The organism is Defluviitalea raffinosedens (assembly GCF_016908775.1).
Classification (GTDB): Bacteria; Bacillota; Clostridia; order Lachnospirales; family Defluviitaleaceae; genus Defluviitalea; species Defluviitalea raffinosedens.
In genome coordinates, this window is sequence record NZ_JAFBEP010000006.1 from 57,672 (window position 1) to 160,733 (window position 103,062).

The 103,062-nt window shown below is 34.0% G+C and carries 102 protein-coding genes, 1 tRNA gene and 1 rRNA gene (1 of these 104 cut by a window edge); 10 read left to right on the forward strand and 94 right to left on the reverse strand.

Features of this window, described 5'->3' with window-relative positions:
• The 23 genes from JOD07_RS06430 to mtaB all read right to left on the reverse strand — a co-directional run.
• On the reverse strand, positions 1-693 hold the 5' portion of the coding sequence (locus tag JOD07_RS06430) for a hypothetical protein (protein ID WP_204612930.1). It extends 1,986 nt beyond the left edge of the window; the window shows 693 of its 2,679 coding nt (coding positions 1-693); the start codon lies at positions 691-693; its stop codon lies beyond the left edge, outside the window.
• Between the two features lie 19 nt (positions 694-712).
• Complete coding sequence (locus tag JOD07_RS06435; protein ID WP_204612931.1) at positions 713-1,738, reverse strand: type IV pilus modification PilV family protein; 1,026 nt, start codon at positions 1,736-1,738, stop codon at positions 713-715.
• 26 nt (positions 1,739-1,764) lie between these two features.
• A complete protein-coding gene (locus tag JOD07_RS06440; protein WP_158739159.1) occupies positions 1,765-3,006 on the reverse strand; it encodes a hypothetical protein in 1,242 nt (413 codons plus the stop codon).
• Positions 2,987-3,604 carry a PilN domain-containing protein gene (locus JOD07_RS06445; protein ID WP_158739160.1) on the reverse strand — a complete coding sequence of 206 codons (618 nt, stop codon included), beginning with the start codon at positions 3,602-3,604 and terminating at the stop codon, positions 2,987-2,989. The genes JOD07_RS06440 and JOD07_RS06445 overlap by 20 nt, the downstream gene beginning before the upstream one ends.
• A gap of 14 nt (positions 3,605-3,618) precedes the next feature.
• Entirely contained in the window at positions 3,619-4,587 is a 969-nt protein-coding gene (gene pilM / locus JOD07_RS06450) for a type IV pilus assembly protein PilM (RefSeq protein WP_158739161.1), read from the reverse strand.
• Positions 4,588-4,613: 26 nt separating this feature from the next.
• Positions 4,614-5,183, reverse strand: a complete 570-nt coding sequence (locus JOD07_RS06455; protein WP_158739162.1) for a PulJ/GspJ family protein — start codon at positions 5,181-5,183, stop codon at positions 4,614-4,616.
• 45 nt (positions 5,184-5,228) lie between these two features.
• Positions 5,229-6,017, reverse strand: coding sequence for a prepilin peptidase (locus tag JOD07_RS06460; protein WP_330636180.1), 789 nt, complete (start codon positions 6,015-6,017; stop codon positions 5,229-5,231).
• A 92-nt stretch (positions 6,018-6,109) separates the two neighbouring features.
• Positions 6,110-6,580: a prepilin-type N-terminal cleavage/methylation domain-containing protein gene (locus tag JOD07_RS06465; RefSeq protein WP_274596557.1), complete on the reverse strand. Its 471-nt coding sequence runs from the start codon at positions 6,578-6,580 to the stop codon at positions 6,110-6,112.
• 86 nt (positions 6,581-6,666) lie between these two features.
• On the reverse strand, positions 6,667-7,875 hold the full coding sequence (locus JOD07_RS06470; RefSeq protein WP_158739164.1) for a type II secretion system F family protein: 1,209 nt from the start codon (positions 7,873-7,875) through the stop codon (positions 6,667-6,669).
• Positions 7,876-7,887: 12 nt separating this feature from the next.
• Positions 7,888-8,949, reverse strand: coding sequence for a type IV pilus twitching motility protein PilT (locus JOD07_RS06475; protein ID WP_204612933.1), 1,062 nt, complete (start codon positions 8,947-8,949; stop codon positions 7,888-7,890).
• Positions 8,950-8,958: 9 nt separating this feature from the next.
• Entirely contained in the window at positions 8,959-10,653 is a 1,695-nt protein-coding gene (locus tag JOD07_RS06480) for a GspE/PulE family protein (protein WP_158739166.1), read from the reverse strand.
• A 161-nt stretch (positions 10,654-10,814) separates the two neighbouring features.
• On the reverse strand, positions 10,815-11,489 hold the full coding sequence (gene sigK / locus JOD07_RS06485) for an RNA polymerase sporulation sigma factor SigK (RefSeq protein ID WP_207756851.1): 675 nt from the start codon (positions 11,487-11,489) through the stop codon (positions 10,815-10,817).
• 97 nt (positions 11,490-11,586) lie between these two features.
• The gene (locus tag JOD07_RS06490) at positions 11,587-12,840 is read right to left on the reverse strand and encodes a peptidase U32 family protein (RefSeq protein ID WP_204612934.1); all 1,254 of its coding nucleotides are present in this window, start codon (positions 12,838-12,840) and stop codon (positions 11,587-11,589) included.
• Positions 12,833-13,504: an O-methyltransferase gene (locus tag JOD07_RS06495; RefSeq protein ID WP_158739169.1), complete on the reverse strand. Its 672-nt coding sequence runs from the start codon at positions 13,502-13,504 to the stop codon at positions 12,833-12,835. The genes JOD07_RS06490 and JOD07_RS06495 overlap by 8 nt, the downstream gene beginning before the upstream one ends.
• A gap of 67 nt (positions 13,505-13,571) precedes the next feature.
• Complete coding sequence (mltG, locus tag JOD07_RS06500; RefSeq protein WP_204612936.1) at positions 13,572-14,636, reverse strand: endolytic transglycosylase MltG; 1,065 nt, start codon at positions 14,634-14,636, stop codon at positions 13,572-13,574.
• A gap of 130 nt (positions 14,637-14,766) precedes the next feature.
• On the reverse strand, positions 14,767-15,117 hold the full coding sequence (locus JOD07_RS06505) for a YlbF/YmcA family competence regulator (protein ID WP_158739171.1): 351 nt from the start codon (positions 15,115-15,117) through the stop codon (positions 14,767-14,769).
• Between the two features lie 21 nt (positions 15,118-15,138).
• Positions 15,139-16,800 carry a ribonuclease J gene (locus tag JOD07_RS06510; RefSeq protein ID WP_158739172.1) on the reverse strand — a complete coding sequence of 554 codons (1,662 nt, stop codon included), beginning with the start codon at positions 16,798-16,800 and terminating at the stop codon, positions 15,139-15,141.
• A gap of 131 nt (positions 16,801-16,931) precedes the next feature.
• A complete protein-coding gene (locus JOD07_RS06515; RefSeq protein WP_243144514.1) occupies positions 16,932-17,378 on the reverse strand; it encodes a Fur family transcriptional regulator in 447 nt (148 codons plus the stop codon).
• A gap of 115 nt (positions 17,379-17,493) precedes the next feature.
• Positions 17,494-17,769 carry a DUF1292 domain-containing protein gene (locus JOD07_RS06520; RefSeq protein ID WP_243144515.1) on the reverse strand — a complete coding sequence of 92 codons (276 nt, stop codon included), beginning with the start codon at positions 17,767-17,769 and terminating at the stop codon, positions 17,494-17,496.
• Positions 17,770-17,786: 17 nt separating this feature from the next.
• On the reverse strand, positions 17,787-18,206 hold the full coding sequence (gene ruvX, locus JOD07_RS06525; RefSeq protein ID WP_158739174.1) for a Holliday junction resolvase RuvX: 420 nt from the start codon (positions 18,204-18,206) through the stop codon (positions 17,787-17,789).
• A 28-nt stretch (positions 18,207-18,234) separates the two neighbouring features.
• A complete protein-coding gene (locus JOD07_RS06530) occupies positions 18,235-20,037 on the reverse strand; it encodes a hypothetical protein (protein WP_204612938.1) in 1,803 nt (600 codons plus the stop codon).
• A gap of 14 nt (positions 20,038-20,051) precedes the next feature.
• Positions 20,052-20,306, reverse strand: coding sequence for an IreB family regulatory phosphoprotein (locus JOD07_RS06535; RefSeq protein WP_158739176.1), 255 nt, complete (start codon positions 20,304-20,306; stop codon positions 20,052-20,054).
• 215 nt (positions 20,307-20,521) lie between these two features.
• Entirely contained in the window at positions 20,522-21,832 is a 1,311-nt protein-coding gene (mtaB, locus tag JOD07_RS06540; RefSeq protein WP_158739177.1) for a tRNA (N(6)-L-threonylcarbamoyladenosine(37)-C(2))-methylthiotransferase MtaB, read from the reverse strand.
• Between the two features lie 197 nt (positions 21,833-22,029).
• On the opposite strand from mtaB, the gene JOD07_RS06545 reads away from it, so the two are divergent.
• Complete coding sequence (locus JOD07_RS06545; protein ID WP_158739178.1) at positions 22,030-22,263, forward strand: HPr family phosphocarrier protein; 234 nt, start codon at positions 22,030-22,032, stop codon at positions 22,261-22,263.
• Positions 22,264-22,293: 30 nt separating this feature from the next.
• Here JOD07_RS06545 and thiI read toward each other — a convergent pair whose 3' ends face one another.
• From thiI to gpr, 13 genes are all read right to left on the reverse strand, one after another.
• Entirely contained in the window at positions 22,294-23,472 is a 1,179-nt protein-coding gene (gene thiI / locus JOD07_RS06550; protein ID WP_158739179.1) for a tRNA uracil 4-sulfurtransferase ThiI, read from the reverse strand.
• On the reverse strand, positions 23,469-24,641 hold the full coding sequence (locus JOD07_RS06555; RefSeq protein WP_158739180.1) for a cysteine desulfurase family protein: 1,173 nt from the start codon (positions 24,639-24,641) through the stop codon (positions 23,469-23,471). The genes thiI and JOD07_RS06555 overlap by 4 nt, the downstream gene beginning before the upstream one ends.
• 78 nt (positions 24,642-24,719) lie before the next feature.
• Entirely contained in the window at positions 24,720-25,088 is a 369-nt protein-coding gene (locus JOD07_RS06560) for a response regulator (RefSeq protein WP_204612940.1), read from the reverse strand.
• A 2-nt stretch (positions 25,089-25,090) separates the two neighbouring features.
• On the reverse strand, positions 25,091-25,828 hold the full coding sequence (locus tag JOD07_RS06565; protein WP_158739182.1) for a 16S rRNA (uracil(1498)-N(3))-methyltransferase: 738 nt from the start codon (positions 25,826-25,828) through the stop codon (positions 25,091-25,093).
• A 5-nt stretch (positions 25,829-25,833) separates the two neighbouring features.
• Positions 25,834-26,784 carry a 50S ribosomal protein L11 methyltransferase gene (gene prmA / locus JOD07_RS06570; RefSeq protein WP_330576506.1) on the reverse strand — a complete coding sequence of 317 codons (951 nt, stop codon included), beginning with the start codon at positions 26,782-26,784 and terminating at the stop codon, positions 25,834-25,836.
• 18 nt (positions 26,785-26,802) lie between these two features.
• Positions 26,803-27,987 carry a molecular chaperone DnaJ gene (gene dnaJ, locus JOD07_RS06575; RefSeq protein ID WP_158739184.1) on the reverse strand — a complete coding sequence of 395 codons (1,185 nt, stop codon included), beginning with the start codon at positions 27,985-27,987 and terminating at the stop codon, positions 26,803-26,805.
• Between the two features lie 127 nt (positions 27,988-28,114).
• Entirely contained in the window at positions 28,115-29,962 is a 1,848-nt protein-coding gene (gene dnaK, locus JOD07_RS06580; protein WP_158739185.1) for a molecular chaperone DnaK, read from the reverse strand.
• A 28-nt stretch (positions 29,963-29,990) separates the two neighbouring features.
• Positions 29,991-30,644: a nucleotide exchange factor GrpE gene (gene grpE / locus JOD07_RS06585; RefSeq protein WP_158739186.1), complete on the reverse strand. Its 654-nt coding sequence runs from the start codon at positions 30,642-30,644 to the stop codon at positions 29,991-29,993.
• The gene (hrcA, locus tag JOD07_RS06590; protein ID WP_158739187.1) at positions 30,637-31,671 is read right to left on the reverse strand and encodes a heat-inducible transcriptional repressor HrcA; all 1,035 of its coding nucleotides are present in this window, start codon (positions 31,669-31,671) and stop codon (positions 30,637-30,639) included. The genes grpE and hrcA overlap by 8 nt, the downstream gene beginning before the upstream one ends.
• 92 nt (positions 31,672-31,763) lie before the next feature.
• A complete protein-coding gene (gene hemW, locus JOD07_RS06595) occupies positions 31,764-32,912 on the reverse strand; it encodes a radical SAM family heme chaperone HemW (protein ID WP_158739188.1) in 1,149 nt (382 codons plus the stop codon).
• Positions 32,913-32,916: 4 nt separating this feature from the next.
• The gene (gene lepA / locus JOD07_RS06600; RefSeq protein ID WP_158739189.1) at positions 32,917-34,725 is read right to left on the reverse strand and encodes a translation elongation factor 4; all 1,809 of its coding nucleotides are present in this window, start codon (positions 34,723-34,725) and stop codon (positions 32,917-32,919) included.
• Between the two features lie 144 nt (positions 34,726-34,869).
• A complete protein-coding gene (gene spoIIP, locus JOD07_RS06605) occupies positions 34,870-36,168 on the reverse strand; it encodes a stage II sporulation protein P (RefSeq protein ID WP_204612942.1) in 1,299 nt (432 codons plus the stop codon).
• Positions 36,169-36,253: 85 nt separating this feature from the next.
• Complete coding sequence (gpr, locus tag JOD07_RS06610; protein ID WP_330576507.1) at positions 36,254-37,255, reverse strand: GPR endopeptidase; 1,002 nt, start codon at positions 37,253-37,255, stop codon at positions 36,254-36,256.
• Positions 37,256-37,505: 250 nt separating this feature from the next.
• Between gpr and rpsT the strand changes: the two genes are divergently transcribed.
• Entirely contained in the window at positions 37,506-37,772 is a 267-nt protein-coding gene (gene rpsT, locus JOD07_RS06615; protein ID WP_158739192.1) for a 30S ribosomal protein S20, read from the forward strand.
• 36 nt (positions 37,773-37,808) lie between these two features.
• Here rpsT and holA read toward each other — a convergent pair whose 3' ends face one another.
• The 6 genes from holA to JOD07_RS06645 all read right to left on the reverse strand — a co-directional run bounded on the left by holA (position 37,809) and on the right by JOD07_RS06645 (position 45,014).
• Positions 37,809-38,702 (reverse strand): DNA polymerase III subunit delta, encoded by an 894-nt coding sequence (gene holA / locus JOD07_RS06620; RefSeq protein WP_243144520.1) that lies wholly within the window; start codon positions 38,700-38,702, stop codon positions 37,809-37,811.
• Positions 38,647-41,133, reverse strand: a complete 2,487-nt coding sequence (locus JOD07_RS06625; RefSeq protein ID WP_330576508.1) for a DNA internalization-related competence protein ComEC/Rec2 — start codon at positions 41,131-41,133, stop codon at positions 38,647-38,649. The genes holA and JOD07_RS06625 overlap by 56 nt, the downstream gene beginning before the upstream one ends.
• A gap of 19 nt (positions 41,134-41,152) precedes the next feature.
• A complete protein-coding gene (locus JOD07_RS06630) occupies positions 41,153-42,106 on the reverse strand; it encodes a GerMN domain-containing protein (protein ID WP_158739195.1) in 954 nt (317 codons plus the stop codon).
• Between the two features lie 118 nt (positions 42,107-42,224).
• Positions 42,225-43,598 (reverse strand): sensor histidine kinase, encoded by a 1,374-nt coding sequence (locus tag JOD07_RS06635; protein WP_243144516.1) that lies wholly within the window; start codon positions 43,596-43,598, stop codon positions 42,225-42,227.
• Positions 43,599-43,644: 46 nt separating this feature from the next.
• Positions 43,645-44,331, reverse strand: a complete 687-nt coding sequence (locus JOD07_RS06640) for a response regulator transcription factor (RefSeq protein ID WP_158739196.1) — start codon at positions 44,329-44,331, stop codon at positions 43,645-43,647.
• 14 nt (positions 44,332-44,345) lie between these two features.
• On the reverse strand, positions 44,346-45,014 hold the full coding sequence (locus JOD07_RS06645; RefSeq protein WP_158739197.1) for a helix-hairpin-helix domain-containing protein: 669 nt from the start codon (positions 45,012-45,014) through the stop codon (positions 44,346-44,348).
• Positions 45,015-45,121: 107 nt separating this feature from the next.
• Between JOD07_RS06645 and JOD07_RS06650 the strand changes: the two genes are divergently transcribed.
• Positions 45,122-46,504, forward strand: coding sequence for a D-alanyl-D-alanine carboxypeptidase family protein (locus JOD07_RS06650; protein WP_158739198.1), 1,383 nt, complete (start codon positions 45,122-45,124; stop codon positions 46,502-46,504).
• 21 nt (positions 46,505-46,525) lie between these two features.
• Here the strand turns inward: JOD07_RS06650 and rsfS are convergent, their stop codons facing one another.
• The 31 genes from rsfS to JOD07_RS06805 all read right to left on the reverse strand — a co-directional run bounded on the left by rsfS (position 46,526) and on the right by JOD07_RS06805 (position 69,820).
• A complete protein-coding gene (gene rsfS, locus JOD07_RS06655; protein ID WP_158739289.1) occupies positions 46,526-46,876 on the reverse strand; it encodes a ribosome silencing factor in 351 nt (116 codons plus the stop codon).
• Between the two features lie 11 nt (positions 46,877-46,887).
• Positions 46,888-47,463 carry a bis(5'-nucleosyl)-tetraphosphatase (symmetrical) YqeK gene (gene yqeK, locus JOD07_RS06660; RefSeq protein ID WP_158739199.1) on the reverse strand — a complete coding sequence of 192 codons (576 nt, stop codon included), beginning with the start codon at positions 47,461-47,463 and terminating at the stop codon, positions 46,888-46,890.
• Positions 47,464-47,475: 12 nt separating this feature from the next.
• Positions 47,476-48,105, reverse strand: a complete 630-nt coding sequence (nadD, locus tag JOD07_RS06665) for a nicotinate-nucleotide adenylyltransferase (protein WP_158739200.1) — start codon at positions 48,103-48,105, stop codon at positions 47,476-47,478.
• Positions 48,106-48,135: 30 nt separating this feature from the next.
• Positions 48,136-48,429 (reverse strand): ribosome assembly RNA-binding protein YhbY, encoded by a 294-nt coding sequence (gene yhbY / locus JOD07_RS06670; protein ID WP_158739201.1) that lies wholly within the window; start codon positions 48,427-48,429, stop codon positions 48,136-48,138.
• A 61-nt stretch (positions 48,430-48,490) separates the two neighbouring features.
• Positions 48,491-49,771 (reverse strand): GTPase ObgE, encoded by a 1,281-nt coding sequence (gene obgE, locus JOD07_RS06675; protein WP_204612944.1) that lies wholly within the window; start codon positions 49,769-49,771, stop codon positions 48,491-48,493.
• 144 nt (positions 49,772-49,915) lie between these two features.
• A complete protein-coding gene (rpmA, locus tag JOD07_RS06680) occupies positions 49,916-50,206 on the reverse strand; it encodes a 50S ribosomal protein L27 (RefSeq protein ID WP_158739203.1) in 291 nt (96 codons plus the stop codon).
• Between the two features lie 3 nt (positions 50,207-50,209).
• A complete protein-coding gene (locus JOD07_RS06685; RefSeq protein WP_158739204.1) occupies positions 50,210-50,548 on the reverse strand; it encodes a ribosomal-processing cysteine protease Prp in 339 nt (112 codons plus the stop codon).
• A 2-nt stretch (positions 50,549-50,550) separates the two neighbouring features.
• Positions 50,551-50,862: a 50S ribosomal protein L21 gene (gene rplU, locus JOD07_RS06690; protein WP_158739205.1), complete on the reverse strand. Its 312-nt coding sequence runs from the start codon at positions 50,860-50,862 to the stop codon at positions 50,551-50,553.
• 128 nt (positions 50,863-50,990) lie between these two features.
• A complete protein-coding gene (locus tag JOD07_RS06695) occupies positions 50,991-52,421 on the reverse strand; it encodes an Rne/Rng family ribonuclease (RefSeq protein ID WP_204612946.1) in 1,431 nt (476 codons plus the stop codon).
• A 16-nt stretch (positions 52,422-52,437) separates the two neighbouring features.
• Positions 52,438-53,127 carry a TIGR03936 family radical SAM-associated protein gene (locus JOD07_RS06700; protein WP_158739207.1) on the reverse strand — a complete coding sequence of 230 codons (690 nt, stop codon included), beginning with the start codon at positions 53,125-53,127 and terminating at the stop codon, positions 52,438-52,440.
• Positions 53,117-54,964: a TIGR03960 family B12-binding radical SAM protein gene (locus JOD07_RS06705; RefSeq protein WP_204612948.1), complete on the reverse strand. Its 1,848-nt coding sequence runs from the start codon at positions 54,962-54,964 to the stop codon at positions 53,117-53,119. Before JOD07_RS06705 ends, JOD07_RS06700 begins: the two co-directional genes overlap by 11 nt.
• An 89-nt stretch (positions 54,965-55,053) precedes the next feature.
• Positions 55,054-55,398: a M23 family metallopeptidase gene (locus JOD07_RS06710; RefSeq protein ID WP_158739209.1), complete on the reverse strand. Its 345-nt coding sequence runs from the start codon at positions 55,396-55,398 to the stop codon at positions 55,054-55,056.
• A gap of 98 nt (positions 55,399-55,496) precedes the next feature.
• Positions 55,497-56,003, reverse strand: coding sequence for a hypothetical protein (locus JOD07_RS06715; protein ID WP_158739210.1), 507 nt, complete (start codon positions 56,001-56,003; stop codon positions 55,497-55,499).
• Between the two features lie 138 nt (positions 56,004-56,141).
• Positions 56,142-56,537 carry a methylglyoxal synthase gene (locus JOD07_RS06720; RefSeq protein WP_158739211.1) on the reverse strand — a complete coding sequence of 132 codons (396 nt, stop codon included), beginning with the start codon at positions 56,535-56,537 and terminating at the stop codon, positions 56,142-56,144.
• A gap of 11 nt (positions 56,538-56,548) precedes the next feature.
• Positions 56,549-57,676 (reverse strand): rod shape-determining protein RodA, encoded by a 1,128-nt coding sequence (gene rodA / locus JOD07_RS06725; protein ID WP_158739212.1) that lies wholly within the window; start codon positions 57,674-57,676, stop codon positions 56,549-56,551.
• A gap of 51 nt (positions 57,677-57,727) precedes the next feature.
• The gene (gene minE / locus JOD07_RS06730; protein ID WP_158739213.1) at positions 57,728-58,009 is read right to left on the reverse strand and encodes a cell division topological specificity factor MinE; all 282 of its coding nucleotides are present in this window, start codon (positions 58,007-58,009) and stop codon (positions 57,728-57,730) included.
• Positions 58,010-58,024: 15 nt separating this feature from the next.
• Positions 58,025-58,822 carry a septum site-determining protein MinD gene (gene minD / locus JOD07_RS06735; protein ID WP_158739214.1) on the reverse strand — a complete coding sequence of 266 codons (798 nt, stop codon included), beginning with the start codon at positions 58,820-58,822 and terminating at the stop codon, positions 58,025-58,027.
• A 112-nt stretch (positions 58,823-58,934) separates the two neighbouring features.
• Entirely contained in the window at positions 58,935-59,627 is a 693-nt protein-coding gene (gene minC / locus JOD07_RS06740) for a septum site-determining protein MinC (protein ID WP_158739215.1), read from the reverse strand.
• 47 nt (positions 59,628-59,674) lie between these two features.
• Positions 59,675-60,190 (reverse strand): rod shape-determining protein MreD, encoded by a 516-nt coding sequence (gene mreD / locus JOD07_RS06745; RefSeq protein WP_158739216.1) that lies wholly within the window; start codon positions 60,188-60,190, stop codon positions 59,675-59,677.
• Positions 60,191-60,195: 5 nt separating this feature from the next.
• Positions 60,196-61,053, reverse strand: coding sequence for a rod shape-determining protein MreC (gene mreC / locus JOD07_RS06750; protein WP_158739217.1), 858 nt, complete (start codon positions 61,051-61,053; stop codon positions 60,196-60,198).
• Positions 61,054-61,086: 33 nt separating this feature from the next.
• On the reverse strand, positions 61,087-62,106 hold the full coding sequence (locus JOD07_RS06755; RefSeq protein ID WP_180322428.1) for a rod shape-determining protein: 1,020 nt from the start codon (positions 62,104-62,106) through the stop codon (positions 61,087-61,089).
• A gap of 263 nt (positions 62,107-62,369) precedes the next feature.
• Complete coding sequence (gene radC / locus JOD07_RS06760; RefSeq protein WP_158739218.1) at positions 62,370-63,071, reverse strand: RadC family protein; 702 nt, start codon at positions 63,069-63,071, stop codon at positions 62,370-62,372.
• 12 nt (positions 63,072-63,083) lie between these two features.
• Positions 63,084-63,683 (reverse strand): Maf family protein, encoded by a 600-nt coding sequence (locus JOD07_RS06765; RefSeq protein WP_204612950.1) that lies wholly within the window; start codon positions 63,681-63,683, stop codon positions 63,084-63,086.
• A gap of 44 nt (positions 63,684-63,727) precedes the next feature.
• Positions 63,728-63,988, reverse strand: coding sequence for a DUF4321 domain-containing protein (locus JOD07_RS06770; protein WP_330576510.1), 261 nt, complete (start codon positions 63,986-63,988; stop codon positions 63,728-63,730).
• A gap of 130 nt (positions 63,989-64,118) precedes the next feature.
• Positions 64,119-64,955 carry an RnfABCDGE type electron transport complex subunit B gene (locus JOD07_RS06775; protein WP_207756853.1) on the reverse strand — a complete coding sequence of 279 codons (837 nt, stop codon included), beginning with the start codon at positions 64,953-64,955 and terminating at the stop codon, positions 64,119-64,121.
• 15 nt (positions 64,956-64,970) lie between these two features.
• The gene (gene rsxA / locus JOD07_RS06780) at positions 64,971-65,543 is read right to left on the reverse strand and encodes an electron transport complex subunit RsxA (protein WP_158739222.1); all 573 of its coding nucleotides are present in this window, start codon (positions 65,541-65,543) and stop codon (positions 64,971-64,973) included.
• Between the two features lie 13 nt (positions 65,544-65,556).
• Positions 65,557-66,162, reverse strand: a complete 606-nt coding sequence (rsxE, locus tag JOD07_RS06785) for an electron transport complex subunit RsxE (RefSeq protein WP_158739223.1) — start codon at positions 66,160-66,162, stop codon at positions 65,557-65,559.
• 14 nt (positions 66,163-66,176) lie between these two features.
• Entirely contained in the window at positions 66,177-66,764 is a 588-nt protein-coding gene (locus JOD07_RS06790) for an RnfABCDGE type electron transport complex subunit G (protein WP_204612959.1), read from the reverse strand.
• Positions 66,761-67,696: an RnfABCDGE type electron transport complex subunit D gene (locus tag JOD07_RS06795; protein WP_204612961.1), complete on the reverse strand. Its 936-nt coding sequence runs from the start codon at positions 67,694-67,696 to the stop codon at positions 66,761-66,763. Before JOD07_RS06795 ends, JOD07_RS06790 begins: the two co-directional genes overlap by 4 nt.
• Before the next feature lie 13 nt (positions 67,697-67,709).
• The gene (gene rsxC / locus JOD07_RS06800; RefSeq protein ID WP_204612963.1) at positions 67,710-69,035 is read right to left on the reverse strand and encodes an electron transport complex subunit RsxC; all 1,326 of its coding nucleotides are present in this window, start codon (positions 69,033-69,035) and stop codon (positions 67,710-67,712) included.
• A gap of 236 nt (positions 69,036-69,271) precedes the next feature.
• Positions 69,272-69,820 (reverse strand): ATP-binding protein, encoded by a 549-nt coding sequence (locus tag JOD07_RS06805; protein WP_158739227.1) that lies wholly within the window; start codon positions 69,818-69,820, stop codon positions 69,272-69,274.
• A 213-nt stretch (positions 69,821-70,033) separates the two neighbouring features.
• Here JOD07_RS06805 and pdxR point away from each other — a divergent pair, with 213 nt between their 5' ends.
• A complete protein-coding gene (pdxR, locus tag JOD07_RS06810; RefSeq protein ID WP_204612965.1) occupies positions 70,034-71,464 on the forward strand; it encodes a MocR-like pyridoxine biosynthesis transcription factor PdxR in 1,431 nt (476 codons plus the stop codon).
• A gap of 25 nt (positions 71,465-71,489) precedes the next feature.
• Here pdxR and JOD07_RS06815 read toward each other — a convergent pair whose 3' ends face one another.
• The 8 genes from JOD07_RS06815 to JOD07_RS06850 all read right to left on the reverse strand — a co-directional run bounded on the left by JOD07_RS06815 (position 71,490) and on the right by JOD07_RS06850 (position 82,420).
• Positions 71,490-72,290, reverse strand: a complete 801-nt coding sequence (locus JOD07_RS06815; RefSeq protein ID WP_204612967.1) for a DUF1189 domain-containing protein — start codon at positions 72,288-72,290, stop codon at positions 71,490-71,492.
• A gap of 144 nt (positions 72,291-72,434) precedes the next feature.
• Positions 72,435-73,598 carry a phosphoglycerate dehydrogenase gene (locus tag JOD07_RS06820; protein ID WP_158739230.1) on the reverse strand — a complete coding sequence of 388 codons (1,164 nt, stop codon included), beginning with the start codon at positions 73,596-73,598 and terminating at the stop codon, positions 72,435-72,437.
• A gap of 10 nt (positions 73,599-73,608) precedes the next feature.
• On the reverse strand, positions 73,609-74,691 hold the full coding sequence (gene serC / locus JOD07_RS06825; protein WP_204612969.1) for a 3-phosphoserine/phosphohydroxythreonine transaminase: 1,083 nt from the start codon (positions 74,689-74,691) through the stop codon (positions 73,609-73,611).
• Positions 74,692-74,880: 189 nt separating this feature from the next.
• Entirely contained in the window at positions 74,881-75,816 is a 936-nt protein-coding gene (argF, locus tag JOD07_RS06830) for an ornithine carbamoyltransferase (RefSeq protein ID WP_158739291.1), read from the reverse strand.
• Positions 75,817-75,867: 51 nt separating this feature from the next.
• Entirely contained in the window at positions 75,868-79,062 is a 3,195-nt protein-coding gene (gene carB, locus JOD07_RS06835) for a carbamoyl-phosphate synthase large subunit (RefSeq protein ID WP_158739232.1), read from the reverse strand.
• On the reverse strand, positions 79,055-80,128 hold the full coding sequence (gene carA / locus JOD07_RS06840) for a glutamine-hydrolyzing carbamoyl-phosphate synthase small subunit (RefSeq protein WP_158739233.1): 1,074 nt from the start codon (positions 80,126-80,128) through the stop codon (positions 79,055-79,057). Before carA ends, carB begins: the two co-directional genes overlap by 8 nt.
• A 1-nt stretch (position 80,129) precedes the next feature.
• Complete coding sequence (locus tag JOD07_RS06845; protein WP_204612970.1) at positions 80,130-81,320, reverse strand: aspartate aminotransferase family protein; 1,191 nt, start codon at positions 81,318-81,320, stop codon at positions 80,130-80,132.
• A 167-nt stretch (positions 81,321-81,487) separates the two neighbouring features.
• Positions 81,488-82,420 (reverse strand): alpha/beta hydrolase, encoded by a 933-nt coding sequence (locus tag JOD07_RS06850; protein ID WP_204612972.1) that lies wholly within the window; start codon positions 82,418-82,420, stop codon positions 81,488-81,490.
• Between the two features lie 300 nt (positions 82,421-82,720).
• On the opposite strand from JOD07_RS06850, the gene JOD07_RS06855 reads away from it, so the two are divergent.
• Complete coding sequence (locus tag JOD07_RS06855) at positions 82,721-83,590, forward strand: patatin-like phospholipase family protein (protein ID WP_158739236.1); 870 nt, start codon at positions 82,721-82,723, stop codon at positions 83,588-83,590.
• Between the two features lie 14 nt (positions 83,591-83,604).
• Here JOD07_RS06855 and JOD07_RS06860 read toward each other — a convergent pair whose 3' ends face one another.
• Both JOD07_RS06860 and JOD07_RS06865 read right to left on the reverse strand, forming a co-directional pair.
• On the reverse strand, positions 83,605-85,149 hold the full coding sequence (locus tag JOD07_RS06860; RefSeq protein ID WP_243429264.1) for a LysM peptidoglycan-binding domain-containing protein: 1,545 nt from the start codon (positions 85,147-85,149) through the stop codon (positions 83,605-83,607).
• 192 nt (positions 85,150-85,341) lie between these two features.
• Positions 85,342-86,265 carry a cation diffusion facilitator family transporter gene (locus JOD07_RS06865; protein WP_158739238.1) on the reverse strand — a complete coding sequence of 308 codons (924 nt, stop codon included), beginning with the start codon at positions 86,263-86,265 and terminating at the stop codon, positions 85,342-85,344.
• A gap of 119 nt (positions 86,266-86,384) precedes the next feature.
• Between JOD07_RS06865 and JOD07_RS06870 the strand changes: the two genes are divergently transcribed.
• Positions 86,385-86,555, forward strand: a complete 171-nt coding sequence (locus tag JOD07_RS06870; RefSeq protein ID WP_158739239.1) for a hypothetical protein — start codon at positions 86,385-86,387, stop codon at positions 86,553-86,555.
• A gap of 182 nt (positions 86,556-86,737) precedes the next feature.
• Here the strand turns inward: JOD07_RS06870 and argB are convergent, their stop codons facing one another.
• Genes argB through argC form a run of 3 tightly spaced genes read right to left on the reverse strand, consistent with a single transcriptional unit; the run spans position 86,738 to position 89,894 of the window.
• Entirely contained in the window at positions 86,738-87,598 is an 861-nt protein-coding gene (argB, locus tag JOD07_RS06875) for an acetylglutamate kinase (RefSeq protein WP_158739240.1), read from the reverse strand.
• 12 nt (positions 87,599-87,610) lie between these two features.
• On the reverse strand, positions 87,611-88,831 hold the full coding sequence (gene argJ, locus JOD07_RS06880; RefSeq protein ID WP_204612974.1) for a bifunctional ornithine acetyltransferase/N-acetylglutamate synthase: 1,221 nt from the start codon (positions 88,829-88,831) through the stop codon (positions 87,611-87,613).
• 22 nt (positions 88,832-88,853) lie between these two features.
• Positions 88,854-89,894, reverse strand: coding sequence for an N-acetyl-gamma-glutamyl-phosphate reductase (gene argC / locus JOD07_RS06885; RefSeq protein WP_204612976.1), 1,041 nt, complete (start codon positions 89,892-89,894; stop codon positions 88,854-88,856).
• Between the two features lie 160 nt (positions 89,895-90,054).
• Here argC and JOD07_RS06890 point away from each other — a divergent pair, with 160 nt between their 5' ends.
• Positions 90,055-91,260 (forward strand): argininosuccinate synthase, encoded by a 1,206-nt coding sequence (locus JOD07_RS06890; protein WP_330636183.1) that lies wholly within the window; start codon positions 90,055-90,057, stop codon positions 91,258-91,260.
• Positions 91,261-91,352: 92 nt separating this feature from the next.
• Positions 91,353-92,744 carry an argininosuccinate lyase gene (argH, locus tag JOD07_RS06895; protein WP_204612980.1) on the forward strand — a complete coding sequence of 464 codons (1,392 nt, stop codon included), beginning with the start codon at positions 91,353-91,355 and terminating at the stop codon, positions 92,742-92,744.
• Here argH and JOD07_RS06900 read toward each other — a convergent pair.
• A complete protein-coding gene (locus JOD07_RS06900) occupies positions 92,741-93,463 on the reverse strand; it encodes a DUF8091 domain-containing protein (protein WP_204612982.1) in 723 nt (240 codons plus the stop codon). The two genes, argH and JOD07_RS06900, sit on opposite strands and share 4 nt — an antisense overlap.
• 190 nt (positions 93,464-93,653) lie before the next feature.
• Between JOD07_RS06900 and JOD07_RS06905 the strand changes: the two genes are divergently transcribed.
• Positions 93,654-93,920: a DUF1294 domain-containing protein gene (locus tag JOD07_RS06905; RefSeq protein ID WP_158739246.1), complete on the forward strand. Its 267-nt coding sequence runs from the start codon at positions 93,654-93,656 to the stop codon at positions 93,918-93,920.
• Here JOD07_RS06905 and glgB read toward each other — a convergent pair.
• Positions 93,900-96,113, reverse strand: a complete 2,214-nt coding sequence (gene glgB / locus JOD07_RS06910; protein WP_204612990.1) for a 1,4-alpha-glucan branching protein GlgB — start codon at positions 96,111-96,113, stop codon at positions 93,900-93,902. The two genes, JOD07_RS06905 and glgB, sit on opposite strands and share 21 nt — an antisense overlap.
• A 315-nt stretch (positions 96,114-96,428) precedes the next feature.
• On the opposite strand from glgB, the gene JOD07_RS06915 reads away from it, so the two are divergent.
• Entirely contained in the window at positions 96,429-97,931 is a 1,503-nt protein-coding gene (locus JOD07_RS06915; RefSeq protein WP_158739248.1) for a hypothetical protein, read from the forward strand.
• Between the two features lie 26 nt (positions 97,932-97,957).
• Here JOD07_RS06915 and JOD07_RS06920 read toward each other — a convergent pair whose 3' ends face one another.
• From JOD07_RS06920 to rrf, 6 genes are all read right to left on the reverse strand, one after another.
• Positions 97,958-98,647, reverse strand: coding sequence for a S24 family peptidase (locus JOD07_RS06920; protein WP_158739249.1), 690 nt, complete (start codon positions 98,645-98,647; stop codon positions 97,958-97,960).
• 119 nt (positions 98,648-98,766) lie between these two features.
• The gene (locus tag JOD07_RS06925; protein WP_204612992.1) at positions 98,767-100,179 is read right to left on the reverse strand and encodes a carbon starvation CstA family protein; all 1,413 of its coding nucleotides are present in this window, start codon (positions 100,177-100,179) and stop codon (positions 98,767-98,769) included.
• A 139-nt stretch (positions 100,180-100,318) separates the two neighbouring features.
• Positions 100,319-101,077 (reverse strand): LytR/AlgR family response regulator transcription factor, encoded by a 759-nt coding sequence (locus JOD07_RS06930; RefSeq protein ID WP_204612994.1) that lies wholly within the window; start codon positions 101,075-101,077, stop codon positions 100,319-100,321.
• The gene (locus JOD07_RS06935) at positions 101,055-102,764 is read right to left on the reverse strand and encodes a sensor histidine kinase (RefSeq protein WP_204613002.1); all 1,710 of its coding nucleotides are present in this window, start codon (positions 102,762-102,764) and stop codon (positions 101,055-101,057) included. Before JOD07_RS06935 ends, JOD07_RS06930 begins: the two co-directional genes overlap by 23 nt.
• 124 nt (positions 102,765-102,888) lie before the next feature.
• Positions 102,889-102,959, reverse strand: a tRNA-Gly gene (locus tag JOD07_RS06940).
• A gap of 4 nt (positions 102,960-102,963) precedes the next feature.
• A 5S ribosomal RNA gene (rrf, locus tag JOD07_RS06945) occupies positions 102,964-103,062 on the reverse strand; the annotation flags it as partial.

Here is a 103,062-nt window from a genome sequence, read left to right on the forward strand (position 1 = left end):
TTCCAAAAAAAACTCCTTATGGCCTATTAAATCAGAAATAACTATGTCTCCTTCTAATATGATTTTAGAGATTATTTCTGCTGAAAAAGGTTCTTTTTTTAAGGTCGCAGTAGACAATACTTTTAACCCTTCCACTTTTCCTGACTTTATTTTTGGTTTTAATTCCGCATGAACAACAGAGTAATTTTTTTCATTCTTAATGACATAATCAATCTCCATCAAAACCGCATCAGGTTCACAAATGGTATTTACTGTTATTGTTTTAATTGCTTTTTCTTTTAAGAGATCTTGGTATCGATTCAATAAAATAAATTCTCCTTCATAAGGGGAAGAATTACTGGGATCTATATTATATGTAAGTTTAGAATAATCCGGGCTTGGCATAAATTCTTCAAGATTTTTAGGCTTAAGAGGTGCAATTTCATTTTTTGCTTCTTTAGACGATTCTTCCATAAGTTTTGGCATTTCTTCTATAAGTCTTTTATTTAGTTGATCCACTATTTTCTCTGCCCCGGATTGAGCTGCATAGTAAAGACTGGAAGTATTTTTATAAGCTTGGCTCATTTCCATATGAAAAGAAGCTACTCCGGCAATTCCTCCTCCTATCATCAACATGCACATTACCAGGAGCATAACCAGAAGCAGCGCATTTCCTTCTTCTTTGATCCATAATTCTTTAATTTTCTTTTTCATTTAAACTAAAAACCCCCTTTTAATAGGTGGCAATACGATAATCGTGCGAATAAAGATCTACCATGTCTTTTAAAATTTTAGAACCATTCTTTTTATCTCTGACAACAATTCTGATGATATAATTATTCTGTGGAATTGTCTGAGTTTTTCGCTCTATAAAAATATTGCCTTCCGGATCATTCTGAATTGGAAAAATACCAATATTTTTATCCAGTTGGTTTACTTCATCTCTTCGATAAACTATAAATAGTACATTGGATTTCGTATTATTTTCAAGTCGAATGCTTAATTTAAATGCTTCCAAGTCTACTTCTGAGGCATCTAAATAAATCTCAACTCTATCATCAGATACTAATGGGACAGGAAAAGAAGATACATACCGAACTACAATTTTACAATTAAGAGGAACTGTACTTTCCTCCTGTAAATCCACCTGAATTTTGTCAGCTGGGTAATTCATTTTAATGCTCCAATTGCTTCCGTTGTAATTGAAATAATCGGCAAAATTGGGTACGTTTGTACAATTGTAAGGATTGAAAATACTAATATTAGAAGGAGAAAGACTTAATTCTGTAATGGTATCTGGCATAAGTGATGGTACTTCAATCTTTTTTCCTTCATCAATATGTACTAATGTAAGGACTTGATCAGCCATTAACTGATATTGTGTTTGATTTGTTTCTGTCTGCTTAATATAAACGTCATATTCATATTCTTTTCCGTTAAAAGCTTGATTAAATATACAATAGTCCGTATCATTAGAGTTTAAGAATAAGGCCAGCGACTTTGGTTCTTCCCCTTCTTCCAATAATTCACCGTTCATCAATCGTTTTTCAATTGCCTTCTTTATCTCTTCTGATAAATTCTGTGCCATAATGGCGGCTTCATAACAGCGTCTGCCGAATATAGCATTTTTTAAGGCACTAAAACTCATAGTCAAAATTGACAGAATAGAAAAAGAAAAAATAGTCACGGCAACCAGTACTTCAATGTATGAAAATCCCGGCTCATTTTCATCCTTAAAAAACTTACAAATTTTGCCCATACAACGAACTCCTCAAAAAAATACATTTATTGTACTATTGTCACTTGAATATTTTCTTTAATTTCTCCCGCTTTGATTTCAAATCCATTTTTGGTATAAATATGTATTTTGTCTAAGTAGCTGCCTTTTAGCAGTACTTGCAGGGGGTATTCTGTATTGTTTTGAATAAAAATACATGTATTGAGTTCCTGATTGTTCCGCATGGCCATCACTGTAGAATCTACAATAACTCTGCATTGATCTAAAACCATTTTCTTTTGGAAAGATTTTACCCCTTGCTCCTTTGTCTCAATAAAGTACTCGTATCCTGTAGGGTTAAGGGTTAAATAGAAACTTACAGGACTTATGGTTCTTGCTTGCAGCGTCGTATATTCTCCTTTATTTCCTGGTCCAACTATGTAAAAATTATCTCCCGAAGCATAAATATCTTTAACTGCAATTTTAAAGTCTTTTACTTTTAACGGTAATACATTATTTCCATGTGCAAAAAGATCTGAGGGTTTTAAATCAGATGATTTTTCTTCAATAATTCCCATTATCTGATTTTCAAATTTATTTTCGATCTTTGCCATGGGTTTAAAAGGGTTTTTATATTTGTACTCATATTCCATAAAATTATAATTAGAATTCTCCCTTTCTGAAGGATTTAACAAAATATAAGCCAATAATTCAATTTTTGCCTGAACTTCATCTTCTTGATACTCACTGTCTTTCCCTTTTTCCCTGGGAGTAATTTCAATCGTATTGATCACAAAAGGTTTTACCGATGCTCCTATTTGCTCAATGAAAACTCTTAAATCTTCGTAGCTACCAAACAGTTCTAAATTAATGAATAGCTCTCCATACTTTATAATCTCTTGATCCAAGACATCATTCGAAGGCACATCACTATTTTCCAAACTTTCGTCGCCTAAAGCCTTTTCAGTTGGCTCTTTTAACTCAATTTTTTCTAAAGTTAAATTACTAAGTGTGATAAAATTCTGTAACAAGACTAATTTTTGTGCTGTTTCATGATAAGGAATAATTTTCAGCTTGAAAGCATTGATACGGGTATCAAGATGAGAAATTTCATTTTGCAGAGAATTGACTTTTTTTAATTCTATATTTTTAAGTTCAAGTGTATATTTTGCATCTTTAATATCTGTATTGAGCTGCTTAATACGCTGTATTTGCACACATAATACATATTTATAATATAGAATTCCACTACCAATGATCAGTACTGCTGTCAAAATGATGAGTTCCAGTTTATTCTCTTTGAATTTCATCTTTTTTTGATATTCCCTCCTCATTCCTCATTTGCAGTGTTACTTCGTATTTTACAACTTGCAATCCATCAAAAGCCTTGTCTGAAAAATTATTTTTTGATTTTACTTCTTCAGTGCTTGTTTTCATCTCTACTTTTTCTACAAAGGGTAAATTAGAAAGTTGAACAACATACTCAGATACATGTTCTGCCTTTCCTGCATTGCCTTCGATTTTAATGACTTTATTATTATTATCAACTATCAATTTTTGAAAGTACATTTCTGAAGGAAGATATCCTGTTAATAGATCTAAAACTTTTATGCTAACTATGGATTCTTTTTTTATCTCATTTTCCAATTTCTGCATTGATTTTAGTTCTTCATTCTTTTGCTTCAATTGCTTATGGACTTCACTAATTACTTCATACTTTGAGTCTAATATTAGTGAATTGAGCTTTTTTAACTCTTGAGTCTTATTATTTATTATTTTGAAAGGTAAACTTATGCCCGAGATAACCAATAGCAAAAAACTACATCCTAAAGTTAAAAAAATAGCTTGGAGTTTTTTTCGTTTTTCTTCTAAAACATACTCTCTTGGCATCAAATTAATATCTTTCAAATCTATTCCCCCATTCAAGTACGTTTTATTAAACCAAGCGCATTTACAAGATAGAAAAAATCTTTATCAAATCCAGATATATCTTTTATCACAATGTCTTCAAATACATCAGCTGGTTTTACAGGAATATCTAACATATTTTCTATGTATTGAGCAATATTTTTAAAATAAGCTCCTCCACCTACGAGATAAATAATTTTTATCTTTTTTACATTGCTTCTGGAATAGTAAAACTCTAAAAAGCGATTGATTTCTTGAATCATCTGCTCTTCAAGAGCAGATGCTACCAAATCGTTTCCTTCAAATTCGTCTCTCATGAATTCCTTCAGCTGCTCCAATCCATATAATATAGAGCGACTAAATAAAATATGGCCTTCTGACAATATAGTAACCGTTGTGGTTTGTCCTCCAAGATCCAATATCATAATCGAAAATTTTTCATTATAAAATCCAAAAGACCTCGATGCAAATATTTTTGAAAGAGCATTAGAAGCAATATCAATAAATTTAGGTTTTAGATTAAGTCTTTTAATTAATTCCAAAGTATTTTTAATTATAATATTAGGTACAGCGACTAATAATACATTAAGCATTTTTCCTTCTTCGGTTTCTACTTCATTCAATATTTTAAAATCTGTCTGATAATCAGATACATCTATTAAAAAATAGTCATCTTTTTTGTAATCCAATATCATTCGAAGTTCTTTTTCACCCATAGGAGGCATCAGAACATTCCTTGTTATTACAGAAGTCCCTTGCACCATAATGGCAGTATTTTTTTCTGTAAAGTGTTTCCTTTTTAAGAGATTTTCTAAACTGTGCAATAAAGCATCCATATCCATAATAAATCCATCCCAAACGGCTCCCTTCGGCGTCGGTTCTATACCGTAATTTGTTAACACCAACTCATTTCGCTTTTGGATTCCTTGAACAGCTTTAATATTACAGTTCCCAATCTCAATCCCTAACAAAGCTTGTCCCATTCTATTACCTCCTTAATTTCATTCATTTAATAGGATGCTATTTCTTTATATCTGATAGAAACTTCTCCACTAATTTCATAAGATGGTATATCCTTTAATGGAATAGTTTTTATAGTTATTTTTAGATTTTTATCCATTAGCCCATCTTTATTGACATCCAATTCGGGATCTAATTGACCATTTTGATCTTGATCAAGAGAAGAAGGTTCAAAGCTAACAGATTGAATGTGATCGACCAGTTCAATATCATTAAATTTAAGCTTATTTCCATTAAGACTAAATTCTACATCTCCAGCTCCAGAGGAAATATTGATTCCTTCTATTCCATCAATCTCCAATCCTAAGATAGTATTGGAGGAAGGATAATCAATTTTAATTTTTTGAGCTCTTCTGATCTCATCAATCATAAAATCTAATGCAATTCTTGCATTTTCAACAAGTTCTATCTTTGCATAGATTCTCTCCGAACTTTTCACTGTATGATTCATAATGTCCCATATACTTAGGGCAAGCACACTAAAAAGTGACATAGTTATCAAAATTTCTACCAAAGTTAAACCTTTTTCATTATGTAAAATTCGTTTAAATTCTGACATCCTCTCACCTACTTTTTTACAATATCCCTGATGTCAATTATAAGTTTATAGCAAAGACAAATACCAGCAAAAAATCTGATCTCCCCAATAGAGGGAAGCAAAAGTACCTAATACTAAAAAAGGTGCGAAAGGAATGGCAGCTTTTCTGTCTTTGATCTTAGTGACCAAAAGAATTACCCCTATAATTCCTCCCAATAAAACTCCTAAAAAAAAACTCATGATTACGCCCCTAAATCCCAGAAACAAACCAATAACTCCCATAAGTTTCATATCGCCAGCACCCATGCCTCCCTGGGATATAAGTATAATAATCAATATCATCAAGGCCCCGGCTAAAAATCCTGTTATTCCATTTTGAATAGCCAAAAAAGAACGATTTATAATGTAATCAATAGTGATAAATATAGTTCCAAGCAGTATACCAAAAATAATGAGTTTATTAGGTATCATTTGGGTTCTAAAATCAATCACGGCGATCACTAATAACAGAGATGAAAATAAGGCATAAAACATAAATGAATAACTCAAACCAAATTTACGAAATAAAATCCAATAAATCATGCCATTGGCTAATTCAATTACTGGATATTGCATGTTGATCTTTTTCCCGCAATATCTACATTGACCTTTTAAAAATATGAAACTCAATAAAGGAATTAAATCTAAAATTCCGAGTTTATGCTGGCAATACATGCAATGAGACGGAGGAAAAATTATGGATTCTTTTAGAGGAATGCGAAAAACACATACATTTAAAAAACTGCCGACTATAAATCCTATCACTATAACAAGTAAATTCATTGAATTCTTCCTTTCGTATTTTCTTAAAAACATTTAGATCTCATAAGCAATATTCGAAAAGCAAATAAATTTTTTAGACATTTTAAATTGAATAAGTAAATGAATGCAAAAAATGAATTTTAAGATTATGAATGTGGAATTGAAAAATCAGTAGAATTAATAAATTCTCTCTCCTCACTTGATAAACCATTAATTGCATCGATCACATGTTGAGATGGCGTTCCGTCTTTACCAATAAAAGCTCTTCCTGTTGTTGCATCATATGAAAATGTTAACCCTTGTGTTTGAGGAACTGGTAAATGATCTAAATAATTCTTTGCTTTTAGTGTTGAAAGTCCACCACTACTGTTAGATGTTGTTCCGTCATGTTTAATTGATTCATTGCCTGCAGGATAAGAGCCACTTTCTGCTGCGTACAAAGCAATTTGCCTGTTAATTTCTCTTATGGAAGCAATATCAGCTTTGACTTTTGCCTTTGCTGTAGTTTGGTTAAAATTCGGAGCAATAATTGCACTAATAATCGCAATGATCGCAATTACGATGATCAATTCAATCATTGTAAAACCTTTTTCTTTTTTAGATAAATTTTTTAGCACTTTACACCCTCTCCCTCATTTCTCATAAAAATCTATTAAGATTAGAAACTGCCTATTTTCATCTTGCATTATGAGTAATCGATACTTTAAATTTGAGTTGCTAGAGTGAACATGGGCATTATAATCGCCAACATAATAAAAGTGAGGATGCCTCCCATTATAAGCGTAATAAGAGGCGATATTAAAGAAGTCATTTGATCGATGACTGTCTCCAGTTCTTCCTCATAAAAATGTGCGGTCTTGGCCATAACAGTTTCCAAAGAACCGGATTCTTCTCCTATACGAACCATACTTATGAGCATTACGGGAAAAAAATCAGATTGCTGCATGGCTGTGGCAAGACTCCCACCCTGTTTTATTTCATTTTTACATTGATCAATAACTTTCATAGCAACAGTATTTTGAACTACTTTTTCTAAAACTTCCATGGTTTGAATAATTGGAATGCCAGCTGCCATTAAACTGCAAAGGGTTCTACTAAAGTGAGTATAGATGATTTTTTTATTCAGATTGCCGAATAAAGGTACCTTTAATGAACACCAATCTAACCAGTACTTTACTTCTACGGATTTTTCTATATACTTAAACCCAAAGATCAGCAATATGAAAATAGCAAAGATAATAAACCATTTTTCTTGCATAAAATCACTAATGGTCAAGAGCGCTAAGGTGATTTTAGGAAGCTCTGCATCAATTTCATAAAACATCCCTACAAATCTTGGAACTACAAAAACCAGCATGCTTATGACAACGACAACCATTAAATTTATAAGAAGAATGGGATAAGTCATCGCTTTTTTGATCTGCCTTTGGATCTTCATTACCTTTTCAAAATGAATTGCCATCTGATCCATGACAGAATCTAAGTTACCACTGATTTCCCCTGCTTCAACCATATTAATAAGTATTAAGGGAAATGCTTTATGCTCCCTCATTGCTTCAGAAAGACCTCTTCCTTTCTGAACTTCTTCATGGATCTTTTGGATAATTCCCCTGAAAGATGCATTATTGCATTGCTTTCCCAGTGTATCCAAAGTACCTCCTATAGAAATTCCCGATTGAAGCATAACAGCAAATTGTCTGCAAAAAACAGCAATATCTTCTATTTTTACTTTTGGCCGGAACATAGACAGCTGACTTAAATCTGTATTCCAGATATTTTTCCCTTTAATATCCATTGGAATTAAATTTCTAGATAATAGATGATGAATTGTCTCTTCTTTAGAATCAAATTCTATCTCTCCTTTTATCACTGTACCGTTTATATCCTTAGCTTTATATGTATAAACAGGCACACATGACCCTCCTTATGGCATTCCCAAAAGTCTTTTGATATTTGTTTGATCCTGGGCATATCTTATAGCATCTTGAATATCTATTTTTCCTTGCTTATAAAGTTGAGCCAAACTCATATCCATCGTATGCATTCCATGTTTACTTCCCGTCTGAATCGTGGAATGGATTTGATGGCTTTTACCTTCCCGAATAAGATTAGATATTGCAGAAGTAGTTACCATAATTTCCGTTGCAACTATTCTTCCACTTCGATCTTTTCTTTTTATAAGCTGTTGAGAAATAACTCCTTTTAAAACATTAGAAAGTTGGATTCTTATTTGCTCTTGGTGATGAAGGGGGAATACGTCGATGATTCTATCCACTGTTTGCGCTGCTCCAATGGTATGAAGCGTTGATAAAACAAAATGTCCCGTTTCAGCAGCTGTAATAGCAATAGATATAGTTTCCAAATCCCTCATTTCTCCAATCAATATAACGTCAGGATCTTCACGAAGAGCCGATCTTAAGGCTGAAGCATAAGATTTTGTATCCGCTCCTATTTCTCTTTGATTTACAATACTCTTATTATGTTTATGGAGATATTCGATAGGATCTTCTAATGTAAGAATATGACAAGCTCTTTCACGATTAATCTCATCAATCATTGCCGCAAGGGTTGTAGATTTTCCGCTACCCGTAGGGCCTGTAACGAGAACCAATCCTCTTGTGTTTCTTGCTAATTCATTTATAACTGAAGGCATACCCAGTTCTTCCAGAGTGGGAATATTCATCGTTACAGCCCTTAATGCAGCAGCACAAGTTCCTCTTTGCTTGTATACATTTACTCTGAAACGTCCAACTGAAGATATTCCATAAGAAAAATCCACTTCCCCCTCTCTTAGAAAAATTTCCTTTTTCCTTTCATCTTTTAATAACTGCATCACTAAATCTTCAGTATCTTGAGGCATTAATTGCGGCATATCCGCTGATTTAAGTTTGCCATTGATTCTAAATATCGGCGGTACCCCAACAGTAATATGTATGTCTGATGCCCTAGCCTGTGTTCCAAGAGCTAATAATTGATCAATATTCATATTAACCTCCTACTCTTGTCCATAAGCTATTTTAAGAAATTCTTCGACAGTGGTTATTCCTTCCAATACATTTTTCCTGGTGTTAGACCAAAGTGTGTTCATGCCATATCGGATTGCTGCTTCTTTGATTTCATCTGTATTTGCGCCCTTTGCAATGAGTTCTCTAAGTCCTGCATTTAAAATCATAATTTCATGAACAGCCTTTCTTCCGTAATAACCAGTATTATTGCATACTTGGCAACCCTTTCCTTTGTAAACAACGGTTTCTGTTGGGACTTTCAATATTTCAGCTTCTTCTTTTGCTAAAGCAATGGGTATACTACAATGGCTACAGATTTTTCTAACCAGCCTTTGAGCAATAATACCTTGAACTGCGGTAGCCACCATAAAAGGTTCTACTCCCATATCAATCAATCGTGTCACAGAACTGGGTGCATCATTTGTATGCAAAGTACTCAGTACAAGATGCCCTGTTATAGCAGCTCTGACTGCAATACTACAGGTTTCATGGTCTCTCATTTCTCCAATCATAATAATATCCGGATCTTGACGTAGTATTGCCCGAAGAGCATTGGCAAAGGTAAGTCCGGCTTTTACATTCACATGAACTTGGTTAACACCATCTATCATATTTTCTACAGGATCTTCTACAGTAACAATATTTACATTAGGTTGATTCAATTCTCTTAATGCTGTTGCAAGAGTAGTTGATTTTCCGCTCCCTGTAGGACCTGTTACCAATATAATTCCATGGGGATTTTTCAAAAGCCTAGTGAACTTATCCAAATCTTCGGGATAGAATCCTAACTGCTCTTTTTTAAACTGCATTCCACTCCTATAGATTAAACGAATAACAACTTTCTCTCCATAAATTGTCGGAAGGACATTCACCCTCAGATCTAATTGATTACTTTCTAATGCTAGTCCTATTCTTCCGTCTTGAGGAAGTCTTCTTTCTGCGATATTCATTTTTCCTTGGATTTTTATTCTTGTAACTATTGCGTTTAATGCAGTAAAATCAGTTTTTAAAAGTTCTTGCAGTTGCCCGTCTATTCTCAGTCGAACTCGAACATATTTTTCAAAAGGCTCTATATGTATGTCACTGGCATTTCTCTTAATTGCCTGATCAATAATGTTATCAACCAATTGGACTGCAGGAGCATTTAAAATCTCTGCTTCACTTTGAAAGTTATGATCATCAATTGCCTGTTTTTTTATTTTTTCTTGCATATGCTTTTGAAACTTTTCTGCAATACTTGCTACTTTACTCGTTCCATACATTTTATCAATTGCACTTTTAACATCTGCAAAATTTGCAAGGACAGGTATAACTTCCATTTTGGTTGTAATGCGAACATCATCTAAGGCAAATATATTTAAAGGATCAGACATGGCTACGATCAAATGATTATTTACTGTTTTAATTGGAATCAAATTATGCCTTTTTGCTAAATTTTCGTTAATCATTCCAGCTGCATTGGCATCGATTATATATTGAGATAAATCTACATATGGGATTCCTAACTGAAATTCTAAAACTTCCATAAGATTTTTTTCGCTTACCCATCCTTTTTCAACAAGAATTTCACCTAACTTTTTCCCTGTTTTTACTTGCTCCTGTAGACCTTTTTCAAGCTGCTCCTTGGTAATCATATCTGCTTGAAGAAGTAAATCTCCTAGTTTTTTCTTTTTTCCCTTTTTCATTTTTATCACCGCTTTAAAATAAAATACCTTAAAACCTTAATATGTAATATTAGTAAATTTATGTAGATATCTATTTTAATTATGAACTAGTTGTACATAACTTTATACATTATTGCATTCATTTATTAAAAAATAAAAATGCTGAAAAATTATCAGCATTTTTACTCAAGAAGTTCTTCACTTAATTTTTTTATTGCTTTCTTTTCTATCCTCGATACATAAGATCTCGAAATCCCTAACATATCTGCTATTTCCCTTTGAGTTTTTTCATTTCCGCTTTCCAGTCCATATCTCATTTCTAATACATCTTTTTCTCTTCTTTTAAGGGCTGTTTTCATTTTTTGATATAATTTTCTCAGACGAATTTTAAAATCTACTTGGTCTAAGATAGATTCCGTATCATTGCATAAAATATCTATTAATGCGATTTCATTACCTTCTTTATCAGTTCCTATGGGCGCCTGTAGGGAAACCTCATTTCTTTGCTTCTTGGATGAACGAATACTCATTAAGATTTCGTTTTCAATACATCTCGCAGCATAGGTAGCAAGTCTCGTGCCTTTTTCTAAATCATAAGAAGATATAGCTTTAATTAAACCGATAGTACCAATAGAAATAAGGTCATCAATATCTTTATTTATACTAGTATATTTTTTTACAATATGCGCAACTAATCTCAGGTTTCTCTCAATTAAAATATTTTTGGCACTATCGTCTCCTTGTTTGTATAAATCTAAATAGTATTTTTCTTCTTCCTGAGTGAGGGGCTGCGGAAAAGATGAGTTCCCTGTAAAGTATGAAAATGCACATATGAACTGAAAGATTCCCAAAAGCAAAAAACACACCTCCGGAAAAGGTTCTTTTTTATTCTATGAATCCTTTTACAGAGATGTGCGTGTCTTAAACTTTTTTTTAATATTTTCTTCTGAATTTTTATTTAGTTTCCTCTGAATCTTTTTTCCTTACCAAAATATTCTTTTCAACAGGTCGAGATACTTTCAGACGGACAATTTGCTTAGGATGAGGAGCCGACCCTATTGGATTTCCTTCTTCATCCCATAAGGCTTCTATTTTTTGCTTAAATGAAGATTCTTTATAAGGAATAAATTCAATTTCATCTCCCACAGAGAACTTTGTTCTCTGTTCAATTAATGCGACTCGGGTTTCTGGATTATAATCTAAAACAGTTCCGGCAAAGCTATAACCCCTAATATAAGTATTATGGGTATAAATCTGTTCCGTCCCTAAAGGTTTATTAAAATAAAAACCTTTAGTATAATCTCTGTGACTAAATTTAGCTACTTCTTCCAGATAATATGCTTTTTTCGATTCATATAAATCCGGATCAGTAAAAAAATCATCTATTGCTTCTCTGTAGACTTTAACTACAGACCCTACATAAAAAGAAGTTTTCATTCTTCCTTCTATTTTAAAACTGTCAATTCCTGCTTTGACAAGTTCCGGAATATGATCAATCATGCATAAATCTTTAGAATTGTAGATGTAAGTACCTCTTTCAGTTTCTTTTATAGGCATATATTGCCCTGGCCTTGTTTCTTCTACTAAATGGTATCGCCATCTGCAGGATTGAGCACAATCTCCCTTATTTGCGTCTCTTCCAGTCATATAGTTACTTAACAAGCATCTTCCAGAGTATGAAATGCACATAGCCCCATGAACAAAAGCTTCTAAAGTTAAACTCAAAGGAGTTTTTCTTCGGATTTCAGCAATTTCTTCTAAAGACAATTCTCTGGCTACAACAATTCTTTCTACCCCTTGATTATGCCAGAACAATGCACTTAAATAGTTGGTATTATTCGCTTGTGTACTGAGATGAATAGGCATATCGGGAACTACTTGTTTGGCTATATGCAAAATTCCTGGATCAGCTACGATAAGAGCATCTGCACCAATAGATTCTAATTCTTTAAAATAGTTTTCGGCACCGATTAAATCCTGATTGTGAGCAATGATATTAGAGGTAACATATACATTCACATTATGAGCATGAGCATATTTTATTCCTTCAGCCATTTCTTCCATGGTAAAATTCTTTGCTTTTGCTCTAAGGCCATAATGATTTCCTCCAATATAAACCGCATCGGCTCCATAAGATACTGCTGTTTTTAAAACATCTAAACTCCCAGCAGGAGCGAGCAATTCGGGCTTTTTTTGAATATCAGTCATTATTTTCTTCCTTTCTGATTTTTTTATGACAGAGCGCCACTCCATCTCCCATTGGAAGTATGCAGGAGTCTAGCTGGGGATTATGCATGATTTCCCATAAAAAATTACGCATTCTTTTATGAATGGTACGCTGTCGTCTGGGAACATCATATCTTGATCTGGCAATCATTCCTTTATGAAGCACATTATCTGCAATGAGAAGGCCGTCGTCTTTTAGCAATCTGATACAATGAGGCAAAAATGTATTATATTGTCCTTTCGCTGCATCCATAAAGATCACGTCAAAAGGACCTTCTAAAGTGGGCAGCACTTCTTCTGCATCTTTTTCAATCATTGTGATGATATTTTCAAGATTGGCTTTTTTAAAGTTTTCTTTTGCAGCTCTCTGCATAATATCATATCTTTCTATAGTAATAATTTCTCCTTGTGGCTGCAGGTAATTACTCATCAAAATAGATGAATAACCAACCGCGGTACCAATTTCTAGTATTTTTTTCGGTTTTTTAATGGATAAGAGTACAGAAATAAGACTTGCCACTTCCTTTTGAATAATAGGCAAATCTGATACCATAGCTTCTCTTTCTATTTCTCCTAAAATTCCTTCTTTCTCAGGAATCATATCTCTAATAAAAGTATTGATATAGTCGTAATTAATTTCGCTCATTTTCTTCCACCTTTATTTATAATCATCATTAAAGACGAAAGAATGTTCTTTCGTCTTAACAATTTTCCTAAAATTTTTGATTATATTTTTGCTTTGCAAGATTATGCTCTTCTCCAGTTCTGGTAAATTCATGCTCACCAGTTTCTTCATCTTTCAATACAAAATAATAGTAATCATGTTTTTCAGGATAAAGTGCTGCTTTAATAGATGCTTCACCAGGATTGCATATAGGTCCAATTGGAAGTCCATTATACAAATAAGTATTATATGGTGAGTCAACTTCTAAATCTGAATATAGAAGTCGATCTTTTCGCTTGCCAAGGGCATACATTACCGTAGAACACATTTGCAAATTCATATTGCTTTCAAGTCTATTATATATTACTCCTGCAATCTTTGGACGTTCTTCATCCAATTTTGCCTCTTGCTCAATGATCGAAGCAATAGTTATAATTTGGTCCATGCTGTAGCCTAATTCTTCGGCTCTTTCATAATACTCCGGTTTTACAATTTCGTCAAATCTTCTAAGCATTTTACTAATTATTTCCGATGCTTCACTGTCTTTTCGAACTTCATAAGTATCTGGAAAAAGATAGCCTTCTAAGCGATTGTTTCTTTCAGGAATCATGGATAAAAAGTCATAATCATAATTGATTTCTTTAAGAGCCTCCATAAATTCATCTCTTTTTACTATGCTTTCATCTTCCAATCTTTGAGCAATTTTTTCAACAGTAAATCCTTCCGGTATTGTAACCTTTATTCCTTCTCGCTTGCTTCCTTCTGAGCTCAGTATTTTCATAATTTCTTCTTCATCCATATTAGTTGATAATAAAAAAGTTCCTTCTTTAAACTTTCCATCATATTTAAAATATCTGCTTTTCAACTCAAACCACAAAGCATTTTTAACTAATCCTTCTTCTTCCAGCATTTTTGCAATTTCTTTAGTAGTTGCACCTTGTTCGATGGTTATCTCAACTTCTTTAATACTTCTAGATTCTGGAGAAGGTTGATGAGCAATATCATAAGCATAATGAAATGCTAAATTACCTACAAAGGCACAAGCCAGGATCATTACCAATAAAATACACAAATTGATAATGCCTTTTGTCAGATGCGTAACTATCTTTTTCATTTTTCCACCCTATTCTGATTAAATCTATAATCATTATACAACATTTACTATTTTAATCAACTTAAAACTATAAGAATATTTAAAAAGGACACATGTGATCATGTATCCTTACCAAAAAATAATGCTTTTATTATGAATTTAAAAAGTCCAGATTAAAATCTATAGACTCACTAATACTCTTATATATTTCAAGGATCATTTCGCTTAAATTTATTTCCGCCTGAATAAAAGAAGAAATATCAGAGTCCATCATCAAAGAGGAATACATATCTTGGATCATTTTATAGTTTTCTTGTGAAGGAGTGGAATGATTTAAATTTTGTGATTCTAATTTAAATCTTTGACTTCTAAAATCATTGAGTCTCTTCATAGCTTCATCATCTTGTTCCAATTTTTCTTTTATATCTTTATAGGCTTTATACTGATTGCTTTCATATATCGCATCTATTAGCATACGAACTGCTTCATTAACATTCGCCATAATTGCAGCCCCCTACTTAGATCAAACCTCCATAATAATAGGCAGTATCATAGGACTTCTTTTTGTCTGTTGCCATAAAAAATCTTTTAAAGTATCCTTAATTAAGCTTTTTATTTGTGACCATTCTGTAATTTGCTTTTGCTCACACTGATTCAAAGACTGTTTAACCACATTTCTTGCTTCATCCATTAAGTCTTCAGATTCTCTGACATAGACAAATCCTCTCGAAATAATATCTGGCCCAGAAATCACTGTATTGGATGCTTTATCTATAGTCACAACTACAACCAATAATCCATCCTGTGATAAATGTCTTCGGTCCCGAAGAACGATATTGCCTACATCCCCTACTCCTAAACCATCTACCAAGATTTGACCAGAAGGAACAGTTCCCGTGACTCTGGCAGAATCCTTAGTTAACTCCAGAACATCTCCGTTAGAAAGAATATGAATGTTTTCTTTAGGCATCCCTAACATCATAGCCAATTCAGCATGATGTTTCAAATGTCTGTATTCTCCATGAACTGGAATAAAATATTTGGGCTTTACTAAACTATGAAGCAGCTTTAGCTCTTCCTGACAAGCATGACCTGAAACATGAGCATCTTCATAAATTACATCTGCACCTTTACGGAACAATTCATTAATTACTTTTGAAACCGTTTTTTCATTTCCAGGAATTGGAGAAGAGCTTAATATAATCTTATCCCCCGGTTTTATTTCCAACTGTCTATGATCAGATGTCGCAATTCTGGATAATGCAGCCATAGGCTCTCCCTGGCTTCCTGTCATAATAATAACAATTTGATCATCATTATACTTTTTTATTTCTGAGAGATCGATAAGAGTATTCTCTGGAATATCTAAATACCCCAATTCACTGGCTGTTTTCACCACATTGACCATACTTCTTCCGATAACTGCAACCTTTCTGTCATGCTTATATGCGGCATTAATAATTTGCTGAACTCTGTCCACATTGGAAGCAAAAGTAGCTACCATAATGCGATGATTACCCACTTCAGCAAAAATTTCTTCCAATGCGTTCCCAACCGTTCTTTCTGACATTGTATAGCCTTTTCTCTCTGCATTAGTACTGTCTGCTAGCAACGCCAATACACCTTTGCTGCCCAATACTGCAAAACGTTGCAAGTCAATAGCATTTCCTTTTATAGGTGTATAATCTACTTTAAAATCTCCTGAATGAATCACGACGCCTACAGGCGTGTGTATAGCCAGTGCAACTGCATCTGAAATACTATGATTGGTTCTGATAAACTCAATCTTAAAAGGATCCAGATCTATCGTTTCTCCTGTAGATACACAATGTCTTTTTACAGTGCGAAGTAAATTATGTTCTTTTAATTTATTTTCAACTAAGCCAATCGTTAACTTTGTTCCATAAATTGGAACGTTTAATTCTTTTAAGAAATAGGGTAATGCTCCTATATGGTCTTCATGTCCATGGGTCAAAATAATACCTTTAACTTTTTCGGCATTCTTTTTTAAATAAGTTATATCCGGTATTACCAAATCAATTCCAAGCATTTCATCTTCAGGAAATGCTAAACCACAATCTACAACAATAATATTTTCGTTGTATTCAAAAGCGGTAATATTTTTACCGATTTCCCCAAGACCTCCTAATGGAATAATTTTTAATTTTGATCTCTTTGCTGCCAAAACTACACCTCCATTGATTTATGTAAAAAATCAGCATGATAAAAACAACATCATGTATCTACCATTCTAATATGTCTTTACTTATTTTATATTTTAGCCAAAAACTATTTTCTTATTAATGATATTTATACTTATTCTGAAGGCTTCATGCACCTTGAACAAATTCCATAAAATTTCACTTTATGATTTGTAATTTTAAAAATATAATTTTTTTCTATCTGTTCTTCCAATCCATCTAAAAGATCTTCTTCGACTTCAATAACCTTACCGCAATTCTCGCAAATTAGATGATGATGATGATGATCTTCTTCATTGGAGATTAATTCATATCTGCTACATCCATCATCAAAATTCAATTTGTCTACTATTTTTATTTCCTCAAATAATTGCACAGTTCTATATACAGTAGCTAACCCAATTTCTGGACAAGTTTTTCTTACATATTCATAAATTTCTTCTGTACTTAAGTGCTCCCCACTGTGCTCATTCAAAATATCTAATACAGCTCGGCGTTGTGTTGTTAACTTACAACCTTTTTGCTTTAATAATTCCTTAAAATCTATTCCCTTCATACGCATGTAGGCCCCTCCAATGAAAAGAATTATTTCCTTCTTCATAATATTGCCAATCCTGCAGCCAATAATTAATAGTATATTATCAAAAAAGGATTTTGTCAATTGATATCCAATATCATTAAAAATCTAGATCATAATCGTTATCCTCGTCCATAAAATATTGAGCAGCTCTTATTAATTCTTCTTCATCTTCTATCAATTGATAAACTGCTTCTTCATCATTTTCACTTACATCTTTTAAAATAAGAGCTTCATCTTCTTCTCCATCTTCTTCAACAGGTACAACCAATATAAAACGATCGCCATCTTTTTCTACAGCATCAATGATTTCAAATTCTATTTCTTCACCAGTTTCATCATCTGTAAGAAAAATTATGTTGTTCATTTCTTTCATAGTATAATCCTCCATTCTTAACATTTACTATCTAAATACCCTTGTAATATATAAACAGCAGCCATTTTATCAATTACTTTTTTTCGCTTGCTTCTACTTATATCTGCTTCTAATAAAATGCTTTCTGCTGCTTTGGTACTTAATCGCTCATCCCATAAGATCACTTCAATGGAAAACCTTTTTTCAAGTTTTTCCTTGAATTCCAAAGTTTTTTCTGCCCGAACCCCCAAAGTATTATTCATATTTTTAGGAAAGCCCAGAACAATTTTTTTTACATCATACTGTTCAATTAATTCTTTAATCCTTTCCATACTCTCTTTAAGATTATTTTCATCTTTTCTACGGATAATTTCTACCCCCTGGGCTGTCCACCCAAAAGGATCACTCACTGCGATACCAATGGTTTTTTCTCCGTAGTCCATACCCATAATTCGCAAATTTTTGTCTCCTCTCAAAACACACAGACTATTTATTCTGATTATATACATACAAATATGGAAATACAAGATATATCATACAAGTTGCACACATTACAATTCCTGAATCGTTAAAAAAAACTGCTCCACTCATAGCTCCTATCCATGAAGGGCCTACTTTTGTCATGATTGGATGTTTTATATCAAAATAAATGCCTAAAATAATCAAAGCAACTATTAAAAACTTTGACCACATAGAATATTTAATCAATTGCAAATTCATTGCCAACTTTCTTTTTATAACTTCGGCTATCAAGTAAGAATTACCATCTAAAAGTTGAGATATTGTCTGCCCTAGATGCGATTGATCATCAATAAAATAGCAGTCTAAGATAATCCACAAAACAGCAAATAAAAATAACGCTGCTATAATCGCATAATTAGTATATTTCCTTGCTTTGTTTCTATAATGATGAAAATAAAACAAAAGCATTCCTGACAAAGCAGCTAGCATACCTCCAAAATTAGCTCCCCATAAAGACATTCCTAATAATAAAATAAAAAATATCTGTAAACCCATAGAAACAGATCTGAAGTAACGTAATTCACCGATGGAATATAAAAACAAATAAAGATTTCCTATTATGATTCCTGCATACTCATTCCCTATGCCATAAAACCTAGCACCGATAACAGGATCATAACCTAGAAATGAATTTCTCATTAACGGAGAGCCCAATAAAGTATCCAAAGCAAATATCATTAGAAGTGTCCCGGAAGTCACTTTTAAAGTTTTTTGGCTAGAGATCATGTTCATGCCAAGATAAATAATAGTAAGTAAAACTATAATATAACTCAGCAATAAAACAACCATATTTTGAAAATGCAGCATCATCAAAACAGGTATCCATAAAATAGATAATATTATTGAATTATATATTTTTTTAACTTTAATACTACTCTTTTGATTAATTAATAAAAAAAACGCTGCACATGTAATTAATAATAAAGTATAAACTTTAATTACCAGTGAACGAAGGGAATTAATTTGCTTTATTTTTTCTAAATCTTTTATCATTACGGAAAATGCATTTTTACTGGAATGAATAGTTATCCCCTTACTAATCATACCGCTATAATCAATCTTTAATTGATTGAGTATTGTAGGAGCAATATCCAGACTCGTGATTATACCAGGTCTTCTAGTTGTATTTGCAGTGACTAATCCTGGTTGTGGATTTGCACTGTCATAAAATAAAAAAGGTGTTAACTCTGAATTCTTTTCGCGGTCATAAGGACAAAATAAGTACAATTGAACTTTATTTTGATTTATAAAATCCAGGAGAAAATTTTGATTTTCCCTTGTATTATATAAATCCATTTCAATTAATATAATATCAGCCTTTTTTAAAATGTCCATATTGTCTTCTGAATACAGTACTTCAAAGTCTTTTGACTGATACGTGATTTCTCCTGAAGAATTTTCTATTATTTTTTTTATATTTGGATGATCAGAAAAAATGGCTGTAGAAAAATTAGATTGGCTTAACAAATCCCCCAATCCATTTTCTACAGCCCCCATATCATTGATTTCATAATAGCTCCATCGCCTGCCAGCATTAATTGTACCATAATGCTCAATGATTCTGTTTTTATGATTCGTTCTGATGCTCATAGATCCTATTGCACTCTTTGAAACCAATGAAGATACTAATGGAGAGTTAATTAAAACATCCCATGAGCCTTGAGATACAACTAACAATATAATCTTATTTTCTGCTCCATATACATTCATTGGAATCATCAAATACATTAGAAAAGTCAGAAAAAGAATCTCTAATCTCTTGTACATTCAACAAGAACTCCTTATTTTTTCTCGAGGTAATTTTTAACCAATTCTTCAAGTAATTCGTCCCTTTCTAGTTTTCGAATCATACTTCTTGCATTATTATAACTCGTTATATACGTGGGGTCTCCCGACAAAATATACCCAACAATTTGATTTACCGGGTTATAACCCTTTTCTTTCAATGCAGCATAAACACTTAGTAAAATATTTTGAATTTCATTCACATCTTCTTTATCCACATTAAATTGAACGGTTTCGTTAAATTGACTCATAATTTCACTCTCCCATAATATCTACATTACAAAATATAAAGAAGGATTTTAAAATATGATTGATTCTTATCTTATATATAAATATAAAGCCCTTTCTCTAAAGCGGTGTAACGGCTGCTAAACATAAGACTAAAATTACATACATCTATAATATATTTATATGATAATACAAAACATGTCTTTATGCAAATCAAAATTCATTTTTATTTCTGTATTCAAAAAGAACTTATAATATTCCCTATTAAAGCATCATTTTTAACTTCTTTAACTTCTACCTTAAGAATTTCATTTTCAATCTTTTCTTTTGAAGATGCAATCACTTTTAAATAGTTGGATGTATACCCTTCATATAAGTCTTTTTGGGGATCTATAGAATGTTCAAATAAAACTTCCAAAACTTTTCCCACATGTTTTTCTAAAAAGTTTCGCTGCAATTCTTCTCCTAGCAAAATCATCTGATGACTTCTTTCATCTTTAATTTCAGGACTAATTTGATTGGTCATTTTGGCAGCAGGAGTTCCTTTTCTTGGCGAATATTTAAAAACGTGAATTTGTGCAAATCCAATTTCCTTCACAAAATTATAAGATGCTTTAAATTCCTCTTCTGTTTCTCCAGGAAAACCAACAATGAGATCTGTAGTAAGGGCAATGTCTTCAATATTTTCTCTAAGTAATTCCACTGCTTTTTTATATTTTTGGGTATCATACTTCCTGTTCATTCTTCTTAAAGTTGCATCGCATCCACTTTGCAAAGATAAATGAAAATGCGGACATATTTTAGGAAGATCTTTTAGCCTCTTTACAAATTCTTCCGTGACAATAGAAGGTTCAATCGAACTTAAACGAATCCTTTTTAATCCTTCTATAGTATGCACCATTTCAATAATTTTTAGTAGATCCATATCTTCTAAGTCTTTTCCATAAGAAGCAACATGAATTCCTGTCAGTACAATTTCTTTGAAACCATTGTTCACCAAACTTTTTACTTCTTTTATAATGTTTTCCGGATGGCGACTCCTAATCGGTCCCCTAGCATAGGGAATAATGCAATAAGAGCAATATTGATTGCAACCTTCTTGAATTTTTAAATAAGCTCGGGTTCTTCCTTCTAATTGGCTTACCGATAATTCTTCAAAACTTTTCACATTCATAATATTATCCACTGCAGTAATCATCTTGTGCTCTTCTTCATATTTACGAATTAAATCGATAATTTTTGATCTTTGGTCAGTCCCCACTATAATGTTAACTCCTTCAATTGCCTTAACTTCTTCAGGAGCAGTCTGAACATAGCATCCAACTACTGCTACAATTGAATCCGGATTGACTTTTTTTGCTCTTCTAATCATTTGCCTCGATTTTCTGTCTCCAAGATTTGTTACTGTACATGTATTAATTACATAAACATCTGCATATTCATCAAAAGAAACAATCTCGTAATGATCTTTTTTAAATAGCTCAATCATTGCCTCTGTTTCATATTGATTTACCTTACATCCTAAAGTATAAAAAGCTGCCTTTGCCATTGCTTCACCTCATGTTAATTAGTTTAAGTTAAGATAACATTTGAACATCCATATAATTCCAATAAATGAACAATATTGATATAAATAATTTTAAAATATTGGTTACTCTCGATAATTGACAAAATTATAAGATAGAATTACTATGATAATAGGATAGTAATTAATAAATAAATATTCTTAAATTGGAGGTAGTCAAAATGAAATCCATTACGCTTTCTTTAAATTCAATCGAAAAGGTTAAAAAATTTGTTAATATCATCGGAAAATATGATGGCGACTTTGATTTATCTTCAGGGAGATATAAAGTAGATGCAAAATCTATCATGGGTATTTTCAGTTTAGATTTAAGTTCTCCCCTTAAATTAGACATTCATAACGACGATGTAGCAGATGAAGTTATTGCTGAAATTCAAAATTATATAGAACAGTAATAAGCAATCCACTCATAGGAGTGGATTTTTTTAATGTACGATCACCGTTTCAGAATTCTTAATTGCTTCTTCGATCATATTTTCGATATCTGTTAATGCCTCTTCTGATTTTTGAATATACTCTAATTTAGGTTTTGTTTCCGGATGTCTGGGCACAAAAATTGTGCAGCAATCTTCATAAGGAAGAATTGATATTTCATACGTGTCAATTTTCTTTGCAATTGAAACAATATCTTCTTTATCAAAACCAATAAGCGGGCGAAAAACAGGCAATGTTACAACAGCATTGGTAACGGCTAAACTTTGAATCGTCTGGCTTGCTACCTGTCCAACGCTCTCTCCGGTAATAAGAGCTTGTGCATTTTCTTCTTTTGCAATCTTTTCTGCAATTCTCATCATAATCCTTCTCATAATAATCGTTAATTGCTGATGGGGACATTTCTGATAGATTTCCATTTGAATATCTGTAAAAGGAACAATGTAGAGTTTGAATCTGCCTGTATAAGCAGCTATTTTTTTCGCTAAATCAATAACTTTTTGCTTTGCTCTCTCACTGGTATAAGGAGGACTTTCAAAATATACCCCTCCTATTTCTACTCCTCTTTTTGCCACCATCCATCCAGCTACAGGACTATCAATTCCTCCAGATAAAAGAAGCATTGCTTTTCCATTGGTTCCTAGAGGCATACCTCCAGGACCAGGTATTACCTTAGAGTATACGTATAAAGAATTTCTAAGCTCAATATTAAGTTTGATCTCCGGATTGTGAACATCTACTTTCAATTGATCTTCCATATTGGCTAAAATATATGCTCCAACTTCTTTAGAAATTTCCATCGAGTTCAGCGGAAAATTCTTATTTGAACGTCTTGATTCTACTTTAAATGTGTATTGATTATTTCCACAAACGGATTGCATATGATAAAGAGCAGTTTCTTTTATAGAATCCATATCAACTTTTTCATTCTTAATACCGACACAAATTCCTACAATACCAAATACTTTTGTGAGCTTGCTTAATACTTCATCTGTGTCAATATATTCATCTTCAGGTTCTATTAAAATTCTTCCTTGCTCTTTTTGAATATGAAAATTTCCTAAAGCTTTAATGCTCAATCTGATATTTTTGAGTAATGCATTTTCAAACAAATATCTATTATTTCCCTTGATTGCGATCTCTCCATATTTAATAAGAAAAATGTTTTTCATTTTTTACTTCCTCCTCGTTTAAATCTGCGAAGTGTAGGTACGATTTCTTTTAAGGCTTGTACACATTCTTCTACTTCATCTTCTGTATTATATTTTGAAAAACTAAATCTCAATGCTCCTTGTATTTCATCGTCACTAAGCCCAATAGATTTTAAAGTATCACTGGGTTGAGGATGATTGGAAGAGCAAGCGGATCCTGTTGAAACATAGATTTTTTTTGCTTCTAATGCGTGAAGAAGAACTTCAGCCCTGATGTCTTTAAACATAATATTAATAATATGGGGAGCACCTTCTTCTATAGAGGGGCCATTCAAATAAACATCTTCAATACTATCACTTATACCCTTCCAAAGAGCATTCTTTAAATGATATAAATGCTGAGTAACTTCATTCAGTTCTTTATATATATGTTTTGCTGCAATACCTAAACCTGCAATTCCCGGAACATTTTCTGTTCCTGAACGCATACCTCTTTGCTGGTCGCCTCCAAATACTAAAGGTTTTAATCTTATATCCTTTCTCTTATAAAGGGCTCCAATCCCTTTCGGACCATAAAACTTGTGAGCACTAATACTAAATAAATCAATATTCCATCTTTTTACAGGAATGATAAATTTCCCGAATGACTGAATGCCATCTACATGGAATAGAGTATTGGGATTGACTGTTTTTATGAGTTTCCCAATCTTTTCAATAGGTTGAACTGTCCCAATTTCATTATTCACATGCATAATACTTACCAAAATTGTATCTTTGCGAATTGCTTCCTTAAGTTGATCTGGATCAATATAACCAGATGAATCTACAGGAAGATAAGTAACCTCAAACCCTTCTTCTTCCAAAGATTGAAAAACACGCTGAACTGAAGGATGTTCAATTTCGGTAGTAATAATATGCTTTCCTAATCGATGGTATGCAAAAGCAGTACCACGAATAGCTAAATTATTGGACTCTGTTCCGCCAGAAGTATAGATCAGCTCATCTTTTTCAACTTTTAATAAAGATGCAAGGATATCTGTAGTATTTCTGATATACTTTTCTGCTTCAAACCCTTTCATATGAAGGGAAGAAGGATTACCGTAATCATCCTTTAATACAGTAACCATTGTTTCTATAACCTCTTGTGAAGGTCTGGTTGTCGCGGCATTATCAAAATATATTTCTCTCATTCGCATCACCTTTTTGCTCAATCACTAATGTGTAAATTTATTTTCAGAAAAAAACTGGCAGGATATCCTACCAGTTTTTTACCTTGACATTACATTGTTAATTGCTTGGAGCACTCTTGATTTTTCAAAAGGTTTTACAATAAAATCCTTTGCCCCTTTTTTGATGGCATCTACAACCATTGCCTGCTGACCTAAAGCAGAACACATAATAATCTTCGAATTGGGACTCACTTTTAAAATTCCTGGAACGGCTTTAATCCCATCCATTACCGGCATCGTGATATCTAAAGTAATAATATCGGGTTGAAGTTCCGCAGCCATCTGAATGGCGTCTAATCCATTTCCAGCTTCTCCTACCACTTCAAATCCCTCTTCAGAAAGCATTTTTTTTAATACAGTGCGCATAAATATGGCATCATCTACCACCAAAAATCTCAAATTTGACATTCTTACACCTCTCCCATTTCGTACATCATAATTGATCCAAGGAATAGTCCAGCTGTTTCAGTGCGAAGAATTCTTTTACCTAACGTTATGGGAATAATTCCGTGTTCTCGTGCTATATCTATTTCGCTTTCATCAAATCCACCTTCTGGACCTATAAATATACCAACAGTTTCGCCATCAAAATCCCTTAATATATTTCGTAAATGATTATGAGTTTCCTTTTCGTAAGCAATTACTTTTAGGTCCATTTTTTCAGTTGTATGAATGGCCTCTTTTAAAGTAACAATTGGAGTAACTTCAGGTACGATTCCTCTTTGACTTTGTTTAGCAGCCGATTCTGAAATTTTTTGCCATCTCGTCAATTTAGTAGACTGTCTTTTTTCATCTTCTATCTTTATAACTGTTCTCTCTGTAATAACAGGTACAATTTTATGAATACCTACTTCAACAGCTTTTTGAATAATCAAATCCATTTTATCTGATTTAGTTAACGCTTGAAATAACGTTATTTTCACATTAGGTTCTGTTTCAGATAAATGGTACGAAAGAATTTCGGCATTAATGTTTTCTTTGCCTATACTTTTTATTATACACTCATAATCTGTTCCTTGTCTATTACAAATTGTTATTTTATCTCCACTTTTTAGTCTCAATACTTTTGAAATATGTTTAACGTCATCCCCATAAATAACTATATTATCTGCTTGTATCTGCTCGGGATTTACAAAAAATCTGGGCATAAATCTCACTCTTTCATTTTAGCTGCTAATGCACACCATGAGCCTTCCTCGAAGATCTCAACAATATCCAGTCTGTTTTTTGTCATTGCTTCTTGTACATCTTGAAGTCGTTCTTTAATAATTCCAGAGGCAATAAAAAAACCTTTGGGATTTAAAAAATCTAAAACAGATTCAGAAAGCTCAATGATTACATCAGCAATAATATTTGCGACTACAATATCAGCCTTTTCATTCACTACATCTAAAAGATTTCCTTCGTACACTTTCATTATATGCTCAACATGATTTGAGTTCACATTATTTTTTGCAACTTTAACAGCGTTGGCATCTAAATCTACTCCTATTACAGAAGAAGCTCCCAGTTTCGCGGAAGCAATTCCTAAAATTCCACTTCCACATCCTATATCAAATACAATATTACCTTTAGTAATATATTTTTCAAGAAGCTCCAGACACATAGCGGTTGTTTCATGAGTTCCTGTACCAAAAGCCATTCCTGGGTCCATCTCTATGATGATTTCACGTTCATCTGTTGAAGTGTATTCTTCCCAGGATGGTTTTATTACTATATTTTTTCCGATTTTAATGGGTTTATAGTATTTTTTCCAAGAATTTGCCCATTCTTCTTCATGTAAAACATCTGTCTGAACTGTTCCTTTTCCAACATCTAAAAATTGCTTAATATGATTCAAACTATTTTGAATTTGAATGATCTTTTCTTCATAGGGAGCATCTTCAGGTAAATATACTTTTATGAGCACTTCATTCATATCTTTGCTTTTTAACAATTCTTCATCAATATAGTCCCAATCGGTTTTATTCTTTTTTTCCATAGTCATGGTAATATCGTTAGGATCATCTATCTCTATAGTTGGAATACCTATATTTGTCAATGCATAAGATATTGCCTCTACTGCTTCACTTTTTGTACTTATCGTTAAACGAATCCATTTCAAATCATTCATCTCCTTGTTTTAATTCCCAAAGGCTTCTCCGAAAGCATCTTTTACTTTTTCAAAGAATCCTTTCCTTCCTTGATAAACCTCATCACCACTAATGCTTGCAAATTGTCTTAATAATTCTTTTTGCTTTTCATTTAACTTGGTTGGAACATCTATTTTAACTTGAATGTATTGATCTCCTCTTACTTTTGGGTTTCTGAGATGTGGAATTCCTTTTCCTTTTAAACGAAAAACAGTACCTGTTTGCGTGCCTTCTTTAATTGTATATTGCACATTACCATCCAGTGTAGGCACAATCAGATCTGCTCCCAAAGTAGCTTGAACAAAGGTAATAGGAATTTCACAATACACATCGTATCCTCTTCTTTCAAATATTGGATGTTCCTGTATATACACTGTAATCAGAAGATCACCATTTGGACCTCCTCTTTCTCCCGGTTCTCCCTTGCCTTGAATTCGAATACTTTGTCCATGATCAATTCCGGCAGGTATATCCACTTGAATTGTTTTTGTTTTTCTTACCTTTCCTTTTCCATTACATGTATGGCAAGGATCTTTTACAATTTTTCCTTCTCCATGGCATACATCACAAGTCCTTACACTGGTCATAGAACCGAATAAAGTATTTTGTGTGAATTTAACCTGACCTGTTCCACCACAGTGTCTGCACGTTTCGGGATGGGTACCAGGCTTAGCTCCGGTTCCATGGCAGGTATCACAGGTATCCCATAATGCTACATTTATTTCTTTTGCTATTCCAAAAGCAGCTTCATTAAATGAAAGCTGAACACTTACTCTGACATCAGCGCCTTTTGTAGGACCATTTCTTCTTCTTGAGCCCATTCCTCCAAACATGTCACCAAAAACGCTATCAAAAATATCTCCCATATCAAAGCCGCCAAAACCATCAAATCCGCCACTGCCTCCAGCACCATTCCCAAAGGCAGCATGGCCGAATTGATCATATTTCGCTCTCTTTTGAGGATCACTCAATATTTCATAAGCTTCACTTATTTCCTTAAATTTCTGCTCTGCTTCTTTATTATTGGGATTCATATCAGGATGATATTTCTTTGCTAGTTTCCGATAAGCTTTCTTTATATCGGCATCTGAAGCACTTTTATCTACTCCTAGTATCTCGTAATAATCCCTTTCTGCCAATTCAATCACCTTCCAATCTAACCAAACTACATACATTCCATCAATTGCACGAAATTAATTACTTTATTATATAGTGATCTGCATCTAAAATCAAATGAATTTGAAGCCAATAATTAATATACTTTAAAAAAGCCAAAGATGTTCTCTTTGGCTTTTTTAAATATTATAGTTCTTTATAATCTGCGTCTACAACATCATCATTAGATGGGTTCGCGCCCTGTGGATTTGAGTCTGGGCCTGCTCCTGGAGCCTGTTGCTGATATAATTTTGTAGAAATTTCATAAAATACATTTGTTAAATCTTCTTTTGCTTTCTTAAGTTCTGTAATATCAGAATCACTCATATTTTCCACATTCGTTTTTGCAAGTAAATCTTTTAATTTTTTAAGCTCAGTTTCTACTTTAGCTTTATCTGCAGCATCTACCTTATCTCCAAGGTCTTTTAAAGTTTTTTCTGTCTGGAATACCATAGATTCTGCTTCATTTTTGGTATCGATTGCTTCTTTTCTCTTTTTGTCTTGTTCTGCATATTGCTCTGCTTCTTTAATTGCCCTTTGAATTTCATCGTCACTTAAGTTGGTGCTTGCAGTAATTGTAATATGTTGTTCTTTACCTGTTCCAAGGTCTTTAGCGGATACATTTACAATACCATTTGCATCTATATCAAAAGTTACTTCAATTTGTGGAACTCCTCTTGGAGCTGGTGCAATACCATCCAATCTGAAGCGTCCTAAAGTTTTATTATCTTTTGCCATAGGACGTTCCCCTTGAACAACATGTATATCAACAGCTGTCTGATTATCCTCTGCAGTTGAAAAAATTTGGCTTTTTCTTGTAGGAATGGTTGTATTTCTCTCAATTAATTTTGTTGCAACCCCACCTAAAGTTTCAATTCCAAGGGAAAGTGGTGTTACATCAAGAAGAAGAATATCTCCTGCGCCTGCATCTCCTGCTAATTTTCCACCTTGAATGGATGCACCGATTGCTACACATTCATCAGGATTAATTCCTTTAAAAGGTTCTTTTCCTGTAAGTCTCTTAACTGCTTCCTGAACTGCTGGAATACGTGTTGACCCTCCGACCAATAAAACTTTATCTAGGTCTGATGGAGTTAACCCAGCATCTGATAAAGCCGTTCTTACAGGATTCATAGTTCTTTCAACTAAATCCGCAGTTAATTCGTCAAATTTTGCTCTTGTCAGTGTTATATCCAAATGCTTAGGGCCTTCTTGATTTGCTGTAATAAAAGGTAAATTAATGTTTGTAGTCGTTACAGTAGAAAGTTCTTTCTTCGCTTTTTCAGCAGCTTCTTTAAGTCTCTGCATTGCCATTTTGTCTTGGCTAAGATCTATCCCTTCTACTTTCTTAAACTCATCCACCAAATATTTAATGATTCTGTCATCAAAATCGTCTCCACCTAAATGATTATCTCCATTGGTTGCAAGTACTTCAATGACACCATCACCGATTTCAATAATGGAAACGTCAAAAGTTCCTCCACCTAAATCATATACCATAATCTTCTGCTCTTTTTCATTTTCAAGACCATAAGCCAAAGCTGCCGCTGTTGGTTCGTTAATAATTCTCTTAACATCTAAACCTGCAATTTTACCAGCATCTTTTGTAGCTTGTCTTTGGCTGTCTGAAAAATATGCAGGAACAGTAATAACTGCCTCCGTTACAGTTTCACCTAAGTACGCTTCTGCATCTGCCTTTAATTTTTGCAAAATCATCGCAGAAATTTCTTGGGGGCTAAAAGATTTGTCATCAATTTTTACTCTATAGTCGCTCCCCATATGTCTTTTTATAGAAATTACTGTTTTATCAGGATTAGTAACTGCCTGACGTTTTGCAGTTTCTCCTATTAATCTTTCCCCTGTTTTAGTAAAAGCAACGATTGAAGGGGTAGTTCTTGCTCCTTCTGTATTAGGAATAACAACTGGTTTTCCACCTTCCATTACAGCAACACAAGAGTTGGTTGTTCCTAAGTCGATACCGATTATTTTTCCCATATCAATTAATCCTCCTTATGATTCTTTATTAGTTTGCTACTTTTACCATACTGTATCTGATTACTTTATCTTTATAAATATATCCTTTTTGAAACTCTTCTACGATTTCATTCTCTCCAAATGCTTCATCTTCAATATGGGTTACAGCATTGTGGAGATTAGGGTCAAAAGTTTCGCCAACAGCCTTTATTTCTTCTACTCCCATTGAAGTTAAAATATCTTTAAATTGTCTATAGATCATTTCCATTCCTTGTAAGAAAGAATTAGATTCATCGTCTTTTTGAGCAGCACTTAAAGCGCGTTCAAAATTATCAATGACAGGAAGAATTTGCTCAATAGCACTTCTTACACCATCCTCATAAAGAACTGCTTTTTCTTTGATTGTCCTTTTTCTGAAATTATCAAATTCTGCCATTGTTCTTTGAAGACGATCTTTTAATTCATCATATTCTTTTTCTTTTTCTCTTAATTTATTCTGAAGCTCTTCAAATTTTTGAGAAGTAAGCTCTTCTTCATCTTTTTGCGCTTCTTCCTGAGTACTTACCTCTTCTTCATTGACGTTTTTTGCTTCATCATTATTTACTTCAATTTCTGCATCGTTTAATGTTTCATTTTCAACTTCATTGTTAAGAGTTTTTTCTTGCTCCACTTGCCCCACCCTTTTCTTTGTATTTTTATCCATCAGAATTGTTATTTAACAATTTATCCATATTGCTTGAAATATATGATAAAATTGAAACAACTTTTTCATATTCCATTCTCGTCGGTCCAATAATGCCAATGGTTCCTACTTTTCTGCCGCCTATTTCATAAGAAGCAGTAATTAGACTGCAATTTTTAATCTCTTCGATTTCATTTTCTTCACCAATAGTAATATTGATACCTTTGGATGCATTTTTAGTTAAAATAGACATCAATAGATCTTTTTCCTCTAATGTATGAAAAAGCTGCTTCGCCTTAACAATATCACTAAACTCTGGGAAATCCAACATGTTCATTGTACCGCTTAAATAAACTTCAGGGGTAATCTTAGTTTGAATCGTTTTAGCAACCGCATCGAGAATTGGATTTACAATCTCGCCATAGATGCCCATCTTTACCTTTAATTCTTGAATGACAGGGAGATTAATTTGCTCCATTGTCAAACCATTAAGAGAGTCATTCAGCATTGCAGACAACTTATTCAGAGTATTTTGATCTGCCGGAATATCCATTTTAATAACATTATTGGTTACAAGATTAGCGTCAGTCACGATAATAAGGATAATTGAATGAGCATCTAAAGGAATGAGCTGCATATGTTTGATCTTAGTTTTATGAATTACCGGAGAAGAAACGATAGAAGTATAATTTGTATATAATGATAATAACTTTGCTACTTCTTTCATAAGTATATCAATTTGATCTACTTTTTGCTGAAGTAATTGATCAATGATTTGCATGTTGACTTCATTAATGGACAGATGTTCCATTAACTGATCCACATACAAACGATAACCTTTATCCGAAGGAATACGCCCTGCCGATGTATGGGGCTGAATAATAAATCCCCATTCTTCCAGATCAGACATTTCATTTCTAATCGTAGCTGAACTTACACCTAATTCATATTTTTTAGAAATCGTTCTGGAGCCCACAGGTTCTCCTGTAAGAATATAGTCTTTAATAATCGCATGTAGTATTTTTATTTTTCTGTCATCTAAGATCATATTATCATTCCCCCTGGTTTGTTAGCACTCAATTACCGTGAGTGCTAACTTCAAAATTAAAATACCATCTTAGAAATGATTTGTCAAGATATTTATTCATTTTCAGGTAAAAATTCTGCAAAAACCATATTGGATACATCTAACCCTTTAGAAGTTAATTTAATAATGTCTTTATTACTTTCAACAAGACCTAACTTTATTAGTTTTTCAACTTTTTTTCCAAAAATCTCTTCAAATGAAATCTTAAATTTCTCATTAAATTTTTGAATCGATATTCCTTCCAACAATCTGAGTCCTAAAAACATATATTCAGCATATTGCATTGAAAGAGAAATTTCTTCTGCATCCTCTTTTAAAGTTGATAGATCTCCCTTTGCTTTAATGTATTGATCTAAATTGTAAGTATTATGATAACGTTCTCCATTATAGAAAGAATGCGCTCCCAACCCTATTCCAATATAGGGTTTATATGTCCAATAAACCAAATTATGACGGCTCAAAAATCCAGACTTTGAAAAATTAGAAATTTCATATTGCCTATAGCCCATTTTACTTAAATACCATCCGGCATAATGATACATCGCCCGATCTGTTTCTTCATCATTTAATTTAATTTTCCCCTCTTCTTCCCATTTTCCGAATGGTGTATTTTCTTCAATAGTTAAACTATAACACGAAATATGCTCAGGGTTTAAAAGCACAACATTTTTTAAAGTATCCATCCAGTTCTTCAAGGTTTGATTGGGCAAGGAAAACATTAAATCAACATTTATATTGTCAAAGCCAAGACTTCTGGCCAATAGATAATTTTGAATAAACTCTTCCACTGTATGAATTCTTCCTAGATCTTTTAGTAAATTATTTTGATACGCCTGAAGACCCATACTTAATCTATTGATATGGCATTCTTTTAGAACCTCAAGTTTTTCTAATTCCAGTGTTCCCGGATTGCTTTCTATTGTAATTTCAGCATGAGTATTAATCTTAAAATTTTGAAATAAACTCTGTAAAATTGTGCGCAACAAATGGGGGGAAAGAACAGTAGGAGTTCCTCCCCCAATAAATATGGTGTTAATCTCGTAATTTTGCAGCAACACACCATATCGACCAATTTCCTCTTTTAATGCTAAAACATATGCGGTCATTTGATCATTTTTATTGGCGTAAGAAGCAAAATCACAATAATAACATTTCGATTGACAAAATGGTATGTGAATGTATAAACTAATTTGATTGTCCATCTTTCTACTCCAATTTTAATACACTCATAAATGCAGATTGCGGAACTTCTACATTTCCGACCTGACGCATTCTTTTCTTTCCTTCTTTTTGCTTTTCTAAAAGTTTTTTCTTACGGGTAATATCTCCCCCATAACATTTAGCAAGCACATCTTTCCTCATTGCACTAATTGTTTCACGAGCAATAATTTTATTTCCTATGGCAGCTTGTATTGGAATTTCAAATAAATGTCTTGGTATTTCTTCTTTTAATTTTTCCGCAATCTTTCTTCCTCTCTCGTATGCTTTATCCGTATGTACAATAAAGCTAAGGGCATCAACAAGCTCCCTGTTAACCAAAATATCCAGTTTAACCAAATCAGATTCTTTATATCCTATTAATTCATAATCAAAAGAAGCATATCCTCTTGTCCTTGATTTTAAAGCATCAAAGAAATCATATATGATTTCATTTAGGGGAAGATGATAGGTGAGCACTGCTCGCGTCTCTTCAAGATAGTTCATTCCAAGATATTCTCCGCGGCGCTCCTGGCACAACTCCATGATCGCACCTATGTATTCAGTAGGAACAATGATCTCTGCCTTTACGATCGGTTCCTCCATATGTTCTATCTCTGATGGATCAGGCAAATCTGCCGGGTTGGACAATTCGATAACTTCTCCATTCGTTTTATAGACTTTATAAATAACACTGGGAGCAGTAGTCACCAAGTCTAGATTATATTCCCTTTCTAAACGTTCTTGAATAATTTCCATATGCAGTAAACCCAAAAATCCACATCTGAATCCAAAACCTAATGCTATTGAATTTTCAGGTTCATATACCAACGCCGCATCATTGAGCTGAAGTTTTTCAAGAGCATCTCTTAAATCTTCATATTTAGACCCATCTGCAGGATACATTCCACAATAAACCATGGGATTAACTTTTTTATAGCCCGGAAGCGGTACATCCGCAGGATTATTGGCATCCGTAATGGTATCTCCAACTTTAGTATCTTTAACATTCTTTATACTGGCTGCTATGTATCCTACATCTCCTGCACAAAGTTCATCCGTCATTATAAAGCGCCCCGGGCCAAAAAAACCTACTTCAGTAACATCAAATTCTTTGCCGGTTGCCATCATTTTAATTCTCATGCCTTTTTTAATGGTTCCTTCTTTAATTCTGCAAAATACTATGGCCCCTTTATAAGGATCATAAATAGAATCAAATATCAGTGCTTTTAAAGGCGCATCAAAATCTCCTGTAGGACTTGGTATGTCACGAACAACCTTTTCTAATACTTGCTCTATATTGATTCCGGCTTTTGCTGAAATCAAAGGAGCATCCTCTGCAGGAATTCCTATTATATCTTCTATTTCTTTTATAACATGGGAAGGATTGGCACTGGGCAAGTCAATTTTATTGATTACTGGTATAATTTCCAAATTATGTTCTAGTGCTAAATAAACATTTGCCAATGTCTGAGCTTCTATCCCCTGAGCTGCGTCTACAACTAGAATTGCCCCTTCACAGGCGGCAAGACTTCTGGAAACCTCATAGTTAAAATCAACGTGACCTGGAGTATCTATCAAATTAAAAATATATTCTTCTCCATCTTCTGCTTTATATACCAATCGAACAGCTTGTGCTTTGATGGTTATACCTCGTTCTCTTTCCAACTCCATATTATCTAAAATCTGCTCCTGCATTTCTCTTTCTGTCAACAATCCAGTTTTTTGAATCATGCGATCCGCTAAAGTTGATTTTCCATGATCAATATGTGCTATAATGCAAAAATTTCGAGTTCTTTCTTGCTTTGAAAGGGGCATTTCAAATGTTCCTCCTTAATTGATTAGAATCTTTAGTGCATATATCTAATAAAACCAACCGTTAATTTACAGTTGGTTTCATGGCATAACTATATCTATACGTCGTAATATTATAACACATGGAATCTCAACCCTCAATACCTGTTATTGCACCTTTAAGACTTCACAGAGAATTTTAGCCAGAGGTGCCATAGCGTTTCTGGCTTCCTCTACAGTATTGGTATTGGCTCCAACCTCGACTAATAATGATTTTGGAAGCATATGAAGACTATATCTGTAGGGTTTAATATATATTTTTCGCATAAGGCCCGGATAGAGCTCATTAGCCTTAAGCTGCATCTGCAGACTAAATGCCAAATTATCCATAAGATATGGATTAGGGAGACTGGTGATCTCTGTTAACTCGCCATCTTTCATGGTTTTACATATTCCGTTTACAAACATAATCTTTGCAGTAGGTTTACCATCGATTGTAGTTACTAATTTGCCCTTCTCAATGCCATCTCTATGTAAATCAATGAGCACTTCTATAGATGGGTTTTGCTGCAATATTTTTCGAATAGCTGGTTCCATTCTTTCATAGCTTCCATCACGCATGAGTTTTCCTTGCACAACATCATATTGCCCCTTATTATGCAAGACTCCTATACCATACTCCTCATGAAGTATTTTGGCAAGGACTTCGCCCAGTCCAACTACCCCATCATCTAATTGATTTGGATCGCCATCCGCATAGTGTTCCTGAGAATGGGTATGAAAAATAAGAATTTGAGGTTTATTAGATTGCTTTTTCAAAGAAATATTTCTGTTAATGAGCTCTGCAGCCGGAAGATCCACATAAGTTAATTTTAAATCTCCTTCGAAGTTATAAAAATTTCTCTGCAAAAAATTAATATCCCTAAGCTGTGACCCAGAATATTTTACACTGGTAGAAGCAAAAGGATCTTCAAAAACATCCGCATCTTCTGAATCTATTGGATAATAGTCTTCATCATTTGGTTGTACAATTTCATTATTGCTTGCATAGTCATCAAACATGCCATCCACTTCAATTACATTTTGCGTATATTGAACGGCATTACTGTTTATATATCTTGCAAGAGGGATAATTTCTTCCAATACAGTATTCATATTATCCCAGTCAATATCTGTAATCAATGAGAATATACTTTTAGCAAAATCTTTGACAGTATGTCCATCATTTGAATATCCATCGACATATGGGATAGTCTCTTCTAACACTTTTTTATACCATTCAGAATCCAGAGAATGTTCTTCTATTTCTTGTGTGATCATTGGAAATTCAGATCCTGAATTGATTTTTACATATTTGTTACCAGAATTTATTAATCTGCTTAAAAACAAACATGACAGCAAAATGATTACTATTGTAATTAATTTTGACTTAATTCTTCCTAAACTAATCGTATGAATTCTTACCAATGTAATGCCCCCTACATGATTATCTTAAGGTATATGCACTTTATATATCTTATTATCATGAAGGGTGCATTATGATTACTAATCATTATTTATACCTGTTAATATCTTTTAAATCTATTCCCGGATGAAAAGCTATATTGATTGCATTTGAGATAATATATGCCAGTCGATCAATTACAGCATCAATTTCCTTAGGAGTAACAAATAAATCTCCCACATAAGGATTTAAAATTTCCCGTATTAATTGATATTTTTCCTGTTCATTTAATCTCTGAAGCATTTTATAAAAGTCCGATTCTTTATTGGAAGATTCATATTCATTAATCATTGCATCAATGATATGGTCTATTGTATCATTCACTAAAGTTGCAGCATCTACAACAGTCGGGACTCCAATTGCGATTACAGGTACACCCAAAGTTTCTTCTGTTAAACCTTTTCGTTTGTTCCCAACACCGGAACCGGGATGGACTCCTGTATCAGCAATTTGAATTGTTGCATTTACTCGGCTGGTTTTTCGTGATGCAAGGGCATCAATGGCTATAACCAAATCCGGTTTTACTTTTTCAACAACTCCTTCAACAATTTCACTGGTTTCAATTCCTGTTAAACCCATAACTCCAGGCGCAATTGCACTGACAGGACGTACGGATTCATCAATTTGCTCAGGTACGTGTGCAAGCAAATGTCTTGTTACCATAATCCTTGAAACAACTTTAGGTCCCAGTGCATCGGGAGTTACGTTCCAGTTTCCCAAACCTACAACTAGAATCACAGCATCTTCTTTCAATTTTTTGATTTTAACCAGTTGTTTTGCAAGGACTCTAATGATTTCTTCATGAGCTTCTACATCATTTTCTTTCATAAGAGGGCTTTCCACAGTAACATAATTTCCAATGGGTTTTCCCATTTGATTTGCCCCTTCTTCATTCATAATTTCCACCCAAGTAACAGTAATTTCCTTATCTTTTTGTTCTTCAACTGTTACTTTTACCCCCGGGACTTCCACATCTTGCTCTTTTCTTACCATTTCTCTTGTTTCTATTGCCAAATCAGTGCGTATACTAAAATGAAAATCATCCTTCATCATATACAACTCCTCATTAAATTTTTAGTAAATATATTAATATTTTTTTTAATCTTGGCTATTATATATGTGTAGAAATCCTTGGATATATATGCAAATATATTTTTTCCAGTATTTTTTGAGATATTCATTGACTTCTTGATTGTTTTCTATTAAAATAAACTATGTTTGATTATAGAATAATCCATCTATTATTCCCCAATAAAAGATGTGTCTCGTCCAACCATACAGCCAATGAGGAGGTGACAAGATGGCAAATATTAAATCTGCAAAAAAGAGAATTAAAGTAATCCAAACAAAAACTTTAAGAAATCGCATTATCAAATCCAAAGTTAAAACAGCTATGAAGAAGGTAGTATTGGCTGTTGAAAATGGAAATTTAGAAGATGCTAAAATCGCTTTATCAAAAGCTGCCGCTGAAATCGATAAGGCTGCTTCTAAAGGTGTTTTTCATAAAAATACTGCTGCCAGAAAGAAAGCTAGCTTAGCTAAGCTTGTAAATAAAATGGGAGCATAATTAAAATGACCACTTGCATAGTGGTCATTTTTGCTTTTATTTGCTATGTTTCAATAAAAGCATTTCAACTGCCAATTCTCCATCCATTTTACCAGTCTTAATATCCATATCTGTTTGTAAACAATCTTCAATGGCTTCTTTTAACTTTTCAATCGCAAAAAGCTGAGATTGTTTCAAGCAATCACCAATCACGAAAGAAGGTTGTTTCAATATTTCAGTAATCTCTTTTTGGCCTAAGCCTTGACTATAAAGATATTTAACCTGTAAGATCAATCTTATTTGTCTTGTTAGCATGGACAAAATCCTAATAGGCGGCTCTTTAATCAAAATAAGATTGGAATAAATCTCTAAAGCCTGATCAACTTTCTTATATCCCATCGCTTTAACAAGATCAAAAATATGGGCATCGATAGATTTTATACATATATCATCTATGTCTTTAGTAGTCACATCTTTTCTTTCTTCCATGTAATCAATAAGTTTCTGAATTTCATTGGCTAAGTTCTCCATAGATGTGCCAACCATACGAAGCATATATATACCTGCTTTACTATCAATATTTTTATTTTTTCTGTTAAATTCTCTTTTAATCCATACAAGCAAATCATTTTCTTTAAGAGACTCACATTCCACAGTATAATTTTTTGCATGCATTAATTTAAATAGTTTATTTCTTTTATCCACCGTATCTTCTAAAAATACTATACAGCTGGTAGGTGGAATATTAGGTATATAATTGCTCATAAGCTCTGTATCATTTTTTCTACCTGAAAGAAAGAGCTCTGAATTTTTAACAATTACTAATCTTTTTTCTCCCATAAAAGGGAGAAGCTCCATATTTTCGATTATTTGACTTGCAGGAATTGCTTTCCCTTCAAAAACTGTCAAATTCATCATCTGAAGTTCGGAAGGAATGAGTTTTTTCTGTATTTCCTCTAAGTAATGTTTTTTTAAGAATTGCTCCTCCCCATAAAATAAGTAGGCTGGCTGAAAAATATTTTTTTTGAGCTGTTCTTTTAACTGCATCATATGCATTTCCCCTATTTTCTTTAATCATAGTATTTATTTTATAGTCTCTGCCATTTGAATTTACAATAATTGCTCCGCTTTTTGCTGTAGTCGTTACAGAAATTTCGTGGCGATTGTATCTTTCTAGGACTTCGGCATGTGGATGACCGTATCTATTGCCTTTTCCACAGCTTATGAAAACATGCTTAGGACTGCACCAATTCAAAAAATTTTCAGTAGAAGAAGTCTTTGAACCATGATGAGGTGCTTTTAAAAAATCTGTTTGGATTGGTTTGTAAAAATTAACTATACTATTTTCCTGTTCTTCTTCTATATCTCCTGTTAATAAATAAGAAACTTTTTTATTGATCACTCTGAGAACCATGGACGCCTTGTTCCAACTTTCATCATAAACTTCTGCTTCATTGGATTTTGGATGCAGACATTGTACAATGGTATCATCAAATACGATTGTATCTCCTTGTTTTAACAGATAGCAAGGAATTCCTAAAGCCTTCGCTTTCATAATAAATTGATGATATGTTTCATCATGACCAAGGTCTTTTGCAGAAACAAATATTTTCTTTATATCCATTTTCTCAAGTAATCCTAATAAACCAAAAAGATGATCTTTATCGGGATGAGTTAAGAAAACTGCATCTAATGAAGAAACACCTTTATAATGAAAATAAGGAATCAACACCTTACTTGCATCTTTTTCTCCTCCGTCAATTAATAAATTTTTATTATTTTTTGTGTGTATAGCTATGGCATCTCCTTGTCCCACATCCAGGACTGTCAATTCAAATGATCTTGGCGTAACTAAAACAGTAATCCATAATAATATACCTATTATAGGAATACAATACAATATTTTATGATCAAAATTATATACTCTTTTATAGGATACATATAAAACAAAAATTGCAAGAATAATATAATATCCTGCTATTTCACAAATGGAGGGAGCTCCTGTAATCAAATTCCCAAACGGCAAGTGAAGAAAAAGTTTTGATATCCACTCATAGAAACACAAAATATAGTAAACACTACCAATTACAAATTTTGCGCCATTGTTCCAAAAAAAGCCCAAAACTCCAGCTAAAAATCCAAGCCAAACGACAAAAGCGGCCAATGGAACAATAATCAAATTTAATATAAAACCAACAATCGAAACATAATAAAAATGATACGATACTATAGGCAAAGTTGCAAGCCCTGCCCCCATGGAAGAAGATACGGTAACACGAATGGATTTCGGCAACCAAAATATCTTGTTAAAAACAGGACTTAAAAAAATCAATCCTAAAACAGCCATAAAAGATAATTGAAAGCCAGCATCCCAAAGAAAAAGGGGCTGCTTAATAAGTATAATAAAAGCTGCCAACGCAATTGAGGTACAAATATCATAAGTTCTTCTTAGAATTTTCCCTAAAAGTACCACTGTAATCATTAACACTGCTCTAACCGTAGATATACTTAAACCTGTAAGAATGCAATAGATCCATAATATGAGCAATATAGAAAATATGTTAACATGATTGGGAATTTTTAGATTTTTAAAGATCCACCATAGTAATGCTGCAATAATAGAGATATGCAATCCAGAAATAGCTAAAATATGGGAAATACCTGCCTGCTGAAACATGGATTTTTGATCTTGATCCAAGTCGCTTTTGCTCCCAAGAATCATGGTTTTTAGTATGGCAGACTGCTTTGAAGGAAGCAAGCTATCATATATTTTTATCCATCGGTCTCTTAAATTTAATAAAATGGAAAGGAAATTTCTTTTATATGGTTGGATACTTTTTAGATCTCCAAATAACTTATAATCTATTCCCCTAGTCTTCATATAAAAAGCTTCATTCCAGCCTCCTGGATTTCTAAGAGGCTCAAAGGTTATGATTTCACCCTCTACTTGAATCAAATCCCCATAATCGATTTTTTCACCATATTTGAGATACGCTTTTATTTTAATTGGTTTAGTAAATACTTTATTCATATAAATCATTTTTTTCGTTTTCATGATACAAATGATTTGATCATCCTTATAAGAATCGATACGCTTAACCATTCCAACAACCTGAACTTTGTTATCAGATAGATTATTTTGAATCAAAGATTCCAACAATGGATCAGAAGAATAAAGGCTCTGTTCCATGCGGATACATCCAAGCATCAAAAATAATGGAAAAAGAAGTATTCCATTCCACTGAAATTTATAATACAAGTATACAATAATACTTAAAGAAATAAATAAAAAGAGAACAGTACTACTTGTTGTCAAGCAATACTGTCCCCCTAAAATCCCTAGCAAATAGAACAAAAACATCCAAATGAGCGGACGTCTCATTTTTATCCTCCATATTTTCTTATTCGCTGATTAAACTTTCATCTCTCTCAAAAGGACCACTAAAATCATAATGTCCTTTAAACTCTTGTTGCTTTTCTCCTTCGATTAAAAACTGTACTTTTTTGACATTCGAAAGCTCTGTAAGGGAATTTACAATAGAATAAATCGTAAAGGTTTCCCCCGTAGATCCTCCTGCATGTTTGGTTTTAAATTCATTGCTTAAATCCACATAACAAATACCATCTTTGGTTTCTATATCTTTTATAGTTGTTTCTACAGGAATTGTTGGCAATAAGTCAGAGCTTTGGGGACCTTTAATCAATTCCTCCACAATATATTTTTCTACTGGAACATTGGGATTAACTTCTATGGTTCTTTCTTCCATAACTAATTTTTCCCCATTTTTATCAGAAAAATATAATTTAACCGTCTGTAAATTGGATGTAGTTAAAACATTGGATGGCTCCAAAACAATATCCTCCTGAGACATTGGCCCAATCGGTTTTCCATCAGTTCCAACCAGCGGTTCTCCATCAATAGAAATTTCTACCTGGTTAATAAAATCAAATTCAGTCAAAGTTTTAACCAGAGCTGCTCGAAGTAAAACCTGATCTTGAGCAGATAAATCATTATAATGAGAAGAAATATCAATTTTAAGCAAGTCTTTCTCCAATACCATACTTTTAATCTGTATGTCTTGGGGAATAGGAGGTTGAAGACCTACTGTTTTAGGTATCTTTTTTAACTCTTCTATGGAATACTTAATTAAATCTTCTTTACTCTCCAATTGTACAACTCGTTTTTCTTCTACCAGTTGAGACTTATTGCTGTTAATAAAAAATAAGGTCAACTCTGTTCCTTCAGAGGTCTTTGTTTTATTATTTGCTATTCTGCAGCTTACCAAGGAAATCAGCACTATAAAAAAAGAAAAAATAACAGTAAATCCTAATATGATCTTATTTTTAAATTTCATTTTATCACCTCTAATGAGTATCAAATTTTCATCCATTCAAAGTTTATAAAGTACTAAGTACAGCTTCATTCATTATAAACTAATATTTTTACAATCATAACAAATAGATATTACAAAACTATGAACTTTGCTTTAGAGGTATTCTTACAATAAATTCAGAACCTTCTCCTTCCTTACTGTTAACTTTGATACTTCCTTGGTGCAGCAAAACGGTTCTGTAAGTAATGGACAACCCTAGTCCAGTTCCCCCCGTTTCACGATCTCTGGTTTTATCTACTCGATAAAAACGTTGAAAAATTTTATCTTGTTCCTCTTCAGGAATGCCTATTCCCGTATCTATAACTTTAATAAATGCATTTTGATGATCAGCATCCACTGTCACTCTTACTATTCCATCTTCAGGAGTATACTTGATTCCATTTTCAACTAAATTAGATATCGCTAAAGTAAGCTTCATTTCATCAACTTCTGCGTATACATCTCTAAAGCTTTCATATATTAATTCAATATTTTTCTTATTGGCAAGAGGATGAAGACGCTTTAAAATTTCTTCAATAAGTGTATTCAGATTGGTATTCTTTATTGTAAGAGGCACTTCTTTTTGATCCAGTTTTACTAAAAATAAAAGATCATTTATAATAGCAGTTAACCTGTCTACTTCAGAATTAATATCCTTAAAAAATTCTTTATACATTTCTACTGGTACATCTTCTTGAAATAATAAAGATTCACTTAAAACTTTAATAGAGCTTAAAGGCGTTTTTAATTCATGAGAAACGTTTGAAACAAATTCTTGTCTGGATTGATCCATTTTTAATAATTGCTGTGTCATATGATTAAAGGCATTTCCTAATTCGGCTAATTCATCTCTTCCCTTAATTTCAATCCTCTGATCTAAATGTCCCTCAGTTATTTTTTGAATAACTTTGAGCATTCTTTTTAAAGGATTTGTTATAATACCTGAAGCAAAAAAGGCTAAAATACCTGTAATCATACTCACTAAAATCGTTAAAAGATATAATTGCTTCCTTATGGTATTTAATGTTTTGCTCACCATATCATCAATGGGCGCAGAAATCATTACGGCTCCTATTATTTTATTTTCATCCACAATAGAAGCTGCTGCATTGATAATGTTATTACTCTGTTTTTCTGCTTTGTCATTGCCTTGAAGTGCCTGAAGAATCTCTTTGTATACATGGGTCTTTTTGTTTTCAAGAGTTTGCTCTGTTCGATTAGAGTCATAGGCTTCAAACCCCTGTGCATCTACTACTATTACCCTGGCTTCAATTTCTTTGCTGGTCTGTTCCATTTCATAGGCAAACAATTCTTTTTTAGTATCATCCAGTAAATATTTACCGATAACGATATGACCTGCTGTTACATTGGCTTGCCTTAATAATTCAGCTTTTCGCTCTTCAATATAATGGTTTTCCAATCTTTTATATAAGGTCATGGAAAAAAGCATCAAAGGCAAAAAACTAATCAACATAAAAATAAGCAATATTTTCCATCGCAAGCTATGAAAATGCTTGAATCTAATCTTTAAAATAATAACCAACTCCCCATTTTGTGTGAATAAATTCCGGCTGACTGGGATTTTCCTCTATCTTTTCTCGAAGCCTTCGCACATGAACATCAACGGTTCTAACATCCCCTGGGTAATCATATCCCCATATGGTATTCAATAGACTTTCTCTGCTGTAAACTTTTCCAGGATTAGATGCAAATAATTCCAACATATCAAATTCTTTAGCTGTTAAATTTACTTCTTTTCCTCTGACAAATACTCTTCTGCTGCTAATTTCCATCTCTAAACCATTGGTTTTTATCTTTTTCTTGTCACTTACATTTTCTACATGAGTCACCCTTCTTAAAATCGCTTTTATTCTCGCTTTCAGTTCCAATATATTAAATGGTTTCGTCAAGTAATCATCCGCGCCATATTCCAACCCCATAATTTTGTCCATATCTTCTCCTTTGGCGGTGAGCATGATAATAGGCACATCAGAAAACTCTCGGATTTGTTGACATACACTTAAACCATCAATTTTGGGAAGCATTACATCTAAAATAATCAAATCGTACTGATTGCTTTTTGCCATTTCCAACGCTTCTTCTCCGTCGTAAGCGGCATCCACTACTAAATTATCTTGCTCCAAGCTGAATTTAATCCCTTTTACGATCAATTTTTCATCATCAACAACAAGAACCTTGTTTCCCATAATATCCTCCCTACCTATCGTACAGTAATTTTGTCTTTAATTTTCAAGAAAGTTTTTTGCCCAATTCTTGACACATTCTGAATCTCTTCGATAGACGAGAAAGGACCATTGCTTTCTCGATATTCTATAATATTTTGGGCAATAGCAGCACCTATTCCCGGCAAAGTCATAAGCTGCTCTGCTGAAGCTGTATTAATGTTTATGAGACCATCTGTGAACTCTTCTGTAAATGCCTTCCCTTCTCTATTTTCCACTTTTAAAGGAGATTTGTCAATTTGTTCTCCCTTTTTTGGTACATAAATTTTTTGCGAATCATGTATTTTTTCTGCTAAATTTAATTGGTCTAAATCTGCATCTTCCAAAGCTCCTCCTGCCATATTCAAAACATCAATTATACGGCTTCCTTCATTTAATGTATAAACATTAGGATTATGCACTGCTCCACAAATATAGACAGTACATAACAAAGGTTTACTTTCTTTTTCCACTTGTTCTTCGATAGGTTCAAGGATCGCTTTATGAGTATGATCCGATTCTAATTCCATATTAGATTCTAGCATCTGCAATTCACTTATCATAACCTCTTTTTCTTCGATTCCTTCGAACTTTTTATCAATGTATAATGTTCCACATATTGTAAATACTACTATAATGCATGCATAAAGTATATATTTCTTATTCACATATACCACCTTTACCAATTGAGATATTAAAATGTATGATTTTCTTTGCCTAAACATATTTTTTTTGCTATACTGAAAACTGAGACCATGATGAGAGGAGTTTAATAATGTATTCTACCCGTTTTCTGGGCAGAAAAATATCTGTATTATTGATTTTGATTTTAGTGGTATCTTCTGTTAATTTTATACCATCTAAAATCTTTGCCCAAAATGAGCCAATTATTCAATCAGATTCTGCAATTTTAATAGATGCTAAAACTGGAGCTGTTTTGTATGAAAAAAATATTCATAAAAGGCAATTTCCCGCCAGCATAACAAAGATCATGACTGCATTATTGGCAGTTGAAAATGGGAATTTAGATGATATTATTACCTTTTCTTATGAAGCAGTACATAGTATTGAATATGGAAGCAGTCATATAGGAATGAGGGAAGGAGAACAAATTACTTTAAGAGATGCTTTGCATGGAATGCTTCTAATGTCTGCAAACGAAGTCTCTAATGCGATTGCGGAATATATAGATGGTTCTATAGAGAAATTCGCAGAACATATGACTGATAGAGCAAAAGAAATAGGAGCTTATCATACGAATTTTGTAAACCCCCACGGTCTGCATAATGAAAACCATTATACCACCGCATACGATATGGCTCTTATTGCAAGAGAAGCTCTTAAATATGATACTTTTCGCGAAATCATCGGAACTGCTACATATATAATACCCCCTACCAATTTAGTAGACGAACCAAGATATTTATCTCATCAACATCGACTTTTCAATCAAAAAGCATATGCTAATTCATATTATGAAGGATGTATAGGGGGTAAAACAGGATTTACAAATGAAGCCAGTCATACTTTAGTGACTTATGCTGAGAGAAATGGTATCGAACTCATTGTTGTTACCTTAAAATCTGAAAAACAGGCTATGTATGATGATACCAGAAATTTATTGGATTATGGTTTCGATCATTTTGAAATGGTCACCATATTAAACAAAAAATCACCTGTTGTAAGTGTTCCGGTGGTGTCTATTATAAATGATAAGAAAGAATATCAAGGCAGTATTGAAGTATATGCGGAAGAAGATTTTACTTGCCTTATTCCAAAAGGTATTCAAAAAGATAATATAATTAAAAGGGTATCCATTCCTAGCGAATTACAAACCCCTATACATAAAAATCAATTGGCAGGTACACTGGATTTGATCTTTCAAAATAAAATTATCGGACAAGTTAATTTGATTACTGGAGATAGTATAGAAATGCTTCAGCCTGTTTCTTCAAGCAATGTTGACAAAACGACATATAATTTTGAGAACCAGAATAAATATCTGCGCATAGTAATTATGATCGTTTCTACAATAGTAATTCTTTTAGTTTTATTTGGTATTTTGATTATCATGATTAATTCATCTAAAAGAAAAAAGCGAAGACGCTATATGTCAAGAAGCAAACTTAAATTCACAAAAGATATCCAAAAAAGATAACGCTCGATGATATATCGAGCGTTATAATGTATCTACTGAAATTGCTGGAGCATCCCTCCACAATCTTTCCAGACAATAAAAATCTCTCACTTCTTTGTCAAACACATGGATCACTACAGAGCCGAAATCTAATAAAATCCATCCTGATGAATGATACCCTTCTTTATGAACCAGTTTGAAATTATTTTTTATTAATTCCTCTTCTACTGCTTCTGCCATAGCTTGCACCTGGTTAACATTTTTTCCAGACGCAATAATAAAATAATCTGCAATAACAGATACTTCATGTATATCCAATACTTTTATGTCTTCTCCTTTTTTATCTTCCAAAACATGATATGCTATTTTGATAATTTCTCTTGATTGCTCCAATTGATTCAATATTAATCCTCCTTTTTAGAATGAATAAATTCGAGGGCTTCTATCGTTAATGGATGTATTACTCTATCATTTTTTGCAAGATACTCAATAGTATTTTTTAACGCTGTTTCCATTGCCCGATCCAAATCGTGAGTAACATACTGTCTTACTTCTTCCAAGCCTTTAAATGATGTACGGTTAGGCTCTATATAATCTGCCAAATATATAATTTTTTCCAGTACAGACATATGAGCTCTGCCTGTTGTATGGTACCTGATAGCATTAAGAATCTCCTCATCTTTTACCCTGTAATCTCTCTTCGCTATTTCTGCTCCTAAAAAACTGTGTGATAATTCAATATCCTGAAGCAGAATCTCATCCAGAGGTATATGATATTCTTTACACAAACGAAGTTTTAAAGTATTAGGGATATCCTTTGCACAATCATGTAAAAGCGCCGAAACTTTTACTTTTTCTTCGTCTATATTATATATATGTCCTAATTGAAGTGCAGTTTCAACTACCCCCAAAGTGTGAATAAATCTTTTGGGAGAAAGAGCAGATTGAAGCTTTTCTTGCATATCTTTAAATTCTAACATTTTTCATCCCTCTTATAAATACAATTTAAATTTATAGATATAGTTTTCAACAGATTCAGGCAATAAGTATTTTATCGGCATTCCTTTTTTTACTCTTTCTCTAATATTGGTTGAAGAAATTGAAAGAGCAGGAACTTCCAAAAAATGAATTTTTGATTGATAATAATTTCTAATAATCTCTACTTTTTCAATTAATTCTTCTTTATGATACTCTGGTCTGGTTACAGCAACAAAAGTACACATTTTAAGCAGTTCTTCTGCATCTTTCCAAGTAAAAATATGACTCAGAGCATCTGCTCCAGTAATAAAATAAAGTTCTACATTTTCTCCATAAATTCTAATTAAATCTTTAATCGTATCAATCGTATAGGTTATACCTTTACGGTCTATTTCCAGTCTGGAAACATTAAAATGAGAATTTGTGGCTGTAGCCAACACAGTCATCAAATATCTATGTTCACTATGAGTGATATTTTCTTGTGACTTGTGAGGCGGATGACCTGTAGGCATAAACAATACCTGATCAATATTAAATTCATATCGTACTGCTTCAGCAGTAACTAAATGCCCGTAATGGATTGGATCAAAAGTTCCTCCCATAATTGCTAAAGATTTGGGAACCTGATCAATTACATTTCTCATAATAATGCTTGTCCTTTCGTAAATTAAAGCTTATTTCGGTAATTCTATGGACGGTTTTTCTTTAGAAGGTCTATATAAAACAATTTTCTTTCCAATGACTTGAACCGGTTCAGAATGAGTTCTCTCATGAAGTATATCACAAACTTCCCTTGGCGACATCATACAATTATTTAAAACATTAATTTTTATTAGTTCTCTTTTTTCTAAAGCATCATCAATAGCCTGAGTCAATTCAGGAGTTACTCCTCCTTTTCCCACTTGAAAAATAGGATCTATGGTATTGGCTAAACTCCTAAGATAAGCTCTTTGTTTACTCGTAAGCATATAATTTGCCTCCTTCGAAAGAATAAAGCCGGATATATTTATACGGCTTTATTATATAACATTATTTATAGTATTCAAATTCCAAATCATAAATTTTTACGGTATCACCTTCTTGAATACCTTGTTCTTCCAATGCATCGATAATTCCATGTTCACGAAGATATTTTTGAAAAAAGGCAAAACCTTTTTCAGATTCTAAATTCGTGTATCCAATCATTTTTTCTACTCCTACCCCTTCTACAACATAATAATGTTCTCCAAGCTTTTCTATTGTAAAAGGTTCATGAACTTCTTCTTTTTCTTCAAAGAACTCAAATTCTTCTTTAAACTTAATAGGATCTGCATCTGCTTTTTCTAATAGATTATGAATTTCTATGAGTAATGGCTGTATCCCTTTTCTTGTTGCAGCTGAAATCGGAATCACTTTTATACCTTGCGATTCGTATTTTTCTTTTAATTTTAATACATTTTCTTCACTCTCAGGGATGTCTGTCTTATTTGCAACGATTATTTGTGGACGTTTTAATAATTCTTCATTATATGCAGCCAACTCATAATTTATTTTTTCAACGTCTTCTACAGGATCACGACCTTCGAGGGCTGCAGCATCCACAACATGAACCAGAACTTTAGTTCTTTCAATATGTCTTAAAAAATCATGTCCTAATCCTATACCCTCATGGGCTCCTTCAATAAGTCCAGGTATATCTGCAATAACAAAATCTCTTCCATATTGATTGTGAACAACGCCTAAGTTTGGATTAAGGGTAGTAAAATGATAATTGGCTATTTTAGGTGATGCATTGGTAATCACAGACAATAAAGTCGATTTACCGACATTAGGAAAGCCTATTAATCCTACATCTGCAATCATTTTCAGTTCAAGAATAACCCAGTACTCTTTACCTTCTTGTCCTCTTTCTGCATATCTGGGTGCCTGTCTTGTTGAAGTCGCGAAATGCTGATTGCCTCTTCCGCCTCGACCACCTTTAAGCAATATTTTTCTTTCAGTTTCTCCCGTCATATCAAGCATAATTTTGCCAGTCTCTGCTTCTCTTATGATGGTTCCAGGCGGAACTTTAATCACCAAATCTTCTCCATCTTTTCCATGTCGTCTATTTTTTCCGCCATCTTCTCCAGGCTGAGCTTTAAAATGTCTTTTATGACGAAAGTCCATCAACGTATTCATGCCAGGATCTACTTCAAATATGATATCTCCGCCTCTTCCTCCATCGCCCCCATCAGGGCCTCCATTAGGTATGTATTTTTCCCGGCGAAAAGATACTGCTCCATTTCCTCCTCGTCCGGATTGAATAAATATCTTTGCTTGATCAACAAACATCAATCTCACCTTTTCTGATTAAAATCCTTGTTATCGTATAATTATTATTCGTAATAAACTTTGGGTTTATAACGATTTTACATAATTATCTTGTTTAATATTAAAAAAGGTTTCAAATGAATTCATTTGAAACCTTTTAGACTATTATTGTGCTATGTCAACTGGATATACGGAAACTTGCTTTTTATCTCTGCCTTTTCTTTCATACTTTACACGTCCATCGATTAAAGCGAATAAAGTATCGTCTCCGCCTCTTCCAACATTATTACCTGGATGAATTTTTGTTCCTCTTTGTTTATAAAGAATATTACCTGCTTTAACAAATTGTCCATCTGCGCGTTTTGCACCTAGTCTTTTGGATTCAGAATCACGACCGTTTTTAGATGAACCTACTCCTTTTTTATGTGCAAAAAATTGAAGATTCATTCTCAACATGCCTTACACCTCCCTGTACGAAATGTGTATATACTTTTTATAATCTTTTTGAATATTTGTAATACCCAATTCCAATGCTTGTAACAAGAGCAAGGTTTCCTTACTAACATTCGTTCTGGTAGATTCAGGCAAAATACATTTTAAATATCCACCTTCATCTTCATAATTAACCTCTATATTGTCTCGGGTTAATTTTTGAATGGAATTAACTGTGTTAATAGCTAACGCGCTAACTCCAGCACATACAATATCAGAACCATATTCCGAATATCCCGAATGACCACTTATCTGAAACCCGCATAATATTTCGGAAGAATTATAATAAAATTCAACCTTAATCATAATTAACCATTGATTGCTTCAATTTTTACTTTTGTATATGGTTGTCTGTGACCACGTTTCTTGTGGTAACCTTTTTTAGGTTTGTATTTATAAACAATGATCTTTTTACCCTTTCCTTCTTCTACTACAGAAGCAGTAACAGTAACATTGTTTACAAAAGGAGTTCCAACAGAAAGGGAATCATCTTTGGATACAGCAAGCACTTTATCAAAAGTGATTTTTTCACCTGCTGCAACGCCTAATTTTTCAACATAAATTACATCGCCTTCCTGAACTCTGTATTGCTTACCACCTGTTTCAATAATTGCGTACATGAGTACACCTCCTTAAACCGATACTCGCCGGATATGGTACTTCTTAAAAAGAAGTTTTTAACCTCTCCGAGCGGCTACATACTGAATGATAATAACATATGACATTTTTTTTGTCAAGGCTTAAAGCCTTATTTCTCTTTTATAATCTTATAATTTTCATTAGTAAGAGTATTATTCTCTATAAAACTGATAGATTTATTATATTTCTTTTCAAGAGCCTCTTTGTAGCCATTTAAATGAAACCATTCAATAATTTCTTTATTTGCTTCAATAATTATTTTAGTATAAATAGTATGGGTAAAAATAAAATCAATTTCTTTTTCAATATGATCTCCAATGTATTTTATTGACGGTGTCATTCCTCTTCCATCACATCTTGGACATCTGTTAAATAAAAGAGAAGTAAGGGAAGGATCTGTCTTCTTTCGAGTCATTTCTACTAGCCCCAACTTCGTGATGCCTAATACCGTAGTTGGAACCCTGTCTTTCTTTAGTTCTTGCGATAAAACATTTAGGACCATTTTTTTGTCTTCTTCAGCTTTCATGTCAATAAAATCAATAATGATGATTCCGCCAATATTTCTGAGACGAATTTGTCTTGCGATCTCTTGGGCCGCTTCTATATTAGTTTTTAAAATTGTTTTCTCCATGTTTTTCTTACCCACAAATTTTGCGGTATTTACATCTATAACCGTCAAGGCTTCTGTATGATCTATAATAATCATCCCACCACTTTTTAACCAGATATGACGTTGAAGCGCCTTATCTATTTGTGACTCTATTAAAAAATACTGAAATAAATGTTCTTCATCTTTATACTGTATCTTTTCCGTTAACTCCGGTGAAATCTCGTTAATAAAATTTCTAACCTCGTGATATAAATTTATATCATTTACAATATAATGTCTTATTTTTGAAGACAATAAATCTCTGGCAATTTTAAGGGCAGATGAAACCTCTTTGTATAAAAGTACCGGAGCAGTAACGTATTGCTCCTTTTTTTCTATGGATTCCCACAACATTGCTAAAAACTGAATTTCCCTGATGATCTCTTCTTCTTCTTTCCCTACACACTCTGTTCGAACAATGATCCCACAGTTTTTAGGCTTATATTTTTCGAAAATACTTTTTAAGCGATTTCTTTCTTCTTCATTGTCAATCTTTTTAGAAATTCCGATAGAGTTTTCCCTAGGAATAAATACAATATATTTCCCAGGAATACTGATATGAGAAGTAAGTTTAGGTCCCTTGGTCCCCATTGCTTCTTTTTCAATTTGAACGGTAATGTAATCTCCTTCTTTTAATCTCCTCACATTACCCTCTTTTGATAACGTTTCTTCTAATTCTTTAAGATAAATAAATCCATTCTTTTCTTGGCCTATATCAACGAAAGCCGCTTGAATTCCTGGAAGGATTTTTTTAACAACCCCTCTGTAAATATTTCCTACTGTTTTCTGCTTCATTTCTATGTCAATATATAGTTCTACCAGCTTTTGATCTTCTACTACTCCTATACGTGTTTGGTTAACACTTGTTTCAACTATAATATCTGTGGGCATAGATTTATTCACTCCATTAGCTTATATCTGACAAAGGTAAAAACAAATCATTTTTTCTTGAATATATATTGATTCTATGAATATGTACCCTACAGTCTTTATATTCCAAGTTATTATCTCTATAAATCTGTTGGATTACTGTTTCAGGCTTTAAATTGGTCTTACTTCCGGTAGCTAGCAATAATGTAATTATCCATTGCTCATCATTTTCATCCAAGGTATATTCATGAATCATTTCTTTAATATTTACTTCCTTTATACCTTTTTTCCCTTGCTTTTCAGCTAAAATTTCACTTTGATTAAAAAAGTTGTTCACTGCATCCATAAAATGTAATGGAACTGTTTTTTTATCAATGAAAATTTTATATTCTGCAGCATCCACTGCCGCCATACCTACAGCCATCTCATCACTTAAAATATAAACCTCTTGAATATTAATGCCCTCTGGAAGATATGCATTGAGGCTATTCTTAATTTCTTCTGGTTCCAGCTCATCAGTTAAAGTCATATCTAAATATTCTCCTTCACTGGTGGCTCCAAGAGGAAGAGGAAGCGCAAAATATAAATATTGATGAGGATTAAAACCTTTTGAATATTCAATCGGCAAATGAGATCTTCTGATACATCTTTGAAACAATCTCTGCAAATCTAAATGACCGATAAACTTCATCGGTCCCATTTTAGTAAATTTAAGTCTAGCTTTCATAACAGATTCCCCCTCTAAAGCGTTTTGCACCGCAATTTTCACAGAACTGTCTGCAATTAGGAGTTACTTCTTCTTTCATGGCTCTCTCATGTTCTCTTTTAAGAAAATCTTTTGTCACTCCTACAGATATATGGTCCCAGGGTAGAATCTCATCATATGCTCTTCTTCTACTGGCATAAAATGCAGGATCTATGCCTGTTTCCTTAAATGCTTTCTTCCATTTAGAAAACTCAAAAAGTTCGCTCCATCCGTCAAACTTACATCCTGCTTTCCATGCAGCATATAATACATCCCCAACTTTCCTATCCCCTCTTGCAATCATTCCTTCCAAAGCACTGACGATAGCATCATGATAGTTGTATTGAATTTGCTTCCTTTTTATTTTACTTTTTAAAAAGTATTGCTTGTCCATAAATTCTTGATACGTATTCTGAGGTTCCCATTGAAAAGGCGTAAAAGGTTTCGGCACAAAACAGGACGAACTGACAACAACTTTTACTGTTTTTGCCCTGTTTTCTTTTGGAATAGCATAAAAGGTATCCACTATTTTATTCGCCAAATCCGAAATTCCTTCTATATCCTGTTCGGTTTCTGTCGGAAGGCCAATCATAAAATAAAGTTTAACCCGATCCCAGCCTCCTTCGAAAGCTCTCCTGGAACCACTTATAATATCTTCTTCGGTAATTCCTTTATTAATTACATTCCTAAGTCTCTGTGTTCCGGCTTCTGGAGCAAAGGTTAAGCTACTTTTTCTAATCTCTTGTACTTTACCCATTAAATCCAAAGAAAATTCATCTATTCTTAGAGAAGGTAAAGAAATATTGACTTTAGACTCTCTACACACTTCCAGGAGTTCTTCCGAGAACTTTTCCAATTGACTATAATCACTGGTACTTAATGATGCCAGAGAAATCTCTTCGTATCCCGTATTTTCCAATAAAAGAGAGGCTTGCTTCATCAGTACATCTTTGGATTTTTCGCGTACTGGACGATATACAAAACCAGCATGGCAAAATCGGCATCCACGAATACATCCCCTAAATACTTCTAAAACCACTCGATCATGGACGGTTTGAATCCAAGGCATTATCGCATGAGTAGGATAGTATGTACTATCTAGATCCTTTACAATTTGTTTTTTAATCTTAGTTTTTGCTTTTGGATGATTAGGAACAAACCTATTTATGGTCCCGTCTTCATTATAATAAACATCATAAAAACAAGGGACATATATTCCCTCCACATCCAAAAGCTTTTCCAGAAAAGCTCTTCTGGAACCACCTTCTTGTTTATGAACTTTATATATATCCAAAACCTTGCCTAAAGAAGCTTCTCCTTCCCCAATATAAAAGAAATCAATAAAGTGAGCTAAAGGCTCTGGATTGTAAGCACAAGGTCCTCCGGCACAAATAATTGGATCTTCTTCTCCTCTATCCTTGCTCCATATAGGTATCCCAGCTAAATCAATTAGATTAATTACATTTGTATAACACATTTCGTATTGCAGTGTAAATCCTAGAAAATCAAAATTCTTTATATCTTCCTGTGATTCTAAGGCAAAGAGAGGTATATTATGCTCTCTCATTTTTTGCTCCATATCTAACCATGGGGCAAATACTCTTTCACAATAAGTATCCTTTCTCTCGTTTAAATAATAATATAGGATCTGCATTCCAAGATGCGACATTCCTACTTCATATACATCCGGGAAGCAAAAAGCAAATCTTATATCTATTTTGCTCAAATCTTTTTTTACTGAATTAACTTCGTTTCCAATATATCGTGCTGGCTTCTCTACTTGCAGTAATAACTCATCTTTAACTCTTAAAGTTGTCATTCAATTTCCTCCATCAAATTTTTTCATGTCTATAATACCTTAATAAACAAAAATAATCAAATTATAAATGTTTACCATTTATAATTTGATTATTCCAAAGCTTCTTCTAATATAGGCAAATTCGTATATTTTATAGGATCTATGAATTTACCATTTTTTGAAATCCCATAATGAAGATGAGGACCGGTAACCATTCCCGTGCTTCCTACAGATGCAACAATTTGCCCTTGCTTAATTTTTTCGCCTTCCTTTACAAAAATTTCATTGCAATGGGCATAGGTAATAACGTATCCATCTACCACTTCGTATTTCAAAATATTCCCATAAGTTCGTGAAGATTTTACTGATAATACTATACCAGATTTTACAGCAACTATTTTTTCATTTTGCTCTGCACCGATATCTATTCCATCATGAAATTCATTTTTGTTCAATACAGGATTTTTTCTTTCACCAAAACAGGATGTAATAATGCCCTCAACAGGATTAATCCATGTTTCTTTTTTTACAGAATGTGTGTACTGTCTAGAATCTATGGCGTTGTCTTTTCCTCTAACTCCCCCAAATTCGGTTCCAATATAAAAATTTCATCTGAATCTATTTCATGCTCTTGATCTATTTTATCTATGTTATTATCTTGATCTGTAATGTCATTATCCTGATAAGAATTCTCCAATTGCTTCATTGGAATTTCTTCGTCCTCTCCTATTGAATTAGAAAAATCTTTTTCTTCATGATCACTAGACTCATCTTTTTTTACCCAATTCTTTATCCCTGGAATCTGAATAGCAGTATTTTTAACGGTTTCAACAGCTTCATTCCATGACATAGTGTAAGATATCATTAGTTTAATATTCTGAACTAACATTTTTGAACTCTTAAATGGAATAAATTGAAGAATGATTATTAAAAGAAATAGAGCAATACTCACTCCAGATTGCTTTAATAAAAGAGTTATTACTAGCTCTTTTGCATTATTTTTTTGATTTCGATATCTTCTTCGTATACTGCTTCGTGAGCTTCTTTTTCGTTTTTCCATAAAGTCCCCTCCCCGCCAACATTTTATCTTTCATGGCAATTCATTATATCAAATTAAAAATACGGTACAGTAAAGTATATTATTTCCATTATTTTTTTATACGGGATTGGGACAAAAAAAAGACTTTTTGAAAGTCTTTTATCTTACAATATCTCTCCATTCCAAATCTCCTCGTTCTAAAGCTTTGATGAGAAGTTCCGCAGTTGCTAAATTCGTTGCAATAGGGATATTATGAATATCACACAATCTAATCAATGCTCCGACATCCGGTTCATGATGTTTCTGTGATACAGGATCCCTCAAAAAAATCACCATATCAATTTGGTTATGAGCAATTTGAGTTCCTAACTGTTGTTCTCCCCCCAAATGCCCTGCAAGATACTTGTGCACGGTTAAATTAGCTGCTTGCTCCACCAGCCTTCCCGTGGTTCCTGTGGCATAAATATTATGTTTGCTTAAAATATGGCGATATGCAATCGCAAAATTTTCCATTAATTTCTTTTTTGCATCATGGGCAACTAATCCAATATTCATACTCTTTCCTCCTAAAAAAACGACTTCTTTCTTCTCATACCTACATTTAATATTAATCCTATGCCAATCATATTAGACCACAATGAACTTCCACCAGCACTAACAAAAGGCAGCGGAATTCCCGTATTAGGAAGAAGACCGGTAACTACGCCTATGTTGACAAATGCCTGGAATCCAATCATAGTGACGACGCCTACTATAAGTAGTTTGCCTAAAGTATCCTTTGCATCTTTTGCAATCCAAAGTCCTCTTAAGATAATCATAAGAATGAGTCCTATAACGGACATACACCCAACAAAACCAAATTCTTCACCTATTACTGAAAAAATAAAATCCGTATGAGGTTCCGGTAAATAACTGAGCTGATTGAGTGTACCTTTATATAGTCCTTTACCGTAAAGCTGACCTGAACCTATTGCATGGATGGATTGCTCTGTCTGAAAATAGTCATCTGAATATTCTTCTTTGTCTCTATGAATCATTGCCATGATTCTGTCTCTTTGATAATCTTTCAATAGCTTTTGATTGGGATTCTGAATATAAATAAAACATACTATAAAAAGAGGAACGGCAATAAGGAAGGATATAGTAATATATCTGTAACTAATTCCTCCTACATATAATAATACTAAAAAAATAGCTACAAAGACAAGACTTGTAGATAAATCCGGTTGTTTTAAAATCATTCCAACGGGTATAGCCAGTAAAACAACTAGTAAAATCAATGTGGAAAATTTATTGATTTTGTCCTTTTTACTGTCAATTAATTTTGACATAAACAAAATGAGAATGATTTTAGCAAATTCAGATGGCTGAATCCTTATTGGTCCAATCTCTAACCATCTAACCGCACCTTTTGCGCCGTCTCCCAAAAAAAGCACAGCAAACAAAAGAGCGAGTCCTGCCAAATACGCCAATATATAAAGTTCTCCTAACAGATGATAATCAACAAAAGATGCGATAAGCATTAATACTAAACCAATTGTAAAATATAGAATTTGCCTGCGGACATATATAGGATCTGCTCCCGAATTTACATGCTGAGCACTGCTAATGGCTACAATACCTATTCCTACCAAAGTAGTAACCAATAAAACAATTATAATATCAAAAAACTTTAATTGCTCTTTGGAAATCATTGCTAATTTTACTTTTATAATGAATTAAGCAGGATTTTTATCCTGCTTAATTCATTGATTTCCTACCTTACGCATATTTTTGATAGGAATATTAGCATATAAAACGGGAACAGTGCCATTACTTTCCTCTGATTTTGCTTGTCCAATCTGAATATCCAGATCCGCCTCATCAATATCCATGTAATTGGAAATTACTTTAATTATATCTGTTTTCATCATTTCCAGGAGTTCAGAAGAGCAATTAATACGGTCATGAATCAGTAAAAGCTTTAACCTATCTTTCGCGACACTACCAGAACTAGGTTTTCGATTAAAAAAATTAAGTAATTCCATGTTAATTCACATCCTTTAATTGCCTATTCCAAATAGCTTCTTTAATTTTCCCATAAAGCCTTCATTCACATCCAAATTCATTAAAGGAACATCATTTCCCTTGATACGTTCAACAATATTTCTAAAAGCTTGTCCTGCTAAAGAAGAAGCATCTGATACCACAGGTTCTCCTCGGTTGGTAGAAACAACAATATTTTCATCGTCTGGAACAACTCCGAGTAAATCAATGGCTAAAATATCCACTACGTCCTCCATTGCCATCATGTCTCCACGTTTAACCATATTCATACGAATACGGTTTAAAATCAAGCTAGGATTTCTTAATTCGCTTGATTCCAATAATCCGATAATGCGGTCTGCATCACGGACAGCAGATACTTCAGGAGTTGTTACTACAATTGCTCGGTCTGCTCCTGCAATTGCATTTTTAAAGCCTTGTTCAATGCCTGCAGGACAATCAATAATTATATATTCGAATTCTTCCCTGAGCTGATCACATAATTTCTGCATTTGCTCAGGACTAACTGCCGTTTTATCTCTAGTTTGTGCCGCCGGAAGCAAGTATAAACTGGAATAACGTTTATCCTTAATCAAGGCTTGTTTAATTCGACAATGTCCTTCTACCACATCTACTAAATCATAAACAATTCGATTTTCCAACCCCATAACAACATCCAAATTTCTAAGTCCAATATCGGCATCAACCAATGCTACTTTATGGCCTTGTAATGCAAGACCAGTTCCTATATTTGCAGTTGTAGTGGTTTTACCAACGCCCCCTTTTCCAGACGTTACTACAATAACCTCACTCATGAAATTTCCCCCTTGCTAGCAAAACATAATCTATATACTCATATTTTAACAGAGGTTCAAAGAAAATGCATCATTTTTCGTATTACAAAAATCACCAATATATAGTTTAATGCTACAAGTTTTCTAAAATCTTATAATCAATAGGTTCGATGTAAATATTATTATTGTACATATAAGCTATTTGAGGCAATATCTGTGAATTATCCCTAAAATCTCCTTGATCCGGGGATCTTGTAATAACATTTCCTATATGAAGCTGCATTGGTCGCATATTTAAAGCTGCAACAAAAGCTTTGGTACTTCCCCTGCTTCCCGCGTGAACGGTTCCTTTTAAAGAACCAAGAATGATAATGTTTCCTCCAGCAATAATTTCTCCTCCCGGATTAACATCTCCAATGACTACAACACTTCCTTCAAATTCGATCTTTTGTCCTGAACGAATAGTGCCTTTATAGTACTGCGTCTTATCTATTTCGATATTATTTGATAAAGAGTAAGTCACTAGATCTTCTATGCTTTTGTTGCTGAGTTTGTCTGAATTATTAATTGAATCATCATCATGTATAAAACTGATATTAAGTTGCGTTTGCTCTGAAATAATCTGAAGCAGTTCGTATTGCTCTTCTTCGTTTAAAACTCTTCCTTTAAACATGAGGCTGACTTTTGCCCCCTGAAAAAATTTCTTAGCGTCTTCTGTCTTTTTTCTTAAATATTTCTTCAAAGTTGCAAAGTCTATGTCAGGACTTAATAAGACAACCAATCCATCTTTTGTTCCTTTAAAGATTACACAATTTTCATCATTCATCATAAACCCCACCTTTTAACCCCGGCAATACCATGTAAATACTGATATTATTTAAATAAATTTCTATTTTTTTTCTCTTTTAATTCCAACTTTTTATTTAAATAATAAATACACTGGTATACAAATATTGAAATGATCCCTGTATAAACTACCTCGGGCAATATAACATTATTAAGGTAATATAAAAATTGCAGTTTTCCTCTTATTAAATAGGTAAATACATACACAGTCAATTCATAAAAAAATGTACTAAAAATCGTCATCACAAGGGGTAACAAGAAACTTTCGCGATAAAAGTCTTTATTGATTTTACCGCAAAAATAACCCGTATACATACCCAATAATGCGTAGAAACCTATGGATGTTCCAAAATACAAATCTTGAATTAAACCTGCAAAAAAACCTACAATTGCGCCTTCTCTGCTTCCTCTTAAAAGAGCAAAAGAAACGATAATCATTATATAAAAATTAGGAATGGTACCTCTTATTCTAAAATGTTGAAAATAAGTAGATTGGAGAACATTTGTAATGATTAACATTATACTTATAACAAATACTCGCACATATATTACTCCTTTGATTCTACATCATTCTTTGTCCACTTCTTATTAATTACAAGTACCTCCTCTAGATGGCGAAAATCAACCACAGGTTCAATCAAAGCATATTTGGTTAGTCCATGACTCTCTACCTGAATTTCCTTAACAGTACCAATCATAATCCCCGGAGGATAAATGTCACTTAAATTAGAAGTGACGATTTCATCTCCTTTAATAATATCGGCTTCAGAATCGATGTATTCCATTTTGCACAGACCTTCATTCATAAGTGTTAAATCGCCCTTGGTAACTCCTAAATCACTTGTTCTTAAGACTTTGGAACTAACTGCGTTTCGATCGTCTATAATGGATAAAACTTTTGAATAGTTTGGTGCAGTTTCTATAATATGTCCAACCAATCCATTGCCTGAAAGTACAACCATATCTGTCTCTAATCCATCATTTGATCCTTTATCAATTAGAAACACATTGTACCAATTCCCCGGATCTTTTCCTATAATTTCAGCACCAATTTTAGGATAATCGGCATATTTTTTGTCTAACTCCAATAAATTTCTTAATCTTGTATTTTCCTCTTTATATTGCTGTAAAATTTTATTTTCATAAGTTAATTCATCAACTTTTTTCAAAAGCTCTTTATTTTGCTTCTCTAGGTTTCTGATATTCTTTATAAAGTTTATCCTATCAGAAGTCCATCCACCCACTTCACTAAAAATGTTTTGAACAGGAATAACTATGTATCCTAAGCCTTTTTCAATAAAAGAAACATTATTTCGTTTATTAAATGTGGCAATGATGACTACAATAAGTAAAATGGTTACAAAAAAAAGAATAAATCTGTTTGAAACTTTCAATGACCGTTTCAAAAAAACCGCTCCCTATCCATGATCTATAAATGATTAAAGCTTTTTAGGGGATATAATCACATTTCTTAGTGTATCGATATGCTCCAGTGCGAGTCCTGTTCCTAATGCTACACAGTTTAAAGGTTCTGCTGCAACATGAACCGGCATACCTGTTTCCTTGGCAATCAGTTGATCTAATCCTGAAAGAAGTGCTCCTCCTCCTGTAAGCATGATTCCTGATTCCATAATATCTGCTGCTAATTCCGGGGGCGTTTTTTCTAAAGTCACTTTAATTGCATCTACAATCGCATTGACTGGTTCTTTAATGGCTTCCATAATTTCAGTTGATGTAATGGTCATCGTTTTGGGAAGCCCTGTTACCAAGTCCCTTCCCCTTATTTCCTTGCTTTCTTCTTTAGCTTTTGGAAAAGCAGAACCTATAGTCATTTTAATTTCTTCAGCTGTACGTTCGCCGATCATGAGGTTATATTCTTTCTTTATGTAATTAACAATATATTCATCCAACTCATCTCCGGCAACTCTTAAAGATTTGCTCGTAACAATTCCTCCTAAAGATATGATTGCCACTTCGCTTGTACCTCCACCAATATCAACAACCATACTGCCTGTAGGTTCTTCTACCGGTAATCCTGCTCCAATAGCAGCTGCCATCGGTTCTTCAATCAGATGTGCTTCTTTGGCTCCCGCGTTTTTGGTTGCTTCATATACTGCTCTCATTTCCACCGCAGTAACACCGGAAGGCACACAAACTATGACTCTAGGTTTTGATGTGAACAAGCCTTTTTTATACGCTTTTTGTATAAAATATTTAAGCATCGCTTCAGTAGTGGCAAAATCTGCAATGACACCATCTTTTAAAGGTCTTGTCGCAACGATATTTCCAGGGGTTCTGCCGATCATCTGTTTTGCCTCGTCTCCTACGGCCAAAACTTCTTTTGTCCTTGAATTTATTGCTACTACTGAGGGTTCATTTACAATAATTCCTTTACCTTTTACAAATACTAATGTATTAGCTGTTCCTAAATCTATTCCCATGTCTTTTGAAAAAAACATTATATTTCCTCCTACTTTATTAACATTTAACAATCTTTATTGGCATGAACGAATCAGTAACGATCCTTCTCAATTGCTCTTAAAATATAATCTTTATTAGTATAGCCTAGATTTCAATAAATCATTTAAGAGAATGCTCTATAATTATACGACTTATAATCTGACTTGGTCTTATTCACGCTAGTAACATCATAACCTTTTTTATTATTTTTTTCAACATAAAAATGAATAACATAAAAGAGCCTATTTAAACCACATAGACTCTAAATAACACCCTTCTCTTTTAAGCTGACATATTGTCCATCTCCTATAATAAGATGATCCAAAATACGGATTCCAATTAGATCTCCTGCCTGAATCATTCTTTGAGTGACTTCAATATCTTCTTTGCTGGGAGAAGGGTCTCCGCTGGGATGATTGTGAAGCATAATAATGCCTGCTGCACTTTTTTTAATAGCATAATTAAATACTTCTCTAGGATGGACAATAGATGAATTGATACTTCCTTTAGTAATATCTTTATCGCATAAAATCTGATTCTTAGTATCCAGCAATACAATCTTAAAATGCTCCTGCTTTAAGTATCTCATTTCCTCCATATAAATAGCTGCTATGCTGCCAGGAGAATTAATTCTGTACTTTAAGCGGCCTTCATGCCTTGAAATTCTTTTTGACAGTTCCAATACTGCTTTTATCTGAATTGCTTTTACTTTTCCTATCCCATTTATATTCATAAGTTCTTCTAAAGAATACTGATAAAGACCGTGCAATCCTTCTTCTTTTTCGAAAGACAGGAGTTTTTGAGCCAATTCTACTGCTCTCATATTCCTTGAACCTGTGCGAAAAATAATGGCTAACAGTTCAGCATCAGACAAAACTTCTGCACCAAAATACTCTAATTTTTCATAAGGTCTTTCAAACTCAGGAAGATCTTTCATAGACATATGATGGTTTAATGATCCCATCGGGCCATCCTCCTACCTGGGAAAAGTGTAATTTTCAAATATATCAACATCCATCTCTTTAAGCAAAATCGATAATAATTTTAAAGGAAGTCCCACCACATTATTATAATCACCACAAACTTTATCAATCAATACGGCTCCTACCCCCTGTATTCCATATGCACCAGCTTTGTCCATAGGTTCTCTGGTATTTGTGTAAGCATCTATAATAGAAGAAGATAAAGGTCTCATATATACCTCTGTTCTTTCATATCCAACTTTTATAAGATGATTTTTTGTCTGTATTAAAGTAATCCCGGTATACACTTCATGCATATTTCCCTGAAGCATGGTAAGCATAGCTTTGGCTTCTTCCCTATCTTTCGGTTTCCCAAGCACCTTATCCTTGTAAACAACTATTGTATCTGCACCTAGTACAACAAAATCCCCTTCTAAGTTTTTTGCAACATCTGCAGCTTTTTGCTTTGACAATTGGATCACCAATTCACTGGGTGAAAGCATAGGATCAATGACTTCATCAGTATTGCTCACAATAATATCAAAAGAAAGGCCTAATTGCTCAAGAAGTATTTTACGTCTCGGAGAACCAGAAGCTAAAATAATTTTGCTCATATCCACTGCACCACCTATATAAGATTTGATTGGAAATTATTACACTAAATTCTTTTATATATAAGTATAGCCGCTATAATTCCCAATATACTTGCTATAGTAATTTCCATTTTAAAACTGAATTGAATATAGATTATTGACAAATCTAATACGATTGGATTTTTAAAACCAAATTCCTGTCCATAATTAATCCACTGCATATATGGTACTTTGCCCAAATACTGCCCTATAAAGCCTCCAATTACAATCCCTCCAAGCAAAAGCAAAAACAAAGACCAGTTGTTTTTTCCTTTTCCCCCGTACAAATTTCTCATCCTCCCGAAATATTCTCATCATATTCATCTTTAGTTGCATTTATATATTTTAACACAATTTGAATCAATTTGCGTATAAAAAAAGAATGTACTTTAATAAGTACACTCTTTTAAAGATCATTTAACTTGCCGAAACAGAAGAATGGATTCCTTCTGACTGGATTTGGGCATGAATAGCTTTCGTAGGACATTTGCTTACACAAGCCATACATTGCGTACATTTTTCATAATTTACATGTGCAAGATTATTTTGAAAATCCATTGCTCCGTATTCACAAACTTTCACGCACATTCTACAACCAATACATCCAACCGAGCAACTATCTTTAACTTCTTTTCCTTTATCCAGGGAATTGCATAAAACTCTTACTTTACTCTTTACAGGCACCAGCTCAATGACAGCTTTGGGGCAAGCTTTAACGCAGTTTCCACAGGCCGTACATTTTTCTTCATCAATCACAGCAATGCCATGTTCAATCTTTATTGCTCCAAAAGGGCAGACTTTTTTGCAACTGCCTAATCCAAGACACCCATATCCACAACTTTTGGCACCGCCCCCGGGAATTAAAGCTGCATCTCTGCAATCACTGATTCCATAATACTCGTATTTATTTTTGCTTTTGTCACAGGTTCCTTTGCATTTAACAACCGCCACTTTTTTATCCATTTGCTCTACTTTTAATCCCATTAAAGCAGCAATCGCTTCTGTAGATTCCGCTGAATTTACTGAACATCCACTGGGGCTAACAATTCCTTCCACAACTGCTTTGGCAAAAGCATCACAACCAGCAAATCCACAGCCACCGCAGTTAGCCCCTGGAAGCAAATCCCTAACTTGCGGAATTCTTTCATCGACTTCCACCGCAAACTTTTTTGAAGCATAACCCAATCCTGCTCCAAATAATATGCCTAGTCCACCAATACTGATGACAGGATAAAGAATACTTGTTATGTCCATCATTTCACCCCTTTTTTAGAGTAAGCCTTGAAAGCCCAAAAACGCTATTGACATTAGTCCCGCAGTAATCAATGCAATCGGAAAACCTTGAAATGCTGTTAAAATATTATTGTTTTCAATTCTTTCTCTTATTCCGGCAAAAAGAACAATTGCCAATGTAAAGCCTAGCGCAGCACCTACGCCATGAACAATGCTTTGGATAAGATTATATCCTTCGTTCATATTGAGGACAGCCACCCCTAATACTGCACAATTTGTCGTAATCAAAGGAAGATATACCCCCAATGCTTGATAAAGCGTAGGGCTTATCTTCTGTATAACCATTTCAACAAATTGAACTAAAGAAGCAATAACTAAAATAAACGCAATGGTATAGAGATACTCAATCTTAAAAGGTACCAATATCCAGTTATAAACTATATAAGTAATCATAGAAGCCAAAGTCATAACAAAAGTTACTGCCATCCCCATTCCAACAGCTGTTTCTACCTTCTTAGAGACCCCAAGGAAAGGGCATATTCCTAAAAATCTGGATAAAACGAAGTTGTTTACCAAAATCGCACTAAGAAATAAAATAAATAGCTCCATTTATGATCCTCCCTTATGCTTTTTTCATGTTTTTACTTCTTAAATGATTTAATATTGCCATAAGTATTCCTAAAGTAAAAAACGCACCGGGAGCCAAAATCATAATTAACGCTGGCTGATAGGAAGAAGGAAGAATTTGAATACCAAAGATTTTTCCCGCACCTAAAATTTCTCTAATTGCTCCTATGGTTGTTAAAGCTAAAGTAAATCCTAATCCCATACCTAATCCATCCATTATTGATGGCAAAATCTTGTTTTTTGAAGCGTAAGCCTCGGCTCTGGCTAAAATAATACAGTTTACAACAATTAAGGGGATAAATAACCCTAATTGACTGTACAGGCTAGGCACAAATGCTTTTAAAGTAAATTCTATTAAAGTTACTAAACTGGCAATAATAACAACATATGCAGGTATACGAATTTTAGATGGTATAAATTTTCTAAGTAATGATATAAACAAATTGGAACCAACCAATACGGCAGTAGTAGCCAAGCCCATTCCTATACCGTTTTCAGCTCCCGTCGTAACAGCCAAGGTAGGACACATTCCAATTACCTGAACAAACGTTGGGTTCTCTGCTATTATCCCATTGGAAAGTCTTTCAATTAATTTTTTCAATGTCATCCACCCCCTTAGTTAAAATCGAAGTTGATCTCATTGGTATCTGTGTTAACCCTATGTTTAAGCAAATTAAGTACTTCATTTACTCCTGATGTAACCGCTTTAGTTGTGATTGTTGCTCCAGTAATTGCCTGAATTTCATCATCTGCACCAGGAGTAGTCTTTACGACTTTAAGTTCACCCGATTTTCCCTCATATTGAGATGTAAAAGCGGCATTTTGGGCATTTGCTCCTAACCCCGGAGTTTCAGAATGACTTACAACTTTCACTCCTTGAAGCACTCCATCTTTGGATACACCAACCATCATCTCAATCGCACCGCCGTATCCTTTAGGGGCCACTTTAACTGCAAAGCCTTCCAAAGTATCTCCTTTATAGCCTGCATTCACTTCTAAAATTATGGAATCTTCCGGTAAATCTACCTCTATAAATTCAAATTTATCTGCCTGAGGAAGTGTTTGTTTCATGGCTTCTTCTTTAGATTGCTGAACCTGTTTTGCTATAGGTTCTTTAGTAATTTCATTGGCAAATCCAAGCAATCCTCCTGCAACAGCAGTTATAACAAATAAAACAAGTCCAAGCTTTACTATTTCTCTCATTTTTTCACCTCCCCAAAGATTCGAGGTTGAGTATATCGGTCAATGAGAGGAACTGCTAAATTCATAATCAATATGGAATAAGAGACTCCTTCCGGATAACCTCCATAAAGACGAATCACCGCAGTAATAATTCCACAGCCTAATCCCATAATGTACTGTCCTTTAATTGTAACAGGAGAAGATGCATAATCTGTCGCCATAAAGAATGCTCCCAAGAAAAGTCCTCCTGTAAAAATCTCATAGATGGCATTAGAATAGAACATCCCATCTCTTCCCAAGATCCATGTAAGTACCAATACTGTTCCAATAAATGTTGCAGGAATTCTAATAGAAATCACTTTTTTGTATATTAGATATACCCCACCAATTAAAAGGGCTATTACAGAAGTTTCTCCTATACATCCCCCTACGTTCCCCAAGATTAAATCCGTGATGGAAGGAAGTGCTCCACTGCCTTCTTTTAAGATTCCTAAGGGAGTTGCTGTTGTAACACCATCTATAGTCCAAGTAGTCATTTGCACCGGCCAGGAAGCAAGTAAAAACGCTCTTGCTGCTAATGCCGGATTAATAAAGTTTTGTCCCAAGCCACCAAATAATTGTTTCGCAATAATAATCGCAAAAGCTCCACCAACAATGGGAAGCCAAAATGGAACTGTAGGTGGCAAATTCAAAGCAAGAAGTAATCCTGTAACAGCAGCACTATAATCATTAACCGTAATCTTTTGATGTGTTAGTTTTTGCCACAAAGCCTCTGCTCCAATACAGGATGCAACGGACAGTAAAACAACAATTAAAGCATGAAATTTAAAAACCCATATCCCTACTAATGTAGCGGGAAGTAATGCAATTAAAACATCTCTCATGATACCCTGTATCGAATCCTTTGAATGTATATGAGGAGATGAAGACACCGTATACATTTCCGTTGACATTAAGTCTCCCCCTTTATGCATTTTTTCTTCTATTGTTTAATATAGTTTTTTTAGCCGTACGGATCGATTGAACCAAATGCCTCTTTGCAGGGCAAGTAAATGAGCAACTTCCACATTCAATACAATCCATACCATGAGATAATTCAAATTTTTCCATATCGTAATTTATTGCATATTGATTAAGTTGCAAAGGCAGTAAATTCATTGGACAAACAGAAACACATTTGCCGCAACGGATGCAATTCCTTTCTTCTGGTAAACCTGCTTCTTCCTTTGATAAACATAAAATTGCAGAAGTACCTTTAATAACTGGAACATCCAAAGACGATAAAGCAATCCCCATCATAGGACCACCGGATATTACTTTTACAGGTTCTGACGCAAATCCCCCTGCTGCTTCTATCAGTTCTCTATATGAAGTTCCCAGTCTTACTTTAAAGTTTTTAGGATCTTTAATTGCTCCGCCAGTTACTGTTACAATTCGTCTCATTAATGGTCGTCCTTTAACGACAGCTCTTTGGATTGCAACAGCAGTATCAATATTTTGAACAATACATCCTACATCTGCCGGAAGTCCTCCTGATGGTACTTCCCGTCCTGTAATAGCATAGATCAGTTGTTTTTCTGCCCCTTGAGGGTACTTTGTTTGCAAAACTTTAACTTCAATATTGGATACTCCTTCTAATGCTTCTTTTAATGCTTTTACTGCATCCATTTTGTTATTTTCTACACCAATATAGCCTTTCGCCTGTGGAAACAGTTGAAGAATAATCTTTAGCCCTTCGATCACTTTATCCGTTTCTTCCAGCATAATACGGTGATCGGAAGTTAAATAAGGCTCGCATTCTGCTCCATTGATAATAATCGTATCAATATTTTTTTCAGGTGGAGGAGACAATTTTATATGAGTAGGAAATCCAGCTCCACCCATTCCGACTATTCCAGCTTCTTTAATGATTTCGACAATCTGTTCCTTCGATAAATTTTTGTAATCTCCCTTTGGTCCTAAAGATTCATGTTCTTCATACAAACCATCATTTTCAATAATAACCGATAATACTTTACTTCCATTAGGATGCAGCATAGGGGTAACATCTTTAACAATACCTGAAACCGAACTATATATTGGAGATGAAACAAAAGCCTTGGCTTCTCCGATCTTTTGTCCCACCAAGACTTTATCTCCCTTTTTCACTATTGGTTCACAGGGTGCTCCTATATGTTGAGACATAGGAAAAACCAGATCTCCTTTGGGAAGAAGCGTTTCAATTGGTTTATTTTCTGTAAAGTGCTTTCCATCCGGAGGATGAATACCCCTTTTAAATGTAAGTAATTTCATATTATTCCCCCTATCTCATCAAGTAGAACTTTTAATAATTAAAAGGATTTCATGTATATATGATAATACAAATAAATCGACTACTCAACAAATGATAAAAAATGCACAAAAAATTTTGAAATGTATTCCAAATATCTCTCATGCATTTGTTAGTCCAAAGCCAAGTATTTTGTATACAATAAACCAAACACGCTTAACTACATTAATCAAAAATTTTTTAAAAAAATTTTGGGGCTCTAAGATTTTTGTCTAATTTCTGTCAAATTCTCAGAGATGTATTCCTTAAGCCACGCTATTACAGAAAGTTCATTAATAGGAACATCTCCTAAAATATTCTTCACTTCTTGTGTGTCAAATTCAAATATTCTGTCATTATATCTGTGATAATATTTAAATTCAATGTCCGGATTGGACAAAATCAAATTTGCAATAGTGCTCACAATGTCTCCCAATGGCGCTCTATCTATATGGTCATACTCCATCCATGCATTTAATTTTGTTCCTTGTCCTAAAGTACTTTGAATTTCTACATCCCCATTACACCTGTTACACGCTGCCGCCAGCAAAGGTACTCCAAGCCCAACTTTTCGTGTGGTTCTGGTGGTTGTAAAAGGATTTTTTATGGTCTTCACAAAGTTTTCATCCATTCCTTTTCCATTGTCTTCAATCTTAATTTCAAAAAGATTCTTTTCTAAATCCTCAATAATTTCTAGTTTTATTTCAGTTGCTTCAGCCCGTACACTGTTTTCTATAATATCCAGTATGTGTAATGATAGTTCTTTCATGATTTATTCTCCCCTGTCTTCATAAAATCTGTTTTGTTTAAAAATATATTTTGATTTTAACGCAATTAAAAAATAAATCAAGAATTTGGCATTTTCCAAACAGATACTGTAATAACATATTAATATCGCACCAGTACAATTAAGTAATCACTGTTCAACCTCTTCAACACGATCCATGGAGCTTTAGTCCATATAAAAAGGAGGTTTTTTAGAATGAATCATTTTGTATCAATACAGTTGGATAAAAAAAGCAAAATTCCTCTTTACCAGCAATTGGGAGATGCTTTATGTGAACTCATTCAAAAAGGAATTTTAAAGCCCAATACCAAACTGCCTACGATCCGTACTCTGGCATCACAGTTAAAGATTAATAATGCTACAGTGGTAAATGCCTATAAATATTTAGAAAGCAAAGGAGTTGTTTACGCACAAATGGGCAGCGGCACCTACGTCTCTCCGCTTCCTTTAGAAATGATTACTTTTCCTGTTTTACCTGAGAAAGATCATGATCTAAAACTTAAGCAAATTTCTATTTCAAAAAATACGATTAATTTTGCAAATATTTCTCCTCCTACAGATTTGTTTCCTGTAAAAGATTTTAAAGAAATGTTCAATGAAGTACTGGATCGGGATAAAGGCAAAGCATTCAATGTTCAGGATGATTATTGTTATGACCATCTGCAGGAATCTATTGCAGATTATCTAACTACATATGGCATCCACACATCAAAAGACAACATTCAAATCATTTCTGATACTCAACACGGTATAGATATTCTCTCAAAAACTCTGCTTCAATTCGGAGATGTTATATTTGTTGAAAAACCTGCTTTCTACGGCACCATTGCTGCTTTTGCAAACAGAGGAGCACGTATAGTAGAAATCCCTTTAAATTTTGACGGCATGGATATTTCATTGTTAGAAGGCTGTCTCAAATTATATCAGCCTAAGTTTATTTACATAACCCCTTATTTTCAGAACCCCACCGGATATTCATATTCTCTTGCCAAAAAAAAGATTATTTTAAATTTAGCTGAAAAGTACAATACATATATTATAGAAGAGGATTATGTAAGTGACTTAAATTATTCTGATAAACCCATCGTTCCTTTAAAAGCATTGGATAAACAAAACAGAGTAATCTATATTAAAAACTTCTCAAAAGTACTGGTACCAGGACTTCGTCTAGGATTTTTGATTCTTCCAGAAAAAATTATAGAACGTATTTTATCCCATAAGCATAGTATAAACCTTTCTACCTCAGGACTAATCCAAAGAGCATTTGATTTATACCTTAGAAAGGGGCAGTGGCAAAAACATTTAAAAAAGATACGTACCATTTATGAAAAAAGATATTACTGTCTGCTGGATGCGTTAGAATATTATTTAAAAAATTACATCACTTACATACCACCTCAAGGAGGATTAAGTGTATGGATTAAATTGGCAGACTCTATCTCCGCAGCAAATTTATGTGATTTGCTTTTAGCTAAAAATGTTATTCTTTCACCGGGCTCTTTGTTTTCAATGATGCAGGACTCATCCTCATATCTTCGCCTTGGCTTTGCGACTGTAGATGAAAATCAAATTGAGAAAGGCGTAAAAATTATGGGAGATGTACTCGATACAATGTTAACTAACTAAAAAACCTCGGAACCTTATCCGAGGTTTAAAGATCGTTTGCTGCAAATAACTGACTTTTGTTTTCACTTTTAGCTGAATCTATTCCTTTTACCATATATAAAATCACAATACCATAATATATAAAGAAAAAGAACGGAATCTTAAATGGTAATAGTTTTACTATAAACTTAACGACAGTTGGAAGCGTAAGAGAATAAATACCAATTTTATAAATCTCACCATATTTTTGATTTCCATGAATAATTGAATTTACAACAAGCCCTATTAAGCTTACAAATAAAGAACTAAATAATTTCCCTATGATCATACCTATAATAGTACCAATAATAATGAATGGTATCAAAAACATTTTTAAAGCCGGAAGAAAGTTCTGAATACTTTCTTTATCAAAGCTAAGAGTTCCAAAATCCTTAAGTGAATACTCCCTTTTTTCAATTCCATCTTTACTAATAATTTTAGTTTTTGTAATCAATACTCCCTGCTGATAATCATCAAGAATATTCTCTTCTAGTTCTTCTTCAGTATTGACCACAACAATAGAAGTGCCCTCTTCAAAAACAATAGGCATATCCCCTTCAACTTGCAATTCTCCATTATTGAATTCAAAATAAGGTATGTCCGATTCAAAATAATTGATTACTAATCCCACTATTTTATTTGTTTCGTAAACTGGTTTTATACAACTTAATACACCAATAATTAAAGAAAGCAAAACCAAATACCCAAGTGCATTTCCAACCGATTCTTTAACAATCGTTTGATAAAAGTCAAAGTTTAAAATACTCTTTTTGATTCTGACAAAAAAATTAATCTTTTTACTATCCATTTACATCCTCCTATATCATTGTTTATTTTTAATTCCATTCTATAGCAAATCAATCTCTTCATCAATAATATCAAAGAACCATTATATAAAAAAAGACAGCAGATTAAATAGATCTTCAATCTTGCTGTCTTTTTTCATTCTGTTTTATAATGTTCTAACAGAAACAACACCGTCAATTGCTCTGATTTTCGCTACAATATCTTCTTCAACCTTTTTATCTGAATCAATTATTGTATATGCCCAATCTTTTTTGCTCTTATTCATCATATCCATAATATTAATATCGGCATGCGCAAGAATCGTAGTGATCTGGCCTACCATGTTACGGATATTTCTATGAGCTACAACGGTACGATAATTTGTCGTTCTTGCCATTTCACAGTCTGGGAAATTCACGGAGTTCTTAATATTACCATGTTCAAGATAATTTCTTAATTGCTCTACAGCCATCACTGCACAATTATCTTCGGATTCTGGTGTTGAAGCCCCCAAATGAGGAATCGTAATAATATTTTCTACATCAATCAATTCGTCAGAAGGAAAATCTGTTACATAACTAGCCACAATACCCGCCTTAATCGCTTCAATTAAATCGGTATTGTTAACCAATTCTCCTCTGGAGAAATTGAGTATTCTAACGCCCTTTTTCATGAGTGCAAACTTTTCTTTATTAAGCATATTTTTTGTTTCATCTAAAAGCGGCACATGGATGGTAATATAATCACATTCTGCGAGCATAGAATCTAAACTAATTGCTCGATGCACGTCCCGCGACAATCCCCATGCTGCATCGATAGACATATAGGGATCATACCCTTGAACATCCATTCCAAGAGCATTCGCAGCATTCGCTACTAAAACTCCAATAGCACCTAATCCAATAACACCTAATTTTTTGCCCAATATTTCAGGACCAGCAAATTCCCCTTTGCCTTTTTCAACGAGTTTAGGTACTTCGTCTCCTTTTCCTTTTAAACTTTTTGTCCATTGGATTCCTTCAACAATTTTTCTGGAAGAAAGGAATAGACCCGTCAATACCAATTCTTTTACACCATTTGCGTTTGCCCCTGGTGTATTAAAAACAACAATTCCTTTTTCTGAACATTCATCTATAGGAATATTATTCACTCCTGCACCTGCTCTGGCAACTGCTTTTAATGAAGGCGGAAATTCCATACCATGCATTTTCGCGCTTCTAACTAAAATACCATCCGGATTCGCACAGTCATTAGAGATTTCATATGTATCCTTTGGTAAAAGCTCTAAACCCTTCTCAGAAATATTGTTTAAAGTTTGAATCTTAAACATTGTGCTCCCCCTATCGATTTTCCATTTCGAACTTCTTCATAAATTCTACTAATGTTTTGACTCCCTCGATTGGCATTGCGTTATATATGCTTGCACGCATTCCACCAACTGTTCTATGCCCTTTTAAATTAACCAGACCTTTGGCAGTCGCTTCTTTTATAAATTTTGCATCTAATTCTGGTGACGGAGAAACAAAAGGTATATTCATTAAAGAACGATATTTTGGAACTACTGTGCCTTTAAAGAAGCTTGAATCATCTAAATAATCATAAAGAATTTTAGCTTTTTCTTCATTGATTTTTTGCATAGCAGGTACTCCACCCATCTTTTTAACCCATTCGAAAACTAATTTCGCAATATATATGCTGTAAGTAGGTGGTGTATTATACATGGAACCATTTTCTGCATGTATCTGATAATTAAACATGGTTGGTGTAATATCCATAGCATGCCCAATCAAATCTTCACGAATAATCACTACAGTAAGTCCTGCAGGACCCATATTCTTTTGCGCACCGGCAAAAATCACACCAAACTTATTAACATCATATACTTCGGATAAAATATTCGATGACATATCAGCTACCAAAGGAACATCTCCTGTATCAGGCAGCTCAGTATATCTTGTTCCATAAATCGTATTATTGGTTGTTATGTAGAAATAGTCAGCATCCGGTGAAAAAGTACTTTTATCTAATTCAGGAATATAATTAAAAGTTGCATCTTCCGATGAAGCAACTACATTTACAGTTCCATATCTGCTTGCTTCAGCAATAGCTTTTTTTGCCCATAAACCTGTTTTTACATAATTTGCTTTTTTGCTCTTTCTAAACAGATTTAATGGAACCATGGCAAATTGGCTGGATGCTCCCCCTTGTAAAAAGAGAACCTTGTAGTTTTCTGGAATATTCATAATTTCTCTAAGAAGTGCTTCGGCTTCATCAATAATATCTTGATAGACTTTTGAGCGATGGCTCATTTCCATTACTGACATACCAGCATCTCTGTAGATTACCAATTCTTCTTGAGCTTTTTTAAGCACTTCTTCAGGCAGCATCGAAGGACCTGCTGAAAAATTATAAACTCTGTCCATTTTACCCCTCCTAAGTATACATTCATTGAAATCTATTCTTTGACATTTTGCTAACAATGTTTGCTAAGAATTATATCCAAAAATATAATATTCGTCAATAAAATAATTATGATTTTTAATTTTTTAAAAATAAATAATATACTTAAAGTTTTAATCCTATAGTTGAGCAAGAATCAGGATATAAGTAAGTTAAACCAATGTTGCCACCATTACAGCTTTGATCGTATGCATTCTGTTTTCCGCTTCATCAAACACCACAGAAGCTTTGCTTTCAAATACTTCCTCAGTAACCTCATTTCCTTTGACTGCGGGAAGACAATGCATAAAAATTGTATGATCTTTTCCTGTTTTATTCATCAAAGAAGCATTCACCTGGTAAGGCTTTAGGAGTTTAATACGTTCTTCAGCTTTGTCTTCTTCTCCCATAGAACACCAAACATCTGTATAAATCACATCAGCACCATCCACTGCTGCCCCAACATCTTCTGTAATTGATATTTTTCCTTTTGACGCTTCTGCGAACAATTTACATTCTTCAATTAAAGATTCTTCTGGCCATAAGTCTTTGGGCGCAGCAATCACAAAATCCATTCCCATTTTTGCAGAACCAATCATCAAACTATTGGCCATATTATTTCGTCCATCTCCCATATATACAAAACGAATGCCTTTTAAATACCCAAACTTTTCCTTTATTGTGAGTAAGTCTGCCAAAACTTGTGTTGGATGATAAATATCTGTTAATCCATTCCAAACAGGAACTCCACTATACTGAGCCAATTTTTCTACAGTCTCTTGTTTAAAACCTCTGAATTGAATTCCATCAAAAAGACGTCCCAATACCCTCGCAGTATCTTCAATAGATTCTTTATGGCCTAACTGAATGTCGTTTTTTCCCAAATACTCTGGATGGGCTCCTTCATCAATGCAGGCTACGGTAAATGCACATCTTGTTCTTGTAGAAGGCTTTTCAAAAATCAGAGCAATGTTTTTTCCTTCTAAAAGATTTCCTTTGATCCCCATTCTTTTCTTTCTTTTTAGATCCTCCGCCAAATCCAATAAATACTCTATTTCATTCGGTGTGAAGTCTTTTAAAGTTAGAAGACTTCTTCCTTTTAAATTCATCCCCATAATTTCCCTCCTCTTAATTTAATTTTAAATTTTATTATTATATTCCTACATATAATAATCCAGAGTTTCGTAAGTAAATGTTTCATTTTTACTATAAGTTTTTAAAGCTAGAAGATATGCCTTTGCCGTATCCAAAGAAGTAAAACAAGGTATTTTCATCTGTTCGGCTGTAGTGCGTATTTTAAAACCGTCTTTATTTGGATTTTTACCTAATGTAGGTGTATTGATGACAATCGTTATTTCTTTATTCTTCATCATTTCAAAGATTTCATCAAGATTATGGATTGAAATCGGTTTTACTTCCAATCCTTTCTCGTTAAGGTATTTTGCAGTTCCTTCACTGCCCATAAGCTCAAATCCTATCTCTTTAAAAGACTTTAATAATTCTATAGATTCTTTTTTATCTTTTTCCCTTAAAGATACAAAGATTTTTCCAGAGCCTGGGAATGTGTATCCTGCTCCGCTAAACGCTTTGACAAGTGCCTTTTCATAAACAGAATCTACTCCCAATACTTCACCAGTTGATTTCATTTCAGGAGTCAATGCCACATCTACATTATTTAGTTTTTGGAATGAAAATACCGGTGCTTTCACAGCAACCAAATTACTTTTATTGTATAAGCCAACTCCATAGCCTTGATCTCTTAATTTTTCTCCTAATATGACTTTTACTGCCACATGTACCATAGGAATTTTGGTTACCTTGCTTAAAATAGGCACGGTTCTGGAAGCTCTGGGATTCACTTCAATAACATATACTTTTTCATCTTTTACAACAAATTGAATATTCATTAAACCAATAACTTGCAAAGCTTTAGCAATCTTTCTGGTATATAAAATCAATGTATCAATGACCTTTTGTGAAAGAGTTTGAGGTGGATATACACAAATACTGTCTCCTGAGTGTACCCCTGTTCTTTCTATATGTTCCATAATTCCCGGAATTAAAATATCCTCTCTGTCTGAAATTGCATCAACTTCTACTTCTTTTCCCTCTATATATTGATCTATTAAAATTGGATGTTCGGTAGAAAGAGAAGTTGCTTCCTTTACATACTCCCGTAATTCAGTTTCTGAATAAACAACTTGCATGGCTCTCCCACCAATAACATAAGAAGGTCTTACGAGAACAGGATAACCTATTTCCTCTGCAACTCTTACCGCCTCATCTATATGCGTTACAGCACTGCCTTTAGGCTGTGGAATATTAAGTTCTTTAAGAAGCTGTTCAAAGAGCTTTCGATCTTCCGCCACATCTATAGAATCTACTGATGTTCCCAGGATCTGAACACCTCTTTTTAATAATTTGGGGGCAAGATTAATTGCAGTTTGTCCTCCAAATTGAACAATAACGCCTTTAGGCATCTCTTTTCTGATGACATTATAAACATCCTCTATATACAATGGCTCAAAATAAAGTTTTCCTGCTGTATCAAAATCAGTACTTACAGTTTCAGGATTATTGTTAATAATAATAGATTGATATCCTGCTTCTTCAATTGCCCATACAGCATGAACCGAACAATAATCAAATTCTATTCCCTGTCCGATTCTTATAGGTCCAGAACCTATTACAATAATCTTCTCTTTTTTGCTGATGATATTTTCATCTTCTTGTTCATAAGTAGAATAGTAGTAAGGTGTCAGTGATTCAAATTCACCTGCACAAGTATCTACCATTTTGTAGACCGGATACATGTCATGGGCTCTTCTTAAAGTATCTAAAGTTGAGATCGGTTGCTTTGACAAAGCTTGAATTTCCACATCAGTAAAGCCCATTTCTTCAGCTTCTTTTAGCAATTCCGCTGTAAAAGGTTCGTTCTTAAGCCTTTGCTCGATTTCTATGATATGATTGATTTTATGCAAAAACCATGGGTCAATCTTAGTAATATGATTAATGGCTTCGACAGATATACCTCTTCTTAATGCCTCGGCAATCACAAAGATTCTCTGGTCATCACATATGTAAAGCATTTTTTCTATTTCTTCGTCAGTTTTCTTTCCTAAATCTTCTCTTCTTAAACCTGTATCTTTTCCTTCCAAAGAAATAACTGCTTTTAAGAAAGAGCTTTCAAAATTCCTGTCAATCGCCATAACTTCTCCTGTTGCTTTCATTTGAGTACCTAAGGTATGATCAGCATACCCAAATTTATCAAACGGCCATTTTGGGATTTTTGTTACTACATAATCTATTGCTGGTTCAAAAGAAGCCTTGGTTTTCCCTGTGACATAGTTGGGAATTTCATGAAGGTGCATTCCAATGGCGATTTTGGCTGCTATTTTCGCAATGGGGTATCCTGCAGCTTTAGAAGCTAGGGCTGATGAACGACTCACCCTTGGATTTACTTCAATGACTACATATTCCATACTTTCGGGATTAAGGGCAAACTGAACATTACATCCTCCCTCAATTTTAAGCGCACGAATGATTTTGATCGCAGAAGTCCTTAACATCTGTACCTCTTCATTTCTCAAAGTTTGACAAGGGGCTACAACAATGCTGTCTCCTGTATGAATACCTACCGGATCAATGTTTTCCATATTACAGATAATAATACAAGTGTCGTTGCTGTCTCTCATCACTTCATATTCTATTTCTTTCCAGCCAGCAACACTTTGCTCTAATAGCACTTGATGAATTCTGCTGTGCATTAATCCACTATGAAGGATTTTCTTAAGTTCTTCCATATTATTTGCAATGCCACCACCAGTGCCACCCAAAGTATATGCCGGTCTTACAATAATAGGAAATCCGATTTGCTCTGCAAACTCGAGCCCTTCTTCCATAGAGCAGACTATAGTGCTTTTAGGAATAGGTTCCCCAATACTTTGCATAAGTTCTTTAAATTTTTCTCTGTCTTCTGCGTTTTGTATTGCTTCCAAAGATGTTCCCAGAAGCTTCACATTGTTCTGATCCAGTACACCAGCTTCTTTTAACTCAACCGCTAAATTAAGACCCGTCTGTCCTCCCAATGTAGGAAGAAGTCCATCCGGTCTCTCTTTTTCAATAATATATGTTAAAGCTTCCAAGTTTAATGGCTGTATATATACTTTATCCGCCATATTATCATCCGTCATAATTGTGGCAGGATTACTGTTGACCAGAACGACTTCAATATTTTCCTCTTTTAAAGCTTTACAGGCTTGAGTTCCTGCATAATCGAATTCAGCTGCCTGACCTATAATAATGGGGCCTGAACCGATTACCATTACCTTTTTTAAGCTTGCATCTTTAGGCATTATCTCCCTCCTCATCTAGTAAGGTAATCCATTCCTTAAAAATAACGTTAGCGTCGCTTGGTCCTGGTCCTGCTTCAGGGTGAAATTGAACTGCATAAACTTTTAATTCTTTATTGCAAAAGCCTTCTACTGTCAAATCATTAACATTGATATGGGTAATCTCAATGTCCTTTGTAACTTTATTACCATCAATGGCATATCCATGGTTTTGAGAAGTAATCAAAATCTTATTGGTCCTCAGATCTAAAACGGGATGGTTCCCTCCCCTATGACCAAATTTTAGTTTATACGTATCTCCCCCTAAAGCCAGGGCAAGAATCTGCTGTCCTAAACATATTCCAAACAGAGGAATTTTCCCAAGCAAGTGTTCCGCAGTATGAATGGCAAGGGTTACATCTTTGGGATCTCCCGGTCCATTAGATAGAAGAATTGCATCTAAATTATAGTTAAGAAGTGTGTCGTAAGGAGTATCCCAAGGAAAAATAGTAATCGAGCATCCCAATTGTTCAATACATTTTAGGATCCCCTTTTTTAATCCTAGATCCACAATACCAATATGTTTTCCTTTCCCTGGGACATGCTTAATTTCACGAGTAGATACTTGCTCCACTGTATTCTTGGGAAAAGTATAATTTTTGAGTTGCTCTCTTAACTCATCAGTAATCTCTTCTGTAGTGAGCAAACAATTCATTGATCCTTGATTTCTAATTTTTTTTGTAAGCATCCTTGTATCTATATCGGAAATGGCAAAAACCCCTTGCTCTTTCAGGTAATCAGATAAATTCCCCTGGCTCATCCAATTGCTTTCAAACTTAGCATTTTCTTTTACAACAAATCCGCTGACCTGCACTTTATCCGATTCTACATCATGATCATTGACTCCGTAATTCCCTATAAGAGGATAAGTCATAACAACAATTTGCCCCGCATAAGACGGATCAGTCAATGTTTCCTGATAGCCGGCCATGGATGTATTGAATACAATTTCCCCCAATACTGTTTTTGTGTCACCAAACGCTTTTCCTGTTAAAACCGTTCCATCTTCTAACAATATATGAGCTTTCATTTCAAACCTCCTTTAATGTTTCTTCCAATATATTTACAGCTTTATCGATTTCTGCTTTGCTAACAATCAATGGCGGAACAAATCTTATGACATTGGTCCCCGCTCCTACAAGAAGCAATCCTTTTTCTATGCAGGCATTAATGATGTTTCCTGCCGGAACAGATAATTCTACCCCTTGAATCAGCCCAATCCCTCTGACTTCAGAGACCAAATCATATTTTTCTTTTAAATTTTCAAGTTTTTCTCTTAGATACTCTCCCTGCTCTTTTACATTTTTTAAAATTCCTTGTTTTAATAAAGCATTTAATATCACCTTTGCAGCAGTACAGGCCAGAGGATTGCCTCCAAATGTGGAAGCATGATCTCCCGGTTTTAAGGCAAGTACTGCTTTTTCAACCGCCATCATTGCACCAATCGGAAATCCTCCCCCTAATCCTTTGGCTAGGGCAATGGCATCCGGTGGAATTTCATATGTCTGATATGCAAATAAATTGCCTGTACGACCTATGCCACACTGAACCTCATCATATATCAGTAAAATATCTTTTTCTGTACAGAGTTCTCTTATTTTCTTTAAAAATTCCCTTTGAGCTGGACGAATTCCCCCTTCTCCCTGAACAGGTTCAAGAAGAATTGCACAGGTCTTCTCTGAAACCAAATCTTTTACCGATTCATAATCATTGAATTTTGCATAAACAATACCTTCCAGTAAGGGATTTAAGTCTTTTTGATATTTTTCCTGCCCCGTTGCAGTGATGGCTCCCATCGTTCTTCCATGAAAAGATTGCTTCATTGTTATAATCTCATAGCAATGTTCTCCATGAACCATTTTGCCATACTTTCTAGCCAGTTTTATACAACCTTCAATGGCTTCTGCACCACTATTGCAAAAGAAAACTTTGTCAAAAACACTGTTTTCTATCAAAATTTCTGCTACTTCAATGCCTGGCATATTCCAATATAAATTAGAACAGTGCATCATTTTCTTCATCTGATCATATAAAGCTTCTGTTAATTCTTCATCTCCATATCCTAAAGTATTGACAGCAATTCCTCCAACAAAATCCAGATATTCTTTCCCATCAACATCTCTTACAAGCGTTCCTTTTCCTTCATTTAATACAATCGGAAATCTACTATATGTATTCATAATGACCTTTTCTCCCCGCTTAATCCATTGCCCTTGTAACATCAATCTCTCCCCTTTTATATTAAATTTTTGAATTAATTCACAATTGATATTTTTATAATTATACATCTAATTGAGTTTTTATGCAACAAATATTGATTAATTATTCATTAGAATATATTATTATGCATAAATATAAATCCCTGAGATACTGCTTCTATCCCAGGGATTCACTCTTTGATATGAGTTTCTAACCAATCTAGTATGTCTTTATATACTTCATATTTATTAATTTCATTCAACATTTCATGTCTTCCATTTGCATAAATTTTTATGGATAGATCTTGAATGCCAGCTTTTTTAAATTTACTGTATACTTCTGATACACCTTGGGAATAATTCCCTACTGGGTCCATTGCTCCAGAAAAAATAAAAATCGGCAATTCTTTCGATATTTTGTTGATATTTTGCTGTGCATTGACTTTTCTTGTTCCTCTGATTAAGTCATTAAAAAATGAAGTTGTAAAAATACCGCCACAGAAAGGATCTTTGATATATTTCTCTACTTCTTCTTCATCTCTTGAAAGCCAGTCAAAGTGAGTTTTTGCAGGTTCAAATCTGTCATTAAAAGCTTCAAAAGATAATTTGTACATAAGAGGACTGGCTGCTTTAGGTCCTTTTAATTTCATTTCTAATTGAGCAAAAACCTGTCCAAGTATGCCTCTAAAACCTAGGTCTCCACTTGTCCCGGATAAAATAACTCCTTTTATTTTATCTCCATACCTGATAATATAGTCTCTTGCAAGCAAAGATCCCATACTATGGCCGAAGAGAAAAACAGGCAATTGAGGATGATTTTTTCTAATAATATGGGTTAAATGAGCCATATCCATTACAACTTTTTCCCATCCATGCGCATCAGAAAAAAAACCTCTTTGATTTGCTATTTCCCCGCTTCTTCCATGACCCCTATGATCATTTCCATAAGCAATATAGCCGTGATTTACCAAGAATTTAGCAAAATCCTCATATCTTCCAATATGTTCTCCCATCCCATGAGCGATTTGTACAACGCCTTTTACTGGCATATTATGATTCATCCAACAACAACCATAAATCCTTATATTATCCTTTGATTTATAAGTAAAATCCATTTTAATCATAAATTTTTCCCTCTCTTTATACCACAATAATATTCTGGCTTATTCTTTATCAATATGTGTAATTGCCTTTTACTCATCTGTATATCCTTTTCTATATATATTTGCTGTTCCTTTATCTAAATATCTAATTTATTATAAAAATTTACTTCTTTTTTAATAATATATCAAACTTTATAATGATTAATTTATATTTCGTTATCTGATTACATACTGCACAATACTGTGCACCCACTTGTACTTGACAATTATTAACAACACGAGTATCATTACTAAGTGTTACCACTTAAGGGAGGAGATTTGATGGAAAACATTGGATTGGTCTTGGAAGGTGGAGGAATGAGGGGATTATATACCTCAGGAGTCCTGGATTTTTTTATAGATCAGAATATATATTTTCCCTATGTCATAGGCGTGTCTGCCGGTGCCTGCAATGCCATCTCCTATCTTTCCAGGCAAAGAGGGAGAAGTAAAAAAATTAATATTGATTATGTAAGAGACAAAAGATATATGAGTTTTGGAAGGTTAATTAAAGAAAAGGAACTGTTTGGGAAAGACTTCCTATTTAATGATATCCCAAATGTATTATGTCCCTTTGACTATGAAACTTTTTATAAAGCAAAAGAAACTTTTGTGGTATGCACAACAGACTGTGAAACAGGTAAGCCAATGTATTTCTATAAAGATAATTCTCCAGAGTTTCTTGATAGTATAAAAGCTTCTATGAGTCTCCCATTTATAAGTAAAATCGTAAAAGTCAAAGATTATTATTTGCTGGATGGAGGTATTTCCGATTCTATTCCAATAAAAAAATCAATAAGTGACGGTAATGAGTATAATGTTTTGATATTAACCAGACATAAAGAATACAGAAAAAAACCGTTTAGAAATAAAAAATTCGCACAATATTTCTATCCCCAATATCCAAATTTAGTAGAAACACTCTGCAACAGACATGCAATGTATAATGAAACTTTAGACTATATTGAGCAATTGGAGTCCAGTGACAAAATATTTGTGATCCGTCCGTCAGAACCTCTGCCTGTAAAAAGAATTGAACGAAATCCAAAAAAACTTTTGGATGTATATAATAAAGGTTATCATGACGCCCAAAAATTATTTCCTCACTTAATTCAGTGGATTAAAAAAATAGATAGAGCTGTTAATCAATAGCTCTATCTATTTTTTTATCTTCTTACAACGGTTTCATTTCTTAACATCGTCCATATCTCTGGGTCTTCCATGCCCAATCTCCAAAGTGCTATTCCTTTTATTCCTAAATCCCACGCTCTTTGAACCTTGGCCTGAATACTGGCTTCATCTTCAAACCAAACTTCATGCTGATTTCCCTGTTCATCGGTATAAGAATACATAGGGGTCTGAGTTTCTTCATCAAAGATAATTTCTGCATTATATTGCCTTGCCCTGTTAATTGCCATTTCATGAGTGACGTAGGTATTTCTTCCTGTTGTTAAGTTAAAATCAAATCCAAATACAGAAACTGCTGCAACAATTTTATCCCGAGGCATTTTTGTCATAGCATATCTAAGAACACGATCCATCCATCCGATGGATACCACCGGTCCAGGGCCGCTGCCTGGCCAACCATGCTCATTATACAGCATTACAACAAATTCATCCACTGCTGCTCCTATAGGTGCATATTGGAAAGGATCCGAAAAAGGATTGAATGGTTGATCACTCACCCGTGATGGAACCGATGCAGATAAAAAATATCCCCTTTCATGCAAGGCTCGCCCCAGTTCTGTGTAAAATGCTGAAAGTCTCCCGCTATCATCCAAATATACATCTTCAATATCTATATTGACTCCGTCAAAGCCATATCCTTCAATCAATTCAATAACATTTTGAATAAATGCTGCCCTGGTCTCCGGTGTTGCCAGCATAGCTTTTACCGTATCCTTTGAGATTGTAACATTTCCTCTTTCATAAAGTAAATTGTGTATTACAGGAAATATCTTGATGTTATTTTCATGGGCAATTCGAACTAAATTTTCAACATATTCATTGGTAAAATCTCCACCAAACTTTTCTATCTCTGTTGGATGATCCGCATCGATCCTAAACATAAATAAACCAAGTTGTGATATTGCATCTGTATTGCTCACAAAGGAATCATACGAACTTGGAAGTGTTGGTCCTTCTGCTAAAGTATAAAATCCTAATATGGTCGTAATGGGCAGTTGAGAACCATAAACATTAAAATCCACTACATTTTTGGAAATCCATCCTCTTGTTCCATCAAACAACTCTACTTGATACCAATTGCCGCTGGAGTTGGTTACAGGCAGCTTAGCGCCTTTTACCATAACCGCTACGATTGGAAAATTTGTCCCAGGTCTTCTTCGTACATTAGCCTGGTCCACATTTACTACAACTTCTGTATATTGAGGAACTTGCAATCGTTGACCAATATATAAGGATGAGGAACTTAAATTGTTTAAAACCATAAAACTTTCCACCGTTGTATTAAACTTTTGAGCTAATCGGTAAAGGCTATCTCCCGGTTGAACGGTATAAACAGCTATAGGAATAATCAATCTTTGCCCAGGGTAAATCATATTTCCTGTAATTTGATTAATATTCCTTATTTCCTGTACATTAACACCATATTGCCTGGAAATTTGGTATAAAGAATCGCCAGGTTTTACTGTATAAATCGTATTAGGAAATCTCCACATCTTCGTTTCACTCCCATGAATATAATCCATATGGTATTATATTCCATCAGGATATAAAATGTTTGCAACTCAAAGATTATTGCATTAAATACTGGCGATATTTGAATAAGTAAATAAAAAAATACCTATAATATTCAATAGGTATTTTCTAATAAGCGTTTCTAAGGAAAGCAGATTCTTTGATGAAATCTGCTTTTTAAAAATTCATAAAACAATGGTCGATTAATTTTTGAACATCCCTTCCCGGAGTCCAAAACTTTCGTTGCGTTCCACATTTCCTATTGGCTCAATGTGGACGATCACATCATAAACATCCTGAATATTTTCTTTGATTCTTTCCTCAACTTCCATAGCAATTTTATGAGCCTCCAGTACATTCAGATTACCGTCTACTTCAATATCTGTATCTATGATATATAAATTTGCAAGCTTTCTCACTCTGGTTCGATGAGGATTATGAGCACCCTCAATCGCCTCAATGCTGCGAAATATTTCTTCATAAATTGTAGTGTCCTTTACCCCATCCATGAGTTCCATATGCGTTTCAATAACAATTTCATAGGAGGCTTTTATAATCCATAAGCTTACAAGAATTGCAGTAATTGAATCAAAAAAGGGTAAATCAAGCAAATACGTAAAAGCTAATCCAGCGAGCACCCCACTAGAAATAGCAATATCATTTCTCATATTCTTTCCGTTAGCAATCAACATGGAACTCTGGGCTTTTTTCCCAACTCTATATTGATAAATCGCTAAAAATATTTTGCCGATAATCGATAGGACCACAATATAAATAGAAAGCGTCGATGGAATTTCTTTCTCTTGTCCAGAAATGATATCCGATATCCCATTGACAAAAAGTTGTGCACCGGCAAAAAATATAATGAACCCCAGAATCGTTGTAGCAATGGTTTCTGCTCTGTGATGTCCGTAAGGATGTTCTCTATCCGGGGGCTTTGACATCACTTTTGAAGCAATTAACATAATAAAACTGGTTACAACATCCGTTGAAGAATCTATCCCATCACCCACCAGAGCCATACTTTTTGAAAGCAATCCGAATACTATTTTAAGTAGAGCCAAAATTGAATTGCCAATAATTCCAATCCAGGAAGCCCTTGTGATCAGCTTTGATCGATTTTCCATATAAATAGCTCCTCTTTAGCATCTGCATTAATATTTTTCATGTATATGGTTATATTATATACATATTAGTAGAAAATAAATATATTTTCAACAAATATCATACAATAAGGAGAATTCATATGCCTGAAATGAAATTTTTCCCGGATAGTCCTTCTAAAACTATTAATAATAAAAAAGATAAAAACGATTTAGTTTCTGAAAATAATCAAAGAGAAAAGGAAAATCCCCAAAATCCATTTTTTGATCTAGCTGAAGACGATGTATTTTCAGCTCCAACGGATGATATATAAGAAAGAGTTTACTTGCAAAACTCTTGCGCCGAGCAAGTCAGAAAAGCCAATAAAGTACAGTACTTAGGAGTATGTATCTTGCCACAAGAACTTTTTATTCCATAGTAAATCTTTAAGGATTTACTATGGAATAAAATAGGGCGATTTCAATCGCCCTGTCAAAATACATCAAAATTATATTATTATTCCTCAATCATGGTTCCAACACCTTTTTGGGTGAAAATTTCCAGAAGAAGGCAATGTTCCACACGACCATCCAGAATATGTACAGTTTTAACGCCCTTCTTCACACCTTCAACACAGCATTCTACCTTAGGAATCATGCCTCCGGATATAATGCCATTCTTAATATACTCATCCACATCTTTAATAGAAAGTCTGGAAATAATCGAAGAACTGTCGGACACATCTTTTAATACACCTTCTACATCTGTTAAAAAGACAAGCTTCTGCGCCTTCAATGCTCCAGCCACTGCAACAGCCGCATAGTCCGCATTAATATTATAAGAATTGCCTTCTTTGTCAATGCCTATAGGCGCAATTACCGGAATAAAATCTTTTTGAATAAGTGTCGAAATTAACTCTGTATTTACATTCACCACTTCTCCTACAAATCCAACATCCATTCCATTCACCAGTTTCTTTTCAGCCTGCAGAGTAGCCCCATCTTTTCCACTGATGCCTACAGCATTAATTCCTTGATTTTGGATATGACTCACGATACTTTTATTTACTTTTCCTGCGAGAACCATTTCTACGATTTCCATGGTTTCCTGGTCTGTAACCCTGAGTCCGTTTACAAATTCTGATTTTTTATCCATTTGCTTTAATATTTTATTGATATCAGGCCCTCCACCATGCACAATAACAGGATTAATACCAACAAGCTTCATCAAAATAATATCCTGGATAACAGTTTCTTTAATCATTTCATCTACCATAGCACTGCCACCATACTTGATGACTACAGTTTTTCCATAAAACTCTTTTATATAAGGAAGGGCTTCCACCAAAACCTTAGCTTTTTCAATATACATTTCCATTTTTCATCCCCCTCACGTTCTGTATTCCCCATTAATGCGCACATATTCGTAACTTAAATCGCAACCCCAGGCTGTGGCTTCTTCTGAACCTTCTTCAAGCAATGCAATTACTTTAATATCTTTTTCATGCAGAATTTGATATGCATAATCTTCGTCAAACATTAATGGCGTTCCGTTTTTCATTACTGTAATATTCCCTGATTGTGAAGCAAATTGAATGGTTACTTTGCTGGTATCAAATGTTACTCCCGAATATCCCATAGCACAAAGAATTCTGCCCCAGTTAGCATCTTCACCAAAAAAGGCTGTTTTTACCAAGTTAGACGTAATGATGGATTTTGCAAGAGTTCGAGCATCACATTTTGATTTTGCTCCTTTTACATTGACTTCAATAAATTTTCCTGCCCCTTCACCATCTCTTACAATTTGCTGGGCCAAATAAGTATTTACAAAATGAAATGCGGTCTTAAATTGCTCATAATCCTCATTTTCCGTATCAATGAGCACATTTTCCGCTGCACCATTAGCCAATGCCACTACCATATCATTTGTACTGGTATCTCCATCAACAGAAATCATATTATAAGAATCCTCAATACTTTCTTTTAATGCTTTATCCAGTAATTCCCTGGATATATTGATATCCGTTGTAATAAATGAAAGCATGGTTGCCATATTGGGATGAATCATTCCGGAACCCTTTGCCATTCCCCCGATCGTAATCATCTTTCCATCTAATTCAAAAGTTACTGCAATTTCTTTTGAAAATGTGTCCGTAGTCATAATGGCTTGGGCGGCTTCCTTGGCAGCTTCTCTGGATACACTTAATTTAAGGGCTGTCTTTTCTATCCCTGGGCAAATGACATTCATCGGCAAAGGTACACCAATTACACCTGTAGAAGCAACTAAAACTTCTTCTTTTTTTAATCCCAGGCAATCTGCCATCGTCTGAGCCATCTGCTGGGCATCAATCATACCCTGTTCACCGGTGCAAGCATTGGCATTTCCGCTGTTTACAACAATGGCCTGGATATTTCTTTTTTCATTAATAATCTGCTGATTCCACAGCACAGGAGCTGCTTTTACAACATTGGTTGTAAAAGTTGCTGCTGCTTTTGCAGGAAATTCACTATATACGATTGCTAAATCTTTCCTTTTCTTTTTAATACCTATATAATTCCCCGCTGCTTTAAACCCCTTCGGACTCGTTATTCCTCCATCAATGATCTTCATATTTCTCTCTCCTCCCGACAGCTTATGGAAACATCGGTATCTGATTAAGTCCCATATTTTCCTCTAATCCAAATAAAATATTCATATTTTGCACAGCCTGTCCTGCTGCGCCTTTAACCAAATTATCAATTGCCCCTATAACAATAATTCTTCCTGTTCTTTCATCTACAGAAAAACCTATATCACAATAATTTGAACCTTTAACCCATCTTGTTTCTGGATAAACACCCTTATTCATAAGACGGATGAACTGCTCTTTTTCGTAATACTTCTTATAAATATTCATTATCTCATCCCAAGTAACTTTTTTCTTAAGTTTTCCATAGCAAGTTGCTAAAATCCCTCTGTTCATGGGAATAAGATGAGGCGTAAAAGATATTGTAATGTCTTTTTTGCAGGCTTCACCAAGTTCTTGTTCAATCTCAGGAGTATGTCTATGGGAAGCAATTTTATAGGCTTTAATGGATTCTGTACATTCAATATAATGAATATCTAAACTAAGCGCCCGGCCTGCGCCGGATACCCCTGACTTTGCATCCACTATAATGCTGTCTTCATCTATTACATTCTCTTTTAAAAGAGGATATAAACTTAAAATAGTACAAGTCGTATAACATCCCGGATTTGCAATTAAATTGCTCTTTTGGATCTGATCTCTTTTGATTTCGCACAATCCATAAACTGCTTCTTTTAATAATTCAGGACTGAAATGTTCTGTATTATACCACTGTTCATATACATTTGCATTCTTTAATCTAAAATCTGCACCTAAGTCAATAACCTTTGCCTTCTTTAATATTGAAGCATTTACTTTTTTAGATGCAATTCCGTGCGGAAGGGCTAAGAAAATTACGTCGGCCTCTTCACTAAGTTTTTCAATATCTTCTTCTTCACATATGGTATTGCAAATACCTTCAAAGTTATGATAAATTTGGCTAAAGCTCTTTCCTACATAACTTTGAGAAGTTAAATTTATGATATGACTCTCTGGATGCTGCATAAGAATACGTACCAATTCTTCTCCAACATAACCCGTTGCTCCCACTATACCGACTCTTATCATTCTTTTCCTCCTATCCATGCTCAAGTGAAAAGTTTATGATTTTTTAATAATTATACATTCATATGAAAGTTTATGCAAGTATTTTTTAAAATATGCTTGCATAAATAGTACACAAAGTGTATAATTATAAAAAATCAACAATGGATTAGGAGGATTGAGTATGAGTAAAAAAGTTGTTCTGGCATACTCCGGTGGATTGGACACAACCGTTATATTACATTGGTTAAAAGAAAATTATGATTATGAAGTTATTGCTGTTTGTGTAGACGTAGGTCAGGGAAAAGAATTGGATGGAATGGAAGAAAAGGCCCTTAAAAATGGTGCAAGCAAACTTTACATAGAAGATGCAAAAGAAGAATTTATGAAAGACTATGTATTTCCGATGCTTAAAGCCGGCGCTGTTTACGAGTCCAAATATTATCTTGGTACCTCCATTGCAAGACCTCTTATTGCAAAGAAATTTGTAGAAATAGCACTTAAGGAAGGCGCTGAAGCAATTTGTCATGGATGCACTGGTAAAGGAAATGATCAGGTTCGTTTTGAGCTTGCTATTAAAGCATTGGCTCCTCAGCTTAAAATTATCGCGCCCTGGAGAATATGGGATATTAAGTCCCGTGAAGATGAAATAGAATACCTTGAAAAAAGAGGATTAGAAGTTCCAATGACAAGGGAAGAAAGCTACAGCCGTGACAGAAATATGTGGCACTTAAGCCATGAAGGCCTGGACTTAGAAGATCCCGGCAAAGAACCTAATTATAATAAACTGCTTAAATTAGGCGTTTCACCAGAACAAGCTCCTGATGAACCAACCTATATAGAATTGGAATTTGAAAAAGGTATTCCTGTGAAATTAAATGGAGAAACCCTTTCCCCTGTAGATCTGATGTTTAAACTCAATGAGATCGGCGGCAAGAATGGAATCGGTTTATCTGATATATTAGAAAATCGCGTGGTTGGCATGAAATCCAGAGGAGTATATGAAACTCCCGGAGGCGTTATATTGTATGCTGCCCATGAAGAATTGGAACATATGTGCTTGGATCACCAAACCTATGCTTATAAGCAACAGGTTGCTTTAAAATATGCAGAACTAATTTATTCCGGAGAATGGTTTACTCCTCTTCGTGAAGCATTGGCTGCCTTCGTAGATGCTACTCAGGAAACTGTAACTGGAAAGGTTAGATTGAAATTATACAAAGGCAATATTATTCCTGCCGGAACGACTTCACCATATTCATTATACAATGAATCTATCGCAAGCTTTACAACTGGCGACTTATACAGTCATAAAGATGCCGAAGGCTTTATTAACTTATACGGTCTTCCATCTAAAGTAAGAGCTATGATGAAGCAAAGAAACCAATAGAATTAAAATATTATTTCTTTAATTAGAACCAACTCATGGATGAAATGAGTTGGTTCCTTTAATGAAAAAGACTGAGTAAAGGATGTGAAAGAATGAAATTATGGGGTGGAAGATTTTCAAAATCAACCGATTCTATGGTGGATGATTTTAATTCCTCCATACGATTTGACCAACGGTTATACAAAGAAGATATCTTAGGAAGTATTGCCCATGTTTCCATGCTTGGAAAGCAAAATATCATTCCACAAGAAGATGCGGAAATTATAAAAAAAGAATTAAAAGCAATTCTGCAAGATATTGAAGATGGAAAAATTGAGTTTGATATTGAGGCTGAGGATATTCATATGAATATAGAAAAAATCCTTATTTCAAGGATCGGTGACACAGGCAAAAAACTCCATACAGGAAGAAGCCGTAATGATCAGGTTGCACTGGATATGCGTATGTATGTCAAGAAAGAAATCAAAGAAATTCAATCCTTGATCTTAAAACTTCAGTCCGTTCTTATCAAATTATCCAAAGAACATGCAGAAACCATTATGCCTGGATACACCCATCTCCAAAGAGCACAACCTATTACCCTTGCCCATCATTTGATGGCTTATTTCGAAATGTTTAAGCGGGACATTGAAAGACTAAACGATACCTATAAAAGAACCAATATTCTGCCTCTTGGTTCAGGGGCTTTGGCGGCAACTACCTATCCTTTGGATAGATATGCTGTTGCAAAAGATTTAGGATTTTCTGATGTGACTTTTAATAGCCTGGACGGCGTATCGGACAGGGATTACTGTATCGAACTCCTTAATAATCTTTCGCTGATTATGATGCATCTTAGCCGTTTTTCTGAAGAAATTATTCTCTGGAGTTCCCACGAATTTCATTTTATAGAATTAGACGATGCGTACTCTACTGGAAGCAGTATTATGCCCCAGAAGAAAAATCCAGATATTGCAGAATTAGTTCGTGGAAAAACCGGACGGGTTTATGGAGATTTGATGAGTCTTCTCACCACCATGAAATCCCTTCCTCTGGCATACAATAAAGATATGCAGGAAGATAAAGAAGTTGTCTTTGATGCCATTGATACGGTAAAAATGTGCCTTCCTATCTTTACTTCCATGATTGAAACTATGAAAGTACTAAAGGACAATATGTATAATGCTGCCGGCGGTGGCTTTACCAATGCAACGGATGCTGCCGATTATCTCGTTAAAAAAGGCCTGCCCTTCAGAGATGCCCATGAAATTATTGGCAAACTGGTTCTTTACTGCATCCAACATAATACTTCATTGGAAAAGCTGTCATTGGAAGAATATAAACAACTCTCACCTGCTTTTGATGAAGATATCTTCAAAGCGATTTCTCTCGAAGAATGTGTTAATAAAAGAAAGATCATAGGCGGTCCTGCAAAAGAAATGGTCCTTCAGCATATTCAAAAAGCAGAAGAGTATATAAACAGCATAAACACCTCTAATGATTAGTCATTGGAGGTGTTTATTTCATAAAGAATCGTGTTTCCTTGCTTTCCGACTTCTCTGATTAATTTCATTTTTTTTAAGCAATATGTCATGCGTCTGGCTTGGGGAATGCTTATATCCAGATACTTAGAAAGTGATTTATTTGTGAAAGGCTGCGGCAAATGATCGGGGAGAAATGAAGCAAAATCGTCTTTGGACTCAAATACTATGGACTGGCTTACATCCAGTAAAATTTTATCGTAAATACTGGCTCCTTTTCTTCTCCAGCTTCCTTTTCCGTCAAAACATCTGATTTCTTCTGCTTTAATCATCAGAATCTCTAAAGAAAAATTCTCTTCGTTCATCACTTCCGGACAGCGAATCAATTCATTAAAGCAATCCAGCAATTTGCCTTTCTTAGGAGATTTTCTCCTGCTAATCACTTCTCCGTCCCTACCTAAGGTTACAATCCACTTTTCTTCACAAATAGGATAAACCAGCCTTACAGGATAATCTATAATAAGATTTTTGATTTTACTTCGTATGGAACTAAAATTTTTTGTCTGTATTTCAATTAATTGATTTTGCCTTACAATGTCTACGATATATCTTCCGACTTTTACTTCAAGCCGATCTTCTTTTTGAGCATACCATTGCTTTATTTGATTATGCAAGGAACCTTCATTCTGAATATTGATGCCCCTATGTTCTTCTTTAATCCCATTATTCCATTGCTTCTTCATCAATTTGATTACTCCTCTCTTTCTTAATTATACAATTTTGCTTCATACTTTCAAACAACAAAAAACCTGTTTGAGACACTACTCCCAAACAGGTAAGTCTTTCGTTTTAACTTTTTAACATTGTAACTTAGAAAACAACGTTGTATAATAAAACAGAAATTAAAGCCAGTATTAAGAACCGAGGTGTAGAATGAAAATATATGTCATTATTATTTTTATACTACTCAATCTTCTCTCATGGAGTACATTTGGGGTAGATAAAAGAAAAGCTTTAAAAAATCAATGGAGAACTTCTGAAAAAACATTGCTCACTTTATCCTTCTTTGGTCCCTTTGGAGCACTGCTTGGCATGAAGACCTTTCATCATAAAACGAAGAAAATCAAATTTAAGATCTTGATTCCATTGTTCTTGTTTTTACAAATCGTTCTTTATCTATTATTCTTCTACCCTTTTTAAGATCGTCATACCCAAAGGTGGAATTCTAAGTTCAATGCTGTATGCTCTTCCATCCCATTCCCTATGATCAGCTGTAATGACTTGTTCATTTAGTACATTGCTTCCGCCATATTTAGAGTGGTCGCTATTAAAAATCTCTTTGTAGTTTCCTTGGGCTGGCACTCCAATTCTATGTTGAAAATGGGGGACCGGAGTAAAGTTACATACAAAAATCAAAGTATCTTTCGGATTCTTTCCTTTTCTTACAAAAGAAACCATGCTGACATCAGCATCAGACGCATTAATCCATTCAAATCCTTCTCCAGTAAAATCATATTCCCAAAAAGCACTCTCTTTTAAATAAAGGTGATTCAAATCTTTAATATATTCTTGCATTCCCTTATGCTTTTCAAACTGAAGTAAATGCCAGTCAAGGCTTTTTGCTTCGCTCCATTCATTAAACTGAGCAATCTCTCCTCCCATAAACAGGAGCTTTTTACCAGGATGTCCATACATAAACCCATAAGCAACTCTAAGATTAGCAAATTTTTGCCAGTAGTCTCCCGGCATTTTACTAATCATAGAACCTTTTCCGTGTACCACTTCATCATGGGAAAGGACTAAAATGAAATTTTCTGTAAATGCATAAAGCAATCCAAAAGTCAAATCATTATGATGATATTTTCTATGTATAGGATCTTTTTTCATATATCTTAGAAAATCATTCATCCATCCCATATTCCATTTGAGTCCAAAACCTAAACCGCCTATATCGGTTGGTCTTGATACATTAGGCCAGGCTGTTGACTCCTCTGCAATCATCATAATACCCGGAAACTTCTGATATACTATGGAGTTAAGATGTTTAAAAAATTCTACTGCTTCTAAGTTCTCACGGCCTCCATACTTATTTGGAATCCAATTACCGTCTGTCTTTCCATAGTCCAGGTAAAGCATGGATGCTACTGCATCTACCCTTAATCCATCAATATGATATTTTTCAAACCAGAAAATCGCATTAGCAATCAAAAACAATTTTACTTCAATACGACCATAATTGAAAATCAATGTTCCCCAATCCGGATGTTCCCCTTGTCTGGGATCTTCATGTTCATAAAGAGCAGTACCATCAAATCGGATCAGGCCATAAGAATCCTTGGGAAAATGGGCAGGAACCCAATCCAATATCACTCCTATATTATTTTGATGGCAGTAATCTACAAAATACATAAAGTCTTCCGGAGTTCCAAAACGACTGGTAGGTGCATAGTATCCGGTTACCTGGTATCCCCAGGAACCATCATAAGGATGCTCCGTAATCGGCAATAATTCGATGTGGGTATATCCCATCGCTTTAACATAGTCTACCAGCTTATGAGCGGCTTCTCTATATGTTAAATACCTGTTCCCTTCTTCCGGAACTCTCATCCATGAACCAAGATGCACTTCGTATATGGATACCGGCTGATTTAATGGATCTGTTTTCTGACGTTTCTCCATCCATTGTGCATCATTCCATTGATATTTATTAATATCATAGACAATCGAAGCACTATTGGGTCTTACTTCCATATAATTTCCATAAGGGTCTGATTTTTCAAGTAAATAGTCTTCTCTTGTCTTTATTTCATACTTATAAATATCTCCTTCCGACACACCAGGAATAAACAGCTCCCATATACCACTGTAACCTAAACATCTCATAGGATGTCTTCTTCCATCCCATCCGTTAAAATCCCCTATAACACTTACCCGTTTTGCATTTGGCGCCCATACTGCAAATAAAACTCCATCCACTCCATCAATCGTCATGGGATGCGAACCTAATTTTTCAAATATTTTATAATGAGTGCCTTGCCCAAAAAGATATTTGTCAAAGTCAGTTATATATGGATTAAAAGAATAGGGATCATAAGTTGTCCACTGATTACCCAGATAATCGGCAATACTTAATCGATATCTGAATATTGTCGGACGATCAGGTATTACAGCTTCAAAAAATCCATCACTACAAACTTTTTTCATATCATATTTTTGCTCAGGTTTTTCATCATCTATTACTTCTATACTGGCTGCCTGAGGAATAAAAGCCCGTACAACCACAGCCTTTTTCCCATCTACCTCTACTTCATGCATTCCCAGGATATGATGCGGATCTCTGTGTTCAGACCTTAAGATTTCAAATACTTCTACAAGACTCGCTGTTGTTTCCATAAACATCGCTGCAGTTATCTTTAATAACCACAGCTTCCCCCCTTCACTTTATGTTAATCCATATGTCAAATAATTTGGGTCATATTGCTAGTAAAATTTATTCTATCATGTTTTTAAGTCATATACAATAAGTTCCAGTAAGTTTTGCTTATTTTCTATCTAATAAAAAACTTCATATTTTTACAATTATCTTTCAGATATTTTATGTTAATGTATATTCCAGTCGATTTAAATTTTCCCGTTGAAATTAATTCTTGGTATGTTACAATTATGAATGGCACAAATTAAAGATTTATAATGGAAGGAGAAGTTTGTTTGAACAGTGAAAACAATAATTTAGAGACGAATTTAAGTGCTTCATTTAAAGAAAGCGTTCCTCTTGCATTTTTAAATTTTCTTAAAAGTACCATTGGGATATCTTCAAATGAGTTTATTCCATATATTGATGGAATGGATGAGAAAATTGAGCAAATCGCAGATTATGTTAAAAATGTCCTACTTTCTTTAGAAGATATTTTAAACGAAGCAAGTACCCAAAAATTCAATAGAATACAAGAACTAATCAACTATAAAAACACTATTTCCAATCTGTTTTGCATTGCATATGGATATGTTACAGAACTTAATATTCTTTCGTTTATCATAGAAGAACAGTATCAATTGGAACAATTTAAAAAATCCGATATAGGAGTTTTAGACTATGATCATTTTTATGAAGAATGTTCCTCATTTATTTTTCATCATTCAAAAGATGAAGATAAAATGCAAAGACTACGTGAAGTTTTAAAACATATTCCTATTAGAATAACAAAAGATAAATTCTATGACTACATAGAAAAAAGCATTGAATTGATAGAAGTAAGCGAGGATCCAAAAGAATTAGAACGTTTTTTTGACATGTTAAAACTTCAGTTTATTGGAACAAGTGTAGATGGATATGAAGAATTTCTGCCAGATATCGTTTCTTCTATCAATCATATTAAGTCTCAGGATTTACTAAAAATGAATGAAGATGATATTACTGCATTGTGGGAAGAAGTTGAAATAACCGGTGATATTTTATCAAAAATCATTATGATCTTATCTCTGCTTTACAAAGCGCTGAATGCTCTTTCTATTCTTATCATGTTAGAAAACGTAAATTTGCAAACACTCTATAATCGGCATGTCGCTTATAAAGATTTTTATTTATCTGCTTCTACCATCGTAAACTGGGCTTCAGACCCTGAAGAAAGAGAATTACTGGTTGAAACACTGCCGGATTTACTGGACAGACATATTGAAATACTTGAATCAAATCTTGAGAAAAAACATTCTGAAATTATGAGACAAATTCAAAAGAAAAATGAAGATCTAGATTTATTGTCCAAAGAAATTCAAAACTATCAACTGGTTCTATACTATTTGAATACAGATTTATCTGACCTCTTTAGTTATGAAAGAAAATCAAAAGCTTCTGTAACGATGGACAAGATTTTAAAGCCTTATATCGAAGAATTTAAACATTTTATAGATGAGCAACTTCAAGTTATGCCTAATATATTCAGAAAAGCAAGAATGCAGCACTTTTTGGGTATTCTTCCTCCAGCCATGAACGAAAAAGAATTTAGGCATTATTTGCAGAACGCTATAGAATCCTGTTCTACAGAAGAAAGAAAAGCTCTTGTTTTGAGCAAAATAGGCATCATAATGGATTCCAGCGGATTTTTTGACCATGATCATCAAAGCTGTGACTGCGGTCATGACCATCATCACGATCATCATCATGACGAAGAGCACTTTCATATCCATGACCATAATCATCATCATTACCATTAAAATAACTCCCATACACTGTATGGGAGTTATAATATGTTAATCTCTATTCTGATCAGCTTGGCCAAAATTTTAATTTCTTGAGGAGATACTGTACGAGTTTTAACGACACCTCTGTTTTCAATAAGTAAAAGCTGGCTTTGAGAAAGCTTTTTGATTTGTCTAAGCATCCTTTTTCCATCATATTCAATAAAGTAAAATCCCTGATTATTGAACTCATGGGTTGAAAATGCGAGTACCAGATCCCCTTTCATCATCCTGAAACCAAGCATATCATCATCTTCTACAGTCAAATAGAAAACTTTGTCTTTAGAAAAACCCTCTACTTTATTGTCCACTACAGGAAGCTGCCTGCTGCCCGTCACATTAGAAAGGGTATAATCATAAATGGGTACTGTTTTAAGTACAGAAGAAAAAGCATCATTCCAGATAGGTTCTATAGGAGCTGTTTCGGTGTCTTTTCTTTTTTCGATTTTTTTAACTGATGCTCTTTTCTCTTCTTTATTTTCTTCAAAAAAGTCATCATTTATTACCCCATCCTCGATAGGCTCTCCTAATATTTTAGAAAATGTATGCAGGATAGTACTGTTAATGATCTTTCTTCCAGTTTCCATTTCTTCTAAAGCTTTTTCTGAAATCCCTGCTTTTTTAGCCAGTTGCTTTCTGGTCATTCCTTTTTTATTTCTAAGATCAGCTATTTGTTGTCCTAATCTGCTCATAATTTCCTCCAATAATATATGTTCTTTTTTATATTATATCAAATAAAGCTTGAATTTCAAACTAAGAAAAGTCTTACGACACAAAATAGGCCTGCCCAAAGGCAAGCCTAGAATTCTCTTTATTTTGATATTTGATTTGCAACATTTGATTTGCCGATCACCATTTTACCTATAAATACTCCAAAAGCAACAATTGCTGCTATAATGCCCACAGGATATCCTATAGAATCTGGTAATGAAAATCCTTCTGGAGCAACCAAAATATAAGTTGAAGTAACTGCTGTCATAAAGGTAGCTGGTATGGTAGCGATCCAGTGAAGCTTATTATTCTTCACCAAATAAACTGCTGATGCCCATAAAGCAATCATCGCTAAAGTTTGGTTGGACCAAGCAAAGTACCTCCAAATAATCGTAAAGTCAATGAAACATAAAGCAACGCCTACGATAAATAGTGGTATTGCGATCACAAAACGGTTTTTTACTGGGTTTTGCTTATAATGAAGCGCATCTGCAATCGTTAATCTTGCACTTCTAAAAGCTGTGTCCCCTGATGTAATAGGGCAGGCAACAACACCTAAAAGTGCTAAAGCTCCTCCAACTTTCCCAAGTAAAGAAGTAGATATTGTATTAACAACCACAGCAGCTTCTCCTGCTTGTGCTAATCCTTCAGTACCGCCAAAGAATGTCATAGATGCTGCTGCCCATATAAGAGCGATAAGTCCTTCTGCGATCATTGCTCCATAAAATACTCTTCTTCCTTCCCGTTCAGTTCTAAGGCAACGGACCATAATTGGAGATTGGGTAGCATGGAAACCACTGATCGCACCACAGGCAATAGTAATAAATAAAAATGGGAATATTGCTTTTCCTGATGGATGCAGGTTTTGCAAAGTTAATTCCGGTATTTGATAACCTTTTACAAATAAGCCTATTGTTACGCCAAATGCCATGATGAAAAGACATGCACCAAAAATCGGATATATTTTTGCAATAATTTTGTCTACAGGGAGTACAGTCGCTAACAAATAATATATAATAATAACTCCAATCCAAGTATACTTATTTACACCAGTTAAAGTTTGAAGCAATCCTGCTGGTCCTGTAACAAATACAACCCCAACCAGAACCAAAAGTATTACAGAAAATACTCTCATAATATTCTTTGCGTATTTACCCATATATATCCCAACGATTTCTGCAATACTTTCACCATTATGACGAAGAGAAAGCATTCCTGAAAAGTAATCATGAACTGCTCCTGCAAATATACTTCCGAGAACAATCCATAAGAAAGCTACAGGCCCCCATAAAGCACCGGATACAGCACCAAAAATAGGTCCTAATCCTGCAATGTTTAAGAATTGAACCAAAAATGCTCTTTTCCAATCGAGAGGAACAAAATCTACACCATCTGCCTTTGTTACTGCTGGCGTTTCTGCATTAGGATCAATTCCAAAGATTTTTTCTACAACCTTTCCATAGATCACATACCCAAGTATTAATGCAACCACAGCTAATATAAAAGTTATCATAGCAAATCCCCCTCTTCATATTTGATGGACTTTTATTAGTTCTATACATACAGTATATCATTCAAAAACAGTTTTTTGTTAAATTTTTAATAAAATGCAAAAAATACAACCTAAACGGTTGTATTTTTTGCGTAAACGGTTATGTCAGATGAAGTCTTTCTTTAAACTCTTTTATGTTTCTTCTGCTGATGGGAATTTCATCATTCATGCCTTTAATTTTTATAATATAGGTATTATTAAACCAAGGAATAATTTCGCTTATAGCGTCCAGATTCACCAAAAAACTCCTATGACATCTAAAAAAATTTTCCTTGGGAAGAATTTCTTCCAAATGCCCTAAAGTTCCTTCCACTCTATACCGGTCTTCATTGGTTACAATTATAATTTCTCCATTCTCTACCATACAGAATAATATATCTTCTATGTTTAATAGTATAATTCGATCATTTTTCCAGACAGGCAACTTATGCGGATTGTTAACTGGTCTTTTTTGCAATAACTGTTCCAGTGCAGTTTTTGTATTCAGAATCTGATTTTGTCTGTACTTTTCCATAATGCGATGAACGGTTTTTTGTAATCTTTTTTCCGAAAATGGTTTTAGCACATAATCCACTGCGTTAATTTCAAAAGCTTGAATGGCATATTCGTCAAATGCTGTTACAAATACAATAAACGTACCTAGGTCTGCTTTTATGATTTCACTGGCAACCATAAATCCATTAAGTTCAGGCATTTCAATATCTAGGAAAACAATATCTGGTTTTTCTTTCAAGATCTGTTCAAGAGCTTTTACTGAATTGGTAAATGCCCCTATAATTTCTATATCTTTTTTCTGACTTAGTATATATTTTAATTCCTCTAATGCTGGTTTTTCATCATCCACTAATATCGCTTTCAACTTTTTTACACCCCTTTAAAGGAATACGAATGATTACCGTTGTGCCATGGCCTAAATCGCTGTCTATTTCAAGTTTATGTCCATATATACTTTGGAGACGATTATTTACATTGCTCACTCCTACCCCTTCTTTTTTACATCTTGTATCCAGCAAGCACTGTACTTGATCTTTGCTCATTCCAACACCATCATCTTTTATTTTAATGATCGCCTCTTTATTTTCACTGTAAGCACTGATTTTTACTGTGCCACCTTCACTCTTTGGAAGTAATCCGTGTTTGACCGCATTTTCTACGATTGGCTGCAATATAAGGGGCGGAATCGCTATGTTCATATTGGGTTCAATATCATATTCCACTTTTAACCGTTCTGAAAACCTGGCTTGTTCAATTGACAAATAAGCTTCTACAAGTTGTATTTCTTTTTCTAAAGGAATAAAATCCTCTTGATTTTTAAAACTGCTTCTTAAATAATAACTTAGTTTTAAGAGCAATTCTCTTGCCTGATTTGGATCTGTTCTACAAAATGAAACAATGGTATTTAGCGCATTGAACAAAAAATGGGGTTGAATCTGAGCTTGTAGAGCTTTAATTTCTGATTGACTCAGTAATTCTTTTTGGTAATCAATCTGGCTTAATTCCAACTGGGTAGAAAATAGATGTCCTAATCCTTTGGCTAGTTCTATATCAGAAGAAGTAATGCTGTTTTCTCTGTTTTTGTAAAGTTTTAAAGTCCCTATGGTTTTTTCTTGCTCCTTTAACGGAACAACAATAACAGATTTTAAAGAGCAATTTTTATTAATACAATCTATTTCGTCTCTTTCTTGAGCAACCATAAATCTGCCTTCTTCTATAACTCTTTTTGTTATATTGGTACGAATATTATCTCCTTTTTTATGATGGTCATCGCCTAAACCAACATGAGCTAATATTTTTTCTGTATTGGTTATAGCAACAGCTGCCGATCCTGTCATTTTATAAATAATTTCAGCAGTTTCTTGTGCTGAAAACTCATTGAGCCCCTTCCTTAAATAAGGAAGAGTGCAATTGGCAATATTGAGTGCTAATTGTGCTTTCAGCGCCCCTGCCTTTTCCTGTTCATCATATATTTGCTCAATCAGAATAACAAATATTCCAATACCCATAGCATTGATAAAAGTCATAGGCATAAAAATAAGCCTTACCAAATAAAAAGCCTCATCAAAAGGCCTTGAAATTAATAAAATAATTACCATCTGTATAGTTTCTACTATTATTCCAATTAAAATTCCATAAAGCCATTTGTCCTGCTTTTCTTCTATATATTTTTTAAATCTTCCTCCGATCAAACCGCCTATAATTGTAGATATTCCGCAAGCAAAAGAAGTTAAGGGACCTCCTCGAACAAACATTCTGTGAATACCTGCAATCAATCCTGCTCCAGTACCTACCGCTGTTCCTCCAAGCATCCCTGCTGCTACCACTACAATTGAACGCGAATTGGCTATACCTCCGTGAACTGGAATTCCCCAATAGGTGAATAATATTCCAAGCCCTCCGAAGACAAAAGAAAAAAAGATTTTATCATATAGACTAAGTTTTTCCTTTAAAACATATCTTTTAAAAAAATTAGACTTTGATAGCAAGAATACAAATACTACTATAATTCCCAACTTATTCAATAAACCTTCCAATAAGATTAAAAGCATTTTCTCCCCCTACTCACTCCATTGACTTCATTAAATATTTTAACATATCTTTTTTTTAAATTAAACAATAAAAAAACTCCTGAACGAATTCAGGAGATTGATTTCACGATCTATGCATTCAAAAAGCGGGTGATGGGAATCGAACCCACGTATCCAGCTTGGAAGGCTGGTGTTCTACCATTGAACTACACCCGCATAACTTCGGCAGCCACCTACTCTCCCAGGCAGTCTCCCGCCAAGTACCATCGGCCGTCTATGGCTTAACCATCATGTTCGGTATGGGTATGGGTGTTTCCCA

Excerpts from the sequence above, each read along its gene's own strand:
- JOD07_RS06625 (WP_330576508.1), bottom strand. The coding sequence starts at position 41,133 with ATGAGACGTCCGCTCATTTGGATGTTTTTGTTCTATTTGCTAGGGATT.
- JOD07_RS06850 (WP_204612972.1), bottom strand. The coding sequence starts at position 82,420 with ATGATTAAAATGGATTTTACTTATAAATCAAAGGATAATATAAGGATT.
- JOD07_RS06815 (WP_204612967.1), bottom strand. The coding sequence starts at position 72,290 with ATGGATAGTAAAAAGATTAATTTTTTTGTCAGAATCAAAAAGAGTATT.
- JOD07_RS06490 (WP_204612934.1), bottom strand. The coding sequence starts at position 12,840 with ATGACTGATATTCAAAAAAAGCCCGAATTGCTCGCTCCTGCTGGGAGT.
- yqeK (WP_158739199.1), bottom strand. The coding sequence starts at position 47,463 with ATGTTAGAATTTAAAGATATGCAAGAAAAGCTTCAATCTGCTCTTTCT.
- JOD07_RS06495 (WP_158739169.1), bottom strand. The coding sequence starts at position 13,504 with ATGAGCGAAATTAATTACGACTATATCAATACTTTTATTAGAGATATG.
- nadD (WP_158739200.1), bottom strand. The coding sequence starts at position 48,105 with ATGAGAAATGTAATTGATCAGGTTCCCAAATCTTTAGCAATTATGGGA.
- JOD07_RS06515 (WP_243144514.1), bottom strand. The coding sequence starts at position 17,378 with ATGCGTATGAAGGGAATAGATTTTAAGGAATTATTAAAGCAAAAAGGT.
- JOD07_RS06460 (WP_330636180.1), bottom strand. The coding sequence starts at position 6,017 with ATGTTTTTAAGAAAATACGAAAGGAAGAATTCAATGAATTTACTTGTT.
- JOD07_RS06855 (WP_158739236.1), top strand. The coding sequence starts at position 82,721 with ATGGAAAACATTGGATTGGTCTTGGAAGGTGGAGGAATGAGGGGATTA.
- JOD07_RS06870 (WP_158739239.1), top strand. The coding sequence starts at position 86,385 with ATGCCTGAAATGAAATTTTTCCCGGATAGTCCTTCTAAAACTATTAAT.
- JOD07_RS06530 (WP_204612938.1), bottom strand. The coding sequence starts at position 20,037 with ATGTACAAGAGATTAGAGATTCTTTTTCTGACTTTTCTAATGTATTTG.
- argH (WP_204612980.1), top strand. The coding sequence starts at position 91,353 with ATGAAATTATGGGGTGGAAGATTTTCAAAATCAACCGATTCTATGGTG.
- rsxA (WP_158739222.1), bottom strand. The coding sequence starts at position 65,543 with ATGGAGCTATTTATTTTATTTCTTAGTGCGATTTTGGTAAACAACTTC.
- JOD07_RS06630 (WP_158739195.1), bottom strand. The coding sequence starts at position 42,106 with ATGAAATTTAAAAATAAGATCATATTAGGATTTACTGTTATTTTTTCT.
- grpE (WP_158739186.1), bottom strand. The coding sequence starts at position 30,644 with ATGGATAAAAATACAAAGAAAAGGGTGGGGCAAGTGGAGCAAGAAAAA.
- JOD07_RS06865 (WP_158739238.1), bottom strand. The coding sequence starts at position 86,265 with ATGGAAAATCGATCAAAGCTGATCACAAGGGCTTCCTGGATTGGAATT.
- obgE (WP_204612944.1), bottom strand. The coding sequence starts at position 49,771 with ATGTTTGTTGATCAAGCAAAGATATTTATTCAATCCGGACGAGGAGGA.
- minE (WP_158739213.1), bottom strand. The coding sequence starts at position 58,009 with ATGGAATTACTTAATTTTTTTAATCGAAAACCTAGTTCTGGTAGTGTC.
- JOD07_RS06480 (WP_158739166.1), bottom strand. The coding sequence starts at position 10,653 with ATGAAAAAGGGAAAAAAGAAAAAACTAGGAGATTTACTTCTTCAAGCA.
- JOD07_RS06435 (WP_204612931.1), bottom strand. The coding sequence starts at position 1,738 with ATGGGCAAAATTTGTAAGTTTTTTAAGGATGAAAATGAGCCGGGATTT.
- mltG (WP_204612936.1), bottom strand. The coding sequence starts at position 14,636 with ATGAAAAAGATAGTTACGCATCTGACAAAAGGCATTATCAATTTGTGT.
- JOD07_RS06935 (WP_204613002.1), bottom strand. The coding sequence starts at position 102,764 with ATGCTTTTAATCTTATTGGAAGGTTTATTGAATAAGTTGGGAATTATA.
- JOD07_RS06545 (WP_158739178.1), top strand. The coding sequence starts at position 22,030 with ATGAAATCCATTACGCTTTCTTTAAATTCAATCGAAAAGGTTAAAAAA.
- JOD07_RS06845 (WP_204612970.1), bottom strand. The coding sequence starts at position 81,320 with ATGTTACAAGGGCAATGGATTAAGCGGGGAGAAAAGGTCATTATGAAT.
- JOD07_RS06790 (WP_204612959.1), bottom strand. The coding sequence starts at position 66,764 with ATGAGAGAAATAGTAAAGCTTGGACTTGTTTTATTTGTTATAACTGCT.
- JOD07_RS06640 (WP_158739196.1), bottom strand. The coding sequence starts at position 44,331 with ATGGGAAACAAGGTTCTTGTTGTTGATGATGAAAAATTGATCGTAAAA.
- JOD07_RS06455 (WP_158739162.1), bottom strand. The coding sequence starts at position 5,183 with ATGTCAGAATTTAAACGAATTTTACATAATGAAAAAGGTTTAACTTTG.
- JOD07_RS06565 (WP_158739182.1), bottom strand. The coding sequence starts at position 25,828 with ATGCCCAGATTTTTTGTAAATCCCGAGCAGATACAAGCAGATAATATA.
- thiI (WP_158739179.1), bottom strand. The coding sequence starts at position 23,472 with ATGAAAAACATTTTTCTTATTAAATATGGAGAGATCGCAATCAAGGGA.
- JOD07_RS06765 (WP_204612950.1), bottom strand. The coding sequence starts at position 63,683 with ATGAGCAAAATTATTTTAGCTTCTGGTTCTCCGAGACGTAAAATACTT.
- hrcA (WP_158739187.1), bottom strand. The coding sequence starts at position 31,671 with ATGATCTTAGATGACAGAAAAATAAAAATACTACATGCGATTATTAAA.
- argF (WP_158739291.1), bottom strand. The coding sequence starts at position 75,816 with ATGAATTTAAAAGGAAGAAGTCTTCTAACTTTAAAAGACTTCACACCG.
- mtaB (WP_158739177.1), bottom strand. The coding sequence starts at position 21,832 with ATGGCAAAGGCAGCTTTTTATACTTTAGGATGTAAGGTAAATCAATAT.
- JOD07_RS06755 (WP_180322428.1), bottom strand. The coding sequence starts at position 62,106 with ATGTTTTTTTCAAAAGACATGGGAATAGATTTAGGAACAGCTAATACA.
- JOD07_RS06905 (WP_158739246.1), top strand. The coding sequence starts at position 93,654 with ATGAAAATATATGTCATTATTATTTTTATACTACTCAATCTTCTCTCA.
- yhbY (WP_158739201.1), bottom strand. The coding sequence starts at position 48,429 with ATGCTTACGAGTAAACAAAGAGCTTATCTTAGGAGTTTAGCCAATACC.
- minC (WP_158739215.1), bottom strand. The coding sequence starts at position 59,627 with ATGAATGATGAAAATTGTGTAATCTTTAAAGGAACAAAAGATGGATTG.
- JOD07_RS06900 (WP_204612982.1), bottom strand. The coding sequence starts at position 93,463 with ATGAAGAAGCAATGGAATAATGGGATTAAAGAAGAACATAGGGGCATC.
- pilM (WP_158739161.1), bottom strand. The coding sequence starts at position 4,587 with ATGGGACAAGCTTTGTTAGGGATTGAGATTGGGAACTGTAATATTAAA.
- rpmA (WP_158739203.1), bottom strand. The coding sequence starts at position 50,206 with ATGTTGAGAATGAATCTTCAATTTTTTGCACATAAAAAAGGAGTAGGT.
- JOD07_RS06700 (WP_158739207.1), bottom strand. The coding sequence starts at position 53,127 with ATGAAAGCTAGACTTAAATTTACTAAAATGGGACCGATGAAGTTTATC.
- JOD07_RS06720 (WP_158739211.1), bottom strand. The coding sequence starts at position 56,537 with ATGAATATTGGATTAGTTGCCCATGATGCAAAAAAGAAATTAATGGAA.
- JOD07_RS06535 (WP_158739176.1), bottom strand. The coding sequence starts at position 20,306 with ATGAGTCAATTTAACGAAACCGTTCAATTTAATGTGGATAAAGAAGAT.
- JOD07_RS06695 (WP_204612946.1), bottom strand. The coding sequence starts at position 52,421 with ATGCCCACAGATATTATAGTTGAAACAAGTGTTAACCAAACACGTATA.
- JOD07_RS06705 (WP_204612948.1), bottom strand. The coding sequence starts at position 54,964 with ATGACAACTTTAAGAGTTAAAGATGAGTTATTACTGCAAGTAGAGAAG.
- gpr (WP_330576507.1), bottom strand. The coding sequence starts at position 37,255 with ATGAAGGATGATTTTCATTTTAGTATACGCACTGATTTGGCAATAGAA.
- rpsT (WP_158739192.1), top strand. The coding sequence starts at position 37,506 with ATGGCAAATATTAAATCTGCAAAAAAGAGAATTAAAGTAATCCAAACA.
- JOD07_RS06920 (WP_158739249.1), bottom strand. The coding sequence starts at position 98,647 with ATGAGCAGATTAGGACAACAAATAGCTGATCTTAGAAATAAAAAAGGA.
- JOD07_RS06560 (WP_204612940.1), bottom strand. The coding sequence starts at position 25,088 with ATGTCAAATTTGAGATTTTTGGTGGTAGATGATGCCATATTTATGCGC.
- radC (WP_158739218.1), bottom strand. The coding sequence starts at position 63,071 with ATGGGATCATTAAACCATCATATGTCTATGAAAGATCTTCCTGAGTTT.
- glgB (WP_204612990.1), bottom strand. The coding sequence starts at position 96,113 with ATGGAAACAACAGCGAGTCTTGTAGAAGTATTTGAAATCTTAAGGTCT.
- JOD07_RS06715 (WP_158739210.1), bottom strand. The coding sequence starts at position 56,003 with ATGGAAAAACGAAAAAGAAGCTCACGAAGCAGTATACGAAGAAGATAT.
- JOD07_RS06520 (WP_243144515.1), bottom strand. The coding sequence starts at position 17,769 with ATGAAAGAAATGAACAACATAATTTTTCTTACAGATGATGAAACTGGT.
- minD (WP_158739214.1), bottom strand. The coding sequence starts at position 58,822 with ATGAGTGAGGTTATTGTAGTAACGTCTGGAAAAGGGGGCGTTGGTAAA.
- carB (WP_158739232.1), bottom strand. The coding sequence starts at position 79,062 with ATGCCTAAAGATGCAAGCTTAAAAAAGGTAATGGTAATCGGTTCAGGC.
- serC (WP_204612969.1), bottom strand. The coding sequence starts at position 74,691 with ATGGACAGAGTTTATAATTTTTCAGCAGGTCCTTCGATGCTGCCTGAA.
- argJ (WP_204612974.1), bottom strand. The coding sequence starts at position 88,831 with ATGAAGATCATTGATGGAGGAATAACGAGTCCGAAGGGGTTTAAAGCA.
- JOD07_RS06890 (WP_330636183.1), top strand. The coding sequence starts at position 90,055 with ATGAGTAAAAAAGTTGTTCTGGCATACTCCGGTGGATTGGACACAACC.
- JOD07_RS06475 (WP_204612933.1), bottom strand. The coding sequence starts at position 8,949 with ATGAATATTGATCAATTATTAGCTCTTGGAACACAGGCTAGGGCATCA.
- carA (WP_158739233.1), bottom strand. The coding sequence starts at position 80,128 with ATGAAAGCTCATATATTGTTAGAAGATGGAACGGTTTTAACAGGAAAA.
- JOD07_RS06555 (WP_158739180.1), bottom strand. The coding sequence starts at position 24,641 with ATGAGAGAAATATATTTTGATAATGCCGCGACAACCAGACCTTCACAA.
- hemW (WP_158739188.1), bottom strand. The coding sequence starts at position 32,912 with ATGGACAATCAAATTAGTTTATACATTCACATACCATTTTGTCAATCG.
- JOD07_RS06820 (WP_158739230.1), bottom strand. The coding sequence starts at position 73,598 with ATGTTTAAGATTCAAACTTTAAACAATATTTCTGAGAAGGGTTTAGAG.
- rodA (WP_158739212.1), bottom strand. The coding sequence starts at position 57,676 with ATGATTTCCAAAGAGCAATTAAAGTTTTTTGATATTATAATTGTTTTA.
- JOD07_RS06440 (WP_158739159.1), bottom strand. The coding sequence starts at position 3,006 with ATGAAATTCAAAGAGAATAAACTGGAACTCATCATTTTGACAGCAGTA.
- JOD07_RS06795 (WP_204612961.1), bottom strand. The coding sequence starts at position 67,696 with ATGTCAACGGAAATGTATACGGTGTCTTCATCTCCTCATATACATTCA.
- dnaJ (WP_158739184.1), bottom strand. The coding sequence starts at position 27,987 with ATGTATGTAGTTTGGTTAGATTGGAAGGTGATTGAATTGGCAGAAAGG.
- JOD07_RS06505 (WP_158739171.1), bottom strand. The coding sequence starts at position 15,117 with ATGGCGAATGTTAATGAAGCAGTTCGTATGCTAATAGATGCGATATAT.
- lepA (WP_158739189.1), bottom strand. The coding sequence starts at position 34,725 with ATGCCCCTTTCAAAGCAAGAAAGAACTCGAAATTTTTGCATTATAGCA.
- JOD07_RS06775 (WP_207756853.1), bottom strand. The coding sequence starts at position 64,955 with ATGGACATAACAAGTATTCTTTATCCTGTCATCAGTATTGGTGGACTA.
- JOD07_RS06650 (WP_158739198.1), top strand. The coding sequence starts at position 45,122 with ATGTATTCTACCCGTTTTCTGGGCAGAAAAATATCTGTATTATTGATT.
- rplU (WP_158739205.1), bottom strand. The coding sequence starts at position 50,862 with ATGTACGCAATTATTGAAACAGGTGGTAAGCAATACAGAGTTCAGGAA.
- dnaK (WP_158739185.1), bottom strand. The coding sequence starts at position 29,962 with ATGGGAAAAATAATCGGTATCGACTTAGGAACAACCAACTCTTGTGTT.
- JOD07_RS06635 (WP_243144516.1), bottom strand. The coding sequence starts at position 43,598 with ATGTTGATTAGTTTTTTGCCTTTGATGCTTTTTTCCATGACCTTATAT.
- JOD07_RS06805 (WP_158739227.1), bottom strand. The coding sequence starts at position 69,820 with ATGAAAGAACTATCATTACACATACTGGATATTATAGAAAACAGTGTA.
- rsxC (WP_204612963.1), bottom strand. The coding sequence starts at position 69,035 with ATGAAATTACTTACATTTAAAAGGGGTATTCATCCTCCGGATGGAAAG.
- JOD07_RS06685 (WP_158739204.1), bottom strand. The coding sequence starts at position 50,548 with ATGATTAAGGTTGAATTTTATTATAATTCTTCCGAAATATTATGCGGG.
- pdxR (WP_204612965.1), top strand. The coding sequence starts at position 70,034 with ATGAATCATTTTGTATCAATACAGTTGGATAAAAAAAGCAAAATTCCT.
- JOD07_RS06925 (WP_204612992.1), bottom strand. The coding sequence starts at position 100,179 with ATGATAACTTTTATATTAGCTGTGGTTGCATTAATACTTGGGTATGTG.
- argC (WP_204612976.1), bottom strand. The coding sequence starts at position 89,894 with ATGATAAGAGTCGGTATAGTGGGAGCAACGGGTTATGTTGGAGAAGAA.
- argB (WP_158739240.1), bottom strand. The coding sequence starts at position 87,598 with ATGGAAATGTATATTGAAAAAGCTAAGGTTTTGGTGGAAGCCCTTCCT.
- JOD07_RS06860 (WP_243429264.1), bottom strand. The coding sequence starts at position 85,149 with ATGGATTATATTCATGGGAGTGAAACGAAGATGTGGAGATTTCCTAAT.